107 protein-coding genes, 4 tRNA genes, 2 pseudogenes and 1 riboswitch are annotated in these 112,037 nt (G+C 60.4%); of the genes and pseudogenes, 78 read left to right on the top strand and 35 right to left on the bottom strand.

The genetic code is table 11. The features are described 5' to 3' along the window. Positions 1-30: 30 nt before the first annotated feature. From HBN98_RS00555 to HBN98_RS00540, 4 genes are all read left to right on the top strand, one after another. A complete protein-coding gene (locus HBN98_RS00555) occupies positions 31-819 on the top strand; it encodes a ParA family protein (protein ID WP_064586598.1) in 789 nt (262 codons plus the stop codon). Positions 820-937: 118 nt separating this feature from the next. Then, positions 938-1,888, top strand: a complete 951-nt coding sequence (locus HBN98_RS00550) for a CheW domain-containing protein (protein ID WP_083366587.1) — start codon at positions 938-940, stop codon at positions 1,886-1,888. A gap of 90 nt (positions 1,889-1,978) precedes the next feature. After that, on the top strand, positions 1,979-2,464 hold the full coding sequence (locus tag HBN98_RS00545; protein WP_003222936.1) for a chemotaxis protein CheW: 486 nt from the start codon (positions 1,979-1,981) through the stop codon (positions 2,462-2,464). Continuing rightward, on the top strand, positions 2,465-2,860 hold the full coding sequence (locus HBN98_RS00540) for a DUF2802 domain-containing protein (RefSeq protein WP_083366586.1): 396 nt from the start codon (positions 2,465-2,467) through the stop codon (positions 2,858-2,860). Between the two features lie 111 nt (positions 2,861-2,971). On the opposite strand, the gene HBN98_RS00535 is transcribed toward HBN98_RS00540, so the two are convergent. Both HBN98_RS00535 and fliK read right to left on the bottom strand, forming a co-directional pair. After that, positions 2,972-3,301 (bottom strand): EscU/YscU/HrcU family type III secretion system export apparatus switch protein, encoded by a 330-nt coding sequence (locus HBN98_RS00535; protein ID WP_025111916.1) that lies wholly within the window; start codon positions 3,299-3,301, stop codon positions 2,972-2,974. Beyond that, a complete protein-coding gene (gene fliK / locus HBN98_RS00530) occupies positions 3,298-4,878 on the bottom strand; it encodes a flagellar hook-length control protein FliK (RefSeq protein WP_083366585.1) in 1,581 nt (526 codons plus the stop codon). Before fliK ends, HBN98_RS00535 begins: the two co-directional genes overlap by 4 nt. 197 nt (positions 4,879-5,075) lie before the next feature. On the opposite strand from fliK, the gene ccmA reads away from it, so the two are divergent. The 10 genes from ccmA (at position 5,076) to HBN98_RS00480 (ending at position 12,459) form a co-directional block, all read left to right on the top strand. Beyond that, positions 5,076-5,711 (top strand): cytochrome c biogenesis heme-transporting ATPase CcmA, encoded by a 636-nt coding sequence (gene ccmA / locus HBN98_RS00525; protein ID WP_083366584.1) that lies wholly within the window; start codon positions 5,076-5,078, stop codon positions 5,709-5,711. Next, positions 5,708-6,376, top strand: coding sequence for a heme exporter protein CcmB (gene ccmB / locus HBN98_RS00520; protein WP_003222942.1), 669 nt, complete (start codon positions 5,708-5,710; stop codon positions 6,374-6,376). Before ccmA ends, ccmB begins: the two co-directional genes overlap by 4 nt. 78 nt (positions 6,377-6,454) lie before the next feature. Then, on the top strand, positions 6,455-7,210 hold the full coding sequence (locus HBN98_RS00515; RefSeq protein ID WP_083366583.1) for a heme ABC transporter permease: 756 nt from the start codon (positions 6,455-6,457) through the stop codon (positions 7,208-7,210). Further along, entirely contained in the window at positions 7,207-7,383 is a 177-nt protein-coding gene (gene ccmD, locus HBN98_RS00510; protein WP_003222944.1) for a heme exporter protein CcmD, read from the top strand. Before HBN98_RS00515 ends, ccmD begins: the two co-directional genes overlap by 4 nt. After that, on the top strand, positions 7,380-7,835 hold the full coding sequence (ccmE, locus tag HBN98_RS00505; RefSeq protein WP_064586605.1) for a cytochrome c maturation protein CcmE: 456 nt from the start codon (positions 7,380-7,382) through the stop codon (positions 7,833-7,835). Before ccmD ends, ccmE begins: the two co-directional genes overlap by 4 nt. Positions 7,836-7,838: 3 nt before the next feature. Further along, positions 7,839-9,827, top strand: a complete 1,989-nt coding sequence (locus HBN98_RS00500; protein WP_083366582.1) for a heme lyase CcmF/NrfE family subunit — start codon at positions 7,839-7,841, stop codon at positions 9,825-9,827. After that, positions 9,824-10,360, top strand: a complete 537-nt coding sequence (locus HBN98_RS00495; protein ID WP_064586607.1) for a DsbE family thiol:disulfide interchange protein — start codon at positions 9,824-9,826, stop codon at positions 10,358-10,360. Before HBN98_RS00500 ends, HBN98_RS00495 begins: the two co-directional genes overlap by 4 nt. Then, positions 10,357-10,827 (top strand): cytochrome c-type biogenesis protein, encoded by a 471-nt coding sequence (locus tag HBN98_RS00490; protein ID WP_064586608.1) that lies wholly within the window; start codon positions 10,357-10,359, stop codon positions 10,825-10,827. The genes HBN98_RS00495 and HBN98_RS00490 overlap by 4 nt, the downstream gene beginning before the upstream one ends. After that, positions 10,824-12,026, top strand: a complete 1,203-nt coding sequence (gene ccmI, locus HBN98_RS00485) for a c-type cytochrome biogenesis protein CcmI (protein ID WP_083366581.1) — start codon at positions 10,824-10,826, stop codon at positions 12,024-12,026. Before HBN98_RS00490 ends, ccmI begins: the two co-directional genes overlap by 4 nt. Before the next feature lie 28 nt (positions 12,027-12,054). Then, positions 12,055-12,459: a hypothetical protein gene (locus tag HBN98_RS00480; protein ID WP_064586610.1), complete on the top strand. Its 405-nt coding sequence runs from the start codon at positions 12,055-12,057 to the stop codon at positions 12,457-12,459. Between the two features lie 103 nt (positions 12,460-12,562). Here the strand turns inward: HBN98_RS00480 and HBN98_RS00475 are convergent, their stop codons facing one another. Together HBN98_RS00475 and HBN98_RS00470 are read right to left on the bottom strand one after the other, a co-directional pair. After that, positions 12,563-13,444, bottom strand: a complete 882-nt coding sequence (locus tag HBN98_RS00475) for a LysR family transcriptional regulator (RefSeq protein WP_083366580.1) — start codon at positions 13,442-13,444, stop codon at positions 12,563-12,565. A gap of 74 nt (positions 13,445-13,518) precedes the next feature. After that, positions 13,519-14,706, bottom strand: coding sequence for an MFS transporter (locus HBN98_RS00470; RefSeq protein ID WP_083366579.1), 1,188 nt, complete (start codon positions 14,704-14,706; stop codon positions 13,519-13,521). Positions 14,707-14,949: 243 nt separating this feature from the next. On the opposite strand from HBN98_RS00470, the gene HBN98_RS00465 reads away from it, so the two are divergent. From HBN98_RS00465 to HBN98_RS00455, 3 genes are all read left to right on the top strand, one after another. Continuing rightward, positions 14,950-15,570: a DUF5666 domain-containing protein gene (locus HBN98_RS00465; protein ID WP_083366578.1), complete on the top strand. Its 621-nt coding sequence runs from the start codon at positions 14,950-14,952 to the stop codon at positions 15,568-15,570. Between the two features lie 304 nt (positions 15,571-15,874). Further along, complete coding sequence (locus HBN98_RS00460; RefSeq protein WP_083366577.1) at positions 15,875-17,116, top strand: ParB N-terminal domain-containing protein; 1,242 nt, start codon at positions 15,875-15,877, stop codon at positions 17,114-17,116. Continuing rightward, the gene (locus HBN98_RS00455; RefSeq protein ID WP_151101701.1) at positions 17,103-18,050 is read left to right on the top strand and encodes a hypothetical protein; all 948 of its coding nucleotides are present in this window, start codon (positions 17,103-17,105) and stop codon (positions 18,048-18,050) included. The genes HBN98_RS00460 and HBN98_RS00455 overlap by 14 nt, the downstream gene beginning before the upstream one ends. A 57-nt stretch (positions 18,051-18,107) precedes the next feature. Here the strand turns inward: HBN98_RS00455 and HBN98_RS00450 are convergent, their stop codons facing one another. The 8 genes from HBN98_RS00450 to gcl all read right to left on the bottom strand — a co-directional run bounded on the left by HBN98_RS00450 (position 18,108) and on the right by gcl (position 27,903). Beyond that, positions 18,108-19,106: a sulfate ABC transporter substrate-binding protein gene (locus HBN98_RS00450; protein WP_083366576.1), complete on the bottom strand. Its 999-nt coding sequence runs from the start codon at positions 19,104-19,106 to the stop codon at positions 18,108-18,110. Between the two features lie 184 nt (positions 19,107-19,290). Continuing rightward, positions 19,291-20,115 carry an ion transporter gene (locus HBN98_RS00445; RefSeq protein ID WP_064586616.1) on the bottom strand — a complete coding sequence of 275 codons (825 nt, stop codon included), beginning with the start codon at positions 20,113-20,115 and terminating at the stop codon, positions 19,291-19,293. A 21-nt stretch (positions 20,116-20,136) separates the two neighbouring features. Beyond that, positions 20,137-21,051, bottom strand: a complete 915-nt coding sequence (locus HBN98_RS00440; protein ID WP_064586617.1) for an urea transporter — start codon at positions 21,049-21,051, stop codon at positions 20,137-20,139. Between the two features lie 183 nt (positions 21,052-21,234). Then, positions 21,235-22,650: a pyruvate kinase gene (gene pyk / locus HBN98_RS00435; protein ID WP_064586618.1), complete on the bottom strand. Its 1,416-nt coding sequence runs from the start codon at positions 22,648-22,650 to the stop codon at positions 21,235-21,237. Continuing rightward, positions 22,647-23,921 (bottom strand): glycerate kinase type-2 family protein, encoded by a 1,275-nt coding sequence (locus HBN98_RS00430; RefSeq protein WP_083366575.1) that lies wholly within the window; start codon positions 23,919-23,921, stop codon positions 22,647-22,649. Before HBN98_RS00430 ends, pyk begins: the two co-directional genes overlap by 4 nt. A gap of 154 nt (positions 23,922-24,075) precedes the next feature. Next, positions 24,076-24,969 (bottom strand): 2-hydroxy-3-oxopropionate reductase, encoded by an 894-nt coding sequence (locus HBN98_RS00425; protein WP_039769769.1) that lies wholly within the window; start codon positions 24,967-24,969, stop codon positions 24,076-24,078. Positions 24,970-25,169: 200 nt separating this feature from the next. After that, a complete protein-coding gene (gene hyi / locus HBN98_RS00420; RefSeq protein ID WP_025111893.1) occupies positions 25,170-25,952 on the bottom strand; it encodes a hydroxypyruvate isomerase in 783 nt (260 codons plus the stop codon). 175 nt (positions 25,953-26,127) lie between these two features. Next, positions 26,128-27,903 carry a glyoxylate carboligase gene (gene gcl, locus HBN98_RS00415; protein WP_064586620.1) on the bottom strand — a complete coding sequence of 592 codons (1,776 nt, stop codon included), beginning with the start codon at positions 27,901-27,903 and terminating at the stop codon, positions 26,128-26,130. Between the two features lie 269 nt (positions 27,904-28,172). On the opposite strand from gcl, the gene HBN98_RS00410 reads away from it, so the two are divergent. Both HBN98_RS00410 and HBN98_RS00405 read left to right on the top strand, forming a co-directional pair. Then, complete coding sequence (locus HBN98_RS00410; RefSeq protein ID WP_064586621.1) at positions 28,173-28,613, top strand: GlcG/HbpS family heme-binding protein; 441 nt, start codon at positions 28,173-28,175, stop codon at positions 28,611-28,613. 212 nt (positions 28,614-28,825) lie between these two features. Then, positions 28,826-29,284 carry an REP-associated tyrosine transposase gene (locus HBN98_RS00405; protein ID WP_083369359.1) on the top strand — a complete coding sequence of 153 codons (459 nt, stop codon included), beginning with the start codon at positions 28,826-28,828 and terminating at the stop codon, positions 29,282-29,284. A 100-nt stretch (positions 29,285-29,384) separates the two neighbouring features. On the opposite strand, the gene HBN98_RS00400 is transcribed toward HBN98_RS00405, so the two are convergent. Then, the gene (locus HBN98_RS00400; protein WP_007969638.1) at positions 29,385-29,990 is read right to left on the bottom strand and encodes a TetR/AcrR family transcriptional regulator; all 606 of its coding nucleotides are present in this window, start codon (positions 29,988-29,990) and stop codon (positions 29,385-29,387) included. 134 nt (positions 29,991-30,124) lie between these two features. Here HBN98_RS00400 and HBN98_RS00395 point away from each other — a divergent pair, with 134 nt between their 5' ends. After that, entirely contained in the window at positions 30,125-31,039 is a 915-nt protein-coding gene (locus HBN98_RS00395; protein ID WP_064586623.1) for a DUF808 domain-containing protein, read from the top strand. Between the two features lie 173 nt (positions 31,040-31,212). Here the strand turns inward: HBN98_RS00395 and HBN98_RS00390 are convergent, their stop codons facing one another. Then, positions 31,213-32,001, bottom strand: a complete 789-nt coding sequence (locus tag HBN98_RS00390) for an MlaA family lipoprotein (RefSeq protein WP_064586624.1) — start codon at positions 31,999-32,001, stop codon at positions 31,213-31,215. Further along, on the bottom strand, positions 31,994-33,292 hold the full coding sequence (locus HBN98_RS00385) for a hypothetical protein (protein ID WP_064586625.1): 1,299 nt from the start codon (positions 33,290-33,292) through the stop codon (positions 31,994-31,996). Before HBN98_RS00385 ends, HBN98_RS00390 begins: the two co-directional genes overlap by 8 nt. 223 nt (positions 33,293-33,515) lie before the next feature. Here HBN98_RS00385 and HBN98_RS00380 point away from each other — a divergent pair, with 223 nt between their 5' ends. Then, positions 33,516-33,884, top strand: coding sequence for a hypothetical protein (locus HBN98_RS00380; protein ID WP_083366574.1), 369 nt, complete (start codon positions 33,516-33,518; stop codon positions 33,882-33,884). Between the two features lie 97 nt (positions 33,885-33,981). Here the strand turns inward: HBN98_RS00380 and HBN98_RS00375 are convergent, their stop codons facing one another. Then, entirely contained in the window at positions 33,982-35,577 is a 1,596-nt protein-coding gene (locus HBN98_RS00375) for a glycoside hydrolase family 17 protein (protein ID WP_083366573.1), read from the bottom strand. A gap of 286 nt (positions 35,578-35,863) precedes the next feature. Between HBN98_RS00375 and HBN98_RS00370 the strand changes: the two genes are divergently transcribed. From HBN98_RS00370 to HBN98_RS00360, 3 genes are all read left to right on the top strand, one after another. Beyond that, the gene (locus HBN98_RS00370) at positions 35,864-36,715 is read left to right on the top strand and encodes a glycine betaine ABC transporter substrate-binding protein (RefSeq protein ID WP_064586628.1); all 852 of its coding nucleotides are present in this window, start codon (positions 35,864-35,866) and stop codon (positions 36,713-36,715) included. Positions 36,716-37,021: 306 nt separating this feature from the next. Then, positions 37,022-37,333, top strand: coding sequence for a DUF485 domain-containing protein (locus HBN98_RS00365; protein ID WP_027613950.1), 312 nt, complete (start codon positions 37,022-37,024; stop codon positions 37,331-37,333). Beyond that, entirely contained in the window at positions 37,330-38,988 is a 1,659-nt protein-coding gene (locus tag HBN98_RS00360) for a cation acetate symporter (protein WP_083366572.1), read from the top strand. Before HBN98_RS00365 ends, HBN98_RS00360 begins: the two co-directional genes overlap by 4 nt. Before the next feature lie 959 nt (positions 38,989-39,947). On the opposite strand, the gene gltA is transcribed toward HBN98_RS00360, so the two are convergent. Next, positions 39,948-41,237 carry a citrate synthase gene (gene gltA / locus HBN98_RS00355; protein ID WP_003222994.1) on the bottom strand — a complete coding sequence of 430 codons (1,290 nt, stop codon included), beginning with the start codon at positions 41,235-41,237 and terminating at the stop codon, positions 39,948-39,950. A gap of 363 nt (positions 41,238-41,600) precedes the next feature. Between gltA and sdhC the strand changes: the two genes are divergently transcribed. From sdhC to HBN98_RS00295, 12 genes are all read left to right on the top strand, one after another. Beyond that, positions 41,601-41,975, top strand: a complete 375-nt coding sequence (gene sdhC / locus HBN98_RS00350; protein ID WP_016773673.1) for a succinate dehydrogenase, cytochrome b556 subunit — start codon at positions 41,601-41,603, stop codon at positions 41,973-41,975. Continuing rightward, positions 41,969-42,337, top strand: coding sequence for a succinate dehydrogenase, hydrophobic membrane anchor protein (sdhD, locus tag HBN98_RS00345; protein ID WP_003222999.1), 369 nt, complete (start codon positions 41,969-41,971; stop codon positions 42,335-42,337). Before sdhC ends, sdhD begins: the two co-directional genes overlap by 7 nt. A 3-nt stretch (positions 42,338-42,340) precedes the next feature. Continuing rightward, positions 42,341-44,113, top strand: a complete 1,773-nt coding sequence (gene sdhA, locus HBN98_RS00340) for a succinate dehydrogenase flavoprotein subunit (RefSeq protein WP_003223001.1) — start codon at positions 42,341-42,343, stop codon at positions 44,111-44,113. A gap of 11 nt (positions 44,114-44,124) precedes the next feature. Then, a complete protein-coding gene (locus tag HBN98_RS00335) occupies positions 44,125-44,829 on the top strand; it encodes a succinate dehydrogenase iron-sulfur subunit (protein WP_003223007.1) in 705 nt (234 codons plus the stop codon). A gap of 259 nt (positions 44,830-45,088) precedes the next feature. Further along, positions 45,089-47,920: a 2-oxoglutarate dehydrogenase E1 component gene (locus HBN98_RS00330; protein ID WP_064586630.1), complete on the top strand. Its 2,832-nt coding sequence runs from the start codon at positions 45,089-45,091 to the stop codon at positions 47,918-47,920. A 42-nt stretch (positions 47,921-47,962) separates the two neighbouring features. Beyond that, positions 47,963-49,177 (top strand): 2-oxoglutarate dehydrogenase complex dihydrolipoyllysine-residue succinyltransferase, encoded by a 1,215-nt coding sequence (gene odhB / locus HBN98_RS00325; protein WP_083366571.1) that lies wholly within the window; start codon positions 47,963-47,965, stop codon positions 49,175-49,177. 97 nt (positions 49,178-49,274) lie between these two features. Beyond that, positions 49,275-50,711 carry a dihydrolipoyl dehydrogenase gene (gene lpdA / locus HBN98_RS00320; protein WP_064586632.1) on the top strand — a complete coding sequence of 479 codons (1,437 nt, stop codon included), beginning with the start codon at positions 49,275-49,277 and terminating at the stop codon, positions 50,709-50,711. A gap of 200 nt (positions 50,712-50,911) precedes the next feature. Next, positions 50,912-52,078 carry an ADP-forming succinate--CoA ligase subunit beta gene (gene sucC / locus HBN98_RS00315; protein ID WP_003223015.1) on the top strand — a complete coding sequence of 389 codons (1,167 nt, stop codon included), beginning with the start codon at positions 50,912-50,914 and terminating at the stop codon, positions 52,076-52,078. Further along, positions 52,078-52,959 carry a succinate--CoA ligase subunit alpha gene (gene sucD, locus HBN98_RS00310; RefSeq protein WP_003223019.1) on the top strand — a complete coding sequence of 294 codons (882 nt, stop codon included), beginning with the start codon at positions 52,078-52,080 and terminating at the stop codon, positions 52,957-52,959. Before sucC ends, sucD begins: the two co-directional genes overlap by 1 nt. A gap of 473 nt (positions 52,960-53,432) precedes the next feature. Then, a complete protein-coding gene (gene brnQ / locus HBN98_RS00305) occupies positions 53,433-54,746 on the top strand; it encodes a branched-chain amino acid transport system II carrier protein (RefSeq protein WP_064586633.1) in 1,314 nt (437 codons plus the stop codon). 168 nt (positions 54,747-54,914) lie between these two features. Further along, positions 54,915-55,652 (top strand): DUF599 domain-containing protein, encoded by a 738-nt coding sequence (locus HBN98_RS00300; protein ID WP_064586634.1) that lies wholly within the window; start codon positions 54,915-54,917, stop codon positions 55,650-55,652. Further along, on the top strand, positions 55,652-56,053 hold the full coding sequence (locus HBN98_RS00295; RefSeq protein WP_064586635.1) for an MAPEG family protein: 402 nt from the start codon (positions 55,652-55,654) through the stop codon (positions 56,051-56,053). The genes HBN98_RS00300 and HBN98_RS00295 overlap by 1 nt, the downstream gene beginning before the upstream one ends. 88 nt (positions 56,054-56,141) lie before the next feature. On the opposite strand, the gene HBN98_RS00290 is transcribed toward HBN98_RS00295, so the two are convergent. After that, complete coding sequence (locus tag HBN98_RS00290; protein WP_064586636.1) at positions 56,142-56,378, bottom strand: hypothetical protein; 237 nt, start codon at positions 56,376-56,378, stop codon at positions 56,142-56,144. Between the two features lie 158 nt (positions 56,379-56,536). Between HBN98_RS00290 and HBN98_RS00285 the strand changes: the two genes are divergently transcribed. The 4 genes from HBN98_RS00285 (at position 56,537) to HBN98_RS00270 (ending at position 60,244) form a co-directional block, all read left to right on the top strand. Beyond that, complete coding sequence (locus HBN98_RS00285; protein WP_064586637.1) at positions 56,537-57,013, top strand: PaaI family thioesterase; 477 nt, start codon at positions 56,537-56,539, stop codon at positions 57,011-57,013. Beyond that, complete coding sequence (locus HBN98_RS00280; RefSeq protein ID WP_064586638.1) at positions 57,010-57,462, top strand: PaaI family thioesterase; 453 nt, start codon at positions 57,010-57,012, stop codon at positions 57,460-57,462. The genes HBN98_RS00285 and HBN98_RS00280 overlap by 4 nt, the downstream gene beginning before the upstream one ends. 81 nt (positions 57,463-57,543) lie before the next feature. Then, positions 57,544-59,448, top strand: coding sequence for a molecular chaperone HtpG (htpG, locus tag HBN98_RS00275; protein WP_083369358.1), 1,905 nt, complete (start codon positions 57,544-57,546; stop codon positions 59,446-59,448). A 67-nt stretch (positions 59,449-59,515) separates the two neighbouring features. Next, positions 59,516-60,244, top strand: coding sequence for a dienelactone hydrolase family protein (locus tag HBN98_RS00270; RefSeq protein WP_083366570.1), 729 nt, complete (start codon positions 59,516-59,518; stop codon positions 60,242-60,244). 158 nt (positions 60,245-60,402) lie between these two features. Here the strand turns inward: HBN98_RS00270 and HBN98_RS00265 are convergent, their stop codons facing one another. Together HBN98_RS00265 and HBN98_RS00260 are read right to left on the bottom strand one after the other, a co-directional pair. Next, complete coding sequence (locus tag HBN98_RS00265) at positions 60,403-61,266, bottom strand: pirin family protein (protein ID WP_083366569.1); 864 nt, start codon at positions 61,264-61,266, stop codon at positions 60,403-60,405. Positions 61,267-61,327: 61 nt separating this feature from the next. After that, positions 61,328-61,744 (bottom strand): OsmC family protein, encoded by a 417-nt coding sequence (locus HBN98_RS00260; RefSeq protein WP_083366568.1) that lies wholly within the window; start codon positions 61,742-61,744, stop codon positions 61,328-61,330. A 128-nt stretch (positions 61,745-61,872) separates the two neighbouring features. Here HBN98_RS00260 and HBN98_RS00255 point away from each other — a divergent pair, with 128 nt between their 5' ends. The 3 genes and pseudogenes from HBN98_RS00255 (at position 61,873) to HBN98_RS28145 (ending at position 64,684) form a co-directional block, all read left to right on the top strand. After that, positions 61,873-62,928 carry an amidohydrolase family protein gene (locus HBN98_RS00255; protein WP_083366567.1) on the top strand — a complete coding sequence of 352 codons (1,056 nt, stop codon included), beginning with the start codon at positions 61,873-61,875 and terminating at the stop codon, positions 62,926-62,928. A gap of 130 nt (positions 62,929-63,058) precedes the next feature. Further along, positions 63,059-63,829: pseudogene (locus HBN98_RS28150) on the top strand (MCP four helix bundle domain-containing protein); the annotation flags it as partial. Next, a complete protein-coding gene (locus tag HBN98_RS28145; RefSeq protein WP_414860580.1) occupies positions 63,821-64,684 on the top strand; it encodes a methyl-accepting chemotaxis protein in 864 nt (287 codons plus the stop codon). The pseudogene HBN98_RS28150 and the gene HBN98_RS28145, both read left to right, overlap by 9 nt. 197 nt (positions 64,685-64,881) lie before the next feature. Here the strand turns inward: HBN98_RS28145 and HBN98_RS00245 are convergent, their stop codons facing one another. From HBN98_RS00245 to purM, 3 genes are read right to left on the bottom strand one after another with little or no spacing between them, the layout of a single operon-like run. After that, positions 64,882-65,595, bottom strand: coding sequence for a DUF3108 domain-containing protein (locus tag HBN98_RS00245; RefSeq protein WP_064586643.1), 714 nt, complete (start codon positions 65,593-65,595; stop codon positions 64,882-64,884). An 8-nt stretch (positions 65,596-65,603) separates the two neighbouring features. Then, complete coding sequence (gene purN, locus HBN98_RS00240) at positions 65,604-66,254, bottom strand: phosphoribosylglycinamide formyltransferase (RefSeq protein ID WP_083366565.1); 651 nt, start codon at positions 66,252-66,254, stop codon at positions 65,604-65,606. After that, positions 66,254-67,312 carry a phosphoribosylformylglycinamidine cyclo-ligase gene (gene purM / locus HBN98_RS00235; RefSeq protein WP_064586645.1) on the bottom strand — a complete coding sequence of 353 codons (1,059 nt, stop codon included), beginning with the start codon at positions 67,310-67,312 and terminating at the stop codon, positions 66,254-66,256. Before purM ends, purN begins: the two co-directional genes overlap by 1 nt. Before the next feature lie 374 nt (positions 67,313-67,686). On the opposite strand from purM, the gene HBN98_RS00230 reads away from it, so the two are divergent. From HBN98_RS00230 to HBN98_RS00210, 5 genes are all read left to right on the top strand, one after another. Continuing rightward, complete coding sequence (locus HBN98_RS00230) at positions 67,687-68,745, top strand: DUF2066 domain-containing protein (protein WP_064586646.1); 1,059 nt, start codon at positions 67,687-67,689, stop codon at positions 68,743-68,745. A gap of 34 nt (positions 68,746-68,779) precedes the next feature. Further along, positions 68,780-69,853, top strand: coding sequence for an AI-2E family transporter (locus HBN98_RS00225; protein WP_064586647.1), 1,074 nt, complete (start codon positions 68,780-68,782; stop codon positions 69,851-69,853). 219 nt (positions 69,854-70,072) lie between these two features. After that, positions 70,073-70,777: a DnaA regulatory inactivator Hda gene (hda, locus tag HBN98_RS00220; protein WP_003223042.1), complete on the top strand. Its 705-nt coding sequence runs from the start codon at positions 70,073-70,075 to the stop codon at positions 70,775-70,777. A gap of 226 nt (positions 70,778-71,003) precedes the next feature. After that, positions 71,004-71,621 (top strand): C40 family peptidase, encoded by a 618-nt coding sequence (locus HBN98_RS00215; protein ID WP_003223044.1) that lies wholly within the window; start codon positions 71,004-71,006, stop codon positions 71,619-71,621. A gap of 219 nt (positions 71,622-71,840) precedes the next feature. Further along, entirely contained in the window at positions 71,841-72,377 is a 537-nt protein-coding gene (locus HBN98_RS00210; protein ID WP_083366564.1) for a C40 family peptidase, read from the top strand. Positions 72,378-72,510: 133 nt separating this feature from the next. Here the strand turns inward: HBN98_RS00210 and HBN98_RS00205 are convergent, their stop codons facing one another. Further along, on the bottom strand, positions 72,511-73,824 hold the full coding sequence (locus tag HBN98_RS00205) for a PQQ-dependent sugar dehydrogenase (protein WP_064586649.1): 1,314 nt from the start codon (positions 73,822-73,824) through the stop codon (positions 72,511-72,513). Positions 73,825-73,890: 66 nt separating this feature from the next. Beyond that, positions 73,891-74,475 carry a hypothetical protein gene (locus HBN98_RS00200; RefSeq protein ID WP_083366563.1) on the bottom strand — a complete coding sequence of 195 codons (585 nt, stop codon included), beginning with the start codon at positions 74,473-74,475 and terminating at the stop codon, positions 73,891-73,893. Positions 74,476-74,639: 164 nt separating this feature from the next. Further along, positions 74,640-74,870: riboswitch (cobalamin riboswitch) on the top strand. 81 nt (positions 74,871-74,951) lie between these two features. Between HBN98_RS00200 and cobO the strand changes: the two genes are divergently transcribed. From cobO to HBN98_RS00135, 14 genes are all read left to right on the top strand, one after another. Beyond that, the gene (gene cobO, locus HBN98_RS00195) at positions 74,952-75,563 is read left to right on the top strand and encodes a cob(I)yrinic acid a,c-diamide adenosyltransferase (protein WP_003223053.1); all 612 of its coding nucleotides are present in this window, start codon (positions 74,952-74,954) and stop codon (positions 75,561-75,563) included. Next, positions 75,560-76,960, top strand: a complete 1,401-nt coding sequence (locus tag HBN98_RS00190; RefSeq protein ID WP_083366562.1) for a cobyrinic acid a,c-diamide synthase CobB — start codon at positions 75,560-75,562, stop codon at positions 76,958-76,960. The genes cobO and HBN98_RS00190 overlap by 4 nt, the downstream gene beginning before the upstream one ends. Next, positions 76,957-77,607 carry a 5,6-dimethylbenzimidazole synthase gene (gene bluB / locus HBN98_RS00185; protein WP_083366561.1) on the top strand — a complete coding sequence of 217 codons (651 nt, stop codon included), beginning with the start codon at positions 76,957-76,959 and terminating at the stop codon, positions 77,605-77,607. The genes HBN98_RS00190 and bluB overlap by 4 nt, the downstream gene beginning before the upstream one ends. Then, complete coding sequence (gene cbiB / locus HBN98_RS00180) at positions 77,604-78,512, top strand: adenosylcobinamide-phosphate synthase CbiB (protein ID WP_064586653.1); 909 nt, start codon at positions 77,604-77,606, stop codon at positions 78,510-78,512. The genes bluB and cbiB overlap by 4 nt, the downstream gene beginning before the upstream one ends. Next, positions 78,505-79,497 (top strand): threonine-phosphate decarboxylase CobD, encoded by a 993-nt coding sequence (gene cobD, locus HBN98_RS00175; RefSeq protein WP_064586654.1) that lies wholly within the window; start codon positions 78,505-78,507, stop codon positions 79,495-79,497. The genes cbiB and cobD overlap by 8 nt, the downstream gene beginning before the upstream one ends. Then, a complete protein-coding gene (locus HBN98_RS00170) occupies positions 79,494-80,945 on the top strand; it encodes a cobyric acid synthase (RefSeq protein ID WP_083366560.1) in 1,452 nt (483 codons plus the stop codon). Before cobD ends, HBN98_RS00170 begins: the two co-directional genes overlap by 4 nt. 116 nt (positions 80,946-81,061) lie before the next feature. Continuing rightward, on the top strand, positions 81,062-81,583 hold the full coding sequence (cobU, locus tag HBN98_RS00165; RefSeq protein WP_083366559.1) for a bifunctional adenosylcobinamide kinase/adenosylcobinamide-phosphate guanylyltransferase: 522 nt from the start codon (positions 81,062-81,064) through the stop codon (positions 81,581-81,583). Continuing rightward, positions 81,580-82,635 carry a nicotinate-nucleotide--dimethylbenzimidazole phosphoribosyltransferase gene (gene cobT / locus HBN98_RS00160; RefSeq protein WP_083366558.1) on the top strand — a complete coding sequence of 352 codons (1,056 nt, stop codon included), beginning with the start codon at positions 81,580-81,582 and terminating at the stop codon, positions 82,633-82,635. Before cobU ends, cobT begins: the two co-directional genes overlap by 4 nt. After that, on the top strand, positions 82,632-83,207 hold the full coding sequence (cobC, locus tag HBN98_RS00155; protein ID WP_064586658.1) for an alpha-ribazole phosphatase family protein: 576 nt from the start codon (positions 82,632-82,634) through the stop codon (positions 83,205-83,207). Before cobT ends, cobC begins: the two co-directional genes overlap by 4 nt. A 1-nt stretch (position 83,208) precedes the next feature. Next, the gene (locus tag HBN98_RS00150) at positions 83,209-83,940 is read left to right on the top strand and encodes an adenosylcobinamide-GDP ribazoletransferase (protein WP_083366557.1); all 732 of its coding nucleotides are present in this window, start codon (positions 83,209-83,211) and stop codon (positions 83,938-83,940) included. A gap of 164 nt (positions 83,941-84,104) precedes the next feature. Further along, complete coding sequence (locus HBN98_RS00145) at positions 84,105-84,509, top strand: MarR family winged helix-turn-helix transcriptional regulator (RefSeq protein WP_083366556.1); 405 nt, start codon at positions 84,105-84,107, stop codon at positions 84,507-84,509. 53 nt (positions 84,510-84,562) lie between these two features. Then, on the top strand, positions 84,563-85,771 hold the full coding sequence (locus tag HBN98_RS00140) for an MFS transporter (protein WP_083366555.1): 1,209 nt from the start codon (positions 84,563-84,565) through the stop codon (positions 85,769-85,771). Further along, positions 85,768-85,893 (top strand): hypothetical protein, encoded by a 126-nt coding sequence (locus HBN98_RS27865; RefSeq protein ID WP_257737113.1) that lies wholly within the window; start codon positions 85,768-85,770, stop codon positions 85,891-85,893. The genes HBN98_RS00140 and HBN98_RS27865 overlap by 4 nt, the downstream gene beginning before the upstream one ends. Positions 85,894-85,945: 52 nt before the next feature. Next, complete coding sequence (locus tag HBN98_RS00135) at positions 85,946-86,506, top strand: glutathione peroxidase (protein WP_064586661.1); 561 nt, start codon at positions 85,946-85,948, stop codon at positions 86,504-86,506. Between the two features lie 133 nt (positions 86,507-86,639). Here HBN98_RS00135 and HBN98_RS00130 read toward each other — a convergent pair whose 3' ends face one another. From HBN98_RS00130 to HBN98_RS00120, 3 genes are all read right to left on the bottom strand, one after another. After that, positions 86,640-87,911 carry an OmpP1/FadL family transporter gene (locus HBN98_RS00130; protein ID WP_083366554.1) on the bottom strand — a complete coding sequence of 424 codons (1,272 nt, stop codon included), beginning with the start codon at positions 87,909-87,911 and terminating at the stop codon, positions 86,640-86,642. A gap of 146 nt (positions 87,912-88,057) precedes the next feature. After that, on the bottom strand, positions 88,058-88,540 hold the full coding sequence (locus HBN98_RS00125; RefSeq protein ID WP_064586663.1) for a hypothetical protein: 483 nt from the start codon (positions 88,538-88,540) through the stop codon (positions 88,058-88,060). Positions 88,541-88,815: 275 nt separating this feature from the next. After that, complete coding sequence (locus HBN98_RS00120) at positions 88,816-89,040, bottom strand: hypothetical protein (protein WP_064586664.1); 225 nt, start codon at positions 89,038-89,040, stop codon at positions 88,816-88,818. Positions 89,041-90,050: 1,010 nt separating this feature from the next. On the opposite strand from HBN98_RS00120, the gene HBN98_RS00115 reads away from it, so the two are divergent. Next, positions 90,051-90,374: an SEL1-like repeat protein gene (locus tag HBN98_RS00115; RefSeq protein WP_082920290.1), complete on the top strand. Its 324-nt coding sequence runs from the start codon at positions 90,051-90,053 to the stop codon at positions 90,372-90,374. 175 nt (positions 90,375-90,549) lie between these two features. Further along, positions 90,550-91,914, top strand: a complete 1,365-nt coding sequence (locus HBN98_RS00110; protein ID WP_162276303.1) for a DNA recombination protein RmuC — start codon at positions 90,550-90,552, stop codon at positions 91,912-91,914. Between the two features lie 87 nt (positions 91,915-92,001). On the opposite strand, the gene HBN98_RS00105 is transcribed toward HBN98_RS00110, so the two are convergent. Both HBN98_RS00105 and HBN98_RS00100 read right to left on the bottom strand, forming a co-directional pair. After that, positions 92,002-95,472: a hybrid sensor histidine kinase/response regulator gene (locus HBN98_RS00105; protein WP_064586667.1), complete on the bottom strand. Its 3,471-nt coding sequence runs from the start codon at positions 95,470-95,472 to the stop codon at positions 92,002-92,004. Positions 95,473-95,694: 222 nt separating this feature from the next. After that, positions 95,695-96,237 carry a TetR/AcrR family transcriptional regulator gene (locus HBN98_RS00100; RefSeq protein WP_083366553.1) on the bottom strand — a complete coding sequence of 181 codons (543 nt, stop codon included), beginning with the start codon at positions 96,235-96,237 and terminating at the stop codon, positions 95,695-95,697. 91 nt (positions 96,238-96,328) lie between these two features. On the opposite strand from HBN98_RS00100, the gene HBN98_RS00095 reads away from it, so the two are divergent. The 4 genes from HBN98_RS00095 (at position 96,329) to HBN98_RS00080 (ending at position 101,109) form a co-directional block, all read left to right on the top strand. Further along, positions 96,329-97,516 carry an MFS transporter gene (locus HBN98_RS00095; RefSeq protein WP_083366552.1) on the top strand — a complete coding sequence of 396 codons (1,188 nt, stop codon included), beginning with the start codon at positions 96,329-96,331 and terminating at the stop codon, positions 97,514-97,516. 52 nt (positions 97,517-97,568) lie between these two features. Continuing rightward, entirely contained in the window at positions 97,569-97,880 is a 312-nt protein-coding gene (locus tag HBN98_RS00090) for a cupin domain-containing protein (protein ID WP_064586670.1), read from the top strand. A gap of 105 nt (positions 97,881-97,985) precedes the next feature. Then, entirely contained in the window at positions 97,986-99,137 is a 1,152-nt protein-coding gene (locus HBN98_RS00085) for a TDT family transporter (protein WP_083366551.1), read from the top strand. A gap of 97 nt (positions 99,138-99,234) precedes the next feature. After that, positions 99,235-101,109 (top strand): MFS transporter, encoded by a 1,875-nt coding sequence (locus HBN98_RS00080; RefSeq protein ID WP_083366550.1) that lies wholly within the window; start codon positions 99,235-99,237, stop codon positions 101,107-101,109. A gap of 97 nt (positions 101,110-101,206) precedes the next feature. Here the strand turns inward: HBN98_RS00080 and sugE are convergent, their stop codons facing one another. From sugE to rdgC, 3 genes are all read right to left on the bottom strand, one after another. Next, positions 101,207-101,521, bottom strand: a complete 315-nt coding sequence (gene sugE, locus HBN98_RS00075; protein WP_064586673.1) for a quaternary ammonium compound efflux SMR transporter SugE — start codon at positions 101,519-101,521, stop codon at positions 101,207-101,209. A 118-nt stretch (positions 101,522-101,639) separates the two neighbouring features. Continuing rightward, positions 101,640-102,605 (bottom strand): bile acid:sodium symporter family protein, encoded by a 966-nt coding sequence (locus HBN98_RS00070; RefSeq protein ID WP_064586674.1) that lies wholly within the window; start codon positions 102,603-102,605, stop codon positions 101,640-101,642. Between the two features lie 148 nt (positions 102,606-102,753). After that, positions 102,754-103,674, bottom strand: a complete 921-nt coding sequence (gene rdgC, locus HBN98_RS00065) for a recombination-associated protein RdgC (RefSeq protein ID WP_083366549.1) — start codon at positions 103,672-103,674, stop codon at positions 102,754-102,756. A gap of 159 nt (positions 103,675-103,833) precedes the next feature. Here rdgC and HBN98_RS00060 point away from each other — a divergent pair. From HBN98_RS00060 to HBN98_RS00045, 4 genes are all read left to right on the top strand, one after another. Continuing rightward, positions 103,834-103,909 (top strand) — tRNA-Val (locus HBN98_RS00060). 19 nt (positions 103,910-103,928) lie between these two features. Then, positions 103,929-104,005: transfer RNA gene (locus tag HBN98_RS00055), tRNA-Asp, on the top strand. A gap of 199 nt (positions 104,006-104,204) precedes the next feature. Beyond that, positions 104,205-104,280, top strand: a tRNA-Val gene (locus HBN98_RS00050). A gap of 19 nt (positions 104,281-104,299) precedes the next feature. Next, positions 104,300-104,376, top strand: a tRNA-Asp gene (locus tag HBN98_RS00045). Between the two features lie 219 nt (positions 104,377-104,595). On the opposite strand, the gene HBN98_RS00040 is transcribed toward HBN98_RS00045, so the two are convergent. Both HBN98_RS00040 and HBN98_RS00035 read right to left on the bottom strand, forming a co-directional pair. Continuing rightward, positions 104,596-105,765 carry a catalase family protein gene (locus tag HBN98_RS00040; RefSeq protein WP_083366548.1) on the bottom strand — a complete coding sequence of 390 codons (1,170 nt, stop codon included), beginning with the start codon at positions 105,763-105,765 and terminating at the stop codon, positions 104,596-104,598. Next, positions 105,762-107,570, bottom strand: coding sequence for a di-heme-cytochrome C peroxidase (locus tag HBN98_RS00035; RefSeq protein WP_083366547.1), 1,809 nt, complete (start codon positions 107,568-107,570; stop codon positions 105,762-105,764). Before HBN98_RS00035 ends, HBN98_RS00040 begins: the two co-directional genes overlap by 4 nt. Positions 107,571-107,840: 270 nt before the next feature. On the opposite strand from HBN98_RS00035, the gene HBN98_RS00030 reads away from it, so the two are divergent. The 6 genes and pseudogenes from HBN98_RS00030 to HBN98_RS00005 form a co-directional block, all read left to right on the top strand. Continuing rightward, complete coding sequence (locus HBN98_RS00030; RefSeq protein WP_064586677.1) at positions 107,841-108,560, top strand: BamJ family beta-barrel-assembly machinery protein; 720 nt, start codon at positions 107,841-107,843, stop codon at positions 108,558-108,560. Positions 108,561-108,862: 302 nt separating this feature from the next. Then, positions 108,863-109,318, top strand: a complete 456-nt coding sequence (locus tag HBN98_RS00025) for a YkvA family protein (protein ID WP_064586678.1) — start codon at positions 108,863-108,865, stop codon at positions 109,316-109,318. A gap of 113 nt (positions 109,319-109,431) precedes the next feature. Further along, positions 109,432-109,773, top strand: coding sequence for a helix-turn-helix domain-containing protein (locus tag HBN98_RS00020; RefSeq protein ID WP_064586679.1), 342 nt, complete (start codon positions 109,432-109,434; stop codon positions 109,771-109,773). After that, positions 109,770-110,141: a hypothetical protein gene (locus HBN98_RS00015; RefSeq protein WP_003223109.1), complete on the top strand. Its 372-nt coding sequence runs from the start codon at positions 109,770-109,772 to the stop codon at positions 110,139-110,141. Before HBN98_RS00020 ends, HBN98_RS00015 begins: the two co-directional genes overlap by 4 nt. After that, the gene (locus HBN98_RS00010) at positions 110,142-110,549 is read left to right on the top strand and encodes an SEL1-like repeat protein (protein ID WP_083366546.1); all 408 of its coding nucleotides are present in this window, start codon (positions 110,142-110,144) and stop codon (positions 110,547-110,549) included. It abuts the gene before it with no gap. A 237-nt stretch (positions 110,550-110,786) separates the two neighbouring features. Next, positions 110,787-112,037, top strand: a pseudogene (locus HBN98_RS00005) (type IV secretion protein Rhs); the annotation flags it as partial.

Genomic DNA, 112,037 nt, shown 5'->3' with positions numbered 1-112,037 from the left:
CGAGCATCTCGGCCGGGAGGAACGAACTGAATGAGAGTCTGGGCAGTCGCCAATCAAAAGGGTGGTGTCGGTAAAACCACATCTTCCATCGCTTTAGCCGGATTGCTGGCGGAGGCGGGCAAGCGCGTGGTTGTGGTCGATCTCGACCCGCACGGCTCGATGACCAGCTATTTCGGCTACGACCCCGACAGCCTGGAACACAGCAACTACGACCTGTTTCTGCACAAGGGCAGCGTGCCGCAAGGCTTGCCCGGGCAGTTGCTGCTGTCGACCAGCGACGAACGCATTTCGCTGCTGCCGTCGAGCACCGCACTCGCGACCCTCGAGCGCCAGTCGCCGGGGCAAAGTGGCCTCGGCTTGGTGATCGCCAAGAGTCTGGCGCAGCTGTGGCAGGACTTCGATTACGCGATCATCGACAGCCCGCCGCTGCTCGGCGTGCTGATGGTCAACGCCCTGGCCGCGAGCCAGCAACTGGTGATCCCGGTGCAGACCGAACACCTGGCCGTCAAAGGCCTGGAACGCATGGTCAACACCTTGGCGATGATCAACCGCTCGCGTAAACAGGCGCTGCCGTTCAGCATCGTGCCGACCCTGTTCGACCGCCGTACCCAGGCGTCGCTGGGCACCTTGCGCGTATTGCGGGACAAATTCCCCGAGGAAATCTGGCAGGGCTACATCCCGGTTGATACCCGTATGCGCGACGCGAGCCGGGCCGGTGTCACGCCTTCGCAATTCGACGGCAAGAGCCGGGGCGTGCTGGCTTACCGCGCGCTGCTCAAGCATCTGTTGGCACAACAACTTGTTCCGCAGGTGGCTTGAGCATGATCTCTCTTCGTGTAGGAGCTGCCGCAGGCTGCGATCTTTTGATCTTGCTTTGTGGTGCTTCTGAAAAGATCAAAAGATCGCAGCGTTCCGCAGCTCCTACAGGGGGGTGCGTATGAATCGGCCGCTGAAGTTGACGTCGAAGCCGCAACTGGCGCTGCAGTCCTATCTGGACAGCTTGCTGCAGGAGATTCCTGACGAGTTGCCGCCAGTCGAGGCGCCAGTCGAAGTGATCGAAAGCTCCGAGGCGCTGGACGAGTTCCAGGCCGCGGTACTGGAAGAGCAGGCGCGTGATGCGCAAAAAGCCGTCAAACCTGCCGCTCCGCTTGCCGCGCCTGCCGCCGCGCCGGCGGCCAAGGCACCCGTCGCATTGATTGAAGAGGCCGAGCCGCTGCGTGCGCCGGTTTCGACACTGGCACCGCTGCTGCAAACCCAGTTGCTGAAAACCGCGCCGGAACCGGTGGTGGTTGAACCGACACCGGTTGCACCCGCACCCGTCGAGCAGGCGCTGGTGCCGCCGCTGGTGGAAGTCCATCTGCCACCGAACAACACGCCGCCACCGGTAGAGACCGAGGGGCGTCCAGCGTGGGCCTCCGAGGCCTTCGAATGCCTGTTGTTCGATGTCGCCGGGTTGACCCTGGCGGTGCCGCTGGTGTGCCTCGGTTCGATTTATTCACTGGCCGGGCACGAGCTGACGCCGCTGTTCGGTCAGCCGGAATGGTTCCTCGGGATTCTGCCGAGCCAGGCCGGCAATCTGAAAGTGTTGGACACGGCGCGTTGGGTCATGCCGGATCGCTATCGCGATGACTTCCGTCAGGGCCTGCAGTACGTGATTTCGGTACAAGGTTACGAATGGGGTCTGGCCGTGCATCAGGTCAGCCGTTCGTTGCGCCTGGACCCGAATGAAATCAAATGGAGAAGTCACCGGGGTCAGCGGCCATGGCTCGCCGGCACGGTGATTGAGCACATGTGTGCATTGCTTGATGTATCCGCGCTGGCCGAGTTGATCGCCAGTGGCGGCGCAAAGCACTTGGGCGGCCACAAGCCGCTACATAAATCGACATAGCAGCCGACATAACAATCAGGCGATGGCATTTTTCAATGCCTCCACACAGAACACACACCGCCCAGTGCGGTTTTTTCGAGGGGTCAGGGTATGAGTAGTCAGGCGACGAATGCAAAAGGTTCTGAAGATCCGATCCTGCAATGGGTGACCTTCAAGCTGGACAACGAAACCTACGGCATCAACGTGATGCGCGTTCAGGAAGTGCTGCGCTACACCGAGATCGCTCCGGTGCCGGGTGCGCCAAGCTACGTGCTGGGCATCATCAACCTGCGCGGTAACGTGGTCACCGTGATCGACACCCGTCAGCGCTTCGGCCTGAACAGCGGCGAGATCAGCGACAACACCCGTATCGTCATCATCGAAGCCGACAAACAAGTCGTTGGCATCATGGTCGACAGCGTGGCTGAAGTGGTTTACCTGCGTCAGTCGGAAATCGAGACCGCGCCAAACGTCGGTAACGAAGAGTCGGCCAAGTTCATCCAGGGCGTGTGCAACAAGAACAACGAGTTGCTGATCCTGGTCGAGCTGGACAAGATGATGAGTGAAGAAGAATGGTCGGAACTGGAGAGCATCTGATTGATTCTCGAGGTGGCGGTCATTGTCCTGTTCCTCTTCTGGGCAGGCACGCTGGCAATGTTTCTGGCGTACATCAAGGCGCAGCGGTTGATCGCGGCGCAACAGGCTCAGGGCGATGCGCTGCGTGACCAGCGCATCAAGGATCTGGCCAAGCGCGTCGACGACTATCAGAACGGCAACGTGCGCATGGGCGAAGCCCTGCACGAGCTGCGCTCGGTAGTCGGTCCGTTGCCGGACAAGATTGTTGCGCTGGAACAGCGCGATCCATCGAGCCTGTCATTCGCCCAGGCGGCGAAGCTGGTGGGGATGGGCGCGAGCGTCGATGAGCTGACTCAGTCCTGCGGGTTGACCCAGGCTGAGGCGGAGTTGATGCGCAAACTGCACAAAAACAGCTAGTAGCTTCGAGCTTTTAGCGGTAAGCAAGATCAAAAGATCGCAGCCTTCGGCAGCTCCTACAGAGATCTCATGTAGGAGCTGCCGAAGGCTGCGATCTTTTGCTTTTAAGGCTTAATAATCATCCCCGCGCTCGGTGACGTCCTTCTCGACCATCGGCGCCTGCGGATCATGCCCCTCGGGGAATTTCCCCTTCAGATTCCACGCAAACGCGATGATCTCGGCAATCGTGCGGTACAGCTCTTCGGGAATGCTGTCGCCCAATTCCATCCTTGCCAACAATCGCACCAATTCGGCGTTCTCGTAGATCGGCACTTCACAATCGCGGGCGATCCGCAGGATTTCTTCGGCCAGTTCCTCGTCGCCCTTGGCGGTGAGGGTCGGGGCGTGGTTGCCGTCGTACTTGAGCGCGATGGCCTGGCGTGGAGCAGTGGAATCGTTCATGCGGTTTCATCCACCCAGCGGTGTTCGAGACGAGTCTGGTTGCCTTGCGGCGGCGTGCCGAGGTGGCAGTCGAGATCGCCGACGTTCAGCCCACGATCGAGCAGACGCTGGCGCAGCGCAAACAGGTTGGTTTCGATCAGGTCGGCGGTGTACGGGCGTTCGGCCCAGAGCTGGCTCGACAGGCTGCCGGCAATCAACTGGGCCTGAATCTGCATCGGCCCCAACGGTTCCATATCGAACGCCAGATCGACGCGCCACAGTTGTTGTCTGGGCTCGCGCTCGTCACGGCGTTCATTGGGTTGCGGCTCTCTTTCCGGCGCTTCTTCGCGCTGGAACTTGACCTGCAGCGGCACGATGTCCTGCAGGTTGCGCATGGGGATTTCCAGTTGCCAGGTGCTCATCAACCGGCCATCGTCGGTGACGCCGGTCTGTTCCAGGCTCGACAATTGATGGCTTTGCAGGCGCGACACGGCCGCTGCCGCGAGGCGCAGCAGATGCTCCAGATCACCTTCGCCGTCCTGGCTTTGCAGCAAGCGGTCAGGCAGCGGAAAACTGCTCGGCACCGGTTTGGCGCTGACCTGGCCGAGTGTGCCAAGGGCATTGCGCACGAAACTCGGCAACGCCTGCGCCAAGGTGTTGGCGGCGATGATCGCATTGAAACTGGAATTGCCCGGCACACCCGGCGACAGTTGCGCGATCAGCTTGAGCAGATCGGCTTTCATGTCCGGGGCCAGCGTCGGATTCTGTCCGGTCAGCAGCTTGGCTTCGAGGAAGGCGCCGCTGTTGGCCAGGGCCAGGGCGACACCTTTGGCGGTGCTCATCTGCTGCACGTCGGGCAGGTTGGCGAGCAGGCGCACGACGGCGGCGCGCAGGTCCTGCGAGGTCTGATCGTCGTCGCTCGGCAGGTTTTGCAAGGCGTTGAGCAAACCGTCCAGCGAGCCCTGGCGGCTCTGTTGGCCAACCAGTTGCTGGCTCACCGCCAATTGATCCTGACGGCTGCTCAGCGGCACGAACCTGAGCGTCTGCGAATCCTCGACCAAGGCCGAAAGCAGGGTGCCGATGCGCAGGGGCGTCGGGCTGTCGATGTCCAGCGTGGCGCCGCTCTGCGCGGTGTTGAGCAGGCTCACCAGCGAGCGGTACACCGTCGGCTGCCCCGGCACTTGCGGTAGCGTCTGCGAGGTCAGCACCTTGCCTTGCAACAGCGTACCGACCGGCAACTGCGCGGTGTCGATGCGGGTGAGGGCGGCGACGCTGCTGGCGATGGCCTGTTGCACGGTGATCGCCAGATTGCCCGCCGACGGCTGAGTGACGGCCAGGTTGGTCCCGGTCGGCAGCGGCAGGTTGCTGCTGGCTTGCACGGTGGTCTGGCGGCCGCCGTCGACGGTCACCTTGAGCAACAGTTGAAAGGTCTGGTCCGCCTGCTTGAGCGACAGCACCTCGGCCTGGGCGCTTTGCCCGGCGCCGATCAAGCCTTCGACCGGGGTCAGCAGCTTGAGCAACTCACCGCTCATCGCCAGCGGACGCGCGTTCGCCGGGGTGGTGGGCGGGAGCGGGAGGATGTTTATTTCGCCTGTCATACGCGGACACAACCTGAGGAAATTGCACGCTTGGGAGTAAGGCACGGCATGTATAATGCCGCGCGTCTTGCGCTTCGTTCAGAAAACATAGCAATTGTTTGATCCAGCTCTCTGGTTCGCACCGTCATTGCATTTATCCTGCATCTCTTTAACGGCCGCGCCAGAGCCGACTTGAACCGTATAAGGCCCGTGATCCCTTGACCAGTCCTGTCCTGCAAACCGTTGCCCTCGCCTGTGAACGAGACCTGCGGCTGCTCTTCGAAAATCTCGAATTGAGACTGGCCAGTGGCGATATGGTGCAGATCAGCGGTCCCAACGGCAGCGGCAAGACCAGCCTGCTGCGCCTGCTGTCCGGGCTGATGCAGCCGACCAGCGGTCAGGTGCTGCTCAACGGCCAGCCTTTGACTGCGCAGCCCGGCGAACTGGCGCGCAACCTGTTGTGGATCGGCCACGCCGCCGGAATCAAGGACCTGCTGACCCCCGAAGAGAACCTGTCGTGGCTCTGCGCCCTGCATCGGCCGGCCGCACGCGAGGCGATCTGGCAGGCATTGGCAGCCGTAGGATTACGCGGCTTCGAAGATGTTCCCTGCCACACCCTGTCTGCGGGGCAGCAACGCCGCGTGGCGCTGGCGCGGCTGTATCTGGACAGCCCGCCCTTGTGGATTCTCGACGAGCCGTTCACCGCGCTCGACAAGCAGGGCGTGGCACAACTGGAAGAACACCTGGCCGGACACTGTGAACGCGGCGGCCTGGTGGTCCTGACCACGCACCACACGCTGAGCCGCATGCCGGCCGGTTATCGCGATATCGATCTGGGGAACTGGGCAGTATGAGTGTGTTCGGCCTGCTGGTTGCCCGTGAGTCCCGTCTGCTGTTCCGGCGCCCGGCCGAACTGGCCAATCCGCTGATTTTCTTCGCCATCGTCATCGCTTTGTTCCCGCTGGCCGTCGGCCCGGAAACTCAAGTCTTGCAAAACCTGTCTCCGGGGTTAGTCTGGGTGGCCGCGCTGTTGTCGGTCCTGCTCTCGCTGGACGGACTGTTCCGCAGTGATTTCGAGGACGGCTCCCTGGAACAGTGGGTCCTTTCGCCGCACCCGCTGCCACTACTGGTGCTGGCCAAGGTGCTGGCACACTGGCTGTTCTCGGGTCTGGCGCTGGTTTTGCTCTCGCCCCTGTTGGCGTTGATGCTTGGTTTGCCGGTGGCCTGCCTGCCGGTGTTGCTGTTGTCGTTACTGCTGGGTACACCGGTGCTGAGCCTGCTCGGTGCGGTGGGCGCGGCGCTGACGGTGGGTTTGAAGCGCGGCGGCCTGTTGCTGGCGCTACTGATTCTGCCGTTGTACATCCCGGTGTTGATCCTGGGCAGTGGCGCCTTGCAGGCCGCCTTGCAAGGCATGCCGGCGACCGGGTATCTGCTGTGGCTGGGTAGCCTGACCGCCCTGGCGATCACCCTGACACCGTTTGCAATAGCTGCTGGCCTGAAGATCAGCGTCGGCGAATAATGAGGTCTGGTTAAAATTTAACCAGCAAAGACCCTGAGACTGCTCACACCGATGAGCGGCACCCGTGATGGAAACAGTATGAACTGGACCTGGTTTCACAAGCTCGGCTCGCCCAAGTGGTTCTACGGCATCAGCAGCAAGTTGCTGCCGTGGCTGAGCATTGCAGCGTTGCTGCTGATCACCGTCGGCGTCGTCTGGGGCCTGGCCTTCGCGCCGCCGGATTATCAGCAGGGCAACAGTTTCCGCATCATCTACATCCATGTGCCTGCGGCGATGCTCGCGCAGTCGATCTACGTGATGCTGGCGGTGTGCGGCGTGGTCGGGCTGGTGTGGAAAATGAAACTGGCCGACGTCGCCCTGCAATGTGCGGCACCGATCGGTGCGTGGATGACCGCCGTGGCGCTGGTCACCGGGGCGATCTGGGGCAAGCCGACCTGGGGCTCGTGGTGGGTCTGGGACGCGCGCCTGACGTCGATGCTGATTCTGCTGTTCCTGTATTTCGGCGTGATCGCGCTGGGCAACGCCATCAGCAACCGCGACAGCGCCGCCAAGGCCTGCGCGGTGCTGGCCATCGTCGGGGTGATCAACATCCCGATCATCAAGTACTCGGTGGAGTGGTGGAACACCCTGCACCAGGGCGCGACCTTTACCCTCACCGAGAAACCGGCGATGCCTGCGGAAATGTGGCTGCCGTTGTTGCTGACGGTGCTGGGTTTCTACTGCTTCTTCGGCGCCGTGCTGTTGCTGCGCATGCGCCTTGAAGTGCTCAAGCGCGAAGCACGCGCCAGTTGGGTCAAAGAAGAAGTGCAGAACAGTCTGGAGGCCGCTCGATGAGTTTTGCTTCATTCGGCGACTTCCTCGCCATGGGCCATCATGGCCTGTATGTCTGGTCGGCCTACGGCATCTGTCTGGCGGTGCTGATCCTCAACGTGGTGGCGCCGATCGCGGCCCGCAAGCGTTACCTGCAACAAGAGGCGCGTCGTCTGCGCCGGGAGAACGGCAAGTGAATCCGCTGCGCAAAAAACGTCTGATCATCATTCTGGCCATTCTGGTCGGGGTCGGCGCTGCCGTCGGCCTGGCCCTGAGCGCCCTGCAGGAAAACATCAACCTGTTTTACACGCCGACCCAGATCGCCAACGGCGAAGCGCCACACGACACGCGCATTCGCGCCGGCGGCATGGTCGAGAAGGGCTCACTGCAACGTTCGCCAGACTCGCTGGACGTCAAATTCGTTGTTACCGACTTCAACAAAGCCGTGACCATCACCTATCGCGGGATCCTTCCGGATCTGTTCCGCGAAGGGCAGGGCATCGTCGCCCTCGGCAAGCTCAACGCTGACGGCGTGGTGGTGGCCGATGAAGTGCTGGCCAAGCACGACGAGAAGTACATGCCGCCGGAAGTGACCAAGGCCTTGAAAGACAGTGGTCAATCCGCGCCGACCCCAGCGAAGGAGGGTTGATCGATGACGTCCGCATTGTTTATACCCGAGCTCGGTCATCTGGCGATGATTCTGGCGCTGTGTTTTGCGCTGGTGCAGGCCGTGGTGCCGTTGCTCGGTGCGTGGCGCGGCGACCGTCTGTGGATGGGCCTGGCCCAGCCGGCAGCGTGGGGCCAGTTCGCATTCCTGCTGTTCGCGTTTGGCGCGTTGACCTACGCGTTCATGACCGACGATTTCTCGGTCGGCTACGTGGCAATGAACTCCAACAGCGCGCTGCCGTGGTACTACAAGTTCAGCGCGGTGTGGGGCGCCCACGAAGGGTCGCTGCTGCTGTGGGCGTTGATCCTCGGTGGCTGGACCTTCGCCGTGTCGGTGTTCTCCCGCCAGTTGCCGCAAGTCATGCTCGCCCGCGTGCTGGCGGTGATGGGCATGATCAGCACCGGTTTCCTGTTGTTCCTGATCCTCACCTCCAACCCGTTCTCGCGGATCCTGCCGCAGATCCCGGCCGATGGGCGTGACCTCAACCCGCTGCTGCAAGACATCGGCCTGATCGTCCATCCGCCGATGCTGTACATGGGTTATGTCGGTTTCTCCGTGGCCTTCGCGTTCGCCATCGCCGCCTTGCTCGGTGGTCGTCTTGACGCTGCGTGGGCACGCTGGTCGCGTCCATGGACCATCGTCGCCTGGGCCTTTCTCGGCATCGGCATCACCCTCGGCTCGTGGTGGGCCTACTACGAACTCGGCTGGGGCGGCTGGTGGTTCTGGGACCCGGTGGAAAACGCCTCGTTCATGCCATGGCTGGTTGGTACCGCGCTGATTCACTCGCTGGCGGTCACGGAAAAACGTGGCGTGTTCAAGAGCTGGACGGTGTTGCTGGCGATTGCTGCGTTCTCGCTCAGTCTGCTCGGCACGTTCCTCGTGCGTTCCGGCGTGCTGACCTCGGTCCATGCGTTTGCTTCGGACCCTGAGCGCGGCGTGTTCATCCTGATCTTCCTGCTGTTCGTGGTCGGCGGCTCGCTGACCCTGTTCGCGTTGCGTGCGCCAGTGGTCAAGAGCCAGGTCGGCTTCAACCTGTGGTCGCGGGAAACCCTGCTGCTGGGTAACAACCTGGTGTTGGTGGTGGCGGCGTCGATGATCCTGCTCGGCACCCTGTACCCGCTGATTCTCGATGCGATCAGCGGCGCCAAACTGTCGGTCGGCCCGCCGTACTTCAATGCGTTGTTCATCCCGCTGATGGCATTGCTGATGCTGGTGATGGCGGTTGGCGTGATCGTCCGCTGGAAAGACACCCCGGTGAAATGGCTGGCGAACATGCTGACCCCGGTGTTGCTCGGCAGCGTCGCATTGGCCGTGGTAGCCGGTATCGCCTACGGCGATTTCAACTGGGCGGTGATCGCCACATTCCTGCTCGCCGCGTGGGTGTTGCTGGCCGGTGTGCGCGACATCTTCGACAAGACTCGCCACAAAGGCCTGATCAAGGGCCTGCCAACCCTGACCCGCAGCTACTGGGGCATGCAGATCGCTCACCTCGGTATCGCCGTGTGCGCGCTCGGTGTGGTGCTGTCGAGCCAGAACAGCGCCGAGCGCGACCTGCGCCTGGCGCCGGGCGAGTCGATGGACCTGGCCGGGTATCACTTCATTTTCGAAGGTGCCAGGCATTTCGAAGGGCCGAACTTCACCTCCGACAAGGGCACCGTCCGGGTGATCCGCGACGGCAAGGAAGTCAGCGTGCTGCACCCGGAAAAACGTCTGTACACCGTACAGAGTTCGATGATGACCGAAGCCGGGATCGACGCCGGTTTCACCCGCGACCTGTATGTTGCCCTGGGCGAACCGCTGGAAAACGGCGCCTGGGCGGTGCGGGTCCACGTCAAACCGTTCGTGCGCTGGATCTGGTTCGGCGGTCTGCTGACCGGTCTGGGTGGGTTGCTGGCGGCACTGGATCGGCGTTATCGAGTCAAGGTCAAAGCCAAGGTGCGTGAAGCCCTCGGCCTGCAAGGAGCGGCTGCATGAGACGTTGGTTGATGCTGGTACCCCTGGCGATTTTCCTGCTGGTGGCAGTGTTTCTTTATCGGGGTCTGTACCTCGATCCGGCGGAACTGCCGTCGGCGATGATCAACAAGCCATTCCCGGACTTCACCCTGCCGAACGTGCAGGGCGACAAGACCCTGACCAAGGCTGACATTCTCGGCAAACCGGCGCTGGTCAACGTCTGGGGCACCTGGTGCATTTCCTGCCGGGTCGAGCACCCGGTGTTGAACAAACTGGCCGAGCGCGGCGTGGTGATCTATGGCATCAACTACAAGGACACCAACGCCGATGCCTTGAAGTGGCTGGCCGAATTCCACAATCCGTATGTGCTGGACATCCGCGACGACGAAGGCTCGCTGGGGTTGAACCTCGGCGTGTACGGTGCGCCGGAAACCTTCTTCATCGACGCCAAGGGCATCATTCGCGACAAGTACGTCGGGGTGATCGACGAGCAGGTCTGGCGCGAAAAACTCGCGGCCAAGTATCAGGCGCTGGTCGATGAGGCCAAGCCATGAAGCGCTTGCTCGCCGCCGTGGTATTGGGCCTGAGTCTGGTCGGTGTGGCTCACGCCGCGATTGACACTTACGAGTTCGCCAAAGAAGGCGATCGCGAGCGATTCCGTGAACTGACCAAGGAACTGCGCTGCCCCAAGTGCCAGAACCAGGACATCGCCGACTCCAACGCCCCGATTGCCGCCGACCTGCGCAAAGAGATCTTCCGCATGCTCGGCGAGGGCAAGGACAATCAGCAGATCATCGATTTCATGGTCGACCGCTACGGTGATTTCGTCCGCTACAAACCGGCGCTCAATGCCAAGACCGCGCTGCTGTGGTTCGGCCCGGCCGGGCTGCTGCTGGGCGGCCTGGTGGTGATCGTGGTGATCGTGCGCCGCCGTCGCAGCCAGCGCACCGAGACTCCGCAATCGCTGTCCATCGAAGAGCGTCAGCGCCTCGACCAACTGTTGGATAAAAACCAAGAATGATTGATTTCTGGCTTGCCGCAGGGCTGTTGCTTCTGGTCGCCCTGAGTTTTCTGCTGATCCCGGTTCTGCGTGGGCGTCGCGCCCAGCGTGAGGAGGATCGAACTGCCCTGAACGTCGCGCTGTATCAGGAGCGCGTGGCCGAGCTGCAATCGCAGCAAGCCGAAGGTGTACTCGATGCCGCACAAATGGACAGCGGTCGCGCCGAAGCGGCGCGAGAACTGCTCGCCGACACCGAAGGCGTTGCTGCGCCGCGTGTCTCGAAACTGGGCAAGCCGTTGCCCCTGCTGGCTGCGGTGCTTGTGCCGGTGTTGGGCCTGGGCCTGTACCTGCACTTCGGCGCCGCCGACAAGGTCGAGCTGACCCGCGAATTCGCCCAGGCTCCGCAGTCGATGGAAGAGATGACCCGACGTCTGGAGCGTGCCGTTGCCGCACAACCGGATTCGGCGGAAGGCCTGTACTTCCTCGGACGCACCTACATGGCTCAAGATCGTCCGGCGGACGCGGCGAAAATGTTCGAGCGCGCGGCCAACCTCGCTGGCCGTCAGCCGGAGCTGCTTGGCCAGTGGGCGCAGGCGCAATACTTTGCCGACGGCAAGAAGTGGTCGGACAAGATCCAGGCGCTGACCGACGAAGCGCTGAAAGCCGATCCGAAAGAAGTCACCAGCCTCGGCCTGCTCGGGATCGCCGCGTTCGAAGGCGAGCGTTATCAGCAAGCGATCGATTACTGGAACCGCCTGCTGGCGCAATTGCCGGCCGACGACAACTCCCGCGTCGCGCTGCAAGGCGGGATCGAGCGTGCTGCCGAACGCCTGAAGGCCAGCGGTGGAACGGTTGCCGAAGCGCCGGCTGCCAAGGTCGCGGCACTGCTCAAGGTGCAGGTTGACCTGTCCAGTGAGCTCAGAAGCAAGGTGCAGCCGGGCGACAGCGTGTTCATCTTCGCCCGTGCCGTTTCCGGCCCACCGGCACCGCTGGCCGCCAAGCGGCTGACCGTGGCGGACCTGCCGGTGACCGTCGAACTGGGCGATGCCGACGCCATGATGCCGCAGTTGAAACTGTCGAACTTTCCTGAAGTCCAACTGGTTGCACGCATCTCTCGCGCCGGTCAGCCGACCGCCGGGGAGTGGGTAGGTCGCAGCGGCCCGCTGGCCAGCAGCACCACCGCGCCACAAAAACTGATCATCGACAGCCCGGACAAATAACCACCCGGACCCACAGGAAAGCACCGCCATGCACAGCCTCGCCCGCATCACCGTCATCACATTGGCCCTGGGCATGAGCGCATGTACGGTGCACCGACCGGAACCCACCACCAACCTGCCGCCGATCCCGCCGTCGCAACCGGGCCCGACCCCGTCGACCTCGCCGACGCCGGGCAAAAGCATCCCGGCCAAACCGTCCAAACCGGTGCCCCGCACCTCCGCCAGCTTCGCCCCGCCACCGGGTGGCAACAGCCACTGGGACCAGAAGCTCGGGGTCTACGTCCTCGACGACCAGCCCAACACCTTCTACCGCCAGCGCACCTACTTCCGCTGGAACAACGGCTGGACCCGCTCCGTCAGCCCCAACGGCCCTTGGGAAGACACCGACATCCACGGCGTGCCGCCGGGGTTGGGCAAGCAGTTCGGGCAGTAATGAAAAACGGCGATCTTCGGATCGCCGTTTTGTTGTGTGTTGTCCGGCAGTATTTGATGACCCGTAGGAGCTGGCGAAGCCTGCGATCTTTTGATCTTGCTGATCAGCTGACGAGCAACCCCTGAATATATTCAACAAACGCCCGCGCCTTGGCACTCACCAGCCTTCCCGTCGGAAAAACCGCCCATAGATCCAGATCGGGCAGTGTCCAGTCGTGCATGACGGTCTTGACTGCGCCGCTGGCCAGCTCCGGGGCGAACATCCATTCGGAGGCGAGCGTCAGGCCGTGGTCGGCCAGTACGGCTTCGCGCACGCCCTCGGCCGCGCTGACGCGCAGGCGACCGCTGATGATCACCGGTTGTTGTTCTGCGCCTTTGGTGAACTGCCAGGTGGTGCCGCCGCCGAGGTTGTAGACGACGGCCTGGTGCTTGCTCAGTTCGGCAGGGCAGGTCGGTTCGCCGTGTTTGGCGAAGTACGCGGGGGTGCCGAGCACCACGCGGCGGCAGTCGGCAATCTTGCGGGCGGTCAGGCCCGAATCGGTCAGTGCGCCCAAGCGCAGGGCGACATCGATGCCTTCCTCGACGAGGTTGATGTTGCGATCGTCAAGCATCAGGTCGATGTTCAGTTGCGGATGCTGATCGAGAAATGCCCCCAGGTGCGGGACGACGTGCAGACGGCCGAAGGTCACCGCAGCGCTGATGCGCAGGTTCCCGCTCAAACCGCTGGCGCTGTCCCGGGCGGCGTTGTCGGCCTCGTTGGCTTCGTCGATGGCGCGCTTGGCCCGTTCGAAATAGGCCAGTCCGGCCTCGGTCGGGGTCAGGCCGCGGGTCGAGCGCAGCAACAGGCTGACGGCCAGGCGCTTTTCCAGTTGGGCGATGGTTTTCGACACGGCGGGCTGGCCGATATTCAGCCGTCGCGCGGCGGCGGAAAACGAGCCGGTTTCGACGACGTAGACGAAGGTTTCCATGGCGGCGAGGCGGTCCATCTCAGTTCCTTGCGCAATCTTGAATGGATCATGGCCCCTGTGGGAGCGAGCCTGCTCGCGAAGCTTTTGACGTCTTACGCCGTTGCCAATGAACCGCGCTGCGAAACACTCAAAAACCGCAACAGTGCCAGCAGCGGGAACGCGCTGCCGACAATCACGATCCACAACCAGCCGCCGTGTTCATACACCGCGCTGGCGACCGAGGAACCGAAGGCGCCGCCGATGAAGATGCTGGTCATGTACAGCGCATTCAGGCGACCGCGGCTTTTGGCGTCCAGCGAATAGACCGCACGTTGGCCGAGGACCATGTTCATCTGTACGCAGAAATCCAGCACCACGCCGGTCACGGCCAGGCCGATCACGCTGTAGGCCGGGTGGATGAATGCCGGCAGGAAGCTCAGGCTGGCGAACAGCATCGCCAGCAGCGAGGCAATGCGGGTGTGGCCGGCGTCGGCCAGGCGTCCGCTGATCGGCGCGGCGATGGCACCGATGGCGCCGACCAGGGCGAAGATTGCGATCTCGCTTTGCGACAGGCCATGGTTGCGCGCCAATTCCAGTGGCACGGCGGTCCAGAACAGGCTGAACGTGGCGAACATGCAGCCCTGATAAAACGCCCGCTGACGCAGCACCGGTTGCTGGCGCAGCAGCGTCCACAGCGAACCGATCAACTGGCCATAGGTGGCGCTGTGATCCGGCTGGCGCTTGGGCACGGTCAACGCCAGCACCACGCTGATCGCCGCCATCAATCCGGCGGCGATCATGAACATCGCGCGCCAGCCGAAATGGTCAGCCACCACGCTCGACACAGGGCGCGCCAGCAGAATGCCCAGCAGCAGACCGCCCATGATCCCGCCGACCACCCGGCCACGGGATTCTTCCGGCGCCAGATGCGCGGCCAGGGGAATCAGGATCTGCACCGACACCGAGCTGAAGCCCACCAGCAACGAGATCAGCAGGAACACATTCGGCTGACTGGTGAACGCCGCGCCGAGCAGGCTGGCAATCGCCACCACGGTGGTGATGATCATCAACCGACGGTTTTCCAGCAGGTCGCCCAGCGGCACCAGGAAGAACAGGCCCAGCGCATAACCGATCTGCGTCAGCGAGACGATGAAGCTGGCCATGGTGTCGGAGAGGCCGATGTCCGGCGCGATCAGGCCGATGATCGGCTGCGCGTAGTAGATGTTGGCGACGATCGCACCGCAGCAGAAGGCGAACAGCAGCACCATGCCTCGGGTCATTGCGTGAGTTGTGGCGTTCATAAGGTTTCTCGATCCAGCGAAAGGGAATGCGGTGAGGCTAAGGGACGCACCGTAGCGGCGGTAGAAGCCTTGTGTCGATATCAGTTATTCCGTTGCGGAATGATTGGCTTGCCGCAGGGTGGCGTCCATCGGCGAACCTTGCGTCCGGCCGGGGAGGTGTGATGATACATTCACTTACATCTTCTTCGATAGCGTGCTTATGTTTACCGCTGCTCTCTTACTGTTTATCACTGGAGGAATGCCATGTTGCGTCAGCTGCTGCGTCACACCACCACGATTGCCTTGATCGGCCTGCTCGGAGTCACTGCGGTGCAGGCCGCTGATGCCCCGGGTACGCGCCTCGGCGTGCGCGGCGAGATCACCGGGGTCAGCACCGATTCGTTGAAAGTGCACGTCAACAGCGGCGAGAACGTGGTGATTCAGTTGACCGGCGATACCAAAGTCCGCGCCGTCACGCTGGCCAATATCGAAGACATCAAACCCGGCAGTTATATCGGCTCCGCGGCCATGCCCCAGGAGGATGGCACGCTCAAGGCGCTGGAAGTGCACGTATTCCCGCCGGAACTGGCCGGTAGCGGTGACGGGCATCGGCCGTTCGACCTGGCCAAGGGCAGCAGCATGACCAATGGCAGCGTCGGCGACCTGGTGGTGAGCAATGGCCGGGTGCTGACCGTCAACTACAAGGGCGGGCAGCAGAAGATCCAGGTGCCGGAGGACGTGCCGATCGTCAACCTGACGCCGGGGGATCGCAGCTTGCTCAAGGTTGGGGTGAAGATTGTCAGCTTCGTGACCCAGAGCGCTGATGGCACGCTGACTGCGCAATCGATCTCGGCGGGTAAGGATGGCGTCAAGCCGCCGATGTAGTCATGGCTGCTTAATGCATGCGATTAAATCATCGCTTTTACGCATTTTTCCATTTTGGAGTAGCCCGGCTGGATTTTCCCGTATGAGTAAAAAAGCGACTGGGTCGTATGCTTAATTTCCTTCTTTTGTAGCTTTGGTTTGTCGCGCAGGTAGGAAAATTCGAGCCTAAGACGAGTAGATTACAGAATTTTTCACTCTGCACTGGTTGGTTTTTTCGGAACACCGGCTCCAGTGGTTTTTGGGGTTGGCTAGGAAGCAAAAAAAAACTAGAGTGTGAATCAATAATTTATTAAGGATGCCCTCAATGGTGGCAAAATCGGCTCCAGAGAAACGAATTAAAAGGCCTTTGCCTGAAAAAGCACGGAAGGTAGATGTTAAGGGGCCGGCTCTTGATTTGCCCGAGGGTGTTTCTCAAGAGATTGATCCTTCATGCTTGTTGCTGGATCCCCATAACCTAAGGTTGTTGGAGCGGCTGGGCGAGACTTATAAAGATCTAAATGTCAAGCTTTTTGGGCAGCCTTCTATTCAAGATAAACTGTTTGAAATTGTAAATCGTGAACCTCGCTTCGATATAGCGTCATTGTCAGCCTCTATTGCCAATAATGGTTTCTTGAAACATGAAAGGCTGATTGTTGCCAAGTATGACGGCGATAAGTTTTTGGTTCTTGAAGGTAATCGCCGTGTTACTGCTGTACGAAGGCTGATCAATGATCCTGGTACTTACGACAAACTTCGTCCTCAGGTAAAAGAGACACTAAGAACGCTCCCTTGTTTTGTATTGGAAGGGCCGGTAATCGACGGTAACGTCGAGCAGTTGGAGGCATATCGACGTGCTTCTGAAATCTACATTGGTATGCGCCATTTGATGGGGGCCAAGAGTTGGGAGCCGGCGAGTCGTTATGAGTTTCAATCCAGACTAATTTTTGAGGACGGCTGGAGTGTGGTTCAGGTTGCTGAGCGATTTGGACGAAAAAAAGCAGAAGTGCTACGAGATTTGAAAGCACATGTTCTATACAAGGATTTTGTGAGTTTTGAAAAGAGGATTCTGATAAAGCACACTTTGACCTATAACGCGTTTTCTGAAGCAGCGCGGGCACCTGCCATATCGAAATGGTTGGGGTGGTCAGAGCGTGATATGAGCTATCTTGATAAAGACAATGAGGAGGTTTTTTTCCATTACTTACTAAATAAGCTCACTGATGCATCTGGTGAAACGGAGGATTTGGAAGATAACAATGCCGTTGAGGTTTCCGCAGAGTTAGCTGTTCGACGTCTCCGTGAAATGTTAAAACTGGAAGATAGTTCGGTTCTGGAAGCGCTAAGCGATCGAGATTTTCGATCGGCTGAGATTTTTTTTGAGGAGCGGAAAGAGGGGGAGCTTCCCAAAAAAATCGCAATGTTTACTCGTACGTTGAAGAGAACTACTACGGATGATTTAACCGAGTCTCCTGAGACGCAGCAGAAACTAGAGGAGTTGAAGGTTCAAGTGACAAAGATGTTGGCAATAATTAATGCCTTGTCTGGAGTAAGTCATGGCGTTAACTGACGGGCAAATATCAAAAGTTATTAGTGCTGCAAAAAAAATTTCAATCGATGCACCAGAGACTTCAGTGGAAGATTTTTATGGGGTCCATCTTGGTTTAAACCAAATTCAGCTTGCGGCGGCGCTCCCTGATCCCGATCCAAATGGCGAGGTTGCAATTGCGATTGGGCATCTTTCACTCGCGCGTGAACAAATGTTGCGGGATCGCTGTGAAATTGCAGAGTTTGTTGTTTATTCTGGTATTAATGGTAAGAGCTTTATTTCTGGGCTGTGTACATATCTATCAAGAACAGGGTTGCCGGCAACTTACCCGCCTGATTTTTTAGAGCGAGTAAAAAAACACAAAAAAATCCGCGCTGAGTTATTGAATATTGATAAAGGTCATAACCTTGAACTCGTGGCGGCAGCCATTCTTTCCGGCGCATGCTCTGTTGGCGAGGCAACGAAAGGATCTGGTGATCAAGGTATAGATGCAATTGCCTGGAGTCAGCTGATTGATATAGAAGAGTCATTCTCACTCGGCGCCGTAGGGGATGGAGTAGTAAGGCCCGGCCAGAAAGTCATGGTTGTGGCATCTTCAAAAGCTGCCATTGGTAGTAACCATGATGAGCCGAAAATTATTAGCCCGGCGCATATTCGAGAATTGATCGGAGGTTGGTTAATTCAGCGAAGTGAAAGTGGTAGCTGGCGCTCGTTTGGTATTCAAATGCTAACGCCGCTTCAATTGGTTCTTGTTACAACTTATCGCCTTAGCGCAGCATCAAAAGATGAGTGCCAAAAGTTGGGTGTTCAGGTGTGGGGTATCGCAGAATTGATTTTCCTGATCTGCAGACACGCCCCTGACTCCGTTTTTTTTCAGTCGGGAAAATCTGTATTTTCTCCGACTAAATTTGGTGAGTGGTGGGGAAGAAAAGCGCATTCTCGCTTAAGTCCCTAATCGGTTTGAAATGCAAGGCGACCTTTTCAGGTCGCCTTTTTCACTTCAGCGCACGCCTTACTGGCCGTTGTAGATCTGATCAAAGATCCCGCCATCATTGAAGTGGGTCTTCTGCACCGAGCGCCAGTCACCGAAGGTTTTCTCCACCGAGAGGAAGTCGACTTTCGGGAAGCGGTCGGTGTACTTCGCCAGCACCGCCGGGTCGCGTGGACGCAGGTAGTTGGCGGCAGCGATTTCCTGGCCTTCCGGCGACCACAGGTACTTCAGGTATTCATCGGCCGCAGCGCGGGTGCCTTTCTTGTCGACCACTTTATCGACCACGGAAACCGGTGGCTCGGCTTCGGCGGAAACGCTTGGGTAGATCACTTCGAACTGATCGCGACCGAACTCGCGAGCGATCATCTCGGCTTCGTTTTCGAAGGTCACCAGCACGTCGCCGATCTGGTTGGTCATGAACGTGGTGGTCGCGGCGCGGCCACCGGTATCCAGCACTGGTGCCTGCTTGAACAGTTTGCCGACGAAGTCCTTGGCCTTGTTCTCGTCACCGCCGTTCTTCAGCACGTAGCCCCAGGCCGAGAGGTAGGTGTAGCGGCCGTTGCCCGAGGTTTTCGGGTTCGGCACGATCACCTGCACGCCGTCCTTGAGCAGGTCCGGCCAGTCTTTCAGGGCTTTAGGATTGCCTTTGCGCACGATGAACACGGTGGCCGAGGTGAATGGCGCACTGTTGTTCGGCAGGCGGGTGACCCAGTTTTCCGGGACCAGTTTGCCGTTGTCGGCGAGGGCGTTGATGTCGGTGGCCATGTTCATGGTGATGACGTCCGCCGGCAGGCCGTCGATTACCGAACGCGCTTGCTTGCTCGAACCGCCGAAGGACATCTGCACGGTGATGTTTTCGTTGTGTTCGGCCTGCCAGTGTTTCTGGAACGCAGTGTTGTAGTCCTTGTAGAAATCGCGCATCACGTCGTAGGAGACGTTGAGCAGGGTCGGTGCGGCTTGAGCCACGCTGCCAAAGGCAAGACCGGCGGCGAGAAGTGAGGCGCCAAAGAGTTTTTTCACTGCGCATTCCTTGTTGTCTATGTATGTGCAGGAGCTGCCGCAGGCTGCGATCTTTTGATCTTGAGCTTATAAAAACAACATCAAAAGATCGCAGCCTGCGGCAGCTCCTACAGGGGGTGATGTTCAATTGCCACTGACTATAACGGGGCACGCATAGTCGTTTAAAGATTAAAAAGCTCTGTGCTTATTCCATTTTCTTGAACAGCTGACTGCCACACCGCGAGCAAAACGCCGCACTGTTTTCATGGCTGCTTTTCTTGCACACCGGGCAGTCGTGTTGCAGCTGTTCACCGCGCATGGCGTTGGCCAGTTCCGCAGTGAAAATCCCGGTGGGCACGGCGATGATCGAGTAACCGGTGATCATCACCAGCGACGAAATCACCTGACCCAGCGGGGTCTTCGGCACGATGTCGCCGAAGCCGACCGTGGTCAACGTGACGATAGCCCAATAGATGCCCTTGGGGATGCTGGTGAAGCCATGTTCCGGGCCTTCGATCACGTACATCAGCGTGCCGAACACCGTTACCAGGGTGCAGACGCTGACCAGAAACACCACGATCTTCTGCTTGCTGCCGCGCAGCGCCGACATCAGGTAGTTGGCTTGCTTTAGGTACGGGCTGAGCTTGAGCACCCGGAAGATCCGCAGCATGCGGATGATGCGGATGATCAGCAGGTATTGGGCATCGCTGTAATACAGCGCGAGGATCCCGGGCACGATCGCCAGCAAATCCACCAGCCCGTAGAAACTGAAGGCATAGCGCAGCGGCTTCGGTGAGCAATACAAACGCAGGATGTACTCGCCGAGAAAGATGACCGTGAAGCCCCACTCGATGTACGCCAGCACATCGGCGTAGTTGCGGTGAACGCTGTCGATGCTGTCGAGCATCACGATCACCAGACTGGCGAGGATGATCAACAGCAAGATGCCGTCGAAGCGCCGCCCGGCAAGGGTGTCGCTCTGGAAAATCATGACGTAAAGCCGTTCACGCCAACTGTTGCTGCTGTCCATGGATAACGCCTGAATCAAAGATCAGCGCAGCCTAGGTTGATTCTCCCCATGAGCGCAAGGCGTGCCGTCGACGGCGGCTTTGCCGAGCATCTGAATCCCGGCGCGGATCAGCCAGCCGGCGAGGATGAACGGCGCCGTCAGTGTCGCCAGGCCGAGGGCGACGAACAGCGGCGTGACCAGCAGCGCAAGGACGATACCCAGCAGCGGCAGCCACGGTTGTTGACGTTGCGTGCTGAAGGCGAGGGCGGCGAGCACGGCGTTGTAACTGCCAAGGCCGAGCAGCGCAGTGCTGCTTTCGTGGTGCAGCAGGCTGGAGCCGAGGCCGATGGCCGACGCCAGCATCGCCCAGCAGAACGCGCGTCGATCAGCGATCAGCAAGCCGCCGGCAATCAATGCGCCGGCCAGCGGATGACCGAGGAACATCACCTGGCCCAATCCACGCAGCTCCGCGGCGAGCAGGTTCAGCGTATTCATCTCGATGTGAGCCGTCGGCGCGGACGGTTCGGCGAACAGCAGCAGGATCCAGCTCATCGCTACGAACGGCGAGGTGTAGGCCGGTATCGACCGGCTACGGTACACGTGTTTGAGCCATTGCTGCGTGGCCATCGCGCTCAGGCCACCGGCCGCGAGAATCAGCGGCGGCAGCATCGGCGACCAGGGGAAATACAGGCTCAGCAACAAACCGAGCAGCACACCGTTGTAACTGAACAATCCGGCCTGACGATCGGCCTTGGAGTAGTTACGCCGTTGCGCGGTGAGCAATCCGGCGACCGCGCCGAGCAGCGCACCGGCAAACAGCACCGGCGCAGTCAGCAGGATCGCCAGCAGGCACAGCAGGCCGCACAGCGGATGGCGCTGGAGGAATATCTGACTGAAACCGTTGAGCAGGGCCTCGGCCCAGTCGGGGCAGTGGGTGTTGAAATGATTGGCAGGCATGTCGAGAAAATCTGGGCAGTTGGAAAATCAAAAGGTCTTGCAAATAACTGTGGTGAGGGAGCTTGCTCCTGCTGGGGCGCGTAGCGGCCCCAACATGGGTTGATGCGGTTCTTCTGTGAAAACCGTCATGCCCTAAAAGCGACGACTCGACGAGCTCCCTCGCCACAGGTTGTGTAGCTTTCTTCAGATCAACGTTTCGATCCGCAGCGAGTTGGTCGAACCCGGCTGCCCGAACGGCACACCCGCCGTGATCAGCAGCGTGTCACCGCGCTCGGCCATACCCTGCGCCTGGGCGATTTCCAGTGCCGTCGAGCAGACTTCATCAACCTGACGCAGGCGATCGTTGACCACCGAGTGAATGCCCCACGCCACACTCAAACGCCGCGCCGTTTGCAGGTTCGGCGTCAGGTTGAGGATCGGCGCTTTCGGCCGTTCCCGCGAAGCACGCAAGCTCGACGCACCCGACTCGCTGTAGTTGACCAGCACCGCCACCGGCAGCACGTTGCTGATGCGGCGGATTGCGCAGCTGATGGCATCGGACACGGTCGCTTCGGCTTTCGGTCGGCTGACGTCGAGCTGGGTCTGATAGTCCGGACCGTTTTCCACCTGGCGGATGATCTTGCTCATCATCTGCACCGCTTCGAGCGGGTATTCGCCGGACGCGGTTTCGGCCGAGAGCATCACCGCATCGGCACCTTCGGCCACGGCGTTGGCGACGTCGGTGACTTCGGCGCGGGTCGGGGCCGGGGAGAAGCGCATCGATTCCAGCATCTGGGTCGCCACCACCACCGGTTTGCCCAGTTCACGGCAAGTGGTGATGATGTTTTTCTGAATCTGCGGCACGCTCTCGGCCGGGACTTCGACGCCGAGGTCGCCACGGGCCACCATGATCGCGTCGCTCAATTCAGCGATTTCGCGCAGTTGCTCGACCGCCGACGGCTTCTCGATTTTCGCCATCAGGAAGGCTTTGTCGCCGATCAGTTCGCGGGCTTCGAGGATGTCTTGCGGACGTTGCACGAACGACAGCGCTACCCAGTCCACGCCCAGTTCCAGGCCGAAGCTCAGGTCGCGGCGATCCTTGGCGGTCAGCGGGCTCAGTTCAAGTACCGCTTGCGGCACGTTCACCCCTTTGCGGTCGGACAGTTCGCCGCCGTTGAGCACGGTGGTGTCGATCGCATCGCTGTATTTGGTGACCACGCGCAGACGCAGTTTGCCGTCATCGAGCAGCAGGTCCATGCCGGCTTCCAGCGCGGCGATGATCTCCGGATGCGGCAGGTTCACCCGGCGTTCATCGCCGGGAGTGGCGTCCAGGTCGAGGCGAAACGCCTGGCCGCGATGCAACTGCACCTTGCCGTCGGCGAACTTGCCGACCCGCAGTTTCGGCCCCTGCAGGTCCATCAGGATGCCCAGCGGGTAGTTGAGCTGGCGCTCGACTTCGCGGATCCACTGATAGCGCTTGGCATGGTCGGCGTGATCACCGTGGCTGAAGTTGAGGCGGAAGATGTTGACCCCGGCCTCGACCAGTTCACGGATGTCTTCGATGCCATCGACAGCAGGCCCGAGGGTGGCGAGGATTTTGACCTTTTTGTCAGGCGTCATGATTTGCAGTTCTCAAGGATCAGGATGGCGCGGAAGTCGTTGACGTTGGTGCGGGTCGGCTCGGTGACGATCAGCGCGTCGAGCGCCTCGAAGTAGCCGTAACCGTTGTTGTTATCCAGCTCGTCGCTAGCGCTCAAACCGAGGGCGGCGGCGCGGGCGTAGCTGTCCGGGGTCATGATGGCGCCGGCGTTGTCTTCCGAGCCGTCGATGCCATCGGTGTCACCGGCCAGCGCATAGACGCCGGGCTGACCCTTGAGGCTGTCGGTGAGGCTGAGGAGGAATTCGGCGTTGCGTCCGCCACGGCCATTGCCGCGCACGGTCACGGTGGTTTCGCCACCGGAAAGAATCACGCACGGCGCCGCCAATGGCTGGCCATGGTTGATGATCTGCCGGGCGATGCCGGCGTGGACCTTCGCCACTTCGCGGGATTCACCTTCCAGGTCGCCAAGGATCAGCGTGCTGAAACCGGCCTGTCGGCATTTCACTGCGGCGGCATCCAGCGATTGCTGAGGACGGGCGATCAACTGGAAATGACTGCGGGCGAGGCTCGGATCGCCGGGTTTGACGGTTTCCGATTCCGGGCTTTGCAGCCAGGTGCGCACCGAGGCCGGAACTTCGATGCCGTAGCGCTTGAGGATCGCCAGCGCTTCGGCCGAAGTGCTCGGGTCGGCCACCGTCGGGCCGGAAGCGATGACCGTGGCGAGGTCACCCGGCACATCGGAAATCGCGTAGGTGTAAACAGTGGCCGGCCAGCAGGCCTTGCCCAGACGCCCACCTTTGATCGCCGAGAGGTGCTTGCGCACGCAGTTCATCTCGCCGATGGTCGCGCCGGATTTGAGCAGGGCTTTATTGATCGACTGCTTGTCGGCCAGAGTGATGCCTTCGGCCGGCAGGGCGAGCAGGGCAGAGCCGCCGCCGGAGAGCAGGAAGATCACGCGATCGTCTTCGGTCAGGTTGCTGACCAGTTCGAGCACCCGTTTGGCCACGGCCAGACCAGCGGCGTCCGGCACCGGATGCGCGGCTTCGACCACTTCGATTTTTTCGCACGGAGCGCCGTGACCGTAACGGGTCACCACCAGGCCAGAGACGTCACCCTGCCAGCAGCGCTCGACCACTTGCGCCATGGCGGCGGCCGCTTTACCGGCGCCGATGACAATCACCCGGCCAGTGCGATCGGCGGGCAGATGGGCTTCGAGGACTTGGTTCGGATGGGCCGCGTCGATGGCTGTGGCAAACAGCTCGCGCAGCAGTTGTTGCGGATCGACCGACATGGCGGGCTCCCGGAATTCTTGTTATTCGAAAGGGCAACTCGGAACCCTTGTGGGAGCGAGCCTGCTCGCGAAGGCGGTGTGTCAGCCAACATGAATGTTGAATGTGCAACCGTTTTCGCGAGCAGGCTCGCTCCCACAGGGTTTTGTGCAGGCTTTATTTTTTGTCGCGAATCGAGAAGTTGGCCATGTGTTCCAGGCCCTTGATCAGCGCCGAGTGGTCCCAGTTGCTGCCACCGATGGCCGCGCAGGTGCTGAACACTTGCTGGGCGTTGGCGGTGTTCGGCAGGTTGATGTTCAGCTCCTTGGCACCTTGCAGCGCCAGGTTCAGGTCCTTCTGGTGCAGGCTGATGCGGAAGCCCGGATCGAAGGTGCCTTTGATCATGCGCTCGCCGTGCACTTCGAGAATCTTCGACGAAGCGAAACCGCCCATCAGCGCTTCACGCACCTTGGCTGGATCAGCACCGTTTTTCGAGGCGAACAGCAGGGCTTCGGCCACGGCCTGAATGTTCAGCGCGACGATGATCTGGTTCGCGACCTTGGCGGTCTGACCGTCGCCATTGCCACCGACCAGGGTGATGTTCTTGCCCATCGCCTGGAACAGCGGCAGGGCGCGTTCGAAGGCATCGGCGTCGCCACCGACCATGATGCTCAGGGTCGCGGCTTTGGCACCGACCTCACCGCCGGAGACGGGCGCGTCGAGGTATTGCGCGCCTTTCTCGTTGATCTTGGCGGCAAACGCCTTGGTGGCGGTCGGCGAGATCGAACTCATGTCGATCACCACTTTGCCTTTGCCGATACCGGCAGCAACGCCGTCGGCGCGGAACAGCACGTCGTCGACCTGCGGGGTATCCGGGACCATGACGATGATGAATTCAGCTTCCTGCGCCACGTCGCGCGGGTTGGCCAGGGCGACGGCGCCAGCAGCCACCAGATCAGCCGGGGCGGCGTCGTGGTGCGCCGACAGGAACAGGCTGTGACCGGCTTTCTGCAGGTTTGCCGCCATTGGGTGGCCCATGATGCCGGTGCCGATAAATCCGATTTTAGCCATGAGAAAATCCTCTTGTTTTTGTGTAGCCAAATAATCTGCCGAACACACTTTGTGGCGAGGGAGCTTGCTCCCGCTGGGGGGCGAAGCCCCCCCAAAACCAGCCACTGTGGTGTGTCAGACAAAATCGGTTTGCAGGGTTTACGACTGCTGCGCAGCCGAGCGGGAGCAAGCTCCCTCGCCACAAGGGTTTTGCAGTGTTCTTAAATTGCGTTGTGGGTCTTCAGCCAGCCGAGGCCCGCCTCAGTGGTAGTCAGCGGCTTGTATTCACAGCCAACCCAACCCTGATAACCGATGCGGTCCAGGTGTTCGAACAGGAAGCGGTAGTTGATCTCACCGGTGCCCGGCTCGTTGCGCCCCGGGTTGTCCGCGAGCTGCACATGGTTGATCTCGCCCAGGTGCGATTGCAGGGTGCGGGCCAGATCGCCTTCCATGATTTGCATGTGATAGATGTCGTATTGCAGGAACAGATTGGCGCTGCCGACCTGTTCGCGAATCGACAGGGCTTGCGCCGTGTTGTTCAGGTAGAAGCCCGGGATGTCGCGGGTGTTGATCGCTTCCATCACCAGTTTGATACCCGCCGCCTGCAGCTTGTCGGCCGCGTACTTGAGGTTGGCGACAAAGGTCTTTTCCACGGTGGCATCGTCCACGCCTTGCGGACGGATACCGGCCAGGCAGTTGACCTGGGTGTTGCCCAGCACTTGCGCGTAGGCAATCGCCAGATCGACACCGGCGCGGAACTCCTCGACCCGATCCGGCAGGCACGCAATACCGCGCTCGCCCTTGGCCCAGTCACCGGCCGGCAGGTTGAACAGCACTTGAGTCAGACCGTTGGCATCCAGTTTGGCCTTGATTTCGGCGGAGCTGAAGTCGTACGGGAACAGGTATTCCACGCCACTGAAACCGGCTTTGGCGGCGGCGTCGAAACGGGCAAGGAAATCCTGTTCGGTGAACAGCATGGACAGGTTGGCTGCGAAACGCGGCATGGTGGTCTCCCGTAAATCGTGTGAGGTTCCCCATATGGCAGCGGGCTTGTGTGGCGAGGGAGCTTGCTCCCGCTGGGCTGCGTAGCAGACCCAGGATTTCAGGGCCGCTTCGCGCCCCAGCGGGAGCAAGCTCCCTCGCCACATGGCCCGCTCCCACTGGGAGAGCGGTCAGCAGTTAATCGAGCAGCGAAATCGCCGTTGGCGCATCGTTGCCGACCAGCGCCAGGTCTTCGAATTCGTTGACGGCGTTGATCTCGGTCCCCATGGAGATGTTGGTCACACGCTCCAGAATGATCTCGACGATCACCGGCACCTTGAACTCTTCGATCATCTGTTCGGCCTTGCGCAGGGCAGGGGCGATGTCAGCCGGTTCGAACACACGCAGCGCCTTGCAGCCCAGGCCTTCGGCAACCGCGACGTGGTCGACACCGTAACCGTTGAGTTCCGGCGCGTTCAGGTTATCGAAGGACAGCTGCACGCAGTAGTCCATTTCGAACCCGCGCTGGGCCTGACGGATCAGCCCCAGGTACGAGTTGTTCACCACGACGTGGATGTAAGGCAGTTTGAACTGAGCGCCGACCGCCAGCTCCTCGATCATGAACTGGAAGTCATAGTCCCCCGACAGGGCCACGACTTTACGGTTCGGATCGGCCTTGACCACGCCCAGCGCTGCCGGAATGGTCCAGCCCAGAGGGCCGGCCTGACCGCAGTTGATCCAGTGACGCGGCTTGTAGACGTGCAGGAACTGCGCGCCGGCAATCTGCGACAGACCAATGGTGCTGACGTAGCAGGTGTCTTTGCCGAATACTTGGTTCATCTCTTCATACACGCGCTGCGGCTTGACCGGCACGTTGTCGAAGTGGGTCTTGCGCTGCAGGCTGGCCTTGCGCTGCTGGCAGTCCTGCAACCAGGCACTGCGGTTTTTCAGCTTGCCGGCGGCTTGCCACTCACGCGCCACTTCAATGAACACGGTCAGTGCGGCAGCGGCGTCGGACACGATGCCCAGATCCGGGGTGAACACGCGGCCGATCTGCGTGCCTTCGATGTCGACGTGAATGAACTTGCGACCTTCGGTGTACACGTCGACCGAGCCGGTGTGACGGTTGGCCCAACGGTTACCGATACCCAGCACCACGTCGGACTTGAGCATCGTCGCGTTGCCGTAACGGTGCGACGTCTGCAGACCGACCATGCCGACCATCAACGGGTGATCGTCCGGGATGGTGCCCCAGCCCATCAGGGTCGGGATGACCGGGATGCCGGTCAGTTCGGCGAACTCGACCAGCAGGTCGCTGGCGTCAGCGTTGATGATGCCGCCACCGGCCACCAGCAATGGACGCTCAGCCTGATCGAGCAGGGCCAAAGCCTTCTCGACCTGAACGCGGGTCGCGGTCGGCTTGGCCAGCGGCAAAGGCTGGTAAGCGTCGATGTCGAATTCGATTTCAGCCATCTGCACGTCGAACGGCAGATCGATCAGCACCGGGCCAGGACGGCCGGAGCGCATTTCATAGAAGGCTTTCTGGAACGCATAAGGCACCTGGCCCGGCTCCAGAACCGTGGTCGCCCACTTGGTGACGGGCTTGACGATGCTGGTGATGTCGACCGCCTGGAAGTCTTCCTTGTGCATACGGGCGCGGGGTGCCTGGCCGGTAATGCAGAGGATGGGAATCGAGTCGGCCGACGCGCTGTAGAGCCCGGTGACCATGTCGGTACCGGCCGGGCCGGATGTACCGATGCACACGCCGATGTTGCCGGCCTTGGTGCGGGTGTAACCCTCGGCCATGTGCGACGCGCCTTCAACGTGGCGAGCGAGGACGTGATCGATGCCACCGACTTTTTTCAGTGCGGAGTACAGCGGGTTGATCGCAGCACCCGGAATGCCAAAAGCGGTATCAACCCCTTCACGGCGCATCACCAGAACGGCGGCTTCGATTGCTCTCATTTTGCTCATGGTTTTGTGCCTCTTTACGTTTTGTAATTGTATACAAGTGGCTTTGCGCAGAGTGTATTCACGGCGGACGGCGCAGGTCAATCCATTTTCTCAAGCGCCTGTTTCATTCGTCGGAAGCCAGGTTCTGCTGTGGCTTTTCGTCGCATGTGGCGCTTTTCGAGAATTATTGTATACAAAAAAATAGTTCATTGTGTTCTATTTGTGGCATCGAGCTGCGGCACAACCGCGCAGCTCCACGACTTTCCCAATAACAAAATGAGGACGGCACCATGAGCGCTTTAACCTTGAAAGTCGCAGTCAACCTGGTCAACGAAGCCATCAGCATCGGGCGCGGCACCAACGCCGCGCCGCTGACCATCGCGGTACTCGATACCGGCGGCCACCTGATCACCCTGCAACGCGAAGACGGCGCCAGCCTGCTGCGCCCGCAGATCGCCATCGGCAAAGCCTGGGGCGCCATCGCGCTGGGCAAAGGCTCACGCCTGCTGGCACTGGACGCCCAACAACGCCCGGCGTTTATTGCCGCGCTGAACAGCATGGGCCAGGGCAGCGTCGTGCCGGCACCGGGTGGTGTGTTGATCCGCGATCAGGCGGGAAATGTGCTGGGTGCGATCGGCATCAGCGGCGATCTGTCGGATATTGATGAGCAGGTGGCAATCAAAGCGGTGGAGGCGCTGGATTTGAAAGCGGATGCGGGGGTGGCGGCTTGAATCTGCGTTGATTGATTAACCGTTATCGCGAGCAGGCTCACTCCTACAAGGGATCTTGGTTGGACACAAAATGTCTGAACACCACAAACCTCCTGTAGGAGTGAGCCTGCTCGCGATAGCTCTCTCCCAGAAACATCCAGCCAACAGTCTGTCCCATCTACCTGAGCACGCAGAACTAGTCTTCTCATGAGCTGATCATGGGAGGCAAAGGAATGCCTGATCTACCCGCTGCACATCGATTACGAGCCGGTCGCTATGCCGAGCCCAATCGAATCTACCTTCTGACGACCAACACACTTGATCGCAAACCGATCTTTGCCGATTTTGCGTTGGGCCGCTTGGTGGTTCATCAATTTCGGCGGGCACAAGATCTCGGCTTGGCGAACTCACTGGCGTGGGTGGTGATGCCGGATCATTTTCATTGGTTAATTGAATTGCAGAGAGGATCGTTGAGCGAACTGATGCAGAAGACCAAATCGCTGAGTACCAAAGCGGTGAATCAGGCTACCGGCAGAAATGTTTGCCTCTGGCAAAGAGGATTTCATGACCGGGCACTGCGGCGGGAGGAGGATTTAGTGAAGATGGCAAGGTATGTCGTAGCCAACCCGTTGCGGGCTGGTCTGGTTGAAAAGCTAGGCGATTATCCGCTGTGGGATGCCATTTGGGTTTGAGCCAAAACCGTGTCGCCTTGATCGCGAGCAGGCTCACTCCTACATTTGGAATACGTTCCCCTGTAGGAGTGAGCCTGCTCGCGATGGCTGCGACTAGGTCTCAGTCCGGCTCACACCCTTTCAACACCAACCGAATAATCGTCTGCGCCGCCGCCTCGTAATCAGCCTCGTCCAGCTTGTCCTTGCCGGTCACCGCAGAAATCTGCCAGTCGAAGTCGGCGTAGGTCTGGGTCGCGGCCCAGATGCTGAACATCAGGTGGTTAGGGTCGATCGGGGCGATCTGGCCGCGGTCGATCCAGCTCTGGATGCAGTCGATGTTGTGCTTGGCCTGGCTGTTGAGCTGCTCGACCAGATCGGCGCTCAGGTGCGGGGCGCCGTGCATGATTTCGCTGGCGAACACCTTGGAGGCGAAAGGCAGGTCGCGGGAGATGCGGATCTTCGAGCGGATGTAGCCGCTGAGCACTTCGCTCGGCACGCCGTCCGGGTTGAACGGGGTCGAAGCCTGCAGGATCGGCACGATGATGCTTTCCAGAACCTCGCGGTAGAGGTTTTCCTTGGACTTGAAGTAGTAGTAGACGTTGGGCTTGGGCAATCCTGCCTTGGCGGCGATGTCGCTGGTTTTGGTCGCAGCGAAGCCCTTGTCGGCAAACTCCTCACTGGCAGCACGCAGGATCAGTTCTTTGTTGCGCTCGCGGATTGTGCTCATAAACCCGGTGGTTCCTTGCCTGTTCTGGCGGTTGCGCATGGTAGCACCGGCCTCGCGCGTGGCTCAAGAATGCCCCGTGTGGCCTGCAGTCGCGGTATGCTGCGCGGCATTATTCACATAAGGAAACAAGATTCATGGCAGGAAGCAGTTTGCTGGTGCTGATCGACGATATTGCCACCGTGCTGGATGACGTGGCGTTGATGAGCAAAATGGCCGCGAAGAAGACCGCCGGGGTGCTCGGCGACGATCTGGCGCTCAATGCCCAGCAGGTCTCCGGGGTGCGCGCCGAGCGGGAAATTCCCGTGGTCTGGGCAGTCGCCAAGGGCTCGTTCCTCAACAAGCTGATTCTGGTGCCGTCGGCGCTGGCGATCAGTGCGTTCGTGCCGTGGCTGGTGACGCCGCTGCTGATGGTCGGCGGTGCGTACCTGTGTTTCGAAGGTTTCGAGAAGCTCGCGCACAAGTTTCTGCACAGCAAGGCCGAGGATGACGCCGACCACGCGCAACTGAGCGCGGCGGTGGCCGAACCGAGCACCGATCTGGTGGCCTACGAGAAGGACAAGATCAAAGGGGCGATCCGCACCGACTTCATCCTCTCGGCGGAAATCATCGCCATCACCCTCGGCACCGTGGCCGACGCCTCGCTGACCCAGCAAGTGATCGTGATGTCCGGCATCGCGATTGTCATGACTGTCGGCGTCTATGGCTTGGTGGCCGGCATCGTCAAACTCGACGACCTGGGCCTGTGGCTGACGCAGAAATCCGCCTCGGCGGCGAAAAGCATCGGTAACGCGATCCTGCGCGCCGCGCCGTACATGATGAAAGGCCTGTCGGTGATCGGTACGGCGGCGATGTTCCTCGTCGGCGGCGGCATCCTGACCCACGGCATTCCGCTGGTGCATCACTGGATTGAAGGCGTTGGCGCTGCGGCGGGCGGCGCCGGATTTGCGGTGCCTGTGTTGCTCAATGGCGTCGCGGGGATCATCGCGGGCGCGGCAGTGCTGGCCGTGGTTTCGCTGGTCGGCAAAATCTGGCGCGCGATCAAGGGCTGAACACAATAACCCTGTGGGAGCGAGCCTGCTCGCGAAGACGCCGAGTCAGTCACCCCTTTCGGGTCTGATGAACCGCATTCGCGAGCAGACTCGCTCCCACATTGGATTTCAGTGATCCACCAAAAAGGGCCATTCGACTCGCATCGAATGGCCCTTTTTGTTTGCCGCCGGTGTTACTCGGCAATCTGCAGCTTGCGCGCCTCGGTGTAGACGTAGCGCACTTTCTCGTACTCGAACGGCGAGTTCATCTGGCCGTAGCGGAAGTTGGTCTGGTAGCGCTTGTCGACGGCGCGCAGGGCCCAGATTTCCGGGTGGTTGGAGCTGACTTCCGACACGTTCAGGTAGTTGATCGCCGATTCGGCGGTGTAGTCCACGGCCAGGCCGGCGGTGTCGCGGATGTTCGACGGGCCGAGGATCGGCAGCACAAAGTAGGCGCCGCCCGGTACGCCGTAGAAGCCCAGGGTCTGGCCGAAGTCTTCGCTCTGGCGCGGCAGGCCCATGGCGGTCGCCGGGTCCCACAGGCCGGCAATGCCGATGGTGGTGTTGAGCAGCAGGCGCGCGGTGGTTTCCATCGAGCGCTTGCCCTTGAACTGCAGCAGGCTGTTGACCAGATTCGGCACGTCGCCGAGGTTGTTGAAGAAGTTGCTGACCCCGGTGCGCAGGAAGCTTGGCGTCACGTAGCGATAACCGTCGACCACCGGCAGGAACACCCATTGGTCGAAGCGGTAGTTGAAGTGGTAGACGCGGCGGTTCCACGACTCCAGCGGGTCATAGACGTTGAGCGCGTTGAGTGTCGAACGCTCGAACTCACGCTGGTCCAGCCCCGGGTTGAACTTGAGTTTGGACAGCGGCTCCTTGAAGCCGTCGCTGTCGACCACCACCGGCGCGTTGGCTTTGCTGTTGTCGGCCTGGGCCACGCCTGCACTGAGAAGCGCTGCAATCAGCAGGAGATATTTAGCCACGGAAGAACTCCAGCATGGCGTCGCTGTTGACGCGGTAGTTAAGGTTGCCGCAATGGCCGCCCAGTGGATAAACGGTGAGGCGATCACCGAAGGTCTTGCGCAGGAAGCCCAAGTCGCCAGGGCCCAGGATCACGTCGTCGGCGTTGTGCATGACGGCAATTTTCGGGCTGTCATGCAGGTAATCCTTGAGCGCGTACAGGCTGACCTGATCGATCAGTTGCAGCAGGCTGCCACCGTCGGTGCGGGCGCGCCACATCGGGATCACCTGTTCGGTCAGGTAGCAATCGAAGTCGCATTGCAGCGCACGCTTGAGGAACGGCGTGAGGCTGGTGCCTTCGGTGATCGGGAATTTCGGCGGGGTGATCAGGCCGCGACGGTTGATCAGGTCCGAAGTAAAGGCAATGTCGGCCGCCGAGAAGCGGAACGAGGTGCCGATCAGCATCGCCATCTGCTCGTTGGTCAGGTGCTGCTTGGACTGCTGGAAGTCATAGAGCAGGGCGTCATTGAGGTCGATGTAGCCTTTCTGCTGGAAGTAGCGGGTCAGCTTGCTCAGCACCAGTTCATAGAAAGTGGTGCTGTTGTTGATGCCCTTCACTTCGGTCTGCACCAGCTTGTCGAGGTTGGTGATCGAGGTATAGAGGTTGACCGGCGGGTTGAGCAGCAGGACTTTCTTGAAGTTGAAGCTGCGTCGGGTTTCGTCAAGGTGCGCAACGAATGCGGCATCCAGGGCGCCGAGGCTGTAGCCGCTGAGGTAGTACTCGGTGACCGGCAGTTTCGGATGCTGCGCGCGCACGGCCTGCATCACCCGGTACATGTCTTCGGCGTCTTCCTTGGTGATACCGGGTGTGGCGAAGCGTGAAGCGGCGCTGATGAAGTCGAAACTGGTCGGCGACGACAACTGCACGACGTGGTAGCCGGCCTTGTAGTAGAGCTTCTTCAAGTATTCGTTGAGCGTGCTGTCAAAGCGGGCGCCGGTGCCGGCGATCAGGAAGATCAGCGGCGCCGGTTTGTCCTGCTCGGCGATGCGGTAAGTGAGTTTCTTCACCGCCCAGAAATTGTCCGGGAGGATGAAGGCCCGTTCCGGGCGCAACGTGATGCTGTGGTCGGACTGGTTGATGTCGTCGTTGGACGGCAACTCCGGGCGCAGGTCCGGCGGCGTCGTGGCGATAGTCGCCTCGAACGGGTTGGTCAGGGGATAGCCATAACTGGCGGCATCGATATCCACCGCCAGTGCGGACGCACTCAAAATAAGGCCGCTGAACAGCGCGGCGAAGCGCAAGGAACGGAGCATGACTGGATCCCTTAAAGGAAGGTGCCGAATGAAGTTCGCAGGCTATGACCACCGGCCGCGCGCCAAAGTGCCATGCCGCGGCACCAAACAGGCAGAATTCGGAGTAATAGTAGCTGGACGATACACTTTGCACGCCTCACATGACCAGTTAACAGTTGTTAGTGCTTGCCAATGCGTGCGGGCAGATTAAGCTGGCCGCCGATTTCGTTGATTGGAGAGATTCATGTCCCGCCGCTTGCCCGTGATCCTGTTGCTCGTGCTGTTGCCGCTGTGGCTGGCCGCCAGTTATGGCGCGCGTTATGGCTTCATGGAGGATGGACAGTGGGTCGGCATCTGCGTCGATGAGGCGAGCCGCTGGGAATGCTCGGTGCGTTCGAACCTGGGGCTGATGATTCACTTCAAGGTATTGGGCTGGACTGCGCTGGGTGCGGCACTGCTCGGGTTTGTCTTGCCCGGCCGGGCAGGGTGGTGGCTGGCGGTGCTGGCGCTGGTGTTCGGGCTGCCGGCATTGGCGTTGTACAACACCACCCTGGCGGTGTTTGCGGTGGTGATCGCCGGGTTGCGCCTCGTCCGGGCGTCCCGCAGCGCCTGATAGATAAAGATCGCAGCCTTCGGCAGTTCCAACAGGCTTACACCGAACCCAATGTAGGAGCTGCCGAAGGCTGCGATCTTTTGATCTTGCTGTTTAATCAGCGACTGCGAACCCGCAGGCAACGCCACAACGCCGCCACCATCAACCCGCTGACCAGCGCCCAGCCCCAGGCCTGCTGGTTCTGCAGCCCTTCCTCGAACAGTTGCGGCGCAATGCTGGCGCCGATGATGAAGGTCAGCAGGGCGATTTCGCGGCGCGGCACGCTGACCGGACGGCACACGTAAACCAGCGCCGGCAGAATGAAGGCCATGCTGGCGAAGCTGCGATAACGCGCATCGAACACCATCTCCAGCATCATCACCGCCGCCGCAAAACCGGCGACAGCGACCAGCCAGCCGGCACGACGCTCCAGCCAGTTGAAGGCGCATTCACGCCAACCCTGACGGGCGCTCAAGGTCAGCGCCGCGTGCGCCAGCACCCAGAGATTCAATACCGTCAGCAAACCGACCCACAGCCATTCGCTGGCAAACCGCGTCGTCACCCGCGCCAGATCGCCCCAGGCGCCGATCGAGCAAGCGGCGACCGCGCCGAGCAGTGGCAGGATCAATGCCGATTGAGTGCTGCGAACCCGCCCGCCGAGCAGCAGCGTGCCGAGGAAAATCAGTCCGCCGACGCCCAGCCATTGCTTCCAGTACGGCACGTTGGTCACCGGCCCGGCGAGCACGCCCTTGTCCTGGCGATCCGCGTCGAACAGGCCCCAGTAGCCACCGACCGCGCCTTCGCTGCCACGTTTCCATGGCTGGTCAAACGCTTCGATCAGGTTGTAATGCCAGCCTTCCTTCTCGGCCATCGCGACAAAACCGCGAATAAACTTGGCCTCATTGACCCGGCTCGGCAGCGCGGTCTCACGCTGGCGCCCTTCGCTGGGCCAGCCGGTTTCGCCGATCATCACGTCCTTGGGCGCGAACTTGTTGCCGAACACCTGACGCACATCTGCTACGTGTTGCAGGGCAACGTCGATGTTCGACGGATCGTCTTCCCAGTACGGCAGCAGGTGAATGGTCAGGAAATCCACCGCCGGCGCGACTTCCGGATGCTTGAGCCAGAACTCCCAGACATCGGCATAGGTGACCGGTTGCCTGACCTGGCTTTTGACCTTGTTGATCAGTTTGGCCAGTTGCGCGCCGGTGACTTCCTTGCGCAGCAGGGCTTCGTTGCCGACGATCACTGCGCTGACCACGTCCGGGTTGGCGTTGGCTGAGGCAATCAGCAGGTCGACTTCTTTCTCTGTGTCTACCGGGTTGCTGTTGACCCAGGCGCCGATCATCAATTTCAAACCGTGCTTGCGCGCCAGTTCCGGCAGGGCTTCGAGGCCGGTCATCGAATAGGTGCGGATGCATTCGAAGCGCGTCGCCAGCAGGGCAAGATCGGCGTCCATGCGCTCCGGGCGCAGTTTGAACGGCACGTCGAACGGCGACTGATCCTTGTCGAACGGCGTGTAGGAGGCGCATTGCAACTTGTGCGTCGGGGTCGCGGCGTCCGGCAGGATCACCGGTTTGCCGAGGCCGTACCAGAAACCGCCAAGGGCAAACAGGCCGAGCAGGCAAGCGAAGAGATAAGGAACAAACGGGAAGCGGGACGTCGCGGACATGGTCAGGCCGAGTGGCTGCAAAGCGACGCATGTTACCTGCATTTATCCGCGGGTTGGTGGCCGGCATGATTTGCCATGCAAAGTTCGGGCGGATTATCTGGCGTCATTTATTCAACCGCGATTAATGGCTTTCTGATGTCGTTTCTCGTTGTCTTGAGGTCGCTGCCAGAGCAGGTCACGTTTGGCGTCAGGCCGATGATCGAAAGCGTCAGTACTCCACTGATGGTCGGGCGAGTTTGCGGTCAGGCGTGATGGGGGCGCTGTGCACCATAACAATACGTTGACGATGCCCGGCATCCGTCGGGCGCAGCATTTCGGGGAAGTAACGATGAAGATGCGACGACTTTTAGGCGCAGGTGCCGCTCTGGTGCTTGCGATGAGCTCCACATTCGCCAGCGCTGAAAAACAGACCCTGAACATCGGTTACGTTGATGGCTGGTCCGACAGCGTCGCGACCACCCATGTGGCGGCCGAAGTGATCAAGCAGAAACTCGGCTACGACGTGAAGCTGCAAGCCGTCGCTACCGGGATCATGTGGCAGGGCGTGGCCACCGGCAAACTCGACGCCATGCTCTCGGCCTGGCTGCCGGTTACCCATGGCGAATACTGGGCGAAGAACAAGGATCTGGTCGTCGATTACGGCCCGAACTTCAAGGACGCAAAAATCGGCCTGATCGTGCCGGAGTACGTCAAAGCGAAATCGATCGAAGACCTGAAAACCGACGACACCTTCAAAAACCGCATCGTCGGCATCGACGCCGGTTCAGGCGTGATGCTCAAGACCGATCAGGCGATCAAGGATTACGGCCTCGACAAATACACGCTCAAGGCCAGTTCCGGCGCCGGCATGATTGCCGAGCTGACCCGCGCCGAGAAGAAGAACGAATCGATTGCCGTCACCGGTTGGGTGCCGCACTGGATGTTCGCCAAGTGGAAACTGCGCTTCCTCGACGACCCGAAAGGCGTGTACGGCGCGGCTGAAACCGTGAACAGCATCGGCAGCAAAGAGCTGGATGCCAAGGCTCCGGAAGTGGCCAAGTTCCTGAAAAACTTCCAGTGGGCGTCGAAAGACGAGATCGGCGAAGTCATGCTGGCGATTCAAGACGGCGCCAAGCCTGAAGCAGCGGCCAAGGATTGGGTCGCCAAGCACCCGGATCGCGTGGCTGACTGGACCAAATAACCACACCTGACGCAGTACACCTTGTAGGAGTGAGCCTGCTCGCGATTGCGGTCTTTCAGTGACTGAGATGTCGACTGATATGACGCCATCGCGAGCAGGCTCACTCCTACATTTGTTTCTGGCCAGCCCCTACTTTCAGGGTTTGCGGCTGTCTCGACGCCTCTTTCCAAATATTTCGGCTAATTACAGTCCGAAAATTGGCGAAAATGTCATGTCGTTCTAATACTAAGGTCGTCTGGAAGCCGTTCCGCAGCCGCATACAGTGGATACGTTCCAACAATAATCTGTGCTGCGAGGATAAAAACAATGAACGACAGCATTTACCTCTCGATTCAAAACAGCCCGCGCTTCAAGGAGCTGGTGAGAAAAAGAGAAAAGTTCGCCTGGATACTCTCGGCGATCATGCTCGGGCTGTACTCCGGATTCATCCTGCTGATCGCGTACGGGCCGCAAGTGCTCGGGGCGAAGCTCAGTCCCGGGTCTTCGATCACCTGGGGCATTCCGATCGGTGTCGGCCTGATTGTCTCGGCCTTCATCCTGACCGCGATCTACGTACGGCGCGCCAACGGCGAGTTTGACGACCTGAACAATGCGATTCTCAAGGAGGCTCAGCAATGATCCGGCGTCTACTGGCTCTTTTGAGCATCGCAGCGTTCGCCCCGGCCGTCTGGGCCGCTGACGCCTTGACTGGCGAAGTCCACAAACAACCACTCAACGTCTCCGCGATCGCCATGTTCGTGGTGTTCGTCGGGGCCACCCTGTGCATTACCTACTGGGCGTCCAAGCGCAACAAATCGGCCGCCGACTACTATGCGGCGGGCGGCAAGATCACTGGTTTCCAGAACGGTCTGGCGATTGCCGGTGACTACATGTCGGCGGCGTCCTTCCTGGGGATTTCCGCGCTGGTGTTCACCTCCGGCTACGATGGCCTGATCTATTCGATCGGCTTCCTGGTGGGCTGGCCGATCATTCTGTTCCTGATCGCCGAGCGCCTGCGCAACCTGGGCAAATACACCTTTGCCGACGTGGCGTCCTACCGCCTCGGGCAAACCCAGATCCGTACCCTGTCTGCCTGTGGTTCGCTGGTGGTGGTGGCGTTCTACCTGATCGCGCAAATGGTCGGTGCCGGCAAACTGATCCAGCTACTGTTCGGCCTCGACTACTACGTCGCTGTGATTCTGGTCGGTATCCTGATGTGCATGTATGTGCTGTTCGGCGGCATGCTGGCGACCACCTGGGTGCAGATCATCAAGGCTGTGCTATTGCTGTCCGGTGCCTCGTTCATGGCGCTGATGGTGATGAAACACGTCAACTTCGACTTCAACATGCTGTTCTCCGAAGCGATCAAGGTTCACCCCAAAGGTGAGGCGATCATGAGCCCGGGCGGTCTGGTGAAAGATCCGGTTTCGGCGTTCTCCCTGGGGTTGGCGCTGATGTTCGGTACCGCCGGCCTGCCGCACATCCTGATGCGCTTCTTCACCGTGAGTGACGCCAAGGAAGCGCGCAAGAGCGTGTTGTACGCCACGGGTTTCATTGGCTACTTCTACATCCTGACCTTCATCATCGGCTTCGGCGCGATCCTGCTGGTCAGCACCAACCCGGCCTTTAAAGATGCAGCGGGCGCTCTGCTCGGCGGCAACAATATGGCGGCGGTGCACTTGGCTGACGCGGTGGGTGGCAGCATCTTCCTCGGCTTTATCTCGGCGGTGGCGTTCGCGACCATTCTGGCGGTTGTGGCGGGTCTGACCCTGGCCGGTGCGTCCGCGGTGTCGCACGACCTGTATGCCAGCGTGATCAAGAAGGGCAAGGCCAACGACAGGGATGAAATTCGCGTATCGAAGATCACCACCATAGCACTGGGCGTGCTGGCCATCGGCCTGGGCATCCTGTTCGAAAGCCAGAACATCGCGTTCATGGTCGGCCTGGCGTTCTCCATCGCGGCAAGCTGTAACTTCCCGGTGCTGCTGCTTTCGATGTACTGGAAGAAGCTGACCACCCGTGGTGCGATGATCGGCGGCTGGCTGGGGCTGGTGAGTGCGGTGGGGCTGATGATCCTTGGCCCGACCATCTGGGTGCAGATTCTGCATCACGAGAAGGCGATCTTCCCGTACGAGTACCCGGCTCTGTTTTCGATGGTCATTGCGTTCATCGGTATCTGGTTCTTCTCGATCACCGACAAGTCGGCGGCTGCCGAGAACGAGCGGGCGCTGTTCTTCCCGCAGTTTGTGCGTTCGCAGACGGGGTTGGGGGCGAGTGGGGCGGTTTCGCACTGATCGCTTGATGGTTTTTTAAATGTTGTGCTGAATGCCCCGGTTGAGAGATCGGGGCATTTTTTTGTGGGCGGTTATCGGGCTGGAATTGTGTACATATCCGTTGCTGCGGTAACGGCGGCTTAGGGTTTCGCCCTTACGGCGACTCACTTTTTTTACAAACACCTAAAAAAGTAAGCAAAAAAACGCTTGCTCCTGCGTCCGGCCCGCTCGCTGGGGCTCGGGGTCCCTTCGCTCCGGGATCGATCCGTGCGCAGCGCCTACGATTTGCTTCGCTGCACCTCCTCTCGCTGTGTTTGGCTTCGCCAAACGGTCGCTGCGCTCCCACCCCCGGATCAATCCCTCCACTCAGCCTTCCGACGTCGCCCGTGGATCAAGATCAAGAGCAGGCGAGCTGACACTCGGCCTTAAGGATGCGGGCGGTCGCGGCGGGAGCGTGCTTGCCGGCCCGTCGGACGAGCAATTTCTAGTGGGGGTACCGGGTTCAATTGTAGGAGCTGCCGAAGGCTGCGATCTTTTGCTCTGGCTCTGGCTCTGGCTTTTGATGTGGTTCTGGCTTTTGATGTGGCTTTTGATCTTTTGCCCCTTCGGCAGGCCGAGCGAAGGTGTTCATCAGGGGGTAGGCGCGCAGCGCCGTTCGACGAAGTCGAACACATCGAGAGGAGGTGCAGCGAAGCAAACCGTAGGCGATGCCCCCGGATGGACACCGTAGCGAGGGAACACTGAGCCTCAGCGAAGTGCCGTACGCCGGGGCAAAGCCTTTTGCTTACTTTTCGGCGTTTGGAAAAGTGAGTCGCTGTAAGAGCGAAACCGCCAGCGGCAACACCCGCAAAAACGGATATGCCCCCTAACCACAGTCACAGTCGGCCCGCAGGCCGCTGAGACCAAACAAACAAAAACGGCCCCTATATAAACAGAGGCCGTTCCCGGTACAACTTCAAGACATTATCGCAAGACAGGTCTTATTTGCGGTCTTCCAACTTGGTGATATCACGCGACTCGTAGCCGGTGTACAGCTGGCGCGGACGGCCGATCTTGTACGGGCTGGAGAGCATCTCTTTCCAGTGGGAGATCCAGCCGACAGTACGTGCCAGGGCGAAAATCACGGTGAACATGCTGGTTGGAATGCCGATCGCCTTGAGGATGATCCCCGAGTAGAAGTCGACGTTTGGGTACAGCGAGCGTTCGATGAAGTACGGGTCGGTCAGAGCGATCTCTTCCAGGCGCATGGCCAGTTCGAGTTGCGGATCGTTGTTGATGCCCAGCTCTTTCAGTACTTCGTCGCAGGTCTGCTTCATGACAGTCGCGCGAGGGTCGCGGTTCTTGTAAACGCGGTGACCGAAGCCCATCAGCTTGAACGGATCGTTCTTGTCCTTGGCCTTGGCGATGAACTTGTCGATGTTGGACACATCGCCAATCTCGTCGAGCATGGTCAATACGGCTTCGTTCGCACCGCCGTGGGCAGGGCCCCACAGTGCGGCGATGCCGGCGGCGATACAGGCGAACGGGTTGGCACCCGAAGAGCCGGCCAGACGCACGGTGGAGGTCGACGCGTTCTGCTCGTGGTCGGCGTGGAGGATGAAGATCCGGTCCATGGCCTTGGCGAGCACCGGGCTGATCGGTTTGATCTCGCACGGGGTGTTGAACATCATGTGCAGGAAGTTTTCCGCGTACGTCAGGTCGTTGCGCGGGTACATCATGGGTTGACCCATGGAGTACTTGTAAACCATCGCTGCCAGGGTCGGCATCTTGGCAACCAGACGGATCGCGGAGATTTCGCGATGCTGCGGGTTATTGATGTCCAGGGAGTCGTGGTAGAAGGCCGAGAGGGCGCCGACTACGCCGCACATGACGGCCATCGGGTGGGCGTCGCGACGGAAGCCGTTGAAGAAGGTTTTCAGCTGCTCGTGAACCATGGTGTGGTTTTTCACGGTGCTGACGAACTGGGCCTTCTGTTCTGCGGTCGGCAGTTCGCCGTTGAGCAGCAGGTAGCAGGTTTCCAGGTAGTCCGACTTTTCAGCCAGCTGTTCGATCGGGTAGCCGCGGTGCAACAGAATGCCGTTGTCGCCGTCGATATAGGTGATTTTCGATTCGCACGAGGCGGTCGACATGAAACCCGGGTCGAAAGTGAAGCGGCCCGTGGCCGTCAGGCCCCGAACATCAATTACATCGGGACCAACGGTGCCGGTTAAAATGGGCAGCTCGACGGGGGCTGCGCCCTCGATGATCAACTGCGCTTTTTTGTCAGCCATGTGGCCTCCTATTTATGCTTGAACCATCAGACAGACCCCCCACGCAGGGCCCGCACCACTATAGTGAGATAAATTCGAATGTCAATTTGCCTAAAGTCTTGCTCCAGAAGGCTTTAAGCGCACTTTTTCCTCGAAATTGACTGCCATTTACGCCTTTTATGCGACTTGTGCAATCAGCTATTGGGGGTAGGTGATTGCGTTGTCATTAGTAGCCTAACTGTCTATACTCGGCCACCGACCGCCAAGGGCTTTTGGGCTTGCTTTCATTGGGGGTCGCATCCCTGGGTGGTGGTTACCTGACCAGTGCACTCCCCAACAACTTTGCCCTGATTGTTAGGGGCTCTTCAGTGTGAAAAAAAAGCCGTGAAAAGCCAACGACCTGTAAACCTAGACCTAAGGACCATCAAACTCCCAGTCACTGCTTACACGTCCATTCTTCACCGAATCTCCGGTGTCATCCTCTTTGTGTGCCTTGCCATCATGCTTTACGCATTGGACAAGTCGCTGAGCTCCGAGGAAGGCTTCGGTCAGGTGAAAGCGTGTCTGACCAGTCCGCTAGCCAAGCTAGTGATTTGGGGCATCCTGTCCGCTCTGCTGTATCACCTGGTTGCCGGTGTGCGCCATTTGATCATGGACATGGGCATCGGTGAGACGCTGGAAGGCGGCAAGCTGGGCTCGAAAATCGTTATCGCCGTTTCCGTGGTGGTAATCGTTCTGGCAGGAGTTTGGATATGGTAACTAACGTCACGAACCTCTCGCGTTCGGGCCTCTATGACTGGATGGCGCAACGTGTGTCGGCGGTCGTTCTCGCGGCTTACTTCATCTTTCTGATCGGATACGTCGTGGCCCACCCAGGCCTCGAGTATGCCCAGTGGCATGAACTGTTCGCCCACAACGGGATGCGTATTTTCAGCCTCCTGGCCCTTGTTGCCCTCGGCGCTCACGCCTGGGTCGGCATGTGGACCATCGCGACTGACTACCTGACGCCAATGGCGTTCGGCAAGTCCGCGACGGCTATACGTTTCCTTTTCCAGGCAGTATGCGGCGTTGCGATGTTCGCTTACTTCGTCTGGGGTGTGCAGATTCTCTGGGGTATCTGAGTCATGGCTAACATTCCAACGATTTCTTTCGACGCCATCATCATTGGTGGTGGCGGTGCCGGCATGCGCGCTGCGCTGCAGCTGGCACAGGGCGGTCACAAGACTGCGGTGATCACCAAGGTTTTCCCGACCCGTTCGCACACTGTATCCGCCCAGGGCGGCATCACCTGCGCAATCGCGTCCGCCGACCCGAACGATGACTGGCGCTGGCACATGTACGATACCGTCAAGGGTTCCGACTACATCGGTGACCAGGACGCTATCGAATACATGTGTCAGGAAGGCCCGGCTGCCGTTTTCGAGCTGGACCACATGGGTCTGCCGTTCTCGCGTACCGAACAGGGTCGTATCTACCAGCGTCCGTTCGGTGGTCAGTCCAAGGACTACGGTAAAGGCGGCCAGGCTGCTCGTACCTGCGCGGCGTCCGACCGTACCGGTCACGCGCTGCTGCACACGCTTTATCAGGGCAACCTGAAAGCCGGCACCACGTTCTTGAACGAGTACTACGCTGTCGACCTGGTGAAGAACCAGGAAGGCGAATTCGTCGGTGTGATCGCGATCTGCATCGAAACCGGCGAAACCTCGTACATCCGCGCCAAAGCCACTGTGCTGGCGACTGGCGGTGCTGGCCGTATCTACGCCTCCACCACCAACGCCCTGATCAACACCGGTGACGGCGTTGGTATGGCTCTGCGTGCCGGCGTACCGGTACAAGACATCGAAATGTGGCAGTTCCACCCGACCGGCATCGCCGGCGCCGGTGTCCTGGTGACCGAAGGTTGCCGTGGTGAAGGTGGTTACCTGATCAACAAGCACGGCGAGCGTTTCATGGAGCGTTATGCTCCGAACGCGAAAGACCTGGCCGGTCGTGACGTGGTTGCCCGTTCGATGGTTAAAGAAATCATCGCCGGCAACGGTTGCGGTCCGAATGGCGACCACGTGATGCTCAAACTCGACCACCTGGGCGAGGAAGTGCTGCACAGCCGTCTGCCAGGCATCTGCGAACTGTCGAAGACGTTCGCTCACGTTGACCCGGTGGTTGCGCCGGTTCCGGTTGTTCCGACCTGCCACTACATGATGGGCGGCGTTGCCACCAACATTCACGGTCAGGCGATCACCCAGAACGCCGAAGGCGTGGACCAGATCATTCCGGGTCTGTTCGCGGTAGGCGAAGTGGCTTGCGTATCGGTGCACGGTGCCAACCGTCTGGGCGGCAACTCGCTGCTCGACCTGGTGGTATTCGGCCGCGCTGCCGGCCTGCACCTGGAAAAGGCGCTGACCGACGGTATCGAATACGACGACGCTACCGAATCCGACATCGAAGCTGCCCTGTCGCGCCTGAACGCGCTGAACGGCCGTACCGATGGCGAAGACGTGGCCACCCTGCGTCGCGAGCTGCAAAGCTGCATGCAGAACTACTTCGGTGTATTCCGTACTGGCGAGTACATGCAGAAGGGTATCGCTCAGCTGGCCGATCTGCGCAAGCGCATCGCCAACGTGAAGATCAACGATAAGTCGCAAGCGTTCAACACCGCGCGTATCGAAGCTCTGGAACTGCAAAACCTGCTGGAAGTGGCTGAAGCTACCGCCATCGCGGCCGAAGTACGTAAAGAGTCCCGCGGCGCTCACGCCCGTGAAGACTTCGAAGACCGTGACGACGAAAACTGGCTGTGCCACACCCTGTACTTCCCGGGTGAGAAACGCGTCGCCAAGCGTGCCGTAAACTTCTCGCCGAAGACTGTTCCGACTTTCGAACCTAAAGTCCGGACTTATTAAGGGTGACCGCCATGTTGCAAGTCAGTGTTTATCGCTACAACCCTGATCAGGACGCTGCGCCGTTCATGCAGGAATTCCAGGTCGATACCGGTGGTAAAGACCTGATGGTGCTGGACGTGCTGGCCCTGATCAAAGAGCAGGACGAGGGTTTCTCCTATCGTCGCTCTTGCCGTGAAGGTGTCTGCGGCTCCGACGGCATGAACATCAACGGCAAAAACGGCCTGGCGTGCATCACGCCGCTGTCCGCCGTCGTAAAAGGCAACAAGTTGATCGTTCGTCCGCTGCCAGGTTTGCCGGTTATCCGTGACCTGGTTGTCGATATGAGCATCTTCTACAAGCAATACGAGAAGGTTAAGCCTTACCTGCAGAACGACACGCCGGCTCCGGCCATCGAGCGTCTGCAGTCCCCTGAAGAGCGTGAAAAGCTCGACGGTCTGTACGAGTGCATCCTGTGCGCCTGCTGCTCGACCTCGTGCCCGTCCTTCTGGTGGAACCCGGACAAGTTCCTGGGCCCGGCTGCACTGCTGCAAGCGTACCGCTTCCTGGCAGACAGCCGTGACACCAAGACGTCCGAGCGTCTGGCTTCGCTCGATGACCCGTTCAGCGTCTTCCGCTGCCGGGGCATCATGAACTGCGTCAACGTATGTCCGAAAGGCCTGAACCCGACTAAGGCCATCGGTCACATCCGTAACATGTTGCTCTCGAGCGGCGTGTGATTCAGCTGCTGTAACCGTAGAACCGCTGTACCGAAGAGGCTGTGGCGCGGGCTTCAACCCGCGTCATGGCTATAACCAGAGCAGTAGCCACAAGCTGCAGCTCTTATTTTGAAGAAATGAGACAAGCAGGGGCATCCGGGCTGGTACCCGGACTATCAGCGTGATCCTAAGTGGCTTGTTTTGGTCGCTGCATTCGGACTTCTGCAAGTTTGCTCGGTATTGACGCCGATGGTGTTCCCCTAACCGAGGGTGACCAAGCATGCAAGAAAGCGTGATGCAGCGCATGTGGAACAGCGCCTACCTTTCAGGTGGAAACGCTGCCTATGTGGAAGAGCTTTATGAGCTCTACCTGCACGACCCTAACGCTGTGCCAGAAGAGTGGCGCACCTACTTTCAGAAGCTGCCAGCCGACGGCAGCTCTGCCACTGATGTTTCGCACTCCACAATTCGCGATCATTTCGTGCTGCTGGCAAAGAACCAGCGCCGCGCCCAACCGGTTTCCGCCGGCAGCGTGAGCAGTGAGCACGAGAAGAAGCAAGTTGAAGTGCTGCGATTGATCCAGGCCTACCGTATGCGTGGCCACCAGGCAGCCCAGCTTGACCCGCTGGGGCTGTGGCAGCGTCCTGCACCTGCAGACCTGTCGATCAATCATTACGGCTTGACCAATGCCGATCTTGATACGACCTTCCGTGCCGGCGACCTGTTCATCGGCAAAGAGGAAGCGAGCCTACGCGAAATTCACGAAGCGTTGCAGCAGACATATTGCCGCACCATCGGCGCTGAATTTACGCACATCACCGATTCCGAGCAGCGCCAGTGGTTCCAGCAGCGTCTGGAAAGCGTGCGTGGTCGTCCGACGTACTCCGCCGACATCAAGAGCCACCTGCTTGAGCGCGTGACTGCCGGTGAAGGCCTGGAGAAATACCTGGGCACCAAATACCCGGGCACCAAGCGTTTCGGTCTGGAAGGCGGCGAAAGCCTGATCCCGATGCTCGACGAGCTGATCCAGCGTTCCGGTTCCTACGGCACCAAGGAAGTCGTCATCGGCATGGCCCACCGTGGCCGTCTGAACGTGCTGGTCAACACCTTCGGCAAGAACCCGCGCGAGCTGTTCGACGAGTTCGAAGGCAAGAAGAAGGTCGAGCTGGGTTCCGGTGACGTTAAATACCACCAGGGCTTCTCGTCCAACGTGATGACCGCCGGCGGTGAAGTTCACCTGGCCATGGCGTTCAACCCGTCCCACCTGGAAATCGTTTCCCCGGTGGTAGAAGGTTCGGTTCGCGCTCGTCAGGATCGTCGTAACGACCCGACGGGTGAGAAGGTTCTGCCGATCTCCATCCACGGTGACGCGGCATTCGCCGGTCAGGGCGTGGTCATGGAAACCTTCCAGATGTCGCAGACCCGCGGTTTCAAGACCGGCGGTACCGTGCACATCGTGATCAACAACCAGGTTGGTTTCACCATCAGCAACCCGCTGGACTCGCGTTCTACCGAGTACGCCACCGACGTTGCGAAGATGATCCAGGCGCCGATCCTCCATGTGAATGGTGACGATCCGGAAGCCGTGCTGTTCGTGACCCAGCTGGCCATCGACTACCGCATGCAGTTCAAGCGTGACGTGGTGATCGACCTGGTCTGCTACCGTCGTCGCGGCCACAACGAGGCCGACGAGCCAAGCGGTACCCAGCCTCTGATGTACCAGCAGATCACCAAACAGCGCACCACCCGTGAGCTGTACGCTGATCGTCTGACTCAGGCCGGTGTACTGGACGCTGAGCGTGTTCAGGCCAAGGTCGACGAGTACCGCAACGCGCTGGACAACGGTCTGCACGTAGTGAAATCGCTGGTCAAAGAGCCGAACAAAGAGCTGTTCGTGGACTGGCGTCCGTATCTGGGCCACGCCTGGACTGCGCGTCACGACACGCGCTTCGATCTGAAGACCCTGCAAGAACTGTCCGCCAAGCTGCTGGAAATTCCGGAAGGCTTCGTGGTTCAGCGTCAGGTCGCGAAGATCTACGAAGACCGTCAGAAGATGCAAGCCGGCGGCCTGCCGATCAACTGGGGTTACGCCGAAACCATGGCGTACGCGACCCTGGCGTTCGAAGGTCACCCGATCCGCATGACCGGTCAGGACATCGGCCGCGGTACGTTCTCGCACCGTCACGCTGTACTGCACAACCAGAAAGACGCGGGCACCTACATTCCGCTGCAGAACCTGTACGACGGTCAGCCACGCTTTGACCTGTACGACTCGTTCCTGTCGGAAGAAGCGGTACTGGCCTTCGAATACGGTTACTCGACCACCACGCCGAACGCGCTGGTGATCTGGGAAGCCCAGTTCGGCGACTTCGCCAACGGTGCACAGGTTGTTATCGACCAGTTCATCACCAGCGGCGAGCACAAGTGGGGCCGTCTCTGCGGTCTGACCATGCTGTTGCCACACGGCTACGAAGGTCAGGGCCCTGAGCACAGCTCGGCACGTCTTGAGCGTTACCTGCAGCTGTGCGCCGAGCACAACATTCAGGTGTGCATGCCGACCACCCCGGCCCAGATCTACCACTTGCTGCGTCGTCAGGTGATTCGCCCGCTGCGCAAACCTCTGGTAGTGCTGACGCCTAAGTCGCTGCTGCGCCACAAGCTGGCCGTCTCGACTCTGGAAGATCTGGCTGAAGGTTCGTTCCAGACCGTGATCCCGGAAATCGATGCCCTGGACCCGAAAAAGGTCGAGCGCGTTGTTCTGTGTAGCGGCAAGGTCTACTACGACCTGCTGGAAAAACGTCGTGCCGAAGGCCGTGACGATATCGCCATCGTGCGTATCGAGCAGCTGTATCCATTCCCTGAGGACGACTTGAAAGAAGTCCTGGCGCCTTACACCAACGTCAAGCATGCCGTTTGGTGTCAGGAAGAGCCGATGAACCAGGGCGCCTGGTACTGCAGCCAGCACCACCTGCGTCGCAGCATCGGTAACCTCGACAAGTCTCTCGTACTCGAGTACGCGGGCCGTGAGGCTTCTGCTGCCCCAGCTTGTGGTTACGCATCGATGCACGCCGAGCAGCAGGAAAAACTGCTGCAAGACGCGTTTACCGTTTAATGCCTTCGCGCACCTGAAACCGAATTTAAGGAACCACAGATAATGGCTATCGAGATCAAAGCCCCCACTTTCCCGGAATCGGTTGCCGATGGCACCGTTGCCACCTGGCACAAAAAACCGGGCGACGCCGTCAAGCGTGACGACCTGATCGTCGACATCGAAACCGACAAAGTCGTACTGGAAGTGCTGGCGACCGCCGACGGCGTGCTGGGCGCAATCGTCAAGAACGAAGGCGACACCGTTCTGTCCGACGAAGTCCTGGGCTCCATCGAAGCGGGCGGCGCTGCTGCCGCTGCTCCAGCCGCTGCTGCCGCTGCTGCCGCTGCCCCGGCTGCTGCCGAAGGCGAAGACGATCCTGTTGCTGCTCCGGCTGCGCGCAAGCTGGCTGAAGAAAACGGCATCAACATCGCTTCCGTTGCCGGTACCGGCAAAGGCGGTCGTGTGACCAAGGAAGACGTGGTCGCTGCTGTTGCCGCGAAGAAAGCCGCTCCGGCTGCTGCTCCTGCGAAAGCCGCTGCTCCAGCCGCTGCTGCTCCGGTATTCGCTGCCGGCGACCGCGTTGAGAAGCGCGTACCGATGACCCGTCTGCGTGCCAAGGTTGCCGAGCGTCTGGTTGAAGCCCAGTCGAACATGGCCATGCTGACCACTTTCAACGAAGTCGACATGACCGAAGTCATGGCACTGCGTTCGAAGTACAAGGACCTGTTCGAGAAGTCCCACAACGGCGTACGCCTGGGCTTCATGTCGTTCTTCGTGAAAGCCGCCACCGAAGCACTGAAGCGCTTCCCGGCAGTCAACGCTTCGATCGACGGCGCGGACATCGTTTACCACGGCTACGCCGACATCGGTGTTGCCGTTTCCAGCGACCGTGGCCTGGTTGTACCGGTTCTGCGTAACGCCGAGCTGATGAGCCTGGCTGAAATCGAAGGCGGCATCGCCACTTTCGGCAAGAAAGCCCGTGACGGCAAACTGTCGATGGAAGAGATGACCGGCGGTACCTTCACCATCACCAACGGTGGTACCTTCGGTTCGATGATGTCGACCCCGATCGTCAACCCGCCGCAGGCAGCGATTCTGGGCATGCACAACATCATCCAGCGTCCTATGGCCATCAACGGTCAGGTCGTGATCCGTCCGATGATGTACCTGGCACTGTCCTACGATCACCGTCTGATCGATGGCAAAGAAGCTGTGACTTTCCTGGTGACCATCAAGAACCTGCTGGAAGATCCGGCGCGTCTGTTGCTGGATATCTGATAGAAGCAGCCATGCGCTGCAGGTGGCGTACCGCCGGAAACGGCGGTACGGCCTGCAGCGCGCGGCTTGAAGCTTTTCGCTAAAGAGGATTTTTTGAATGTCGCAGAAATTTGACGTAGTAGTGATCGGTGCCGGCCCTGGCGGCTATGTAGCTGCCATCAAGGCCGCGCAGTTGGGTCTCACCACTGCCTGCATCGAGAAGTACACCGACGCTGAAGGCAAGCAAGCCCTCGGCGGTACTTGCCTGAACGTCGGCTGCATTCCGTCCAAGGCGCTGCTGGACAGCTCCTGGAAGTACAAGGAAGCCAAAGAGAGCTTCAACGTTCACGGTATCTCGACTGGCGAAGTCAAAATGGACGTCGCTGCGATGATTGGCCGCAAGGCTGGCATCGTCAAGAACCTGACCGGCGGCGTTGCCACCCTGTTCAAGGCCAACGGCGTTACTTCGATCCAGGGCCACGGCAAGCTGCTGGCTGGCAAGAAAGTCGAAGTCACCAAGCCGGACGGCTCGGTTGAAGTCATCGAAGCTGAAAACGTCATCCTGGCTCCAGGCTCGCGTCCGATCGACATTCCACCGGCTCCGGTCGATCAGAAAGTCATCGTCGATTCGACTGGCGCGCTGGAATTCCAATCCGTACCAAAACGTCTGGGCGTCATCGGCGCTGGCGTGATCGGTCTGGAACTGGGTTCGGTATGGTCGCGTCTGGGCTCCGAAGTGGTTGTCCTCGAAGCACTGGACACTTTCCTGATGGCAGCGGACACCGCTGTTTCCAAGGAAGCGCTGAAAACCCTGACCAAACAGGGTCTGGACATCAAGCTGGGCGCTCGCGTAACCGGTTCGAAAGTCAACGGCGACGAAGTCGTTGTGAACTACACCGATGCCAACGGCGAACAGTCCATCACGTTCGACAAGCTGATCGTAGCCGTTGGTCGCCGTCCGGTGACCACTGATCTGCTGGCTGCCGACAGCGGCGTGACCCTGGACGAGCGCGGTTTCGTGCACGTTGACGATCACTGCGCCACCACCGTACCGGGCGTCTACGCCATCGGTGACGTGGTTCGCGGCATGATGCTGGCGCACAAAGCCTCGGAAGAGGGCATCATGGTTGTCGAGCGCATCAAGGGCCATAAAGCCCAGATGAACTATGACCTGATCCCTTCGGTTATTTATACTCACCCGGAAATCGCGTGGGTTGGCAAAACCGAGCAGGCCTTGAAAGCCGAAGGCGTTGAAGTTAACGTCGGCACCTTCCCGTTCGCCGCTTCCGGCCGTGCCATGGCCGCCAACGATACCGGTGGTTTCGTCAAGGTCATCGCTGATGCCAAGACCGACCGCGTATTGGGCGTGCACGTGATTGGCCCGAGCGCTGCAGAACTGGTTCAGCAAGGCGCGATCGGTATGGAATTCGGCACCAGCGCTGAAGACCTGGGCATGATGGTTTTCTCCCATCCGACCCTGTCTGAAGCCTTGCACGAAGCTGCTCTGGCGGTGAATGGCGGCGCCATCCACATTGCCAACCGCAAGAAGCGTTAAGACACAATAAGAAACCACGGCGGTAACGGCCCGTCGTGAGCCTTGCGAGCAAGTCTCACCGCGGAATGTCCGCTGGACGCAGTCTTGCGTAGCTGCACCGGGTACCCGGAAAAGCTACGCAAGCAGCAGTCACAGGTGGCGCGGCACTCATCAAGAGCGCAGCGCCGAATGCGCAGTACCTAACGAAGACGGTAAAAAGCATGAATCTTCACGAGTATCAGGGTAAGCAGCTGTTCGCTGAATACGGCCTGCCAGTTTCCACTGGTTACGCAGTAGACACCCCGGAAGCAGCAGCAGAAGCTTGCGACAAAATCGGCGGCAGCGAGTGGGTTGTCAAAGCCCAGGTCCACGCCGGTGGTCGCGGTAAAGCGGGCGGCGTCAAGCTGGTTCGCAACAAAGAAGACGCCAAGGCCTTCGCACAGCAGTGGCTGGGCAAGCGTCTGGTGACTTACCAGACTGACGCCAATGGTCAGCCAGTCACCAAGATCCTGGTTGAATCGTGCACTGATATCGCTAAAGAGCTGTACCTGGGCGCTGTCGTTGACCGTTCGAGCCGTCGCATCGTGTTCATGGCTTCCACCGAAGGTGGCGTGGACATCGAGAAAATCGCTCACGACACTCCAGAAAAAATTCTGAAAGCCACTATCGATCCACTGGTTGGCGCTCAGCCATTCCAGGGTCGCGAGCTGGCGTTCCAATTGGGTCTGGAAGGCAAGCAAGTTGCCCAGTTCGCCAAGATCTTCGTAGGTCTGGCCAAACTGTTCCAGGATCACGATCTGGCTCTGCTGGAAGTGAACCCGCTGGTGATCAAGGCTGACGGCGATCTGCACTGCCTGGACGCCAAGATCAACATCGACGCCAACGCCATGTACCGTCAGCCTAAGCTGAAGACTTTCCACGATCCGTCGCAAGACGATCCGCGCGAAGCGCACGCTGCCAAGTTCGAACTGAACTACGTAGCGCTGGAAGGCAACATCGGCTGCATGGTCAACGGTGCCGGTCTGGCCATGGGTACCATGGACATCGTCAACCTGCACGGCGGCAAGCCAGCCAACTTCCTCGACGTAGGTGGTGGTGCAACCAAGGAACGCGTAACTGAAGCGTTCAAGATCATCCTGTCCGACACCAACGTCGCTGCAGTACTGGTCAACATCTTCGGCGGCATCGTTCGCTGCGACATGATTGCCGAAGGCATCATCGGCGCCGTGAAAGAAGTCGGCGTGAAAATCCCGGTTGTTGTTCGCCTTGAAGGCAACAACGCTGAGCTGGGCGCTAAAGTACTGGCAGAAAGCGGTTTGAACATCATCGCTGCTACCAGCCTGACCGACGCTGCTCAACAAGTTGTCAAAGCTGCGGAGGGCAAATAATGAGCGTCCTGATCAATAAAGACACCAAAGTTATCTGCCAGGGTATTACCGGTTCGCAAGGTAGTTTCCACACCCAGCAAGCCATCGAGTACGGCACCAAGATGGTGGGTGGTGTTACTCCAGGCAAAGGCGGCACCGAGCACCTGGGTCTGCCAGTATTCAACACCGTTAAAGACGCAGTAGCCGCCACTGGCGCTACCGCCAGCGTGATCTACGTTCCGGCTCCTTTCTGCAAGGATTCGATCCTGGAAGCAGCGTTCGGCGGCATCAAGCTGATCGTCTGCATCACCGAAGGCATCCCTACCCTGGACATGCTGGACGCTAAAGTTAAGTGCGACGAGCTGGGTGTTACCCTGATCGGCCCTAACTGCCCAGGCGTGATCACCCCAGGCGAATGCAAGATCGGCATCATGCCAGGTCACATTCACTTGCCAGGCAAGGTCGGTATCGTTTCGCGTTCCGGCACCCTGACCTACGAAGCTGTGAAGCAGACCACTGACGCCGGTTTCGGTCAGTCGACTTGCGTCGGCATCGGTGGTGACCCGATCCCGGGTTCGAACTTCATCGACATCCTGAAGCTGTTCCAGGAAGACCCGAAGACCGAAGCGATCGTGATGATCGGTGAGATCGGCGGTTCGGCTGAAGAAGAAGCGGCTGCCTACATCAAGGCACACGTGACCAAGCCGGTTGTTTCCTACATCGCTGGTGTGACTGCTCCTCCGGGCAAGCGCATGGGCCATGCTGGCGCAATCATCTCTGGCGGCAAAGGCACTGCAGACGAGAAATTCGCTGCGCTGCAAGACGCAGGCGTGAAAACCGTGCGTTCGCTGGCAGACATCGGCAAGGCCCTGGCCGAGCTGACCGGTTGGGCTGTCAAGTAAGCCTCGCGCTTAGCTGACGCTTCACCAAACAAAGGCCACCTTCGGGTGGCCTTTGTCGTTTCTGGCATTTGGTTGGCTTTTGTGGCGAGGGGATTTATCCCCGATGGGCTGCGAAGCGGCCCCAAAACCGGTGAATACAGTCGTCTGAAAGAATCTCCGGTATAAATCAGGGCCGCTGCGCGCCCCATCGGGGATAAATCCCCTCACTACATAGTCTGGCTCTTCCTGCAGAGTTTTCTGTAGGAAAAATAAATGCGTAAACGCGACACAGACACGTCGTGTATCGGATAGTTCGCCCTCAAACAGTGCGTTTGTCAGACAAATTCGTTAGGCTAGCAGCCATTTTTGCGTCTGCCGCCCACAAGGCATGCAACGCGCTAAACGGGTCAGTCTTATACGGACTGACAGCATTTCCCTAACCCCACAGGGAAATCCCCCTCTAAATTCCGATTCAGTAGTGTGGTATTTCCTTAATGAAAGTCTTGAAAGGTCAGGACATCCTGGCACTTGGTTTTATGACATTTGCCCTGTTCGTCGGGGCCGGTAACATCATCTTCCCGCCGATCGTCGGCTTGCAGTCCGGACCCAACGTCTGGATGGCGGCGCTGGGTTTCCTGATCACGGCGGTGGGTCTGCCGGTGGTCACTGTCGTTGCCCTGGCCAAGGTTGGCGGCGCGATGGACGCGCTGAGTAGCCCGATCGGCAAGATCGCCGGCGGTGTGCTCGCCGCTGCGTGCTACCTGGCGGTTGGCCCGCTGTTCGCCACCCCGCGGACCGCGACCGTGTCGTTCGAAGTGGGTCTGGCGCCGCTGACCGGCGAAAGCCCGCTGGCGCTGTTCCTCTACAGCTCGGTGTACTTCCTGCTGGTGTTCTTCATCTCGCTGTATCCGGGCCGTCTGCTCGATACCGTTGGCCGTTTTCTCGCGCCACTGAAGATCATTGCCCTGGCGGTGCTCGGTATTGCTGCGTTCGCCTTGCCGGCCGGTGATATCGGTCAGGCCACGCCTGAATACGTCGCGGCGCCGTTCTCCCAGGGTTTCATCAATGGTTACCTGACCATGGATACCCTGGGCGCCTTGGTGTTCGGCATTGTCATTGTCAACGCGATCCGCTCCCGTGGCGTTGACTCGCCTGCGCTGATCACCCGTTACGCAATCATTGCCGGCCTGATCGCCGGTGTCGGCCTGGCGCTGGTCTACATCAGCCTGTTCCGCCTCGGTTCCGGCAGCCATGAAGTCGCGGCGGGTGCCACCAACGGCGCGGCGGTGCTGCACGCTTATGTGCAACACACCTTCGGTTCGCTGGGCAGTGGTTTCCTTGCAGTGCTGATCTCGCTTGCATGCCTGGTGACGGCGGTGGGCCTGACCTGTGCCTGCGCGGAATACTTCAGCCGCGTGCTGCCCCTGTCCTACAAGACCCTGGTGATCATCCTGGCCGCGTTCTCGCTGCTGGTGTCGAACCTGGGCCTGACCAAGCTGATTGCCTTCTCGATCCCGGTACTGACTGCGATCTACCCGCCGTGCATCGTTCTGGTGGCCCTGAGCTTCTGCAAGGACTTCTGGCATGAACACGGCCGCATCCTCGGCCCTGTGATGCTGGTGTCGTTCGTGTTCGGCACCATCGACGCGCTGAAGGGCGCCGGTCTGGCTGACTGGATGCCGTCGCAGCTGTCGCATCTGCCGCTGAGCGAGCAGGGCCTGGCGTGGCTGGTGCCTTGTGTCATGACCCTGGTGGTCGCCGTGGTCTGCGATCGTCTGCTGGGCAAGCGCAGTGAAGCGGTTGCCTGACGTTGTCTGACCCGCCACAAGCGGGTCTTCAGCGCTTAAACAGAAATGCCCCGTATCAATCGATACGGGGCATTTTTTATGGGCGTCTGGCAGTGTCTTTTTCTCTGAGTCAGCGTCGAAGCACTGCAAAGATTTTATGTAATGCATTCACACTTCACAGGAAAACGAATGTCGTTCATCCAAGCCAACCTGATCCATCTGCTGGCCGCGCTCTGGTTTGTCATCTGCTGGGGCGGCTACACCCGTTATGCGTCGTGGAAGGCCCGCGACACGGCTTGCCTGGCCAGCGTGTTGCACCTGTACCGCGAAGACTGGATGCGTCGCATGCTGCTGCGCGACAACCGCATTGCCGACGCCAGTGTGATCGGCAATCTGGAGCGTAACGCCTCGTTCTTTGCCTCCAGCACCCTGATCATCCTCGCCGGCATTCTCACCGTACTGGGTGCGTCCGAGCGCGCCGTGTCGTTGTTGGCGGACATTCCGATGGTCCAGCAGGCGTCGCAGGGCATGTCGGAGATCAAGTTGCTGTGCCTGGCGCTGGTGTTTGTCTATGCCTTCTTCACGTTCAGCTGGTGCATGCGCCAGTACAACTTTGCGGCGGTGCTGGTCGGCTCGGCGCCGATGATCGGTGAGCGTCAGGTTTCCGAGCAGGAGCGCAAAGCCTTCGCGCTGCGGGCGGCGCGGGTCATTTCGATGGCGGCCAACCAGTTCAACTTCGGCCTGCGCTCTTATTACTTCGGGATGAGCATGCTGGCGTGGTTTGTCAGTCCGTGGCTGTTCATGTTGATGAGTGCCGGGGTCGTGCTGGTGTTGTATCGCCGCGAGTTTCATTCCGACGTTCTTGACGTGATGGTCTATACCCCTACAGAGGCGTCGTTGCCCGAATCCAATAAAGAGGCTGCTTGATGAGTATTCCGTTCTGGTGTGTGTTTATCAGTGCATTGTTGATTTACATCGCGCGTATGCCGGTGGGCAAAGCCATGAAAGAGCAGGGCGGTTACAACAACCACCTGCCGCGCCAGCAACAGGCGCAACTCACTGGTTATGGCGCGCGGGCACTGGCGGCGCATCAGAACAGCATTGAAGCGTTCATCCTGTTTGCGGTCGGCGTGCTGATGGCGCACACCACGCAGACTCAGGGATGGTTGATTGATGCCCTGGCGATCATCTTCGTGATTGCGCGAATTCTCTACCTGTGGCTCTATCTGGCCGATAAGCCGTCCGCGCGTAGCCTGATGTGGCTGGTCGGCCTGATTTGCAGTTTGTTGTTGATGATTAGTCCGACTTTTAGAACCGTACTGCTTTAATACAGCCTCGAAGCCAACACTGACAAAAAATCACAGGCAAAAGAAAACCCGCACTTGGCGGGTTTTCTTTTTCTGCATCAAGTCGCAATTATTGCTTCTTGGCAGCTTCTTCCTGAGCAGCTTGATTCGATTCAGCCTGAGCTTTGGCAGCTTCGGCGTTTTCTTTTGCTGCGTCGTTCACTTTATCCTGAGCTTTGTTCATGTCTTGCTGAGCTTGCTCAGCATGTTTGTTGGCATCTTGAGCTTTGTCCTCGGATTTTTTATCGCAGGCAGCGAGACCGAGGGAAGCGGTCAACATCAAGGCAATAGCTAAAGTCTTACGCATGGGGTGTTTCTCCTTATGGAAATTAACTACTGGCCTTAAGAGCACAGCCCCAAAGGTTAAGTTCCTCATTTCGTTCAGATATATAAGTTTGTTTTTTAGTGGAACTTTTGCCGTATTTCCTACTACTGGCACAAGGCTCTAACGAGAGTAATTATCAAATGGCTGAGAACCCCGTTTTTGAGCGCGCGACACGATTTCTTTCGGCTCTGCGTCATTGTCAGGTGCTCGGTTTGACGCTGCACAGCGCCAGCAGCGAAGGGCTGACGGTGAAGCTGCCGTACAGCGCGCAAATCGTCGGCAACCCGCAGACCGGGGTCATCCATGGCGGCGCCATCACTTCGCTGATGGACACTGCGTGCGGCATGTCCACGTTGTGCGTGCTGCCGGAATTCGAAGTCTGCCCGACCCTGGATCTGCGCATCGACTATATGCACGCCGCCGAACCCAACAAGGCTGTCTACGGCTTTGCCCAGTGTTACCGGGTCACCACCGACGTGATCTTCGCCCGCGGCTTTGCCTATCAGGATGACCCGCAGCAACCGATCGCCCATGTCGTCGGCACATTCATGCGCATGGGCAAGGGGCTGAAGGGCACTCACGGGTTCGGCGGCACGATCAAAGGAGAGCGCTCATGAGCGATGACTGGAAGCAACAATTGCTGCTGGCCCACGCCCAAGGCGATTACGCACCGCTGCTGGGGATGATTCCCTACGCCGGGCTGATCGGCGTCGAATGCTCGCGAGTCGGTGATGAATTGCTGTTCAAGCTGCCGGCGAATAAGGACAACATTGGTAACCCTTTATTGCCGGCCATTCACGGCGGGGTGATCGCCGGGTTCATGGAGCTGGCGGCCGCGTTGCATCTGCTGATCTTCACCGGGGCGCCCGGGGTGCCGAAGATCATCGACTTCTCTCTGGATTACCTGCGCGCCGGGCAGTTTCGCGACACCTGGGCCAAGTGTCAGGTCTGTCGCCAGGGCCGGCGCGTGGCCAACGTCGCTATCACGGCCTGGCAAAGCACCGAGAGCGAACCGATTGCCACCGCCCGCGCGCATTTCAAAATCGATGAGCCCTTGAAATCCTGAACGCTGCCCCCAACTCAGTGAACAACCCGCCGCCGACCTTCTGGGTCGCGGCCACTGCCATCTGATTGGAGTTTGATGACCATGAGTGTGGAAACTCAAAAGGAAACCCTGGGCTTCCAGACCGAGGTAAAGCAGCTGCTGCACCTCATGATCCATTCGCTGTATTCCAACAAGGAAATTTTCCTTCGCGAATTGATCTCGAACGCCTCTGACGCTGTCGACAAGCTGCGCTTCGAAGCCCTGGCCAAGCCTGAGTTGCTCGAAGGTGGCGCCGAGCTGAAAATCCGGGTGAGCTTCGACAAGGACGCCAAGACCGTCACCCTCGAAGACAACGGTATCGGCATGAACCGTGACGATGTGATCACCCATCTGGGGACCATCGCCAAATCGGGCACCGCCGATTTCATGAAGAATCTCTCGGGCGATCAGAAGAAAGATTCGCACCTGATCGGCCAGTTCGGCGTCGGCTTCTACTCGGCCTTCATCGTGGCGGACAAAGTTGACGTGTACAGCCGTCGCGCCGGCACTGCTGCCAGCGAAGGCGTGCACTGGTCGTCGAAAGGCGAGGGCGAGTTCGAAGTTGCCACTATCGACAAGCCAGAGCGCGGTACCCGCATCGTCCTGCACCTGAAATCCGGTGAAGACGAGTTCGCCGATGGCTGGCGTCTGCGCAACATCATCAAGAAGTACTCCGACCACATCGCGCTGCCGATCGAGCTGCCGAAAGAAGTGGCCGCTGCCGAAGGCGAAGAGAAGCCTGCCGTTGAATGGGAAACCGTCAACCGCGCCAGCGCCTTGTGGACCCGTCCGCGCACTGAAGTGAAGGACGAGGAATACCAGGAGTTCTACAAGCACATTGCCCACGACTTTGAAAACCCGTTGGCCTGGAGCCACAACAAGGTCGAAGGCAAGCTTGAGTACAGCTCGCTGCTGTACGTGCCGGCTCGCGCACCGTTCGACCTGTACCAGCGTGAAGCGCCGAAAGGCCTGAAGCTGTACGTGCAACGTGTATTCGTAATGGATCAGGCCGAGTCGTTCCTGCCGCTGTACCTGCGCTTCATCAAGGGCGTGGTCGATTCCAACGACCTGTCGCTGAACGTGTCGCGGGAAATCCTGCAGAAAGACCCGATCATCGACTCGATGAAAACCGCGCTGACCAAGCGCGTGCTGGACATGCTGGAAAAACTGGCGAAGAACGAGCCTGAGCAATACAAGGGCTTCTGGAAAAACTTCGGCCAGGTCATGAAAGAAGGCCCGGCAGAAGATTTCGCCAACAAGGAAAAAATTGCCGGTCTGCTGCGCTTTGCATCGACCAACGGTGACGACGGCGAGCAAATTGTCGGTCTGGCTGACTACCTGGCCCGCGCCAAGGAAGGTCAGGACAAGATCTACTACCTCACCGGTGAAACCTACGCGCAGGTCAAGAACAGCCCGCACCTGGAAGTCTTCCGCAAGAAAGGCATCGAAGTGCTGCTGCTGACCGACCGCATCGACGAGTGGCTGATGAGCTACCTCAGCGAATTCGACGGCAAGACCTTTGTCGACGTGGCGCGCGGTGATCTCGATCTGGGCAACCTGGACTCGGAAGAGGACAAGAAGGCCGCAGAAGAAGTCGCCAAGTCCAAAGAAGGTCTGGTCGAGCGTCTGAAAACTGCGCTGGGCGATTCCGTTGCCGAGGTTCGCGTCTCCCACCGTCTGACCGACTCGCCAGCCATTCTGGCCATCGGCGAACAGGACCTCGGCCTGCAAATGCGCCAGATCCTCGAAGCCAGCGGGCAGAAAGTGCCGGATTCGAAGCCGATCTTCGAATTCAACCCAAGCCACCCGCTGATCGAGAAACTCGACGGCGAGCAGAACGAAGGGCGTTTTGGCGACCTGTCGCACATCCTCTTCGATCAGGCTGCCCTGGCGGCTGGCGAAAGCTTGAAAGACCCGGCCGCTTATGTGACCCGTCTGAACAAGCTGCTGGTTGAACTGTCAGCTTAATCACGTTGTAGAAAAACCCGCTTCGGCGGGTTTTTTCATTCTGGTGTTTAACATTCAGGAGTCAGAAATGAGCCAAGTCACTGTATGTTCTGTGGTCTATCAGCTCGATGGTCAGCCTTTTGAAGGTCGTCTGGCCTTCGACGCCGAGCACAAGGGCGCACGCCCGGGCCTGTTGATGGCGCCGAACTGGATGGGCGTCAGCGCCGGGGCGGAGGAGATCGCCAAGTCGGTTGCGGCCAAGGGCTACGTGGTGTTGATTGCCGACGTGTACGGTCAGGCAGTGCGTCCGCAGAACGCTGATCAGGCTGGCGCGGCGATGATGCCGCTGAAAAATGATCGTGCTTTGCTGCGCAAGCGCATGCAGGCGGCGTTCGAGCAACTGCAACAGCAGGGCGAGGCGGCGGTCGATACGTCGAAACTGGCGGTGTTCGGTTTCTGCTTCGGCGGTTGCTGTGCACTGGATCTGGCCCGTACCGGGGCGGCGGTCAAAGCGGCGGTGTCGTTCCACGGCACGCTGGATTCGCCGAACCCGGCGGACGCGAAGAACATCAAGGGCTCGGTGCTGGTGCTGCACGGCGCTGCCGATCCACTGGTGCCGAAAGAGCAATTGCCGGCGTTTGAAGATGAGATGAACGCGGCGAATGTCGATTGGCAGTTGCTCAGCTACGGCGGTGCGGTGCACTCGTTCACCGATCCGCATGCCAATGTGCCGGGCAAGATGATGTACGACGCGAAGACCGCCAAGCGCGCGTTCAAGTCGATGCATGACTTGCTGGATGAAGTGTTCAAGGGTTGATTCTGGTGGCAGGCACTCACTTTTGTGATGCCTGACAGGGCCCCATCGCTGGCAAGCCAGCTCCCACAGTTTTCGAGTCGTTTGCAGAATATCTATTCGACGCGAAAACCTGTGGCAGCTGGCTTGCCAGCGATGACTGACTCACAGGCGACACAGAACTAAGGCAATTCAATCCGCTCAACTTCCCCCGGTACTGTCGGCCAATCCCCGGCCGCCCATTTGCGCCGCGCCTCATCGATTGCCGCCGGATCGCTCGCGACAAAATTCCAGTTGATCCGCCGTGGCCCGTCCAGCGCCGCGCCGCCAAACACCACCGCGTGCACATCACTTTCGGCAAACAGGCTCATCTCTTCTCCGCCCGGCAACACCGCCAGCGCATGGGGTTCGAGGGGCTCGCCATTCAGCTGCGCATCCCCACTCAGCACATAAACTGCGCGTTCCGCGTGCTCGGTCGGGATCAGCAATGTGGTCGCCGTCTGCATCTTCACTTCGGCGTATAGCGTAGGAGAAAGCACCGGCACCGGTGATTCCAGGCAAAAGCCTGATCCGGCAATCATGCGGATCTGCACGCCAAGGTTATCGCTGACCGGCAGCGTCGCCGCCGGGTGATGGCTGTAATGCCCCGGGCCTTGCTCGTGATCCTTGGGCGAAGCCAGCCAGATCTGTAAGCCGTGCATCGTGAAGCTTTGCTCCCACAGTGGCTCGGGGGTTCGCTCGACGTGTGCAATGGCGCTGCCCGCCGTCATCCAGCTGACATCACCAGCGCTGACCACCTGATCGGAACCAAGGCTGTCCTTGTGCTGGAGCTGCCCTTCGAAGAGATAAGTCAGGGTCGACAGACCAATGTGCGGATGCTGTCGGATATTCATGCCTTTGCCCGTCGGATAAACCGTCTCGAGCATGTGGTCGAAAAACACGAAAGGCCCGACGCTGCGGCATTTGGCTGATGGCAGCGGGCGCAGGATCGGCTGGCCTTCGACGTCTTCGGCGCGCGGGCGGATGATCAGGGGTGGCGTGTCCATGGTGCATTCCAGGCTGAGCGGGTGATGCCAGAAGCATAACCCGCCGCTGGCAAGTGGGGGATTACTGGCTGTCGAAGCCTTGTGGGGCGTGGGTTTCGATGCTGACGTCGGTGGTGGTCATCAGTTTGTGGATCGGGCAGCGATCGGCAACCCGCAGCAGTTCTTCGCGTTGCGCGTCCGTCAGCACGCCTTTGAGCGTGAGGGTGACGTGTAACGCGTATTTGCCTTTCTGTTCTTCACTGTTGTCGCGTTTGACCTCGACACCCACGCCGGTCAGCGGGATGTCTTTTTTCTTGGCGTACATCTTCAGGGTCAGGGCTTTGCAGGCACCGAGGGCGGCGTCGAAGTAATCGTGCGGCTCCGGGGCGGTGCCTTCGCCGCCGGCAGACTTCGGCACGTCGGCAAACAATTCGTGGTCATCGATCTTTACGGTGTGACGAAACCCTTCGGCGGAGACGGTGTTGACGGTAACAGTCATGGCAACCTCACTGGCAGTAGGAAAAGTCGTGCGATCAAAAAAGACCCTGCAGTTATAGAGCATTCCCACAAGCACGCGTTCCACTTTCCTGCAGGATGAACCCTTGCTGTCGGCTCAGGGTCTAGGCTATGCCTACCTGCCGGAGATTACTTGTGTCCTTGTTTCGTTTGAGTCTTGCCTGCCTGCTGGCATTTGCCGGTACGGCCAGTGCCAGGGAATACACCTACAGCGATGCGCACCTGCACTACGTGGATTTCTTCCAGGAAACCGCCGGCATGGCGAAATTGCTCACGGCCATGCAAGACAATTCCATCGACCATGTGATGATTTCCGGGATTCCCGTGGCGAAGAAATGGCACGAGGACGAACCCAAGCGCCCGCGTTATTACGCCGGTGACGACGCCGACGCCTACTGGTATAGCGCCACCGACATGATCGTCGCCGATGCGGTGCAAAAACTGACCGCGGAACAGCGTCAGCACTTTCACCCGTTTCTGTCCGGGTTCAACCCCAACGACAAGAACTCCGCAGCGCATATCCAGCGTCTGCTCGATCTGTATCCGGGGTTGTGGCAGGGCATAGGCGAAGTGTTTACCCGCCATGATGACCTGACGGCGCTGACCGCCGGCGACACTCCGAGGGCCAACAACGAGGCGATGACACGCATCTATCACCTGGCGGCGGAAAACGATCTGCCGGTGATGCTGCATTCCAACATCACTTCCAAGCGTGAGAAAAATCCTCTTTACCTGAAGGAAGTCGAAGAACCGCTGCGTAATCACCCGCACACCCGCTTCATCTGGGCGCATGCCGGCACCAGTGCGGAGATTCATCGGCACCAGACGCAGCTGAAATTTCTTCTGCCCACCGTCAGCCGGTTGCTTGAGGCTTATCCGAATCTGTTCATTGATTTGTCGTGGAGCATGCTCACGCCCTATCTGTTGGACGAACAGGGCAAGCCGCGCGCGGACTGGCTGGCGTTGGTGGAGAAATACCCGGAGCGCTTCATGATCGGTTCGGATGTTGTAGGCCGATTCAACAAACTCGGTCAGGAAATGCATAGCTTCACGCCATTCCTTGATGCACTGCCCGAAGAGGTGGCGCGTAAAGTCGCCCGGGACAACTTCCTGGCGATATTGCCGCGAACAGCAGCAAAGTCCAAGAAAACCGCGCTGAATCGTTAATGCCAAAGGTTCGAAGTATCAAGGCCTTTTGATATCACGTTTTGGTCTTACGCAAATTTTCGCCGGGCCGATACCTTCTAAAGCAGCCAGCTGCAGGGTTGATGCAGCGCTTTTGGAAGGAACCAGAGCAATGAGTATCCGTAGTCTGAATATCGCACCGCGTGCCAGTCTGGGGTTTGGCGTTTTGGCACTGATGGTTTTCGCACTCGGGGCATTCGCCCTGCTGCAGATGTCGAACATGCGCGCGCAGTCCGATGAGGTCGATAAAAACTGGCTGCCCAGCGTGATGGCGGTCGGCGAAATGAGTCAGGACATGTTGCGCCTGCGCGCGCTGACCATGCGCCTGCTGCTCAATCGCGATCCACAGGCGCTGGAGCAGAATGTCACCAAGCTCAACGAGCTGCGCGGCGTGTTGAGCGAAGCCCAGCAACGCTACGACGTGCTGATCGTGTTGCCCGAGGAGCGAAACCTGTTCGATCGCTTCAAGGTCGCCGAACACAAGTATCTGGAATTTCAGGCGCAGGTCATGGCGTTGTCCGCGCAGAATCGGGTCGAGGAGGCTGCGGCGATTCTTAACGGCCAGATGAGCCCTTTGGCGGATGAAATCGCCGTCACCTTGCGCGACCTGGTCGAGCTGAACAAGCACAACGCCAACCTTGCCACCGAAGCGGCGCGGTTGGTGTTCATCAATTCGCGGGTGTGGGTCGCGGTGATGATCGGCATCACCGCGCTGATCACCATCGGCCTGGCGCTGCTGCTGACCCGCAGCATCGTCCTGCCGCTGGCGCAGTCGCTGGGTGTGGCGGAGGTGGTGGCGGGCGGCGATCTGACCGGCGACATCAACATCTCCGGCAAGGACGAACCGGCACGGCTGTTACAGGCGCTGAAAAGCATGCAGCACAACCTGCGCGACACCATCCGCCAGATTTCCGAATCGTCCAGCCAATTGGCGTCGGCCTCGGAGGAGCTGAGTTGCGTCACGGAAGACGCCACGCGCGGGCTGCATCAGCAGAGCCTGGAGATCGAGCAAGCAGCCACAGCGGTGAATCAAATGACCGCTGCCGTGGAGGAGGTGGCGAGCAATGCGGTGGCGACGTCCGAGGCGTCGCGCGAGTCTGACCGCATCGCCCAGCACGGCCGCGAGCAGGTCAAGCAGACCGTGACTTCAATCGAATTCCTGGCCGATGACGTCACGTCGAACGCCGCGCAGGTGGAAGATCTCGCGCAGAAGGTTCACGGCATCAGCAAAGTGCTGGACGTGATCCGTTCGATCGCCGAGCAGACCAATCTGCTGGCATTGAACGCGGCGATCGAGGCGGCGCGGGCGGGGGATGCCGGACGAGGGTTTGCGGTGGTGGCCGATGAGGTACGGGCGCTGGCGCATCGCACCCAGCAGTCGACCCAGGAAATCGAACAGATGATCGGCGGGATTCAGCAGGGCACCGATTCGGCAGTGAGTTCGATGCAGCAGAGCAACATCCGTGCGCATTCGACCCTGGAGTTGGCGAAGGCGGCGGGCGTGGCGCTGGAGGAAATCGCCTCGGCGTTCACCTTGATCAACGAGCGCAACCTGGTGATCGCCAGCGCCTCGGAGGAGCAGGCGGCGGTGGCAAGGGAGGTGGATCGCAACCTGATGAATATCCGCGATCTGGCGATGCAGACTTCGGCGGGGGCGAATCAGACCAGTGCGGCGAGTCAGGAACTGTCGCGACTGGCGGTGGATTTGAACAATATGGTGGCGAAGTTTTCGGTCTGATCTGACCGTTGAAGACCGCGCTGAACCCTGTGGGAGCGAGCCTGCTCGCGATTGCTGTCTGACATTCAATGCATGTGTTGTTTGACAGTCGGCTATCGCGAGCAGGCTCACTCCTACAGGTTTTGCACCCGGCTCAGGACGAGAAAGCAGGCACAAAAAAGCCCCGCATTGGCGGGGCTTTTCGTTTTAGCGGCGGATCAGCTGCCTTTAACGGTTTTGCCGTTGACCGTGCCGTCCTGGAGCATGATGTTGTACTCCTTGCCGTCGGTTTCAACCTGTTGCAGGCGGACCAGCAGGTAATCCCAGTCCTTGGCGAACCACAGGACAGTGATGCGCTTGCTTTGTGTCGGGTCGCGCACGCGCTCGACTTTGATCGCGTCGATCTGGCCGGCCTTGGTTTCGACCTTCTCGGAGCCCAGTACGCGGAAGTCATAAGTGTCGACTTCACCATCATCGACCACCTGGTAGCTCATGGTCTTTTTGCCGGCGGCCACGTCATGCTGCAGGGCCAGCTGGTAAGTGGACTTGTCGACCATGCCGCGGTTCAGCGGAACCTTGACCGGATCGCCGCGATCCGTGCCGGTGACCATCTTGCTGTTCCAGTCGAAGTCCAGATCAGCCTTTTTCGCCTTGCCCAGACCACCGCGTTCGAAATGGTAGGACTGTGGCAGCAGCGTGTCCTTGTCCAGGGTCAGGGTGCTTTCTTCAGTCAGGCTGGCGATCATCATCGATGCCTTGAAGCTGAGTTTCCAGACGCCGTTGGCTTGCTTGGTCAGGCTGCGTTCGGCGGTGCCGCTCATGGGCAACTGCTTCCAGTCGGCGGTGTAGCTGGCGGAGAACGGTTGAAGGTCTGCCGCCTGCGCGAAGGGCAGGGCGAGCAAGGCGCAAGCGAAGAGCAGGGCGCGACGCATAAAATCTCCTAGTGTCGAATCAAGTGGCCGCTGGCCGCGAGTAGCTGGCCGTCCAGTAAAGCACCTTGTTCACCGAGTGCCAGTCGGCCTTCGGCAAACCAGCGTACAGCCATCGGGTAGATCAGGTGTTCCTGAACATGAACTCGCTGCGCCAGACTGTGCGGCGTGTCGTGCAACTCTACCGGTATTACTGCCTGTACGACCAGTGGTCCACCATCGAGTTCCTCGGTGACGAAGTGCACGGAGCAGCCGTGCTCGGCGTCGCCGGCCTCCAGCGCGCGCTGATGAGTGTGTAACCCTTTGTATTTGGGCAGCAGCGACGGGTGGATATTGAGCAGTCGACCCTGGTAGTGACGCACGAAATCAGCGCTGAGAATGCGCATGAAGCCGGCCAGCACTACCAGTTTCGGTTTGAATTCGTCGATCAGTTCGATCAGGGCTGCATCGAAGGCCTCGCGACCTTCGAAGGCCTTGTGATCCAGCGAGCGGGTGGCGATACCCGCGTCACTGGCGCGTTGCAGGCCGTAGGCGTCGGCGCGGTTGGAAATCACCGCAGCGATGCGGACCGGGCTGTCGCCGGTCCGCGTGCTGTCGATCAGAGCCTGCAAGTTACTGCCGGTGCCGGACAACAGCACCACGACATCACAGGTTGCGGACATTAATGAGCCTTAAGGTTCTGCAGATCAACCTGAGCAGCGCCTTCGGCAGCGGCAGCGATCTGGCCGATGACCCAAGGCTGCTCGCCGGCGTCGCGCAGGGTGTTCAGGGCTACTTCAACGTGCTCCTGAGCCACGCAGATCACCATGCCCACGCCGCAGTTCAGCACGCGGTGCATCTCGGTCTCGTCAACGTTGCCTTTCTCTTGCAGCCAGTCGAAGACGGCCGGGCGAGTCCAGCTGGCCACGTCAACCACGGCCTGAGCGCCTTTGGGCAGCACGCGCGGGATGTTGTCCAGCAGGCCACCACCGGTGATGTGGGCCATGGCTTTGACGGCGCCGGTGTCTTTGATCAGCTTGAGCAGCGGCTTCACGTAGATACGGGTCGGGGCCATCAGCAGGTCGGTCAGCGGTTTGCCGTCGAGCTGGGTATTCTCGATGTCGGCGCCGGACACTTCGATGATCTTGCGGATCAGCGAGTAGCCGTTGGAGTGCGGGCCGGACGATGGCAGGGCGATCAGCGCGTCACCGGTGGCGACTTTCGAGCCGTCGATGATTTCAGCCTTTTCCACCACGCCGACGCAGAAACCGGCCAGGTCGTAGTCTTCGCCTTCGTACATGCCTGGCATTTCCGCGGTTTCGCCGCCGACCAGCGAGCAACCCGACAGTTCGCAGCCGGCGCCGATGCCGGTTACAACCTGGGCAGCGGTGTCGACGTTGAGTTTGCCGGTGGCGTAGTAGTCGAGGAAGAACAGTGGCTCAGCGCCGCAAACCACCAGGTCGTTGACGCACATCGCAACCAGGTCGATACCGATGCTGTCGTGCTTGTTCAGGTTCAACGCCAGGCGCAGCTTGGTGCCGACGCCGTCGGTGCCGGAAACCAGCACAGGCTGCTTGTAGCCGGCCGGGATTTCGCAGAGGGCGCCGAAACCGCCCAGGCCGCCCATGACTTCCGGGCGCGCAGTGCGCTTGGCGACGCTCTTGATGCGTTCGACCAATGCTTCACCGGCGTCGATGTCTACACCGGCGTCCTTGTAGCTCAGGGAGGGTTGCTTGCTCATGATCCAGGCCTTTAGGGGAGGGGATTCAGGGGTAACGACCGAGTTCAGCGGGAACATCGAAATCGAGAGGGCGATGGCCTCACGCGAATTTCGGGGTGCCCGGCTGTTGCCGGTCTGCGAAGGCGCGCGATTTTATCAGGCTTGAGGGGCAGCGGCCATCCTCGCGCCGACGGGCAGAGGCATAATCGACTGAAATTTTTTGCAATTGTGCCCGGTGGCTGCCTGTATAAGGTGTGCCGATTAACCGTCTATCGTTATCACTGTGCAAAAACTTACCGCTAGCGTGTGAATGTTTTGCGATGGCAGATTGTCACAGCCTTGCTTAACCGGTTCACGCGGCCTGTTCCAGCCGCTCCTGTCGACGGGAATTTTCCATGCGTTTTTGTAAATTGTTGGTTGTGGGTTGTTTGTCTGTGGTCAGCCTGGCGAGTCATGCCGAAAACCTCAAGGGTCTCTATCAAGTACGTCAGCCGGTCAGCAGCCAGGCACCGGAAGAGCGTGATCGCGCCACTCAGGCGGCGCTGGATACCTTGGTGCTGCGACTGACCGGTGACCCGAAGGCCCCGCAGAATCCGGGGCTGGCGGCGATTCGCAAGGATCCGCAACAGATCATCAGCCAATTCGGCTTCGATGCCGGGCCGCCGGAAGTGCTGAAGGTCGATTTCGATCCGGCCACCACCGAGCAGGCGCTGCGTCGGGCAGGGTTGTCATTGTGGGGCGCAAGTCGGCCGTCGATTCTGAGCTGGTGGCTGAACGATTCGACTGAAGGCTCGAGTCTGGTCGGCGACGGTCAGTCTGCCGCTGCACCGTTGCGTGCAGCGGCCCAGCATCGTGGCCTGCCATTGCGCTTGCCGCTGGCGGACCTGAGTGAACAACTGGTGGCTACCGCGCCGGTGCTGGATGGCACTGATCCAGCGCCATTGCGCGGTGCCTCGGAGCGTTACGGCGCGGATGCCTTGCTCGCGGTGCATGCGCACGAAGAGGGCGGGCAGTGGCAGGCCAAATGGCATCTGTGGCTGGGCGACCAGAAAGAGGCCGGCAGCGTGCAGGGCGCCGATCAGGCTGCTGTGGCCGATGCGGTGATGCTGGCGGTGGCCGAGCGTCTGGCGCCGCGATTTGTCGCCAAACCTGGCGCTTCGGGTCAACAGACCCTCGAAGTGCAGGGCATGAATCTGGAGCATTACGCCGCACTGCTGCGGTTACTCGAACCGTTCGGTGTGCGTCTGCAAAGTGTCGATGGCGATCGTATCGTGTATCGGGTCAACGGCAGTGCCGATCAGTTGCGTGCGCAATTGTCGCTGGCGAAGTTGCAGGAGTTGCCGGCCGAAGCGCCGACCCCCGTCGCAGCGCCACAGCCCGCCGTCGCAGGGGCTGTGCCTGTTGCAGCGCCGGTTCCGACCCCGGTGGCACCGTCGTTGCGGTTTCGCTGGTAAGTCTTTCTTTATATAGAAGCAGTAGGAGTGGTACATGGCTGATACGCGGCGTTGGTTCTGGCTTGGCGGGGTAGTCCTGCTGTGCGCGTTCGTCTGGTTGCTGCATCCGATTCTCACGCCATTTCTGGTGGCGCTGCTGCTGGCGTATCTGTTCGATCCGCTGGTGGATCGCCTGGAGCGTCTGGGCCTGTCCCGTACCTGGGGCGTGATCGCGGTGTTTGCCTTGTTCACGTTGATCGTCACCACATTGATGCTGGTGCTGGTGCCGATGCTCGCCAAACAGTTGCTGCGCTTGTACGAGCTCGCGCCACAGATGCTCGACTGGTTGCAACATACGGCGCTGCCGTGGGCACAGTCGAAGCTGGGGCTGTCGGACGGCTTCTGGAAGTTCGACAAGGTCAAGGCCGCGATCAGCGAGCACATGGGCCAGACCACTGACATCGTCGGTGTGGTGCTCAGTCAAGCCACGGCTTCCAGCCTGGCGCTGATTGGCTGGCTGGCGAATCTGGTGCTGATTCCGGTTGTGAGCTTCTACCTGCTGCGCGACTGGGACGTGATGATGGCCAAGATCCGCAGCCTGTTGCCGCGCGATCGTGAAGAAACCATCGTCTCGCTGGCCGGTGAGTGCCATGAGGTGCTGGGTGCGTTCGTACGCGGGCAATTGCTGGTCATGCTCGCGCTGGGCGTGATCTATGCGGCGGGCTTGATGATTGTCGGTCTGGAACTGGGGCTGTTGATCGGTCTGATCGCGGGTCTGGCGGCGATCGTGCCGTACATGGGCTTCGTGATCGGGATTGGCGCGGCGCTGATTGCCGGATTGTTCCAGTTCGGTGGCGATCTGTACCCGATGATCGGGATTGTCGCGGTATTCATGGTGGGCCAGGCCCTGGAGGGCATGGTGCTGACGCCACTGCTGGTGGGCGACCGGATCGGTCTGCACCCGGTGGCGGTGATCTTTGCGATTCTGGCCGGTGGCGAGCTGTTCGGGTTTACCGGTGTGCTGCTGGCGCTGCCGGTGGCAGCGGTGATCATGGTGCTGGTGCGTCACGTCCATGATTTGTATAAAGACTCCGATATCTACAGCGGGACGGATGAGCCCGAACTGTAACGTCTTCGCGGGCGGCCCAGCATTGCGCCGGGTTGGCCCGTGTTTTGCGGCGGATTTGCTCAGCGCCGCGTCAGAGAAACTGTCATAAAACCAGCGTGTTAACGCAAACCTTTGATTTTGCTTGGGGTCTGTCGCATTGTGCGCTCAGCTTCACGGGTATAAACTTCGCAAACTTTACACAGAGGCCACTAACGGTTCCTTGAGAACTGTTCAGTCAGCATGAAACCGATTCAGCTGCCCCTAGGTGTGCGTCTGCGTGACGACGCCACCTTCATCAACTACTACCCAGGCGCCAATGCCGCTGCACTCGGCTATGTCGAGCGCCTATGCGAAGCCGACGCCGGCTGGACCGAAAGCCTGATTTACCTGTGGGGCAAGCACGGGGTAGGGCGTACGCATCTGTTGCAGGCCGCATGCCTGCGCTTCGAGCAGATGGGTGAACCGGCGGTGTACCTGCCGCTGGCCGAGTTGATGGATCGCGGTATCGAAATTCTCGACAACCTTGAACAGTACGAACTGGTCTGCCTCGATGACCTGCAGGTGATTGCCGGCAAGGCGGATTGGGAAGAGGCAATGTTTCACCTGTTCAACCGTCTGCGTGACAGCGGTCGGCGCTTGCTGATTGCCGCCTCTACCTCGCCTCGTGAGCTGCCGGTCAAACTGGCCGACCTCAAATCGCGCCTGACCCTGGCGCTGATATTCCAGATGCGACCGCTTTCCGATGAAGACAAATTGCGCGCGCTGCAATTGCGCGCTTCGCGTCGAGGTCTGCACCTGACCGATGAAGTCGGGCATTTTATTTTGACCCGGGGCACCCGCAGCATGAGTGCATTGTTCGACCTGCTCGAACAGCTGGATCAGGCCTCGCTGCAGGCACAACGCAAGCTGACAATTCCGTTCCTGAAAGAAACCCTTGGTTGGTAGTACAGCCCTTTAAATTCGGGGCTTTCGGACGGTTTCGACATATTTCAGGCGCCAGAAAATCCGCTTTTCCGCACTGTGTGCAGACCGCGTATCGATTCAAATGGGCTTAAGCGCTTAGATGTAAACGAGAAACCGGGAAGTCACAAAAAGATCGATTGAATTTGCAAATGAGGCCGATAGCGGGCATAGTCTCGGCTTCTTTACAACTTCAGCCACGGTCGTGCCCATGCTAAATCGCTTCGCACCCCTCGTGCCTCTCGCACTCGTCACCCTGTTGTTCGGTTGCGCTGCTCATTCTCCAGTCCAAGAGCAGCCTCAACAGGTTAAAAATTCCGCCACGGCGCAGTCTTCCGTTATTTACCAGGAAGAGCTGGCCACCGAAAAAGAACTCGCCGATTTCAACGGCAAGAAGCCCTACGAGCTTCCGGTTCTGGCCGACAGCATCCTCGAACGCGGCATGTCCCTGATCGGTACCCGTTACCGTTTCGGCGGTACCTCTGAAGCCGGTTTCGACTGCAGCGGTTTCATCGGCTACCTGTTCCGCGAAGAAGCTGGCATGAACCTGCCGCGCTCTACCCGCGAAATGATCAACGTGGATGCCCCTCTGGTCTCACGCAGCAATCTTGAGCCGGGCGATCTGCTGTTCTTCGCCACCAACGGTCGTCGCGGTCGTGTAAGCCACGCCGGGATCTACCTGGGTGACAACCAGTTCATTCACTCCAGCAGTCGTCGCAGCGGCGGTGTTCGCATCGACAGCCTGGGTGACAGCTACTGGAGCAAGACCTTCATCGAAGCCAAGCGCGCCCTCGCGATGGCACCGACCGTGGTCACCGCTCGCAAGTAATTCCCCGTTGTCGCCATGTCCGTGGCGACAAAAACGGCCCGCGGCACCGGAGTAGACCTAGACTTTACAAGGTGAAGTTAAAGTCTTACTTGAAGTTTGTCGTATAGCCGCTAGAATCCTGTATCTATATTGATGGCAAACCGCCTGCGTGCTCCGCAGGCGGTTTTGTTTCTGTCCATCCGGCAGAGAAAGCCGCAGCCAGATCAGGATGTTCTGCTTATGACGATGTCGGCCCGCCTCACAGTGATCTTCTTCGCAGCGCTGCTCAGCGCCTGCGCCAGCCGCACTCCGCCGCCTGCGCCCGTCGTACGCGCTCCGGTGGTGTTCGGACCTTCCCAGTCGTTCTCGCCCGCCGCTGAAGACGTGCTGTTTCGCGCGCTCGGCCTGGTCGGTACGCCTTATCGCTGGGGCGGCAACACGCCAGACTCCGGGTTTGATTGCAGTGGCCTGATCGGTTTCGTCTACCGCGATGCGGCCGGTATCAGCTTGCCGCGCTCGACGCGCGAGATGATCGTGATGCAGGCGCCGAATGTCGGCAAGGAAGGTTTGCAGACCGGCGACCTGATTTTCTTCGCCACCAATGGCGGCTCGCAGGTCAGTCATGCCGGGATCTACGTTGGAGAAGGGCGCTTCGTGCATGCGCCGGCAACCGGCGGCACGGTGAAGCTGGACAGCCTGTCGAAGGCGTATTGGCAGAAGGCTTATCTGAGTGCCAAGCGGGTGTTGCAGCCGGAGCATCTGGCGCATAACCCGTAGTAAAAATCGCAGCAATCCTAATGTGGGAGCGAGCCTGCTCGCGAAAGCGGTGTATCAGTCAACTCAATGGAGGCTGACACTCCGCATTCGCGAGCAGGCTCGCTCCCACAGTTGTTTCAGGTCACATCCAACATTACTTCGTGGCCGAGACTCGCCACACCTTGTTCCCCACATCATCGGCCACCAGCAAGCCACCTTGCTGGTCGATCACCACGCCCACCGGGCGGCCCAGTGCGTTTTCGTCCTTGTCGAGGAAGCCGGTCAGTACATCCACCGGCGCCCCGTTCGGCTTGCCTGCGGCGAACGGCACGAAAATCACTTTATAGCCACTGTGCGGTTTGCGGTTCCATGAGCCGTGCTGGCCGATGAACGCGCCTTCTTTGAACTGCGCCGGCAGGCTGTTGCCTTCGGCGAAGGTCAAGCCCAGCGAAGCGGTATGCGGGCCGACGGCATAATCCGGTGCGATGGCCTTGGCCACCAGATCGAGGTTTTGCGGCTTCACGCGCACGTCCACGTGCTGGCCGTAGTAGCTGAAGGGCCAGCCATAGAAGCCGCCGTCCTTGACTGAGGTGATGTAGTCCGGCACCAGGTCGCTGCCGATCTCGTCACGCTCGTTGACCGCCGTCCACAGCGCGCCCGTGGTGGGTTCCCACGCGAGGCCGTTGGGGTTGCGGATGCCCGAGGCGAAGATCCGGTGATTGCCGGTGGCGCGATCCACTTCCCAGATCGCCGCGCGACCTTCCTCTTTATCCAGACCGTTTTCGCCAACGTTGCTGTTCGAGCCGACGGTGACGTACAGCTTGCTTCCGTCCTTGCTGGCGATGACGTTCTTGGTCCAGTGATGGTTCAGCGTACCGCCCGGCAGGTCGGTGACCTTGATCGGCTGCGACTTGATCTCGGTCGCACCGGGTTCGTAGTGGAAGCGCAGCAGGCGATCGGTGTCAGCCACATACAAATCATTGCCGACCAGGGTCATGCCAAACGGCGAATTGAGGTTCTGCAGAAACACCGTGCGGGTCTCGGCCACGCCGTCGTGATCGGCATCGCGCAGCAGGGTGATGCGATTCGGGCTCGGCACGCCAGCACCGGCCTTGCCCATGACCTTCTTCATCACCCAGCCACGAATACCGCTGCTGTCATCAGGTTTGGGCGGAGCGTTGGTTTCTGCCACCAGCACATCGCCGTTGGGCAGCACGTAGAGCCAGCGTGGATGGTCGAGGCCTTCGGCAAACGCGGCCACTTGCGTGCCCGCCGCCGCAGTCGGTTTGCCGCCCGCAGGCCAGCCGACCGCCGGGGCGATGTTCACTGTCGGAATCAGGGTTTTGTTCGGTTCGGGCAGTTTCGGCGACGGGCCGGTGCCGTCGGAAACTTGCAGGCTGGAGGATTCACCGCAGGCGGCGAGCCCTCCGGCCAGAGCGATGACAAGAGCGAGTTGGGTTTTGCGCATTACTGATCTTCCCTATGAATGCATGCTTAATCATAGAGGAGCCTGCGCACCCGATGGTTCAACCGCTCAGTCACGGGCCTCTTTGAACAGCACGGCGATGCCCGGGTGATAGTTGCCCGCTTCGCTGCGCAACTTGCGGTAGGCGTAGGGGAAATACCAGGCGACGGCGCAGGTGTGTTCCTTTTGCAAGTCGTCGACCATGTCCTGCAGTTCTTCGGGGCTGGCGCTGTGCTGGGCTTTTTGCGGCGCGACGAACAGGCAGCCGAGCTTGAGGTCGCTGGCAAAGCTGATACGTTTGGCGTCGCTGGTGATCTCCAGCAGGGCCTGGGTCAGGTTGAGATTGTTGACCCGCGGCCAGCGCTGGGTGGCCTGAATGTAGGCGCGGTCCTCGGTGCCGGCGAGGAACAGATCGGCGCGGGCATTGCGCTCGCCGTCCTCGTTCTGCTTGCGGGTGGCGGTGTCGCAGAGGGTGACCAGTTCGGCCATCCAGGCCGCTGCGGAGAGCAATCCGAGATTGGCTTTCTCGTCATGCCAGTACGGCGTGTCATTGTCGCCGCGCACGGCGTTGTAGCGGTCGATACAGTCAAACCAGCGTTCTAGCACCGGGCGCAGGAATTCCAGGCGCGGGTTGCTGATGATCATGCCTTGCATCGTCATCATCCTTATTGTTGTGAGGTGCTTTTTCAATCAAAAGCATGGCTCTTTGATATCATTTGTAACAGCGTGGCACAAGATTGGCGTCAGATAATTGATCGACGGCAGTTATTCGCCCGACGGCCCCCTCTTTAATTGACGCTCCACCCCCAACCCTCTAACCTTCGCCGCTTGTTTCAGGTGCTCTGTGACGCGTGTCGACAGAGTGAAACAGGGAAGCCGGTGAGGGTTGTCTTCAAGCGAAGAACGATCACGATCCCGGCGCTGCCCCCGCAACGGTAAATGAGTAAAAGCTGCGCCTTGAGCCACTGCCTCGACAGAAGCGGGAAGGCGCGCAGCCAGGCGATTCGCCGCTCATGAGCCCGGAGACCGGCCTGATCCATCCAGCGGCATCACGGTGGGCGATGCCAGGCTTTTTGCCGTCTATTCTTGTGCCTGCCCGCCGTTATCCAGCCTCAACGGAGAGCTCCCCCATGACCGATTCCCCCGAGCGTGACGAACGCCATCTGGCGCGTATGCAGCGCAAAAAAGCCGTGATCGACGAACGCATCGCCAATTCGCCGGACGAGTGCGGCCTGGTGCTGGTGCTGACCGGCAACGGCAAAGGCAAAAGCAGCTCGGCGTTCGGCATGCTTGCCCGCGCCATGGGCCACGGCATGCAGTGCGGCGTGGTGCAGTTCATCAAGGGCCGCAACAGCACCGGCGAGGAATTGTTTTTCCGCCGCTTCCCGGAGCAAGTGCGCTTTCACGTGATGGGCGAGGGCTTCACCTGGGAAACCCAGGACCGCCAGCGCGACATCGCCGCCGCCGAAGCTGCGTGGGCCGTGTCGCGCGAACTGCTGCGCGATCCGTCGATCGGCCTGGTGGTGCTGGATGAACTGAACATTGCCCTCAAGCACGGCTACCTCGATCTGGATCAGGTGCTCAGCGATCTGCAGGCGCGTCCACCGATGCAGCACGTGATCGTTACCGGTCGCGCGGCCAAGCCGGAAATGATCGAGATGGGCGACACCGTGACCGAAATGGGCATGCTCAAACACGCCTTCCAGGCGGGCATCAAAGCGCAGAAAGGCGTCGAACTTTGAATCCACCACGTCACTGCCCGGCGGTCCTCATCGCCGCGCCGGCTTCCGGTCAGGGCAAGACCACCGTCACCGCAGCACTCGCTCGCTTGCACCGCAATCAGGGGCGCAAGGTGCGCGTCTTCAAGTGCGGCCCGGACTTCCTCGACCCGATGATTCTCGAGCGCGCCAGCGGTGCGCCGGTGTATCAACTGGACATGTGGATGGTCGGCGAACAGGAAAGTCGGCGCCTGCTGTGGGAAGCCGCTGCCGAAGCGGATCTGATCCTGATCGAAGGCGTGATGGGCCTGTTCGACGGCACGCCATCGAGCGCCGATCTGGCGCGTCATTTTGGTGTGCCGGTGCTGGCTGTGATCGACGGCACGGCCATGGCCCAGACCTTTGGCGCCCTGGCGCTGGGGCTGGCACGCTATCAGCCGGACCTGCCGTTCGCCGGGGTGCTGGCTAATCGCGTCGGCACCTTGCGTCACGCGCAATTGCTTGAAGGCAGCCTCACCGAAGGCTTGCGCTGGTACGGCGCGCTGTCCCGCGAAACCGGGATCGAGTTGCCGAGCCGGCACCTCGGCCTGGTGCAGGCCAGTGAACTCAATGACCTGGACCTGCGTCTCGACGCCGCGGCCGAAGCCCTGGCCAGCAGTTGCGAGGTAGCGCTGCCACCGACGGTGGAATTCGCCGCGCCTGAAGTGATCAGCGCCGAGCCGTTGCTTGACGGCGTGCGCATTGCCGTCGCTCGCGATGAAGCCTTTGCCTTCACCTACGGCGCCAGCCTCGATCTGTTGCGCGCGATGGGCGCCGAGTTGAGCTTCTTCTCGCCGATCCGCGATACGCAGTTGCCCGAGGCCGACAGTCTGTATCTGCCCGGTGGTTACCCGGAATTGCACCATGTCGCGCTGGCGCAAAACACCGCGATGCTCAAGGCGATCCGGGCGCACCACGCGGCCGGTAAACCGTTGCTCGCCGAGTGTGGCGGCATGCTCTATCTGCTCGACTCGTTGACCGATGTCGAAGGCACCCGCGCTGAACTGGTCGGACTGCTGCGCGGTGATGCGGTGATGCAAAAGCGTCTGGCGGCACTGGCGCTGCAAGCGGTGGATCTGCCGGAAGGCTCGTTGCGCGGCCACACCTATCATCATTCCCTGACCACCACCGAGCTGGCGCCGATTGCCCGGGGCCTGAGCCCGAATGGCGGGCGTGGCGCCGAGGCGGTTTATCGCGAAGGGCGGATGACGGCCTCTTATGTGCACTTCTATTTTCCGTCGAATCCTGTGGCTGTCGCAGCACTGTTTGCGCCTGACTCCGAAGCCGCCTTCGCGAGCAGGCTCGCTCCCACAGTTGAAACGGTGGTGACTGAAGAAATGCGATCCCTTGTGGGAGCGAGCCTGCTCGCGAAAAGGCCATGACCGACAACGCATTTTCCGAAGCCGAACGCGCAGCGGTTTACAAAGCCATCGCCGAACGCCGCGACATGCGCCACTTCATCGGTGGCACGGTCGAACCGGAGCTGTTGCGTCGCCTGCTCGAAGCCGCGCATCAGGCACCCAGTGTCGGCCTGATGCAGCCGTGGCGTTTCATCCGTATCAGCGATCGCGCACTGCGCGGGCAGATCCAGAATCTGGTGGAAGAAGAACGCATCCGCACAGCCATTGCCCTCGGCGAGCGCAGCGACGAGTTCATGAAGCTCAAGGTCGAAGGCATCAACGACTGCGCCGAAGTGTTGGTCGCGGCGCTGATGGATGATCGTGAAAAACACATTTTCGGCCGTCGTACGCTGCCGGAAATGGACATGGCCTCGTTGTCCTGCGCGATCCAGAACCTGTGGCTGGCGTCGCGTGCCGAAGGCCTGGGGATGGGCTGGGTCTCGCTGTTCGAACCACAGGCACTGGCCGATCTGCTGCAACTGCCGGCTGGAGCCAAGCCGCTGGCGGTGTTGTGCCTGGGCCCGGTCAAGGCATTCTATCCGGCGCCGATGCTGGTGCTCGAAGGGTGGGCGCAGGCGCGTCCGCTCAATGAGTTGCTGTATGAAAATTATTGGGGAGTGAGTCAATGAGTGTGGCGTTGTTGAGTGTCGCCGCGGTCGCGCTGGATGCGCTGCTGGGTGAACCGAAACGCTGGCATCCGCTGGTGGCGTTCGGCAATTTTGCCGGGCGCATCGAGCGCCGTTTCAATGCGGGCGGGCGCGGCTGGCGCAGTCACGGGGTCACCGCCTGGGTGATCGCGGTGCTGCCGCTGACGCTGCTCGCCACCGCGTTTTCCTGGGCACCGTACGTGGGCTGGATCGTCGAGATTCTCGCGCTGTATTGCGCCCTCGGCATGCGCAGTCTTGGCGAACACGTCGAACCCGTGGCCAAAGCCCTGCGCGGTGATGATCTGGAGGAGGCGCGCAAACGCGTCGGGTATCTGGTCAGCCGTCAGACCAGCGAACTGGACAGCACCGCCGTCGCCCGTGCCGCTACCGAATCGGTGCTGGAAAACGGCAGTGACGCGGTGTTCGCGGCGTTGTTCTGGTTTGTCGTGGCCGGTGCCCCGGGCGTGGTGCTCTACCGCTTGAGCAACACGCTCGACGCAATGTGGGGCTATCGCAACGAACGCTTCGAGCGCTTCGGCTGGTGCGCGGCAAAAATCGACGACGTGCTCAACTACATTCCGGCGCGGCTGGTGGCACTGACCTACGCGCTGCTGGGCAACACCCGGCTCGCCTGGAAATGCTGGCGCACGCAGGCGCCGAAATGGGACAGCCCCAACGCCGGTCCAGTGATGGCGGCAGGCGCCGGGGCGTTGAATGTCGAGTTGGGTGGGCCGGCGATCTATCACGGCGAACTGCATGAACGTCCGCAACTGGGCGAAGGTGCGCCGGCGGATGCCGATTCGATTGATCGCGGCTGGCAATTGGTCCAGCGCGGGGTATGGTTATGGCTGCTGATTCTCTGCGTGGGGGCTGAATTCTATGCTTGAGCACGGTGGCCGGCTGCGCAAGGCCGCACTCGATTACGGCATTGCCGAGGCGGACTGGCTCGACCTGTCCAGCGGCCTCGCGCCTTGGCCGTTTCCTGTGCCGGAAATTCCCCTGCGCGCGTGGGCGCGGTTGCCGGAAACCGACGACGGACTGGAACAGGCGGCGTGTGATTACTACGGCGCTGCCCAAGTGCTGCCGGTGGCCGGTTCGCAGATGGCGATCCAGTTGCTGCCGCGTCTGCGCCGCGCCGGCAAGGTCGGCGTGTTGTCGCCGTGTTATGCCGAGCACGCTGAAGCCTGGCGGCGCAGCGGTTACATCGTGCGCGAAGTGCTGGAGCAGGAAGTCGAATTCTTTCTCGACAGCCTCGACGTGCTGGTGGTGGTCAATCCGAACAACCCGACCGGCCTGAGCCTGACCCCGGCGCGACTGCTCGACTGGCACGCGCGGCTGGCCCAGCGGGGCGGCTGGCTGGTGGTCGATGAAGCGTTCATGGACAACACGCCGCACCTGAGTCTGGCGTCGCATACCCATCAAGTCGGCCTGATCGTGTTGCGCTCGTTCGGTAAATTCTTCGGTCTGGCCGGGGTGCGGTTGGGCTTTGTGCTGGCCGAGCGCAAGTTGCTCAGGTTGCTCGCCGAACAGGTCGGGCCGTGGGCGGTCAGCGGGCCGACGCGGGTGCTCGGGCAAGCCTGCCTGCAAGACACCGAAGCGCACACCCGGCAACGCATTCGCAGCGAAGAGGCCAGCGAACGTCTGGCGCGGCTGCTGGAGCGCTACGGTTTCAAACCCCAGGGCGGTTGCGCGCTGTTCCAGTGGCTGATCACCGAGCACGCGCCTGCGCTGCACGAATTCATGGCTCGACGCGGCATCCTCCTGCGCATCTTCATCCACAACAGCAGTCTGCGTTTCGGCCTGCCGGCCAACGCGGCTGAAGAAGCGCGCCTCGAACAGGCGCTGCAAGCCTTTGCCAAGGAATCGAAATGACCACCCTGATGGTGCAGGGCACCACTTCCGACGCCGGTAAAAGCACGCTGGTGACGGCGCTGTGCCGCTGGGCCACCCGTCAGGGTGTGGCGGTGGTGCCGTTCAAACCGCAGAACATGGCGCTCAACAGTGCGGTGACCGCCGACGGCGGCGAGATCGGCCGCGCGCAAGCGGTGCAGGCGCAAGCCGCGCATCTTGAGCCGCACACTGACATGAATCCGGTGCTGCTCAAACCCAACAGCGACACGGGCGCCCAAGTCATCATCCATGGCCGGGCGGTCACCACGATGAACGCCGTCGCTTATCACGACTACAAAGCCATCGCCATGCAAGCGGTGCTGGCTTCGCACGAGCGGCTCAGCGCGGCGTATCCGCTGGTGATGGTCGAGGGCGCAGGCTCGCCGGCCGAGATCAATCTGCGTGCCGGCGACATCGCCAACATGGGCTTTGCCGAAGCGGTGGATTGCCCGGTGCTGCTGATTGCCGACATCAATCGTGGCGGAGTGTTTGCGCATCTGGTCGGCACCCTCGAGCTGCTGTCGCCGAGTGAGCAGGCGCGGGTCAAGGGTTTCATCATCAACCGTTTTCGCGGTGACATCGCCCTGCTGCAACCGGGCCTCGACTGGCTGGAACAGCGCACCGGCAAACCGGTAGTCGGCGTGTTGCCGTATGTGATGGATCTGCACCTGGAAGCCGAGGACGGCATCGACCAGCGCCAGACCGACAAGGCCGAGCAAGTGCTGAAAGTGGTGGTGCCGGTGCTGCCGCGGATCAGCAACCACACCGATTTCGATCCGCTGCGATTGCATCCGCAAGTGGACCTGCAATTCATCGGCCCGGGGCAGGCGATTCCCGCTGCCGATCTGATCATCCTGCCGGGCTCGAAAAGCGTGCGCAGCGATCTGGCGTATCTGCGCGCCAATGGCTGGGACACGGCGATCCATCGGCACCTACGCTATGGCGGCAAGCTGCTGGGGATCTGCGGTGGCCTGCAGATGCTCGGTGAGCAGGTGCATGACCCGCAGGGGCTGGAAGGCGCGCCGGGGTCGAGTGCCGGTCTGGGTTTGCTCGCATTCGAAACGACGCTGGAAGCCGAGAAGCAATTGCGCAACGTGCGCGGGCGTCTGGCGCTGGAACAGGCCGAGGTCAGTGGCTATGAAATCCATGCGGGCGTGACGGTGGGGCCGGCGCTGGAGAACGCGGCGGTGCATCTGGACGACGGTCGTTGCGACGGTGCGCAGAGTCTGGACGGACAGGTGTTCGGCACCTATCTGCACGGCTTGTTCGAAGCGCCGCAGGCCAGTGCCGCGTTGCTGCGTTGGGCCGGTTTGTGTGATGTGCAGGAAGTGGATTACCACGGCTTGCGCGAGCGCGATATCGAGCGCCTGGCGGACCTGGTGGAGAAACATCTGGATACCGCGCTATTGCGTCAGCTTTGTGGGATTTGAGGTGGATTCATCGCGAGCAGGCTCACTCCTACAGTGGATTGTTCGCGATCTCCTGTAGGAGTGAGCCTGCTCGCGATGGCTGAAGTCGGTACACCGCCAATTTGAAGGAATGAACCATGCTCCAACTGATCCTCGGCGGCGCCCGCTCCGGCAAAAGTCGCCTGGCGGAAAAACTCGCCAGCGACAGCCAACTGGCGGTCACCTACATCGCCACCAGCCAACCGCTGGACGGCGAAATGAACGCGCGTGTCGCTCATCACCGCGCTCGTCGCCCGGCCGCATGGGCGTTGATCGAAGAACCGCTGGAACTGGCCCGCGTCCTGCGGGACAACGCCAGCGCCGAGCGCTGCCTGCTGGTGGACTGCCTGACCCTGTGGCTGACCAATCTGCTGATGCTCGATGACGCCGAGCGTCTCGCCGCCGAGCGCGAAGCCCTGCTGGACTGCCTGGCGTCATTGCCGGGGGAAATCATTTTTGTCAGCAACGAGACCGGAATGGGTGTCGTGCCGCTGGGCGAATTGACTCGCCGCTACGTCGATGAAGCCGGTTGGCTGCATCAAGCTCTGGCTGAGCGCTGTCAGCGTGTTGTCCTGACCGTCGCCGGCCTGCCCCTGACCCTGAAAGGACCTGCGTTATGACTCAAGCGTGGTGGTTGAACCCGTGCAAACCCGTGAATGCCCAGATCGTTGAACAAGCGGCGGCGCGCCAACAGAAACTGACCAAACCGGCCGGCTCCCTCGGTCGCCTCGAAAGCGTGGCGGTGCAACTGGCCGGATTGCAGGGTCAGGTCAAACCGACGCTGGAGCAGGTCTGGATCGCGATTTTTGCCGGTGATCACGGCGTGGTCGCGGAAGGGGTGTCAGCGTTCCCGCAGGAAGTCACCGGGCAAATGCTGCTCAATTTCGTCAGCGGCGGCGCGGCGATCAGCGTGCTGGCGCGTCAGCTCGATGCACAACTGGAAGTGGTGGACCTGGGCACGGTGACGCCGACGTTGAACCTGCCGGGCGTGTTGCACCTGAATGTCGGCCCGGGCACGGCGAATTTCGCCAAGGGCGCGGCAATGACTCAGGCGCAGGGCGGACTCGCCTTGCAGGCCGGGCGCGACAGTGTGCTGCGGGCGAAAGCGGCCGGCGCGCAACTGTTCATCGGTGGCGAGATGGGCATCGGCAATACCACCGCCGCCAGTGCGCTGGCCTGTGCCTTGCTCGATTGCCCGGTGGCGCATCTGACCGGTCCCGGTACCGGGCTGAATGCCGAAGGCGTCAGCCATAAGGCGCAAGTGATCGAGCGCGCGCTGGCGCTGCACGCGGCGCAGCGTGGCGATGCGCTGCAAACCCTGTTCAACCTCGGCGGTTTCGAAATCGCCGCGCTGGTCGGCGCGTATCTGGCCTGTGCCCAGGAAGGCGTTGCGGTGTTGGTGGACGGCTTTATCTGCACGGTCGCTGCGCTGGTGGCAGTGCGTCTGAATCCGGCGTGCCGCGAGTGGCTGTTGTTCGGCCATCGTGGTGCCGAGCCGGGCCATCGCCACGTGCTGGAAACCCTCGGTGCGGAACCGTTGCTGGAACTCGGCTTGCGTCTGGGCGAGGGCAGCGGGGCGGCGTTGGCGGTGCCGCTGTTGCGCATGGCTTGCGATCTGCACGGGCAGATGGCGACGTTCGCCGAAGCCGCGGTGGCGGACCGTCCGGCATGACCTTGCGTCTGGACCTGTTGCGTCACGGAGAGACCGAACTGGGCGGCGGTTTGCGTGGCAGTCTCGATGATGCGCTCACCGAAAAGGGGTGGGCGCAGATGCGTGCAGCTGTGGTGGCGGGCGGGCCGTGGGATCGGCTGGTCAGTTCGCCGCTGCAGCGTTGCGCGCGGTTTGCCGCCGAACTGGGCGAGCAACTGAACCTGCCGGTGCAACTGGACAATGATCTGCAGGAACTGCATTTCGGCGCCTGGGAAGGGCAAAGCGCCGCAGCGCTGATGGAAACCGACGCCGACGCGCTGGGGCGGTTCTGGGCTGACCCGTATACCTTCACGCCGCCGCAGGGTGAGCCGGTCAGCGCTTTTGCTACGCGCGTGCTGGGTTCGGTTGCGCGGTTGCAGCAGGCCTGTGCCGGCGAACGCGTGTTGCTGATCAGTCATGGCGGCGTGATGCGTCTGTTGCTGGCGCAGGCGCGTGGCTTGCCGCGTGAGCAGTTGCTCAATGTCGAAGTCGCGCATGCTTCGCTGTTTGCCCTGACCGTTGCGGCCGACGGCTCGCTCAAGGAAGGGCACTGACATGCTGCCACTGTGGATCGCCCTGCAATTTCTCAGCAGCTTGCCGATTCGTCTGCCGGGGATGCCGGAGCCGGAACAGCTTGGGCGTTCGTTGCTGTTTTATCCGCTGGTGGGGCTGCTGTTCGGGTTGATCCTCTGGGCGCTGAACCTGGCCTTGGCCGGCGCACCATTGTTGTTGCATGCGGCGCTGTTGCTGACGGTGTGGGTGCTGCTCAGCGGCGCGCTGCACCTCGACGGGCTGGCCGACAGCGCCGATGCCTGGCTCGGAGGCTTCGGTGATCGTGAGCGCACGCTGACCATCATGAAAGATCCGCGCAGCGGGCCAATCGCGGTGGTGACGCTGGTGCTGGTGTTGCTGCTCAAGTTTACCGCGTTGCTGGCGCTGATCGAGCAAGGGCACGCGCTCACGTTGATCATCGTGCCGCTGCTCGGGCGCACGGCATTGCTGGGGTTGTTTCTGACCACGCCGTATGTGCGGGCCGGAGGGTTGGGCCAGGCGTTGGCCGATCATCTGCCGCGCAAGGCGGGTTGGTGGGTGCTGGGGGGGAGTGCGCTGGGCTGTTTGTTGATCGCCGGGGGTAAAGCGCTGGTGGCGCTGGTTGTCGCGTTCGGCATGTTTGTCTGGCTGCGGCAACTGATGATGCGGCGGTTGGGCGGGACCACGGGCGATACGGCGGGGGCGTTGCTGGAATTGCTGGAAGTGGCGGTGCTGGTTGGGGTGGTGTTGGTCTGACATATTTGTGTTGCCTGTTCTGGCCTCATCGCGAGCAGGCTGACTTCTACAGGGCTTTTGTAGGCTTGAGCCTGCTCGTGATAGCAGTCTGTCCGGCACCGGAAATACGACTGAAAAAACACATGTAACTTGATTTAACACAGTCACGGGTATATACACGCATCATGCTTCCTTCTCAGTGTTTGTGCACCAACCTGCGTCGCGCCGCGCGTGGCGTCAGCAGGCATTACGACGGCGCTCTCGACGGCTTCGGGATCAACGTTGCCCAGTATTCTTTGCTGTGCAACCTGCAGCGTCTGGATCAACCGAGCATTTCCGAGCTCGCCGAAGCCATGGGCCTGGATCGCAGCACGTTGGGGCGCAATCTGCGGGTGCTGGAAGGTGAGGGCCTGGTGGCCTTGGCCGAGGGCGAAGACATGCGTAATCGCATCGTCAGGCTCACCGAGGCCGGTGTGCAGCGTCTGGCAGCGGCGCTGCCGGCCTGGGAAGCGGCGCAACAGCGATTGGTCGATCGCCTGGGTGCCGAGAAGCGCGAAATCTTGCTGCGACTGTTGGACGAACTGGCCTGAGGGCCAGTTTTTGCGGATCTAAGCGGGTATATACCCGCGCCTGGAGAATAACAATGACAACGATGTGGCGTACGTGCGGTTGGGTGTTACTGGGAAGTGCGCTGATTCTGGCGTTGTCATTGGGCGTGCGGCACGGCTTCGGTCTGTTCCTGTCGCCGATGAGCGCGCAGTTCGGCTGGGGGCGCGAGGTGTTTGCCTTCGCCATTGCCTTGCAGAACCTGATCTGGGGCCTGGCGCAACCGTTCACCGGGGCGTTGGCTGACCGTTTCGGTGCGGCCAAAGTGGTGCTGGTCGGCGGTGTGCTCTACGCCTTGGGCCTGGTGTTTATGGGCCTGTCGGATTCGGCGCTGAGCTTGTCGTTGAGCGCGGGCCTGCTGATCGGTATCGGCCTGTCCGGTACTTCGTTCTCGGTGATCCTCGGCGTCGTCGGTCGTGCGGTGCCGCCGGAAAAACGCAGCATGGGCATGGGCATTGCCAGCGCCGCCGGCTCGTTCGGCCAGTTCGCCATGCTGCCCGGCACACTGGGCCTGATCGGCTGGCTCGGCTGGTCGGCTGCGCTGTTGGTGCTAGGCCTGCTGGTGGCGCTGATTGTGCCGCTGGTGAGCATGCTCAAGGACAAGCCGCTGCCGGTGCTGGGCCATGAACAAACCCTGTCTGAAGCGCTGCGCGAAGCCTGTTCGCATTCCGGCTTCTGGCTGCTGGCGTTCGGTTTTTTCGTCTGTGGCTTTCAGGTGGTGTTCATCGGCGTGCATCTGCCGGCCTATCTGGTCGATCAACATCTACCCGCCACGGTCGGCACCACGGTGCTGGCGCTGATCGGGCTGTTCAACATCTTCGGGACTTATACCGCCGGCTGGCTTGGCGGGCGCATGTCCAAACCGCGTCTGCTGACGGCGTTATACCTGCTGCGCGCGGTGGTGATCGTGCTGTTCCTGTGGCTGCCGGTGACGACGACTTCGGCGTACCTGTTCGGTATGGCCATGGGCTTCCTGTGGCTGTCGACGGTGCCGTTGACCAACGGTACGGTGGCGACCTTGTTTGGTGTGCGCAATCTGTCCATGCTCGGCGGTATCGTGTTCCTGTTTCACCAGCTCGGCTCTTTCCTCGGCGGCTGGCTGGGCGGGGTGGTGTATGACCGTACCGGGAGTTATGACTTGATCTGGCAAGTGGCGATTCTCTTGAGCCTGTTGGCGGCGGCGCTGAACTGGCCGGTGCGCGAACGTCCGGTCGCGCGCCTGCAACCGGGGGTGAGCGCAGCATGAAGCGCACCTGGCCGCGACTCGTCTTCACGGCACTCGGCGCCCTGTTGCTGGCGCTGGTGTGGTGGGGCTGGCATCAGGGCGGCCTGGCGCTGATGCAGTTGGGCATGGGCGCTTGCTTGTAGGCTTGGAGGGCGAGTAACGTCGAGGTCTGATGACTGCTAAAGGATGCCCGACATGCTCATGCGCTGGTGTGCTGTACCCGCGTTGCTGATGGCGTTGACCGGACTGGCCCAGGCCGCTGATTGTCCGGAGGCGCTGCAAGGTTCGCTGCCCAAGCTGCGTGCCAAGGAATCCATCGATCTCTGTCAGCGCTACGCCGGCAAACCGCTGGTGGTGATCAATACCGCCAGTTTCTGTGGCTTTGCTCCGCAGTTCGAGGGGCTTGAGGCGCTGAATCAGCGGTACAAGGCGCAAGGCCTGGAAATGCTCGGTGTGCCGTCCAATGATTTCAAACAGGAGTCCAAGGACAGCGCCGAGACCGCCAAGGTCTGCTATGCCAACTACGGCGTGACGTTTGCCATGACCGAGCCGCAGAAAGTTCGAGGCGATGACGCGACCCACCTGTTCAAAGTGCTGGCGGAACAGAGCAGCGCGCCGAAGTGGAATTTCTACAAATACGTGATCGACCGGCAAGGCAAGGTGATCGCGAATTTCTCCAGCCTGACCAAGCCGGATGATCCGGAGTTTATTGCGGCGGTTGAGAAAGCTATTGCCTCAAAACCACTGCAACCATGAAGATGCATGCCTTTGCCCTGTTCCTGTAGGAGCTGCGGCACGCTGGCGGTCATGCAGGCACAAAAAAAGCCCCGCTTTCTGCAAAGAGAGCGGGGCTTTTTTGTGGGCGAGGGATTAGCCTCGCCGTGCCGCATCAGAAGCGGTAAGTCGCGCCAACACCGAAACCGTTTGCCGAGTTTTCATACTTGGCGTCGTAGCTCTGGCCACGATCGTTCTGGTTGTGGACCTTGATCGACTCTTCTTTCAGGTAGGAGTAAGCCACGTCGATGGTCAGGTCTTCGGTCGGGCTCCAGCCGGCACCGATGCTGAAGATGGTCCGGTCGCCGGTTGGAATGCGTGGCGAACGGTCGACGTTGTTGGTCGGCGACTGGTCGAAGGTCAGACCAGTACGCAATACCCATTCCTTGTTCAGCTGGTACGAAGTACCCACGGCGTAAGCCCAGGAGTCGTGCCAGTTCTGCTCTTCGGTGATCTCGCCGAACTGACCGGCCAGCAGCGGCTGCACGCCGGAGTTTTCGACAGTGATCTTTTTCAGCTGGCTCCAGCGGGTCCAGGTCGAACCGGCATAGACGTTCCAGCGGTCGTTGATCGCCTGGGTGACCGAGAAGTCCACGGATTCAGGTGTGGTGATCTTCAGCGACGCATCGTACTTCTGCTCGGCGCCCAGGCCGACTGCGCCCAGTACACCGTAGTTGACCTTGGTGTTGCCTTCGAGCTTGTAGTCGACTTTCGAGTGATAGGTCAGACCCAGACGAGTGGTGTCAGTGGCCTGTACCAGCACGCCGATGTTGTAGCCCAGCGCGGTGTCGTCACCCTTGATCTTGACCTTGCCGTCCGGCGCAGCCTGGGTGATCGACAGGTTGGATTCCAGTGTGCCGTCGATACGGTTGATGGTCGGACCGAAACCGATCGACACCACGTCGTTGAACTTGTAGCTGACGGTTGGCTGGAAGGTGATGACTTGTACTTCGGACTTGCTGCCGAAGTAACGGCCGGCAAAGCCTTTTTCGTAATCGGTAATCAGGCCGAACGGCACGTAGACGCCGAGGCCGAATGCCCAATGCTCATCGATCGGTTTGACGTAGAAGCCCATAGGTACGGAGGTGAAGGGCACCATGTCGCCTTTGTTGCTGCCGCCGTTAGGGCTGGAGCTGGCGTCGCTGATATCGGTCTTGGCATCGAGGAATGCAACACCGCCAGTGACTTGTTCGCGCGTGATGCGCGACATGCCGGCAGGGTTGCCATAAACAGTGCTTGCGTCGTCGGCAGAAGAAGATCGCCCAGCGTAACCAGTACCCATCCCGCTGATGCTGTGTTCGTTGATGGCAAAGCCAGCTGCGAAGATCTGGGTGGATGCCATGGTAACGGCGAGGCTAAGGGTGGTTTTGAGCATTACTTTTTTCATTATTAGAACTCCTGGTGATCACCGGGGCGAAAATTACCAACATTTTCGTTCCAGCGCTATAGTCCCTATGCCTTGAGTTAGAGCGGTTTTGTAGGACAATCCGACCAGATTCGCGACCTGTTGAGCGATCTTGTAAAACTGGCCGGTCAACACGCGACCTGATTCACCGGTGAAACACAGGTTTGCCAGGCATAAGTAAAGTCGCGCAGACGTCCTTGCGGCTGGAAGGTCTGACGCCAGATTCGCGCCATACCCAGCAGATCAGTCGCGTCGGGGAGGGTGGGGTTTTGTTCTTCGACCAGCAGCCAGGCGATGGCGGTGGCATAACGCAGGTTGACGGTCAGTTCCAGGTGCGGACCGCTGAGAAAAGCATGCTGGCTGGCGAGGCCGCGAACCAGACTGGCGCGCTCCGGATCGAGCGCCAGATAGTGATCCCAAAGGGCTTGGTGGCGATGCTCGGTGATCCGGTAGAGACCATGGCCACGGCGGTCATGCAGGGCCGAACCGAGGGCGGACTGGCTGGCGGCAATCCCCAGCAGAAGAGATTCGGCCGTTGCGCAGTGACGTCCCAGATAAATCAGTGTGGGACGGATCACGTAGCGACACAGTTCGCTGGCAGCGATACCCATAATGCCCTCGATTCTTGTAATGGGCGGCGAAACCTGAAGGGGGGCCTTGGCAGCGGTGGATCGACTCAGGCTCGCCGGAAGCGGATCAAGCCGCTTGAGTTGAAGTGTAGTGTCATATTCGCGACGTAAAGGCCTGTTTTTAAAATATTCCCGGCGGCGAGCCAAAAGCGTTATATCCGATGGTGCTTAGGCGTGAAGGGCTAAAAGCGAAACATCAGGCAATAAAAAGCCCCGCATTTTGTGCGGGGCTTTTGCTTTTGCAGCCTTTTCGGCTCTCAGGCAACCAGTGCCTGACGCGTACGATCGATCACGGCCTGCAGCGGTTCGGCGCTGGAGTATTGATCGGGGTACAGACGCTCGCTGTGGCGAGCAATCCCGTGTTCATTGACCACGGTGAAGCTGAAGCAGCCTTTGCGAGCGGCCATGATCAGGCAGTTCATTGGGGCAAAAGCGTTGGTTAGGGTGCGAATGGCATCCTGAGTATGGATTTGAGTCGACATAGTTATTAGGTGTTCCTACAAATGACACGGATAAGAACCGTGCAACGTTAAAACGTTCCAGTAATGTCGACCACCATTGGTCGAACAAAGAACCCGACTGGAACAAAGCAGCCAGTTTGAAGCGCTAATTAGTTGGCGCGCTTGGGCTGGCAGGTAGGTACTTAGGAGGACAGGCAGCACATCGAGGGCAAAGGTTCTGGGCCCGGGGTGAAGATCCTGATCAATTTGCAGGCTGGTTCGGTCAGAGTAAGTGGTCTTCGCAACACCCTTTGCATTCATTCAAAGGCAGTGTCGGCGCAAGATTTACCTGGAAACCATCGAGGGGTCGTTCCCGCTTTTTTCGGTGAAGGGCTTCTGGGAAGAAGGTTGACCGTGGGGATGTGTTCGACCGGAATTGACTTTCAGCTTGGTACTAACGCCGCGGATAGTAACGGAACGTCCTGTGCATTGCAAACCCTGCGGCAAAAAAGATTACAGTCGGTCGCGGAGCCATCTGCTGGCACTACCGACCCCATCGTGAGCCGGCTCACTCCCGCCGAGGATCGCGGCTGACTGTGAGGAGCACGCCCGTTCGCAAAGGAGCCACCCGTCGCCACAAAAGCGTGCAGCCCGGGCCATCGCCAACCCGCTTGTCCCCAGCCTGAGGAGCAAAACGACCCGAAAAAGCGCATCCATATAACCGGGTAACAGGTACTTGTGCACATTAGTTGCGCAAGCTGTAACCACGCTGTCATACCAATCCTGACTCGCATGGCTGCCTGTATCAAAAGTTTAAGTCAATGAAAAACATCGGTTTTTTTTGTTGGTGAAAAAATCGTCAGTTTGACTGCGAGCCCCATTCCACAAGGCTTTGCGGAGGTTCGGGGGCGGTTGTCCACTGAGTTATCCACAGCTTCTGTGGATTGTCCCTAGCGCTTGCTCTAGGACGGGCGTGCCGGGTTTTTTTCGACTTTACCTGTACGAAAAAGAGAGTAGAGTGGCGCGCCTTCCGATCTGTCCCACAGTGTTTTATGAAGTTTCGCTCAGTATCAGACCCTGTTACCTCCGAACACCCTCGTGTTACCTCTCCCAAGCGATTTTCCGTGCGCGTGGCCGAATGGCTGCTCGACAGTCCGCGTCTGAGCGACAGCCGCAATGCCAAGCACCTGGCGGGACGCCTGCTCAAACAGCCGGCACGCGAAGGCGTGGTCGCGGCGCAAAGCCGTCTCGGTCAGTTGATGTGCCGGGAATGCGGCAACGCCCGGGACCGCCGTATCGGTCACGACCTGTTGCGTATGGCCGCGCGTGCCGGTGATCGACGTGCGCAACAGGAACTCGGTCTGCTCGAAGACTGAGCTGTCCAACGTCCCACGCCTTGGTTAACCTTCAGGCTTTATCGAATCGGCAGGAGTGGCTATGGCTATGGACTTGACCAGCGTATTGCTCGGTCTGGCAGGCGCGGGATTGCCGCTGCTGGCACTGGCCTGGCAACTGCAGCGCCGGGCGAGCAACGCGCAGGCCGAGGTTGCCTTGCTCGAAGAGCGACTGGCCATGGCGCAATTGGCGCAGGACGGACTCAACGCGCAGCTCGAAGCCAGCCGCGATGAGGCGGTCGACCTGGCACAGGCCAACGCTGCCAAGCAGGCGGAACTGGCCGCGCTGCGCCGGGAAGTCGAGTTGCTGCAGATCGAACGCGATGATGCCCGTGATGCGTCCCACGCCTGGAACATCGAGCGCGCCAACAAGGAGGCCGAACTGCGCCGTCTGGACGCTCAGGCAGCCTCGCTGAATGCCGAACTGCGCGAGCAGCAGGAAAGCCATCAACAACGCCTCAACGACCTGCAAGGCTCGCGCGACGAGTTGCGGGCGCAGTTCGCCGAACTGGCCGGCAAGATCTTCGATGAGCGCGAGCAGCGCTTCGCCGAAACCAGCCAGCAACGCCTCGGGCAGTTGCTCGACCCGTTGAAAGAGCGCATCCAGTCCTTCGAAAAGCGCGTGGAAGAAAGCTATCAGGCCGAAGCCCGCGAGCGTTTCTCGCTGGCCAAGGAGCTGGAGCGTCTGCAGCAGCTGAACCTGCGCCTGAGCGACGAAGCGACCAACCTGACCCGCGCCCTCAAAGGCCAGAAAACCCAAGGCAACTGGGGTGAGCTGATTCTTGAGCGGGTGCTGGAACACGCAGGTCTGGAGAAGGGCCGCGAGTACCAGACTCAAGTCAACCTCAAGGGGCCGGACGGCGAGCGCTTTCAGCCTGACGTGGTCATTTACTTGCCGGGCGACAAGCAGGTGGTGGTCGATTCCAAGGTCAGCCTCACGGCCTATCAGCAGTACGTCGCCGCCGAAGACGACAGCATCGGCCAGATCGCGATCAAGCAGCACGTGCTGTCGCTGCGCAGCCACGTCAAAGGCCTCGCCGGCAAGGATTACAAGCGCCTGGAAGGCCTGCACAGCCTCGATTTCGTCTTGCTGTTCGTACCGATCGAGGCGGCCTTTTCCGCCGCGTTGCAAGCCGAGCCGTCGCTGTTCCAAGAGGCGTTCGACCGCAACATCGTGATCGTCAGCCCGACCACCTTGCTGGCGACCCTGCGGGTGATCGACAGCCTGTGGAAGCAAGAGCGGCAAAGCCAGAACGCCCGGGAAATCGCCGAGCGGGCCGGCTGGCTGTACGACAAATTCGTGCTGTTCATTCAGGATCTGGACGAGGTCGGCAATCGCCTGCAACAGCTGGACAAGGCCTACAGCTCGGCGCGCAACAAACTCACCGAAGGCCGTGGCAATCTGGTCAGCCGCAGCGAGCAGCTCAAGCTGCTGGGCGCGCGGGCGAGTAAGAGTCTGCCGGCAGACTTGCTGGAGCGAGCGATGACTGATGTCGATGGGCTGGTCGAACTGCCAGAGTGAAGATCAAAAGATCGCAGCCTGCGGCAGCTCCTACATTGGAATCGTAATCAACCTGTAGGAGCTGCCGAAGGCTGCGATCTTTTGCTTTTACAACGGCACATACCGACTCAACAACGCCCGCAATGCCGCCGGTTTCACCGGTTTGGCCAGGTAATCCAGCCCCGCCGCGTGCACCTGCGCCACGGTCTCCGGGCGACCATCGGCGCTGATTACCACCCCCGGCACCGGCTCTCCCAGAGTGGTACGCAGCCACGCCATAAGTTCCGTTCCGGTGTCGCCATGGTCGAGGTGATAGTCGACCAATGCCAGTTGCGGCCGCACGCCGTCGCTGAGCAACGCCGCGCACTCCTCGCGGTTGCGCGCCGTCCACACCTGACAGCCCCAGCGGCTCAGCAGGCTGTTCATGCCGATCAGAATGCTGTCTTCATTATCGATGCACAGCACCTGCGCACCACTGAGCAACTTGCCGTTCAACTCGACTGCGGCGTTCGCCGGCACCGACTGCGCCCGGGCCAGCGGTACGCTGACGCTGAATACGCTGCCGCGCCCTGGCCACGAACGTACGCGCAAAGTGTGGCCCAGCACTCGACACAAACCGTCGGCAATCGCCAGACCGAGGCCGAGGCCTTTTTCGGCACGGGTCTGATGGCTGTCGAGGCGTTTGAATTCCTCGAAAATCACTTGCTGCTTGTCTTCCGGAATGCCCGGCCCGCGATCCCACACTTCCAGGCACAGTTCGCCGCCGCGTCGGCGCACGCCCAGCAGCACCGGTCCCTTGGCGTAGCGGAAGGCGTTGGTGAGGAAGTTCTGCAGAATCCGCCGCAGCAATTTGATGTCGCTGTCGATACGCAATTGGCTGCCACGCACACGGAAGGTCAGGCCTTGCTCCTGCGCCAGCGCCTTGAATTCGGCGCCGAGGGTATCGAACAGCTCATTGAGCGCGAACGGCTTGCGATCGGGGTTGATCTTGCCGTTTTCCAGGCGGGAAATATCCAGCAGGTCGCTGATCAGGTCTTCTGCCGAACGCAGTGAACTGTCGAGGTGTTGTACCAGTTGCTGCGCCTCGCTGCTCAAACCGTCGTCCTGATGGGAGAGGGCGGCGGAGAACAGGCGCGCGGCGTTCAGCGGCTGCATCAGGTCATGGCTGACCGCCGCGAGGAAGCGGGTTTTCGACTGGTTGGCAGCCTCGGCATGGCCCTTGGCCTCGGTCAGCGCGACGTTGAGCTGCGACAGCTCTTGCGTGCGCTCGCTGACCCGTTGCTCCAGCCCTTCGTTGGCCTCGGTCAGTGCCTGCTCGGCTTCGCGGAATGCGGTGATGTCAGTGAAACTCATGACGAAGCCGCCGCCGGGCATCGGGTTGCCGATTAACTCGATCACCCGGCCGTTGGGGAACAAGCGTTCCGAGGTATGCGCACGGCCCTGACGCATCCAGTGCAGGCGCCGGGCGACGTGGACCTCCGCCTCGCCGGGGCCGCACAGGCCGCGTTCGGCGTTGTAGCGAATGATGTCGGCAATCGGCCGGCCAACGCTGATCAAGCCGTCCGGGTAGTTGAACAGCTCCAGATAACGGCGGTTCCAGGCCACCAGTTTCAGTGACTGGTCGACCACGCTGATGCCTTGGGTGATGTTCTCGATCGCGCCTTGCAGCAGGGCACGGTTGAACTGCAGGACTTCCGAGGCTTCGTCGGCGATGCGCACCACGTCCTCGAGCTGCATTTCCCGACCTTCAATCGCCGCTTTTACCACCGCCCGCGTGGAAGACGCGCCGAGCACGCCGGCCAGCAAGCGTTCGGTGTGGGCGATCCATTCGCCGTCGGCGTTCTGGTTCGGGTTGAAGCCCTTGCCCTGCCGGTAGGCGAAACGAATGAAGCTCTGCCGCGCACGTTCTTCACCGACGAACCGCGCCGCCAGCTGCAGCAAATCGTCGATCTGCACGGCGAGCATCGAGCGTGCACTCGGCCGGGCGCTGATTTCCTGACCGATGAAGCGCCCGGCCTGCCAGTGTTCCGAGACCCGCGTGCGCGACAGCACCGAGACCCAGGCGAACAGGGTGAAGTTGCCCGCCAGCGACAGCACCACGCCTTGGGTCAGCGGGGTGATCGGCAGGTTCAGCGGGTTGCTGTGCAGCCACGCCAGCCCGGGGAAAGTGCTCAGCGACCAGCCGAGACTGTGGGCGGCAATCGGCAGGATCAGCGTGTAGAACCAGAGGAACGTGCCGGCGGCCAGACCGGCGAAAACCCCACGGCGGTTGGCCTGTTTCCAGTACAGCGCGCCAAGCATCGCCGGGGCCAGCTGGGTGACGGCAGCGAAGGCGATCTGGCCGATGGTCGCCAGGCTCGCGGTGGAGCCGAGCAAACGGTAGCTGACGTAGGCCAGCAGCAGAATCAGCACAATGCTCACGCGACGCACCGAGAGCATCCACTGGCGGAACACTTCGAACGGCCGCTCGGCGTTGTTGCGCCGCAGCAGCCACGGCAACAGCATGTCGTTGGAGACCATGGTCGACAGCGCCACGCTGGCGACGATGACCATGCCGGTGGCCGCCGACGCGCCCCCGATAAACGCCAGCAGCGCCAAGGCCGGATGGGCCTGGGCCAGCGGCAGGCTGATCACGAACGAGTCGGGCAGCACATGACTCGGCAGCATCATCTGACCGGCCAGGGCGATCGGCACCACGAACAATGCGGCCAAGGCGAGGTAGGCCGGGAACACCCACTTGGCCAGGCGCAGGTCCTGCGGGTCGATGTTCTCCACCACCGTGACGTGAAACTGCCGTGGCAGGCAGATGATCGCCATCATCGCCACCCCGGTCTGCACCACCATCGATGGCCAGTTGATGGTTTCTTTCCAGTATTCCTCAAGCCGTGGCGCGAGCATGGCCTGATTGAACAGGTCGTCGAAACCGTCGTAGAGGCCGAAGGTGACGAAGGCACCGACCGCGAGGAAGGCGAACAGTTTGACCAGCGATTCGAAGGCAATCGCCAGCACCATGCCCCGGTGGTGCTCGGTGGCGTCGAGGTTGCGCGTGCCGAAGACGATGGTGAACAGCGCCAGCACCAGCGACACGATCAGCGCGGTGTCCTGGGCGCGGGTGCCCATGGCGTCGGCGCCGGCGCCGATCAACAGGTTCACGCCGAGGACGATGCCTTTGAGTTGCAGGGCGATATAAGGCAGCACGCCGACCAGGCAGATCAGCGCGACCACCACTGCCAGCGATTGCGATTTGCCGTAGCGCGCGGCGATGAAGTCGGCAATCGAGGTGATGTTTTCCTGTTTGCTGATCATCACCATTTTCTGCAGGACCCACGGCGCGCCCAGCAGCAACAGGATCGGCCCGAGGTAGATCGGCAGGAATGACCACAGCTGTTCGGCGGCCTGGCCGACCGCGCCAAAGAATGTCCAGCTGGTGCAATAAACGGCCAGCGACAGGCTGTACACCCACGCACGCATCCGCGGCGGCAACGGCGCGCTGCGACGGTCGCCGTAGAAGGCGATGGCGAACATGATGGCCATATAGGCCAGGGCGACGGCGGCGATCAGCCCGGTGGACAACGACATGCAACACTCCCGACAGAAGACTCCCCGGCAGTCCTGCCCGGGCGGACAGTCTCGCATGAGTGCGGCGGTTAGTCAGTGTCGACCAAGGTCGTGGCGTGGCGGGGTGTCGCAGTGATGAAACCAGGTGGTTTCTGAGGTGACTGGTCGGGCCTCTTCGCGAGCAGGCTCGCTCCCACATTTGGCATGCAATCCCCTGTGGGAGCGAGCCTGCTCGCGATGGCGTCAGTCCTGCTGCAACGCGATATCAATCAACCGATGCAACTCATCCACCTCCAGCGCCGCCGCCGAAAACAGAATCCGGAACACCACCGGCGCCACCACCTGATTGATCAACCGATCAACGCTTGGTGCCGTTTCCTGCGGGTGGCGGTCAATGATGGTCTGCAACTGCGCGCTGAGGATCGTCACGCAATACCCCGGCGTGGCGCTGGCCTGCACGTCGCGCATCATGTGGCGCCCGGGCTCGGAGCTCATCTCGTCGAGATACTGTTCGGCCCAGGCGCGGATATCACCGCGCAGGTCACCGGTCACCGCCGGTTCGCTGTCGGGGCGCATGCGGGCGAGGGCGACGTCTGCGAGCAACGTCGCCAGATCGCCCCAGCGTCGATAAATAGTCGATGGCGTCACTCCGGCGCGTGCAGCGATTTGCGGCACGGTCACCGTGCTGCGCTCCTGTTCTTGCAGAAGTGCGCGGACTGCCGAATGAATCGACTCTTGCACCCGGGCACTGCGGCCGCCGGGGCGTAAACCTTCTTTAATAGCCATGCGTCAGACCTTAACACAAAGAATTTGCTTTAAGTCAAAGCCGAGAGCACACTCCGCAAAAGCAAAAAATTAGCTTTTGCGGAGTGTGCCCATGACCAGCCTTGCTTCCAACCGTGCCAGCCTGATTTTTCTGGCGATCACCTTACTGAGTTTTCTCGCTGCCTCCACAGCGCCGACGCCGTTGTATCACCTGTATCAGGATCAACTGCATTTTTCGGCAGCGGTGCTGACCCTGATTTTCGGCGTGTATGCCCTGAGTCTGTTGGCAGCGCTGCTGACGGTCGGATCGCTGTCCGATCACCTGGGGCGCAAACCGGTGATTTTCGCCGCGGTGCTGCTCAATGCACTGGCGATGCTGCTGTTTATCAGCGCCGACAGTGTCGCCTGGCTGATCAGTGCCCGCGTGCTGCAAGGCTTCGCCACCGGCATGGCCACCGCGGTTTTAAGTGCGACGCTGCTCGACACCGACCGCCAGCAAGGGCCGTTGATCAACAGCGTTGCACCGTTGCTCGGCATGGCGCTGGGCAGCATGGGGTGCGGCTTGCTGGCCGAGTTTGCCCCGGCGCCGTTGCAACTGACCTACTGGCTGCTGCTCGCGCTGTTTGCGGTGCAGGCGGTGTACGTCTGGCGTTTGCCGGAAAGCGTCACCCCGCAAGCCGGGGCCTGGGCGTCGCTGCGGCCGACCCTGCATGTGCCGGTTCAGGCGCGTTCGACCTTGTGGCGTGTGCTGCCGCTGAACACCGCGACCTGGGCCCTCGGCGGCTTTTACGCCTCGCTGGCGCCGTCGCTGGTGCGCACGGCCACCGGTTCGACTTCCAATCTGATCGGCGGCGCGACCGTCTCCGCGTTGACCGTGACCGGCGCGCTGATGATCTTCACCTTGCGCAATCGTCCCGCCAGCAAGGCCCTGCAAATCGGCGCCAGTCTGCTGCCCGCCGGGTTGCTGCTGATTCTGCTCGGTGTGCACAGCGCCAGTCTGCCGGTGTTTTTCCTCGGCACGCTGGTCGCCGGCTGCGGTTTTGGTTCGGGTTTCCTCGGCGCGGTGCGCAGCCTGGTGCCGTTGGCCTTGCCCCATGAACGCGCCGGGTTGATGTCCGCCTATTACGCGTTGAGTTATCTGGCATTCTGCCTGCCGGCGTTGTTGGCCGGGCATTTGACCCGCACGTTTGGCTTGCTGGCGACCACCGATGGTTACGGTGTCGCGTTGATCGTGCTGGCTGTCGGCGCGCTGTTGCTCAGTCTGCGTCCAAGCGCGGCCAAGGTTTGCCGCGCGCCATAAGTGCGCGGTTTGGGTTAGCCTTGACCGGCCCAGTATTTTCACGGATCGACACATGAAGATTATCCGCAGCAAGTCGTTCACCGCCGAGCGTGCCTGGGGCGCGCTGGACATCGCCAACATGAACGGCATCACCACGCGCCTGCACTGGACCGACCAGCCGTACAAGTGGCACGTCAACGATGGTGAGGAAGTGTTCGTGGTGCTCGATGGTCAGGTGCAGATGCACTACCGCGAACAGGGCGAAGAAAAGCAGGTGCTGCTCGAGGTCGGCGATATCTTCTACGCCTCGGTCGGCACTGAGCACGTGGCGCATCCGCAGGGTGCGGCGCGGATTCTGGTGATTGAAAGCGAAGGCAGTATTTAACTGCTTATCTGCAAAGTAGATAGCAGATAGAGAAATTACCCGTTATATAGATATTCGATTCGGTTCTACCATGAGCTCAACCTCACCTGAGGACAGGAGTTCATGATGATTTGCCCCAACAGTGCCAAATCCGGCATCAAACCGTTAAGCCAGCTTCAGCATCCGCGCGAAGTGATCCGTCAATTCACCCCGAACTGGTTCGCCGCGACCATGGGCACCGGCGTGCTGGCCTTGGCGCTGGCGCAACTGCCGGTGGCGATTCCCGGGTTGCACGCGGTGGCTGAAGGGTTGTGGCTGTTCAACATTCTGTTGTTCACCCTGTTTACCTTCGCCTATGCCGCGCGCTGGGTGCTGTTCTTCGATGAAGCGCGGCGGATCTTCGGTCATTCCACTGTGTCGATGTTCTTCGGCACCATCCCCATGGGCCTGGCGACCATCATCAACGGTTTTCTGCTGTTCGGCCTGCCACGCTGGGGCGAGGGCGTGATTCATCTGGCCGAAGTGCTGTGGTGGCTGGATGTGGCGATGTCGCTGGCCTGCGGCGTGTTGATCCCCTACATGATGTTCACCCGCCAGGAACACAGCATCGATCAGATGACCGCCGTCTGGCTGTTGCCGGTGGTCGCGGCAGAAGTGGCGGCGGCCAGTGGTGGCTTGCTCGCGCCGCATCTGGCCGACGCCCATGCGCAACTGGTGGTTCTGACCACCAGCTACGTGCTCTGGGCATTTTCCCTGCCGGTGGCGTTCAGCATTTTGACCATCCTCTTGCTGCGCATGGCCCTGCACAAACTGCCTCACGAAAACATGGCCGCTTCGAGCTGGCTGGCCCTCGGCCCGATCGGCACCGGCGCGTTGGGCATGTTGTTGCTGGGCAGCGATGCCCCGGCAATCTTCGCCGCCAACGGTCTGCCGGGCATCGGTGAAATCGCGGCGGGCCTTGGGCTGATCGCCGGCATCACCCTGTGGGGTTTCGGCTTGTGGTGGATGTTGATGGCACTGCTGATCACCGCTCGTTATCTGCGTGACGGCATCCCGTTCAACCTCGGCTGGTGGGGCTTTACCTTCCCGCTGGGCGTGTATTCGCTGGCGACCCTCAAGCTTGCCAGCACGCTGAACCTCGGTTTCTTCAGTGTGGTGGGCTGCGTGCTGGTGACCTTGCTGGCGGTGATGTGGCTGATCGTCGGTAAACGCACCGTGCAAGGTGCGTGGCGCGGTGAGCTGTTTGTCTCGCCGTGTATTGCAGGTTTGAAGAAATAACCTGAAAAGTTTAGGTAATGTGTGGCCTGGATCGCGGATCGGGATTCCAATAGGCAGATCCAGGCCATTCTCTACCGACCTCAGGGAAACACGGAAGATGAGTCACCCCTCACAGTTCAACCTGCTTCGCACCCGGCGCTTCCTGCCGTTTTTCATCACGCAATCGCTGGGCGCCTTCAACGACAACGTGTTCAAGCAGTCGCTGATTCTCGCCATTCTCTATCGCTTGACCATCGAGGGTGACCGCTCGATCTGGGTCAACCTGTGTGCGCTGCTGTTTATCCTGCCGTTCTTTCTGTTCTCGGCGCTGGCCGGACAGTTCGGGGAGAAATTCGCCAAGGACGCGCTGATCCGTCTGATCAAGCTCGCGGAAATCGCGATCATGGCCGTAGGATCGATCGGCTTCCTGTTCGATCACCTGTCGCTGATGCTGGTGGCGCTGTTTGCCATGGGCACGCATTCGGCGCTGTTCGGGCCGGTGAAGTATTCAATCCTGCCGCAGGCGTTGCGTGAGGATGAACTGGTCGGCGGCAACGGACTGGTGGAGATGGGCACATTCCTGGCGATTCTCGCCGGGACCATCGGCGCCGGGGTCATCATGTCCTCGACGCATTACGCACCCCTGGTGTCGACCGCGATTGTCGGCATTGCCGTACTGGGTTACCTCGCCAGCCGCAGCATTCCGCGCGCTGCCGCCGCGTCGCCGGAAATGCGCTTGAACTGGAACATTTTCAGCCAGTCCTGGGCCACGTTGAAACTCGGTCTGGGTCAGACGCCTGCGGTGTCGCGCTCGATTGTCGGCAACTCGTGGTTCTGGTTCGTCGGGGCGATTTACCTGACGCAGATCCCGGCTTACGCCAAGGAGTGGATGCACGGCGACGAAACCGTGGTCACGCTGATTCTCACCGTGTTCTCGGTCGGCATTGCGTTGGGTTCGATGCTTTGCGAGAAGCTCTCCGGGCGCAAGGTCGAGATCGGTCTGGTGCCGTTCGGCTCGTTCGGTCTGACTGTATTTGGCCTGCTGCTGTGGTGGCATTCCGGCGGAATTCCGCAGAGCGTCACCGGCCACAGCTGGATCGAAGTGCTGGGTTTTGCGCATACCTGGGCGGTGCTGGTCGACATTCTTGGCCTCGGTATTTTTGGCGGCTTCTATATCGTGCCGCTGTACGCCTTGATCCAGTCACGCACCGCGGAAAACGAGCGGGCGCGGGTGATTGCCGCCAACAATATTCTCAACGCGCTGTTCATGGTGGTCTCGGCGATCGTTTCGATTGTGTTGCTGAGCGTGGCGAAGCTGTCGATTCCGCAGCTGTTCCTGGTGGTGTCGCTGCTGAACATCGGCGTCAACGCCTACATCTTCAAGATCGTCCCCGAGTTCAGCATGCGTTTCATGATCTGGCTGCTCAGCCATTCCATGTACCGCGTCCAGCATCGCAACCTGGACGCGATCCCGGACGAGGGCGCGGCGTTGCTGGTGTGCAACCACGTGTCGTTCGTCGATGCGCTGCTGATTGGCGGCGCGGTGCGTCGGCCGATTCGCTTTGTCATGTACTACAAGATCTACAACTTGCCGGTGCTGAACTTTATCTTCCGCACGGCGGGGACGATTCCGATTGCCGGACGCAACGAAGACATCCAGATCTACGAAAAGGCCTTCACCCGGATTGCTCAGTATCTGAAGGACGGTGAACTGGTGTGCATCTTCCCGGAAGGCAAGCTGACCACCGACGGCGAAATCAATGAGTTCAAGGGCGGGCTGACGCGGATTCTCGAGGAGACCCCGGTGCCGGTGATTCCGCTGGCGTTGCAGGGGTTGTGGGGGAGTTTTTTCAGCCGCGATCCGAACAAGGGGTTGTTCAAGCGTTTGTGGTCGCGAGTGACGTTGGTGGCGGGTTCGGCGGTGGCGGTGGAAGCGGCGGAGCCGGCGAAGTTGCAGGGGTTGGTGGGGGAATTGCGCGGGACAGTCAGATAGTCGCTGACTTCAAGGGCCCCTTCGCGAGCAGGCTCGCTCCCACATTTGAAATGCATTCCAGTGTGGGAGCGAGCCTGCTCGCGAAAGCGGTAGTTACCTAAGCGCTGACCTTCAGGCCTATCAAACCAGTAATGATCAACGCCACACTGGCCAGCCGGACCAACGCCATCGACTCACCAAACAGAATGATCCCGGCAATCACCGTGCCCACGGCACCGACCCCGGTCCAGATTGCGTAGGCCGTGCCCAGCGGCAGTTCCTTCACTGCTAGCCCCAGCAGGCCAAGGCTGATGGCCATGGCCGCAACGGTCAGTACGGTGGGAAGGGGGCGGGTGAAGCCGTCGGTGTATTTCAGGCCGACGGCCCAGCCGACTTCGAACAGGCCGGCGAAAAACAGAATGATCCAGGACATGAGAGACCTCCATCGATTGACGGGGCCGTCCCCAGATTGATAACTCGATCGAGCCGCAGGGTCGTCCCCGCGTAGCGCAACAGTCTGCCGAGCATTAATCCGGGGATCAAGTTTGCGCTCAGTCGGCCGGCTGCTGCGCCAGCGCCTCACGGTCTTCTTTTTCGCTCATGCGGCGGAAATAGGTCGAGAGCAGCGCCCCGGAAATGTTGTGCCAGACGCTGAACAACGCGCTCGGCACCGCCGCCAGCGGCGAGAAGTGCGCGCTGGCCAGGGCCGCACCCAACCCCGAGTTCTGCATGCCGACCTCCAGCGCCAGCGATTTGCGTTGCGCCAATGGCAATTTGAACAGGCGTCCGGTGAAGTAGCCCAGCAAGTAACCGAAGCTGTTGTGCAGCATCACCACGGCCATGATCAACAGGCCGGATTCGGCGATCTTCGCCTGACTGGCAGCCACCACCGCCGTGACGATGATCACGATGCTGACCACCGACACCAGCGGCAACACCTCCACCGCGTGGCGAACCTTGTCACCGAGCACGCGTTGCGCAACCACACCGAGCACGATCGGCAGCAGCACCACTTGCAGGATTGACCAGAACAATTCCATGAACGAAACCGGCAACCACGCCGATGCCAGCAGCCAGATCAGCGCCGGGGTCAGCAGCGGGGCGAGCAGAGTGGTGACGGCGGCAATCGCCACCGACAGCGCCAGATCACCGCGGGCCAGCCAGGTCATGACGTTGGAAGAGGTGCCGCTTGGGCAGCAACCGACCAGAATCACCCCGACCGCGATTTCCGGCGGCAGGTGAAAGACCTGGCAGAGCAACCACGCCACACCGGGCATGATCACGAAATGCGCAACCACGCCCAGCGCCACGCGCCACGGATGGCGGGCGACGGCGGCGAAGTCATCGAGTTTGAGGGTCAGGCCCATGCCGAACATCACCAGCCCCAGCAGCGGCACGATGGCGCCCTTGAGACCGAGGAACCAGGCCGGCTGCAGGAACGCGACCACGGCGAAAATCAGAACCCAGTAAGCGAAGGTGTTGCCGACAAAGCGGCTGAGTGCAGCCAGTGCGCGCATGGCCTGTTCCTTGTTATTGAATGAACGCTACGAAAACAAATGTGGGAGCGAGCCTGCTCGCGAAAGCGGCGTGCCAGATACATTAATGTTAACTGTCACTCCGCATTCGCGAGCAGGCTCGCTCCCACCGTTTTGAAACTCGTCAGGATTAGATCCCCTGCGGCGTCTCTTCCCCACCCAACGCCTCAACCAGCGCCGGCAGGAAGTCGCCGAAGGTCAGCATCATCAGGGTGAAGCTGGCGTCCAGTTGGCCTAGGGCCTCGTCGCCGCCGTCCTGTTCGGCCTGGTCCTGCAGCAGGTCTTCGAACTTCAGTCGCTTGACGGTCATTTTGTCGTCGAGCATGAACGACAGCTTGTCCTGCCAGGCCAGCGACAGCTGAGTGACGACTTTGCCGGTGCTCAGGTGCAACTGGATTTCTTCGCTGGTCAGGTCCTGACGCTTGCAACGCACGATGCCGCCGTCTTCGTGGGTGTCGCGCAGCTCGCATTCGTCCAGGACAAAGAAATCCGGGGCGGCGTGCTGGGTGGTGACCCATTCGGTCATCACGGCAGTCGGCGCGGTTTTCACGGTCAGCGGACGGACGGGCAGGGTGCCGAGCACTTCACGCATTGTGGAGAGCAGGTCTTCGGCGCGTTTCGGGCTGGCCGAGTTGACCAGGATCAGGCCCTGTTTCGGCGCGATGGCGGCGAAGGTCGACGAGCGGCGGATAAAGGCGCGCGGCAGGAACGCCTGGATGATTTCATCCTTGATCTGATCGCGTTCCTTCTTATAGACCTTGCGCATCTGCTCGGCTTCGATCTCTTCGACCTTTTCCTTGACCGCGTCGCGCACGACGCTGCCCGGCAGAATGCGTTCTTCTTTACGCGCAGCGATCAGCAGGAAGTCACCGCTGACGTGGACCAGTGGAGCATCTTCGCCTTTGCCGAACGGCGCGACGAAACCGTAGGTGGTCAACTCCTGGCTTGCACATGGACGCGCCAGTTTGGTGGCCAGTGCAGTTTCCAGCGCCTCGGCATCGACAGGCAGGTCTTGGGTCAGGCGATAGATCAGCAGGTTTTTGAACCACATGGGGTGTGTCTCTCCTTTATACAAAGGGGGGCATTATTGTCTTCGCCGGGTCATAGGCCAACCCTTCTCTAAGCCTTTGGAAGGCCTGAGAAAATTAATTAAAAAAGTGCTTGCCAGAGGTTGGGTCGCTCCGTAGAATGCGCGCCACACCGAAGCGAAGGGTGATTAGCTCAGCTGGGAGAGCGTCTGCCTTACAAGCAGAATGTCGGCGGTTCGATCCCGTCATCACCCACCATTCGTTTCAAGTGTTTAGCGCAGCGGTAGTTCAGTCGGTTAGAATACCGGCCTGTCACGCCGGGGGTCGCGGGTTCGAGTCCCGTCCGCTGCGCCATATTCGGTAACCTGGACCACTGAACGCCAGGTCACCACGGAAAAACCCGCTGAAGCGGGTTTTTTTCTGTCTCAAGTTTGTACCTTGTTCCATCGGGGTTGTGTCGTTTCACCGGTTTTCGGATTTTTTTGAAAAAAACTTCAATTAAATCAACACATTACGAAAACTTGTGGCATAATGCGCCCCGTAACGAAGCGAAGGGTGATTAGCTCAGCTGGGAGAGCGTCTGCCTTACAAGCAGAATGTCGGCGGTTCGATCCCGTCATCACCCACCATTCGTTTCAAGCGTTTCGCGCAGCGGTAGTTCAGTCGGTTAGAATACCGGCCTGTCACGCCGGGGGTCGCGGGTTCGAGTCCCGTCCGCTGCGCCATATTCGGTCACCTGGACCCACTGAACGCCAGGTCACCACAGAAAGCCCGCCTAGTGCGGGCTTTTTGCTGTTCGGGATTTGGCCATTTCTGCATTGCCTTTGTGGCGAGGGAGCTTGCTCCCGCTGGACTGCGCAGCAGGCCACGTTTTTTCGGATAAAAAGCTGGGGGTCGCTTCGCGACCCGGCGGGAGCAAGCTCCCTCGCCACAGGGCCTTGCGATTATTGTGACGTGGCGTTCTGACTGTGCCGATAATCACTCACCGCCTCATACACCGCTTTGCGCAAGCGGTTAATGCCGCCAATCGGCCGATGCGCCTCGATACCAAACCACGGATTGAACGACAGGTTGTCGCACGCCAGATTCAGCGCCGGCGTGTCGAAGTCCTGCGCGGGCACGGTGATCCGCGCCACGGTTTCGAACGGTGAATCCTGCTCGCGCCACTCGATGCTGGTGTCCTCGATCGGCATGTACGTGTTCGCGTCCTGGCGTTGGATCTGCAACACGAAACACGCAGGCACCCGATCCGTCGACAGTTGCTGGTTCAACGCGCTGCGCAGGAAGTTCGGCAGGTCGTGATTTTGTGGGGGCAGGGTGTACGCCGGGCAGTTATCCGGATCCGGCGCGACTCGAAACTTCGCATTGGCCTCGCCGAACTTGTACGGCGATACCGAAAAGTAGGTGGCGCCGGTCGGACTGTCTGGTGGCGGTGACAGGGTGGCGAGGGCGATGAACAGGTGGCGGATCTGCCAGGTGCGCGGATCCCATCCGGGGAAAAACGCCCCGATCTTTTTGCCGTCAGCCTGCGCCGCCACATTCTGACGATACTCGGCGACATCGCTGACAAAGAAATTCGGATGACTGAACATCACGAAGTCTTGCTCGCGCTGTGCCTGACGCTCGCCGAGTAACGCTTTGCCGGGAACATCGAACAGTTTGATCGCCATACCCCGGGCATCGCGGATGCTGTCGAACTGCGGATAGGCATTGCCATTGGATAGCCGAATCATCGCCTGCCAGGTTTTGCCCGGCTCGCTGAAGACGCCTTGACGCAACAAAGGCGTCAGTTCCGGCAACACCGTCACTTCAGCCTTCACGCAACCATGCGCCTTGGCGTGCGCGTCACGCAGGTAGCGCGTGGCTTCGCGGTGTTGATCGACGATGCGCACGGCGGTCTGGATCACGTCCTGGGTCATGGCCGCTTCCCCGGCGGGAATCTGCTCCTGTGCCGACACCGGGCCGCGGTGTTGCCAGGCGAATGCTGCGCTGGCGATGGCCCAGCCAAGCAGGCCGATAATCAGTATTGCCAACAGGATTTTGCCGATCAGTCGGCCCAGCCACAGCCAGATACGGGCGAGTACGGAGGGTCTTTTGTAGGCATTGATCATCATGGCAATTGCGCCTCCAACGGCCCGCCGAGAACTTTCAGATACTCCAGCAATGCCCAGCGTTCTTCCGGTTGCAACAGGCGGCCGATGACGCCATTGCCACGTTCGCCAGCGCGGAATTCGTGGCCGCTGTTGTGGTTACCGGAGATCCGCGTGTCGAACAGGAAGCCATTGGTAAAGGCCTCGGTGCGATAACCCAGATGGCGCGGGTCGTACTCGAACGAGCCCTTATAGAACGTCGTGGCGCGTTCATCCTGCGGCGACAACAACTGATAAATGCTCGGCACCGAACCGTTGTGCAGAAATGGTGCCGTGGCCCATACACCGGCCAGTGGCCTGGCCTTGTAGGCGAGTTTTTCACGCACGCCGATGGGCAGGCCGAAGCCGTCGAACTGGGTTTTTTCCTGCGCAGTGATCCCGGCTTCGCGATAAGCGCGGTTTTCAACGAAGGCGGTGACATAAGCCAAACCCTTTGCTACCGACAACTGGCTCAGATCCAGCGGCTCCTTGGGCGTCGGATGCAGCTTCACGTCCATTTGCTCAAGCTCTTTCAGATTCCATTGCAGCGGTGTCAGGTCGAAACGGTGGGTGGCAATGTTGGTCGCGGCGTTCGGATCGGTGCCGATCACGTCCACCGGCAGCATTTGCAAATGCTGCACCCAGCGCTCGCCTTCTTGAGTCTTGCGCGGCACGTGGCAACCAGCGCAGTGCTCGGTAAACAGTGCGCGGCCTTTGGCGGCCAGCGGTTTGTCGACAGCGCCCAGCACATCTTCTGGCCAGGCGGGCGGTTGCAGGCGCTGCAGGGTCTCTTCGATTGTGTGCAGATCGCGCACGCGCACACTGGACGGATAACGGGCATCGCCTTGCAGTGGCTGACCGTTGCTGTCGAAGAAATTCAACGTTGCGCCAACGCCCAGCGCCTCACCAATGTTGCGCGCCATCGGCTGCTGCGCCGAGCCGTTCCACTGCACCCAGTCAAAGGTCCACATGTCCCACAGTTGCGGGTAGTCCACCGGGGCGTTGGCCACGCGGTAGTTGGCGGGGGAGATCGCGTCGCCGAAAGTGGCGTTGGCGATACGCCCGAACGCATCGGTGCGTCCCGGGCCTTCTTCGGTCGGGTAGAGGCCGCGGTGGGTGTCGTTCCAGGCGACTTTCACGAAAGTGTTCAGTGAAGCCTTGAAATCCTTGCGCAGCTGGTCGTGGCGCGCCTCGTAGTCATTGCCCAGGACCTGTCGGGCGAAGCGCTCGAATTTCCACGGGTTGTAGTAAGTCGCGACCAGACTTGCGACCAATGCCTGTCCGAAGCTGCCACCGCGCAGTGTAGGAACGCTGGAAGGCAGCACATGTTGCGCCGAACCCCCGTCAATCCGCACGGCCTGGCCGTTGAAGCGCAGTTCGCCGGTGTGGCAAGCCGCGCAGGTGATATCGAGAAATTGCTCGGTGCCGCCGGAATTCTGATGGCGGGCGAAGCCGACTGGCAGGTTGCCGGGATTGTTCGCGGTGGCTTGTTGTTGCGGATCGACCAGAAAACCGAAGCGTGCGAGGTATTCCGGGGACGCGAAACGCTGCTGCGAGAAGGGCAGCTCCAGCGCCTCGAACCATTCATAACGCAGGCCTTTGACCTGCGTACCCTGAGGAGTGAAGTAGTAAGTCTGGCGTGCTTGCTCACTCCACTGATTCAGGTAATGCACCTGCTCGGCGGGGGTGTAGAGCGGCAGTTTCGGGTTGGCGACGTAGTACAGCACCACAGCGAGGGCCAGGCCGAGCAGCACGATGATCAGGGTCAGCACACGGAATAAGAGGCGCAAGATAAACATCCTTGTCGAGTTATTGCGCTGTTATGCCTCAGCTGTTGCAGGTGTAGCAAGTGGCCATTACGCCAACTGTCGTAGGAAGTCTCGCCAGCTCTTGTCAGGTCAAGATGACAGAAGCTTCATCGTCGCTTTTCTCGAATGCGTTTTAATCCCTGAACTTATCGGACGTTTCCTGCTCTCATGCCGGTAGCCATTGGTCGTGGCGGCCTGATAAGCTCGCGGCTTTACTCGATTGCCCTTTCGGCGCATGAACAAGGAAATAGCATGAAACAGCATCGGTTGGCGGCGGCGGTAGCCCTGGTTAGCCTGGTCCTCGCGGGTTGTGATTCGCAGACCAGCGTAGAGCTGAAAACCCCGGCGCAAAAAGCTTCCTACGGTATCGGCCTGAACATGGGCAAGAGCCTTGCTCAGGAAGGCATGGATGATCTGGACTCCAAAGCGGTAGCCCAGGGCATCGAAGATGCCGTTGGCAAGAAAGAACAGAAGCTGAAAGACGAAGAACTGGTCGAAGCCTTCGCTGCGCTGCAAAAGCGTGCTGAAGAGCGCATGGCCAAGATGAGCGAAGAGTCGGCAGCCGCCGGCAAGAAATTCCTCGAAGAAAACGGCAAGAAGGCAGGCGTGACCACCACTGCATCCGGTCTGCAGTACGAAGTGATCAAGAAAGCCGACGGCCCACAGCCTAAGCCTACCGATGTCGTGACCGTTCACTACACCGGCAAGCTGACCAACGGCACCGTATTCGACAGCTCCGTCGAGCGCGGCAGCCCGATCGATCTGCCTGTCAGCGGCGTGATCCCGGGTTGGGTTGAAGGTCTGCAACTGATGCACGTTGGCGAGAAGTACAAACTGTACATCCCTAGCGATCTGGCTTACGGCGCGCAATCGCCAAGCCCGGCAATCCCGGCCAACTCGGTTCTGGTCTTCGACCTGGAACTGCTGGCCATCAAGGATCCGAGCAAAGAAGACGCTGCCGCCGCCAAGTAATACGGCATCGGCAACGGCTTCGCCAACAACGCCTCGCTTTATGCGGGGCGTTGTTGCATCTGGAAGGTGGCAAAGGTAAACAGAGCGAACGGATGCCGCTCTTCGCAGTCCTAGACATTGAGGCCGCCAGCGCTAGACGCCCTGAGCCGCCAAGTCAATGAAATATTGGGGTTTTTTATGTGAGTAAAAAACGCCCGATCTGAGCGCAGCCCTTATAAAACGGGGCTCTCAGCGCTGAAATGCAGCTCTGTTCACAAGGTTATCCACAATTTGTGTGGATAACATTTCAACGGGAGAAATAGATGAAAGCACCGTGGAATTTCGCCCGATTTCTACCCTTGGCCGGACGCTTGCTGGCCCGTGGCCGCCTGCCGACCCTGCTGTTCGCCGTCGCGAGCAAAGGCGCCGCGCAAGGCAATCGCCTGGGCAAGCTCAAGGATGACCTGCGTTTGCTTCAGGCGTTGTGCCTGGCTTACTGGCGCGGTGAGTACCGGGCCATCAGCCCGAAAGCATTGATTTCGGTGGTGGCGGGGTTGATGTACTTCCTCAGCCCGGTGGATGCGATCCCGGATTTCATTCCGGTGTTCGGCATGCTGGATGACATCGCCGTCCTCGCCTGGGTGATGAAAACCCTCGACGATGAACTCAGCGCCTTCCGGCAATGGCGCAACCGCCAGCAGCCGGAAAAACTGGCGGTGGTCGAGCGCTTGCCCGATACCCCTGAGCAGCTTCAGCTTCAGGGCCCGAAAAAGCCCTGATTGATTCCTGCCCGCCTACAGATAGATACCCCCCGCGACCTTAGCCGCTGTTAGGATTACACTTCTAGGGAAAAGTGCCGACTCGCTAAGTGTTGTTGTCCTACGGGGTAGTCATGGATATTCAGATAATTGCACGCGATGGCGAGCCCGAATACGCGGTTCTGCCATGGGCTCAGTATCAGGCTCTACTGAAAGCAGCAGGCATCAACGAAACACCGTCGCAGCAGGCCCCGGCGCCGCTCGCGGCAACACCGGACCCGATTCTTCCAGGTCTGGATCAATTACGCAGTTTGCGCGAAGGGAAGGGCATCGCCATTGAGGCGCTGGCCCGCACGGTAGGCATCAGCCCGTCTTATCTGGCCATGATCGAAAGTGGCGAGCGTCAGCCTGACGCCGCGATTCGCCGCAGCCTGGCTTGGGAACTGACGGTGCCCGGTTGGAGGGATGAATCGTGAGCGTACGCATCAGTCGTCAACATTGGGACGGATTGCTGGGGGAGTTGGACCAGGCGCGCCGGCAGCGCCATCTGCTGACCTATCGGGCGTTGCTCGAGCGTTTGCAACTGCCGACACCGGCGATGCAAACCCTGACCGCCGCCCTGGAGCACTTGGCCGCACTCGACGCCAAGGCCGAACAACCGTTGCGCAGTTCGCTGGTGATCAGCCAGGGCGCGAGTCGTCTGCCACGCACCGGTTTTTTTGAATGCGTCGAGCGTCTGGGGCGTTTTTCCGGGCCGTCCGATGGTGTTGCGGCAGCTTCTTGGCACGCGTCGGAAGTGGTCAGGGTCTTCGAATACGAGTACCCGGAATCGGCGGAGGCCTGAGTGTTCTTACGACTCAAGGCGCAGGTCAGTTACTGGCTGGCCCGCCGGTTGTTTCACTGGTCGTGGTTTGTCCGTCAGCCCAAAGGCTGGCGCTGGCTCGAAGGGCAATTCGCGCGCATGGCCAATCTTGGCGACGTCGGCGCGCAGAGCTTTTACGGGCACATCCTGACCTTTCGCGGGGTTGGCCTGGGTGCGCGCGAAGAGGGTGTGCGGTTGTTGCGTCTGGCGGCACTCGCCGGTGATGGCAAAGCGGCCTATCAGGTCGGTGTGATCAGCCTGGCCGGCACCGCGAGCAAGGCGCCGGATCCGGCAGAAGCGGCGCGCTGGTGGACCTTGGCCGCCAAAGCCGGCCACCCGTTGGCCGAGCTTAAACTCATAGAGTTGAGCGCACGGGATTCAACGCAGTAAAACCATTTGTGTCGGCCAATAAACGTGGCGCGAGGGAAACCTCGCGCCACGTTTGCGTTTAAATCCATACGTTTCGTAGTAATGAGGCTTTTGCAGATTAGTCCTACAGCAAACGCCTACTCGCCTGACTTCTTTCCTGATTGATCCCCCGCAAAGTCCCCGCGCCTAATTCTTGCGCGAGGGACCGCCCATGTTTGACCCGATTTTTCATTCCACCTCGCCCGGTGGCGTGCGCTGATGGACGCCGTCAGCCGTATCGAGCAGGAACTCGACAGCTTCCCCGACACCCTCAGCCTCTATCGCCAGCAGCTTGAACACTGGTTGAGTCGTACGGCTGACCAGGTCAGTCACGCGGCAGACCTGCCCTCGCTGATGGGCATGGAGCGGATCATCCGCTTCGGCGATCGCGTGACAAGCGTCAGCAGCAGCGACAACCAATTCTTCTCCAGCGTCGTCCAGTGCCCGAAGGGCGGGGTGATGGCGATCGAGAGCAAGTTCGAGTCGGTGTACGACATCCCACTGGGCGACATCGTGGTCGATGTAGTGGCGGTGGATGGCGAAAAGATCACCCCGGTCACGCTGGATGCCCAGGGTAAAAGCTCATTCACTGGCGAAGCGGGCAAGTTCTATCGGGTACAGGTTCGCAGTGAAGTCACCCCGGCGCAGATCGATGATCTGTTTACCGCTTACGGCGGGCTGACGCGAGAGCTCGATGGCTGGCTGCGCAGCGAGTGGCAAGGCTTCAAGCCGCAATGGTCGCAGTCGGTGGCGACGGCGGCGGGCAACGGCCTGCTCGCCGGGAGTTGGGCGGCGATCGAGGGGGTGTGGGACAGCGTCGGCATGCTGTCTGAGATTCTGCAGGACCCCGGCAAGTTTGCCGAACGCTTGGGAAGTGCGGCGGATGATCTGATCGCGCTGGCGCAAACCGCTCCACAGGTGATGGAGAAGCTGCAGCTGCTCGCCAGCGATGAGGCGGCGCTGTGTTTGCTGCTGCGCACCGCGAGCCTGTGGCTGGAGATGTTGCCACCCAGCGAATTGGCCGGGAAAACCGCAGAAGCGGCGTCGATGATCATTGTGCAACTGTTGATCGACGTGCTGATCGGCATCGTCCTGACGTTCGTGGGGGCCGGTGCCGGGATGGCCTATCTGACACTGCGCCTGGCGGACCGCGCAGCCCAATTGCTCGCGCTCGTTAAACGTTTGGTAAAGGCGATGTTTGGCATCGTCAGCACGTTTATCGAATACGTCGATCGCTACAAAACCGTCGCTGCGCGGGGCGTTGCTGCCGGGGTGAAAAAGGGTCGCCTGCAATTGCGCTGGGACGCGAAGCGCAATGCCTCGCTGAAGAAAAACGAGCAGCACGACGACTCCCCCGATCAAGCGAAAAACCCCAACGGCGCCAGCGCCGATTGCGCGCCACTGACCTGCACCAACGGCTGCCCGGTGTCGATGGTCACCGGCGAAGAACTGCTGACCCTCAGCGATGGC

The organism is Pseudomonas koreensis (assembly GCF_012986595.1).
GTDB lineage: Bacteria > Pseudomonadota > Gammaproteobacteria > Pseudomonadales > Pseudomonadaceae > Aquipseudomonas > Aquipseudomonas koreensis.
The sequence above is the reverse complement of the archived record's forward strand: the minus strand, read 5'-3'. Positions and strand labels throughout refer to the sequence as shown.

Excerpts from the sequence above, each read along its gene's own strand:
- HBN98_RS00535 (WP_025111916.1), bottom strand. The coding sequence starts at position 3,301 with ATGAACGATTCCACTGCTCCACGCCAGGCCATCGCGCTCAAGTACGAC.
- cobU (WP_083366559.1), top strand. The coding sequence starts at position 81,062 with ATGCTCCAACTGATCCTCGGCGGCGCCCGCTCCGGCAAAAGTCGCCTG.
- sucC (WP_003223015.1), top strand. The coding sequence starts at position 50,912 with ATGAATCTTCACGAGTATCAGGGTAAGCAGCTGTTCGCTGAATACGGC.
- HBN98_RS00430 (WP_083366575.1), bottom strand. The coding sequence starts at position 23,921 with ATGTCGGTCGATCCGCAACAACTGCTGCGCGAGCTGTTTGCCACAGCC.
- HBN98_RS00335 (WP_003223007.1), top strand. The coding sequence starts at position 44,125 with ATGTTGCAAGTCAGTGTTTATCGCTACAACCCTGATCAGGACGCTGCG.
- HBN98_RS00210 (WP_083366564.1), top strand. The coding sequence starts at position 71,841 with ATGACGATGTCGGCCCGCCTCACAGTGATCTTCTTCGCAGCGCTGCTC.
- HBN98_RS00360 (WP_083366572.1), top strand. The coding sequence starts at position 37,330 with ATGATCCGGCGTCTACTGGCTCTTTTGAGCATCGCAGCGTTCGCCCCG.
- sucD (WP_003223019.1), top strand. The coding sequence starts at position 52,078 with ATGAGCGTCCTGATCAATAAAGACACCAAAGTTATCTGCCAGGGTATT.
- HBN98_RS00085 (WP_083366551.1), top strand. The coding sequence starts at position 97,986 with ATGATTTGCCCCAACAGTGCCAAATCCGGCATCAAACCGTTAAGCCAG.
- purN (WP_083366565.1), bottom strand. The coding sequence starts at position 66,254 with ATGTCCGCAACCTGTGATGTCGTGGTGCTGTTGTCCGGCACCGGCAGT.
- HBN98_RS00255 (WP_083366567.1), top strand. The coding sequence starts at position 61,873 with ATGCCTACCTGCCGGAGATTACTTGTGTCCTTGTTTCGTTTGAGTCTT.
- HBN98_RS00145 (WP_083366556.1), top strand. The coding sequence starts at position 84,105 with ATGCTTCCTTCTCAGTGTTTGTGCACCAACCTGCGTCGCGCCGCGCGT.
- HBN98_RS00385 (WP_064586625.1), bottom strand. The coding sequence starts at position 33,292 with ATGCTCCGTTCCTTGCGCTTCGCCGCGCTGTTCAGCGGCCTTATTTTG.
- HBN98_RS00460 (WP_083366577.1), top strand. The coding sequence starts at position 15,875 with ATGGTGGCAAAATCGGCTCCAGAGAAACGAATTAAAAGGCCTTTGCCT.
- sdhD (WP_003222999.1), top strand. The coding sequence starts at position 41,969 with ATGGTAACTAACGTCACGAACCTCTCGCGTTCGGGCCTCTATGACTGG.
- HBN98_RS00405 (WP_083369359.1), top strand. The coding sequence starts at position 28,826 with ATGCCTGATCTACCCGCTGCACATCGATTACGAGCCGGTCGCTATGCC.
- HBN98_RS00370 (WP_064586628.1), top strand. The coding sequence starts at position 35,864 with ATGAAGATGCGACGACTTTTAGGCGCAGGTGCCGCTCTGGTGCTTGCG.
- ccmI (WP_083366581.1), top strand. The coding sequence starts at position 10,824 with ATGATTGATTTCTGGCTTGCCGCAGGGCTGTTGCTTCTGGTCGCCCTG.
- sdhA (WP_003223001.1), top strand. The coding sequence starts at position 42,341 with ATGGCTAACATTCCAACGATTTCTTTCGACGCCATCATCATTGGTGGT.
- HBN98_RS00095 (WP_083366552.1), top strand. The coding sequence starts at position 96,329 with ATGACCAGCCTTGCTTCCAACCGTGCCAGCCTGATTTTTCTGGCGATC.
- HBN98_RS00500 (WP_083366582.1), top strand. The coding sequence starts at position 7,839 with ATGACGTCCGCATTGTTTATACCCGAGCTCGGTCATCTGGCGATGATT.
- lpdA (WP_064586632.1), top strand. The coding sequence starts at position 49,275 with ATGTCGCAGAAATTTGACGTAGTAGTGATCGGTGCCGGCCCTGGCGGC.
- HBN98_RS00215 (WP_003223044.1), top strand. The coding sequence starts at position 71,004 with ATGCTAAATCGCTTCGCACCCCTCGTGCCTCTCGCACTCGTCACCCTG.
- rdgC (WP_083366549.1), bottom strand. The coding sequence starts at position 103,674 with ATGTGGTTCAAAAACCTGCTGATCTATCGCCTGACCCAAGACCTGCCT.
- ccmB (WP_003222942.1), top strand. The coding sequence starts at position 5,708 with ATGAGTGTGTTCGGCCTGCTGGTTGCCCGTGAGTCCCGTCTGCTGTTC.
- HBN98_RS00115 (WP_082920290.1), top strand. The coding sequence starts at position 90,051 with ATGAAGTTTCGCTCAGTATCAGACCCTGTTACCTCCGAACACCCTCGT.
- cobO (WP_003223053.1), top strand. The coding sequence starts at position 74,952 with ATGACCGATTCCCCCGAGCGTGACGAACGCCATCTGGCGCGTATGCAG.
- HBN98_RS00455 (WP_151101701.1), top strand. The coding sequence starts at position 17,103 with ATGGCGTTAACTGACGGGCAAATATCAAAAGTTATTAGTGCTGCAAAA.
- HBN98_RS00205 (WP_064586649.1), bottom strand. The coding sequence starts at position 73,824 with ATGCGCAAAACCCAACTCGCTCTTGTCATCGCTCTGGCCGGAGGGCTC.
- HBN98_RS00330 (WP_064586630.1), top strand. The coding sequence starts at position 45,089 with ATGCAAGAAAGCGTGATGCAGCGCATGTGGAACAGCGCCTACCTTTCA.
- HBN98_RS00400 (WP_007969638.1), bottom strand. The coding sequence starts at position 29,990 with ATGAGCACAATCCGCGAGCGCAACAAAGAACTGATCCTGCGTGCTGCC.
- pyk (WP_064586618.1), bottom strand. The coding sequence starts at position 22,650 with ATGACGCCTGACAAAAAGGTCAAAATCCTCGCCACCCTCGGGCCTGCT.
- HBN98_RS00025 (WP_064586678.1), top strand. The coding sequence starts at position 108,863 with ATGAAAGCACCGTGGAATTTCGCCCGATTTCTACCCTTGGCCGGACGC.
- HBN98_RS00545 (WP_003222936.1), top strand. The coding sequence starts at position 1,979 with ATGAGTAGTCAGGCGACGAATGCAAAAGGTTCTGAAGATCCGATCCTG.
- cbiB (WP_064586653.1), top strand. The coding sequence starts at position 77,604 with ATGAGTGTGGCGTTGTTGAGTGTCGCCGCGGTCGCGCTGGATGCGCTG.
- HBN98_RS28145 (WP_414860580.1), top strand. The coding sequence starts at position 63,821 with ATGCAGCACAACCTGCGCGACACCATCCGCCAGATTTCCGAATCGTCC.
- HBN98_RS00365 (WP_027613950.1), top strand. The coding sequence starts at position 37,022 with ATGAACGACAGCATTTACCTCTCGATTCAAAACAGCCCGCGCTTCAAG.
- HBN98_RS00550 (WP_083366587.1), top strand. The coding sequence starts at position 938 with ATGAATCGGCCGCTGAAGTTGACGTCGAAGCCGCAACTGGCGCTGCAG.
- HBN98_RS00380 (WP_083366574.1), top strand. The coding sequence starts at position 33,516 with ATGTCCCGCCGCTTGCCCGTGATCCTGTTGCTCGTGCTGTTGCCGCTG.
- HBN98_RS00425 (WP_039769769.1), bottom strand. The coding sequence starts at position 24,969 with ATGGCTAAAATCGGATTTATCGGCACCGGCATCATGGGCCACCCAATG.
- HBN98_RS00395 (WP_064586623.1), top strand. The coding sequence starts at position 30,125 with ATGGCAGGAAGCAGTTTGCTGGTGCTGATCGACGATATTGCCACCGTG.
- HBN98_RS00070 (WP_064586674.1), bottom strand. The coding sequence starts at position 102,605 with ATGCGCGCACTGGCTGCACTCAGCCGCTTTGTCGGCAACACCTTCGCT.
- HBN98_RS00030 (WP_064586677.1), top strand. The coding sequence starts at position 107,841 with ATGAAACAGCATCGGTTGGCGGCGGCGGTAGCCCTGGTTAGCCTGGTC.
- bluB (WP_083366561.1), top strand. The coding sequence starts at position 76,957 with ATGACCGACAACGCATTTTCCGAAGCCGAACGCGCAGCGGTTTACAAA.
- HBN98_RS00495 (WP_064586607.1), top strand. The coding sequence starts at position 9,824 with ATGAGACGTTGGTTGATGCTGGTACCCCTGGCGATTTTCCTGCTGGTG.
- HBN98_RS00475 (WP_083366580.1), bottom strand. The coding sequence starts at position 13,444 with ATGGACCGCCTCGCCGCCATGGAAACCTTCGTCTACGTCGTCGAAACC.
- HBN98_RS00515 (WP_083366583.1), top strand. The coding sequence starts at position 6,455 with ATGAACTGGACCTGGTTTCACAAGCTCGGCTCGCCCAAGTGGTTCTAC.
- HBN98_RS00200 (WP_083366563.1), bottom strand. The coding sequence starts at position 74,475 with ATGCAAGGCATGATCATCAGCAACCCGCGCCTGGAATTCCTGCGCCCG.
- HBN98_RS00245 (WP_064586643.1), bottom strand. The coding sequence starts at position 65,595 with ATGCGTCGCGCCCTGCTCTTCGCTTGCGCCTTGCTCGCCCTGCCCTTC.
- ccmD (WP_003222944.1), top strand. The coding sequence starts at position 7,207 with ATGAGTTTTGCTTCATTCGGCGACTTCCTCGCCATGGGCCATCATGGC.
- HBN98_RS00270 (WP_083366570.1), top strand. The coding sequence starts at position 59,516 with ATGAGCCAAGTCACTGTATGTTCTGTGGTCTATCAGCTCGATGGTCAG.
- HBN98_RS00295 (WP_064586635.1), top strand. The coding sequence starts at position 55,652 with ATGAGTATTCCGTTCTGGTGTGTGTTTATCAGTGCATTGTTGATTTAC.
- HBN98_RS00480 (WP_064586610.1), top strand. The coding sequence starts at position 12,055 with ATGCACAGCCTCGCCCGCATCACCGTCATCACATTGGCCCTGGGCATG.
- hyi (WP_025111893.1), bottom strand. The coding sequence starts at position 25,952 with ATGCCGCGTTTCGCAGCCAACCTGTCCATGCTGTTCACCGAACAGGAT.
- HBN98_RS00290 (WP_064586636.1), bottom strand. The coding sequence starts at position 56,378 with ATGCGTAAGACTTTAGCTATTGCCTTGATGTTGACCGCTTCCCTCGGT.
- odhB (WP_083366571.1), top strand. The coding sequence starts at position 47,963 with ATGGCTATCGAGATCAAAGCCCCCACTTTCCCGGAATCGGTTGCCGAT.
- HBN98_RS00280 (WP_064586638.1), top strand. The coding sequence starts at position 57,010 with ATGAGCGATGACTGGAAGCAACAATTGCTGCTGGCCCACGCCCAAGGC.
- HBN98_RS00140 (WP_083366555.1), top strand. The coding sequence starts at position 84,563 with ATGACAACGATGTGGCGTACGTGCGGTTGGGTGTTACTGGGAAGTGCG.
- HBN98_RS00020 (WP_064586679.1), top strand. The coding sequence starts at position 109,432 with ATGGATATTCAGATAATTGCACGCGATGGCGAGCCCGAATACGCGGTT.
- HBN98_RS00465 (WP_083366578.1), top strand. The coding sequence starts at position 14,950 with ATGTTGCGTCAGCTGCTGCGTCACACCACCACGATTGCCTTGATCGGC.
- HBN98_RS00120 (WP_064586664.1), bottom strand. The coding sequence starts at position 89,040 with ATGTCGACTCAAATCCATACTCAGGATGCCATTCGCACCCTAACCAAC.
- HBN98_RS00150 (WP_083366557.1), top strand. The coding sequence starts at position 83,209 with ATGCTGCCACTGTGGATCGCCCTGCAATTTCTCAGCAGCTTGCCGATT.
- cobD (WP_064586654.1), top strand. The coding sequence starts at position 78,505 with ATGCTTGAGCACGGTGGCCGGCTGCGCAAGGCCGCACTCGATTACGGC.
- HBN98_RS00285 (WP_064586637.1), top strand. The coding sequence starts at position 56,537 with ATGGCTGAGAACCCCGTTTTTGAGCGCGCGACACGATTTCTTTCGGCT.
- HBN98_RS00410 (WP_064586621.1), top strand. The coding sequence starts at position 28,173 with ATGAGCGCTTTAACCTTGAAAGTCGCAGTCAACCTGGTCAACGAAGCC.
- hda (WP_003223042.1), top strand. The coding sequence starts at position 70,073 with ATGAAACCGATTCAGCTGCCCCTAGGTGTGCGTCTGCGTGACGACGCC.
- HBN98_RS00375 (WP_083366573.1), bottom strand. The coding sequence starts at position 35,577 with ATGCAGGTAACATGCGTCGCTTTGCAGCCACTCGGCCTGACCATGTCC.
- HBN98_RS00440 (WP_064586617.1), bottom strand. The coding sequence starts at position 21,051 with ATGCCTGCCAATCATTTCAACACCCACTGCCCCGACTGGGCCGAGGCC.
- HBN98_RS00555 (WP_064586598.1), top strand. The coding sequence starts at position 31 with ATGAGAGTCTGGGCAGTCGCCAATCAAAAGGGTGGTGTCGGTAAAACC.
- HBN98_RS00230 (WP_064586646.1), top strand. The coding sequence starts at position 67,687 with ATGCGTTTTTGTAAATTGTTGGTTGTGGGTTGTTTGTCTGTGGTCAGC.
- HBN98_RS00265 (WP_083366569.1), bottom strand. The coding sequence starts at position 61,266 with ATGGACACGCCACCCCTGATCATCCGCCCGCGCGCCGAAGACGTCGAA.
- sugE (WP_064586673.1), bottom strand. The coding sequence starts at position 101,521 with ATGTCCTGGATCATTCTGTTTTTCGCCGGCCTGTTCGAAGTCGGCTGG.
- gltA (WP_003222994.1), bottom strand. The coding sequence starts at position 41,237 with ATGGCTGACAAAAAAGCGCAGTTGATCATCGAGGGCGCAGCCCCCGTC.
- HBN98_RS00490 (WP_064586608.1), top strand. The coding sequence starts at position 10,357 with ATGAAGCGCTTGCTCGCCGCCGTGGTATTGGGCCTGAGTCTGGTCGGT.
- HBN98_RS00100 (WP_083366553.1), bottom strand. The coding sequence starts at position 96,237 with ATGGCTATTAAAGAAGGTTTACGCCCCGGCGGCCGCAGTGCCCGGGTG.
- HBN98_RS00040 (WP_083366548.1), bottom strand. The coding sequence starts at position 105,765 with ATGATGATCAATGCCTACAAAAGACCCTCCGTACTCGCCCGTATCTGG.
- HBN98_RS00135 (WP_064586661.1), top strand. The coding sequence starts at position 85,946 with ATGCTCATGCGCTGGTGTGCTGTACCCGCGTTGCTGATGGCGTTGACC.
- HBN98_RS00090 (WP_064586670.1), top strand. The coding sequence starts at position 97,569 with ATGAAGATTATCCGCAGCAAGTCGTTCACCGCCGAGCGTGCCTGGGGC.
- htpG (WP_083369358.1), top strand. The coding sequence starts at position 57,544 with ATGAGTGTGGAAACTCAAAAGGAAACCCTGGGCTTCCAGACCGAGGTA.
- purM (WP_064586645.1), bottom strand. The coding sequence starts at position 67,312 with ATGAGCAAGCAACCCTCCCTGAGCTACAAGGACGCCGGTGTAGACATC.
- fliK (WP_083366585.1), bottom strand. The coding sequence starts at position 4,878 with ATGACAGGCGAAATAAACATCCTCCCGCTCCCGCCCACCACCCCGGCG.
- HBN98_RS00300 (WP_064586634.1), top strand. The coding sequence starts at position 54,915 with ATGTCGTTCATCCAAGCCAACCTGATCCATCTGCTGGCCGCGCTCTGG.
- HBN98_RS00170 (WP_083366560.1), top strand. The coding sequence starts at position 79,494 with ATGACCACCCTGATGGTGCAGGGCACCACTTCCGACGCCGGTAAAAGC.
- HBN98_RS00225 (WP_064586647.1), top strand. The coding sequence starts at position 68,780 with ATGGCTGATACGCGGCGTTGGTTCTGGCTTGGCGGGGTAGTCCTGCTG.
- HBN98_RS00470 (WP_083366579.1), bottom strand. The coding sequence starts at position 14,706 with ATGAACGCCACAACTCACGCAATGACCCGAGGCATGGTGCTGCTGTTC.
- HBN98_RS00445 (WP_064586616.1), bottom strand. The coding sequence starts at position 20,115 with ATGGACAGCAGCAACAGTTGGCGTGAACGGCTTTACGTCATGATTTTC.
- HBN98_RS00260 (WP_083366568.1), bottom strand. The coding sequence starts at position 61,744 with ATGACTGTTACCGTCAACACCGTCTCCGCCGAAGGGTTTCGTCACACC.
- cobC (WP_064586658.1), top strand. The coding sequence starts at position 82,632 with ATGACCTTGCGTCTGGACCTGTTGCGTCACGGAGAGACCGAACTGGGC.
- HBN98_RS27865 (WP_257737113.1), top strand. The coding sequence starts at position 85,768 with ATGAAGCGCACCTGGCCGCGACTCGTCTTCACGGCACTCGGCGCCCTG.
- HBN98_RS00130 (WP_083366554.1), bottom strand. The coding sequence starts at position 87,911 with ATGAAAAAAGTAATGCTCAAAACCACCCTTAGCCTCGCCGTTACCATG.
- gcl (WP_064586620.1), bottom strand. The coding sequence starts at position 27,903 with ATGAGCAAAATGAGAGCAATCGAAGCCGCCGTTCTGGTGATGCGCCGT.
- HBN98_RS00080 (WP_083366550.1), top strand. The coding sequence starts at position 99,235 with ATGAGTCACCCCTCACAGTTCAACCTGCTTCGCACCCGGCGCTTCCTG.
- HBN98_RS00125 (WP_064586663.1), bottom strand. The coding sequence starts at position 88,540 with ATGGGTATCGCTGCCAGCGAACTGTGTCGCTACGTGATCCGTCCCACA.
- cobT (WP_083366558.1), top strand. The coding sequence starts at position 81,580 with ATGACTCAAGCGTGGTGGTTGAACCCGTGCAAACCCGTGAATGCCCAG.
- brnQ (WP_064586633.1), top strand. The coding sequence starts at position 53,433 with ATGAAAGTCTTGAAAGGTCAGGACATCCTGGCACTTGGTTTTATGACA.
- HBN98_RS00105 (WP_064586667.1), bottom strand. The coding sequence starts at position 95,472 with ATGTCGTTGTCCACCGGGCTGATCGCCGCCGTCGCCCTGGCCTATATG.